Annotated in this window: 109 protein-coding genes, 1 other RNA gene and 1 pseudogene (2 of these 111 only partly in view); 64 read left to right on the top strand and 47 right to left on the bottom strand. The window is 40.5% G+C overall.

What is annotated here, in order from left to right; translation table 11 throughout:
- On the top strand, positions 1-573 hold the final stretch of the coding sequence (gene gltS / locus GVX98_RS13565) for a sodium/glutamate symporter (protein ID WP_159128384.1). Its footprint begins 651 nt before the window's first position; the window shows 573 of its 1,224 coding nt (coding positions 652-1,224); its start codon lies off the left edge, out of view; it ends in the stop codon at positions 571-573.
- 232 nt (positions 574-805) lie between these two features.
- Here the strand turns inward: gltS and GVX98_RS13560 are convergent, their stop codons facing one another.
- The 3 genes from GVX98_RS13560 to GVX98_RS13550 form a co-directional block, all read right to left on the bottom strand.
- Positions 806-1,291: an Lrp/AsnC family transcriptional regulator gene (locus GVX98_RS13560; protein ID WP_004696532.1), complete on the bottom strand. Its 486-nt coding sequence runs from the start codon at positions 1,289-1,291 to the stop codon at positions 806-808.
- Positions 1,292-1,507: 216 nt separating this feature from the next.
- Positions 1,508-2,872: an amino acid permease gene (locus GVX98_RS13555; RefSeq protein ID WP_159128383.1), complete on the bottom strand. Its 1,365-nt coding sequence runs from the start codon at positions 2,870-2,872 to the stop codon at positions 1,508-1,510.
- Between the two features lie 216 nt (positions 2,873-3,088).
- Positions 3,089-3,946 carry an alpha/beta fold hydrolase gene (locus GVX98_RS13550; protein ID WP_062033078.1) on the bottom strand — a complete coding sequence of 286 codons (858 nt, stop codon included), beginning with the start codon at positions 3,944-3,946 and terminating at the stop codon, positions 3,089-3,091.
- A gap of 125 nt (positions 3,947-4,071) precedes the next feature.
- Here GVX98_RS13550 and GVX98_RS13545 point away from each other — a divergent pair, with 125 nt between their 5' ends.
- Positions 4,072-4,530 carry a hypothetical protein gene (locus tag GVX98_RS13545; RefSeq protein WP_159128382.1) on the top strand — a complete coding sequence of 153 codons (459 nt, stop codon included), beginning with the start codon at positions 4,072-4,074 and terminating at the stop codon, positions 4,528-4,530.
- 67 nt (positions 4,531-4,597) lie between these two features.
- Here the strand turns inward: GVX98_RS13545 and GVX98_RS13540 are convergent, their stop codons facing one another.
- Together GVX98_RS13540 and brnQ are read right to left on the bottom strand one after the other, a co-directional pair.
- Complete coding sequence (locus tag GVX98_RS13540) at positions 4,598-4,834, bottom strand: hypothetical protein (RefSeq protein ID WP_004696541.1); 237 nt, start codon at positions 4,832-4,834, stop codon at positions 4,598-4,600.
- Positions 4,835-5,327: 493 nt separating this feature from the next.
- Positions 5,328-6,614 (bottom strand): branched-chain amino acid transport system II carrier protein, encoded by a 1,287-nt coding sequence (gene brnQ / locus GVX98_RS13535; protein WP_004981952.1) that lies wholly within the window; start codon positions 6,612-6,614, stop codon positions 5,328-5,330.
- A gap of 350 nt (positions 6,615-6,964) precedes the next feature.
- Here brnQ and map point away from each other — a divergent pair, with 350 nt between their 5' ends.
- On the top strand, positions 6,965-7,759 hold the full coding sequence (map, locus tag GVX98_RS13530) for a type I methionyl aminopeptidase (RefSeq protein ID WP_114837234.1): 795 nt from the start codon (positions 6,965-6,967) through the stop codon (positions 7,757-7,759).
- A 302-nt stretch (positions 7,760-8,061) separates the two neighbouring features.
- Here map and GVX98_RS13525 read toward each other — a convergent pair whose 3' ends face one another.
- Both GVX98_RS13525 and GVX98_RS13520 read right to left on the bottom strand, forming a co-directional pair.
- On the bottom strand, positions 8,062-8,970 hold the full coding sequence (locus GVX98_RS13525; protein WP_004981950.1) for a LysR family transcriptional regulator: 909 nt from the start codon (positions 8,968-8,970) through the stop codon (positions 8,062-8,064).
- A gap of 102 nt (positions 8,971-9,072) precedes the next feature.
- Entirely contained in the window at positions 9,073-9,513 is a 441-nt protein-coding gene (locus tag GVX98_RS13520) for a hypothetical protein (RefSeq protein WP_004981948.1), read from the bottom strand.
- Between the two features lie 62 nt (positions 9,514-9,575).
- Between GVX98_RS13520 and GVX98_RS13515 the strand changes: the two genes are divergently transcribed.
- Positions 9,576-9,902, top strand: coding sequence for a hypothetical protein (locus tag GVX98_RS13515; RefSeq protein WP_159128381.1), 327 nt, complete (start codon positions 9,576-9,578; stop codon positions 9,900-9,902).
- A gap of 59 nt (positions 9,903-9,961) precedes the next feature.
- On the opposite strand, the gene glnG is transcribed toward GVX98_RS13515, so the two are convergent.
- Both glnG and glnL read right to left on the bottom strand, forming a co-directional pair.
- Positions 9,962-11,443: a nitrogen regulation protein NR(I) gene (gene glnG / locus GVX98_RS13510; RefSeq protein ID WP_159128380.1), complete on the bottom strand. Its 1,482-nt coding sequence runs from the start codon at positions 11,441-11,443 to the stop codon at positions 9,962-9,964.
- Positions 11,430-12,539 (bottom strand): nitrogen regulation protein NR(II), encoded by a 1,110-nt coding sequence (glnL, locus tag GVX98_RS13505; protein WP_159128379.1) that lies wholly within the window; start codon positions 12,537-12,539, stop codon positions 11,430-11,432. The genes glnG and glnL overlap by 14 nt, the downstream gene beginning before the upstream one ends.
- Before the next feature lie 351 nt (positions 12,540-12,890).
- Here glnL and rimO point away from each other — a divergent pair, with 351 nt between their 5' ends.
- The 12 genes from rimO (at position 12,891) to lpxA (ending at position 25,196) form a co-directional block, all read left to right on the top strand.
- A complete protein-coding gene (gene rimO, locus GVX98_RS13500; protein ID WP_004696556.1) occupies positions 12,891-14,234 on the top strand; it encodes a 30S ribosomal protein S12 methylthiotransferase RimO in 1,344 nt (447 codons plus the stop codon).
- Positions 14,235-14,277: 43 nt separating this feature from the next.
- Complete coding sequence (gene pyrH, locus GVX98_RS13495; protein ID WP_004696558.1) at positions 14,278-15,006, top strand: UMP kinase; 729 nt, start codon at positions 14,278-14,280, stop codon at positions 15,004-15,006.
- A 79-nt stretch (positions 15,007-15,085) separates the two neighbouring features.
- Positions 15,086-15,640 (top strand): ribosome recycling factor, encoded by a 555-nt coding sequence (frr, locus tag GVX98_RS13490; RefSeq protein ID WP_004981941.1) that lies wholly within the window; start codon positions 15,086-15,088, stop codon positions 15,638-15,640.
- Positions 15,641-15,648: 8 nt separating this feature from the next.
- The gene (gene uppS / locus GVX98_RS13485; RefSeq protein WP_058869827.1) at positions 15,649-16,401 is read left to right on the top strand and encodes a polyprenyl diphosphate synthase; all 753 of its coding nucleotides are present in this window, start codon (positions 15,649-15,651) and stop codon (positions 16,399-16,401) included.
- A 3-nt stretch (positions 16,402-16,404) separates the two neighbouring features.
- Positions 16,405-17,229, top strand: coding sequence for a CDP-archaeol synthase (locus GVX98_RS13480; protein ID WP_004981939.1), 825 nt, complete (start codon positions 16,405-16,407; stop codon positions 17,227-17,229).
- The gene (ispC, locus tag GVX98_RS13475; RefSeq protein WP_159128378.1) at positions 17,230-18,426 is read left to right on the top strand and encodes a 1-deoxy-D-xylulose-5-phosphate reductoisomerase; all 1,197 of its coding nucleotides are present in this window, start codon (positions 17,230-17,232) and stop codon (positions 18,424-18,426) included.
- 2 nt (positions 18,427-18,428) lie between these two features.
- Complete coding sequence (rseP, locus tag GVX98_RS13470) at positions 18,429-19,784, top strand: RIP metalloprotease RseP (protein ID WP_159128377.1); 1,356 nt, start codon at positions 18,429-18,431, stop codon at positions 19,782-19,784.
- Positions 19,785-19,829: 45 nt separating this feature from the next.
- Positions 19,830-22,319 (top strand): outer membrane protein assembly factor BamA, encoded by a 2,490-nt coding sequence (gene bamA / locus GVX98_RS13465; protein WP_159128376.1) that lies wholly within the window; start codon positions 19,830-19,832, stop codon positions 22,317-22,319.
- A gap of 33 nt (positions 22,320-22,352) precedes the next feature.
- A complete protein-coding gene (locus GVX98_RS13460) occupies positions 22,353-22,847 on the top strand; it encodes an OmpH family outer membrane protein (RefSeq protein WP_159128375.1) in 495 nt (164 codons plus the stop codon).
- Between the two features lie 3 nt (positions 22,848-22,850).
- Positions 22,851-23,918: a UDP-3-O-(3-hydroxymyristoyl)glucosamine N-acyltransferase gene (lpxD, locus tag GVX98_RS13455; protein WP_159128374.1), complete on the top strand. Its 1,068-nt coding sequence runs from the start codon at positions 22,851-22,853 to the stop codon at positions 23,916-23,918.
- Positions 23,919-23,925: 7 nt separating this feature from the next.
- Positions 23,926-24,411: a 3-hydroxyacyl-ACP dehydratase FabZ gene (gene fabZ, locus GVX98_RS13450; protein ID WP_010326983.1), complete on the top strand. Its 486-nt coding sequence runs from the start codon at positions 23,926-23,928 to the stop codon at positions 24,409-24,411.
- Positions 24,408-25,196, top strand: coding sequence for an acyl-ACP--UDP-N-acetylglucosamine O-acyltransferase (gene lpxA, locus GVX98_RS13445; RefSeq protein WP_010326982.1), 789 nt, complete (start codon positions 24,408-24,410; stop codon positions 25,194-25,196). Before fabZ ends, lpxA begins: the two co-directional genes overlap by 4 nt.
- 59 nt (positions 25,197-25,255) lie before the next feature.
- Here the strand turns inward: lpxA and GVX98_RS13440 are convergent, their stop codons facing one another.
- Positions 25,256-26,101 carry a YbgF trimerization domain-containing protein gene (locus GVX98_RS13440; RefSeq protein ID WP_159128373.1) on the bottom strand — a complete coding sequence of 282 codons (846 nt, stop codon included), beginning with the start codon at positions 26,099-26,101 and terminating at the stop codon, positions 25,256-25,258.
- A 274-nt stretch (positions 26,102-26,375) separates the two neighbouring features.
- Between GVX98_RS13440 and ffs the strand changes: the two genes are divergently transcribed.
- Positions 26,376-26,472: signal recognition particle sRNA small type (ffs, locus tag GVX98_RS13435), an RNA gene on the top strand.
- Positions 26,473-26,937: 465 nt separating this feature from the next.
- On the top strand, positions 26,938-27,732 hold the full coding sequence (locus tag GVX98_RS13425) for a hypothetical protein (protein WP_228716299.1): 795 nt from the start codon (positions 26,938-26,940) through the stop codon (positions 27,730-27,732).
- 110 nt (positions 27,733-27,842) lie between these two features.
- Here the strand turns inward: GVX98_RS13425 and GVX98_RS13420 are convergent, their stop codons facing one another.
- The 4 genes from GVX98_RS13420 to GVX98_RS13405 form a co-directional block, all read right to left on the bottom strand.
- Positions 27,843-28,448 carry a regulatory protein RecX gene (locus tag GVX98_RS13420; RefSeq protein ID WP_159128372.1) on the bottom strand — a complete coding sequence of 202 codons (606 nt, stop codon included), beginning with the start codon at positions 28,446-28,448 and terminating at the stop codon, positions 27,843-27,845.
- A gap of 106 nt (positions 28,449-28,554) precedes the next feature.
- Positions 28,555-29,598: a recombinase RecA gene (gene recA / locus GVX98_RS13415; protein ID WP_005401034.1), complete on the bottom strand. Its 1,044-nt coding sequence runs from the start codon at positions 29,596-29,598 to the stop codon at positions 28,555-28,557.
- Positions 29,599-29,712: 114 nt separating this feature from the next.
- Positions 29,713-30,156, bottom strand: coding sequence for an RNA-binding S4 domain-containing protein (locus GVX98_RS13410; RefSeq protein ID WP_004696588.1), 444 nt, complete (start codon positions 30,154-30,156; stop codon positions 29,713-29,715).
- On the bottom strand, positions 30,149-30,823 hold the full coding sequence (locus GVX98_RS13405) for an HAD-IA family hydrolase (protein WP_159128371.1): 675 nt from the start codon (positions 30,821-30,823) through the stop codon (positions 30,149-30,151). The genes GVX98_RS13410 and GVX98_RS13405 overlap by 8 nt, the downstream gene beginning before the upstream one ends.
- A gap of 573 nt (positions 30,824-31,396) precedes the next feature.
- Here GVX98_RS13405 and GVX98_RS13400 point away from each other — a divergent pair.
- From GVX98_RS13400 to GVX98_RS13380, 5 genes are all read left to right on the top strand, one after another.
- Positions 31,397-31,990, top strand: coding sequence for a LysE family translocator (locus GVX98_RS13400; protein WP_159128370.1), 594 nt, complete (start codon positions 31,397-31,399; stop codon positions 31,988-31,990).
- Between the two features lie 220 nt (positions 31,991-32,210).
- The gene (locus GVX98_RS13395) at positions 32,211-32,456 is read left to right on the top strand and encodes a hypothetical protein (RefSeq protein ID WP_004696593.1); all 246 of its coding nucleotides are present in this window, start codon (positions 32,211-32,213) and stop codon (positions 32,454-32,456) included.
- Positions 32,457-32,776: 320 nt separating this feature from the next.
- Positions 32,777-33,028, top strand: a complete 252-nt coding sequence (locus GVX98_RS13390; protein WP_005401037.1) for a hypothetical protein — start codon at positions 32,777-32,779, stop codon at positions 33,026-33,028.
- A gap of 499 nt (positions 33,029-33,527) precedes the next feature.
- The gene (locus GVX98_RS13385; protein WP_159128369.1) at positions 33,528-34,382 is read left to right on the top strand and encodes a 3'(2'),5'-bisphosphate nucleotidase CysQ; all 855 of its coding nucleotides are present in this window, start codon (positions 33,528-33,530) and stop codon (positions 34,380-34,382) included.
- Positions 34,383-34,436: 54 nt separating this feature from the next.
- Positions 34,437-35,168, top strand: a complete 732-nt coding sequence (locus GVX98_RS13380) for a histidine phosphatase family protein (protein ID WP_159128723.1) — start codon at positions 34,437-34,439, stop codon at positions 35,166-35,168.
- Between the two features lie 95 nt (positions 35,169-35,263).
- On the opposite strand, the gene GVX98_RS13375 is transcribed toward GVX98_RS13380, so the two are convergent.
- The gene (locus GVX98_RS13375; protein WP_159128368.1) at positions 35,264-35,704 is read right to left on the bottom strand and encodes a hypothetical protein; all 441 of its coding nucleotides are present in this window, start codon (positions 35,702-35,704) and stop codon (positions 35,264-35,266) included.
- A gap of 470 nt (positions 35,705-36,174) precedes the next feature.
- On the opposite strand from GVX98_RS13375, the gene GVX98_RS13370 reads away from it, so the two are divergent.
- Entirely contained in the window at positions 36,175-38,793 is a 2,619-nt protein-coding gene (locus GVX98_RS13370; protein WP_171503371.1) for a M66 family metalloprotease, read from the top strand.
- Between the two features lie 235 nt (positions 38,794-39,028).
- Here the strand turns inward: GVX98_RS13370 and rpsT are convergent, their stop codons facing one another.
- Entirely contained in the window at positions 39,029-39,295 is a 267-nt protein-coding gene (gene rpsT / locus GVX98_RS13365; RefSeq protein WP_004696602.1) for a 30S ribosomal protein S20, read from the bottom strand.
- Positions 39,296-39,508: 213 nt separating this feature from the next.
- Here rpsT and GVX98_RS13360 point away from each other — a divergent pair, with 213 nt between their 5' ends.
- Genes GVX98_RS13360 through GVX98_RS13350 form a run of 3 tightly spaced genes read left to right on the top strand, consistent with a single transcriptional unit; the run spans position 39,509 to position 41,524 of the window.
- Positions 39,509-40,174, top strand: a complete 666-nt coding sequence (locus tag GVX98_RS13360; protein WP_159128366.1) for a nucleoside-diphosphate sugar epimerase — start codon at positions 39,509-39,511, stop codon at positions 40,172-40,174.
- An 8-nt stretch (positions 40,175-40,182) separates the two neighbouring features.
- Entirely contained in the window at positions 40,183-40,695 is a 513-nt protein-coding gene (gene rraA, locus GVX98_RS13355) for a ribonuclease E activity regulator RraA (protein WP_159128365.1), read from the top strand.
- Positions 40,696-40,744: 49 nt separating this feature from the next.
- A complete protein-coding gene (locus tag GVX98_RS13350) occupies positions 40,745-41,524 on the top strand; it encodes a glutathione S-transferase N-terminal domain-containing protein (protein ID WP_004696607.1) in 780 nt (259 codons plus the stop codon).
- A gap of 157 nt (positions 41,525-41,681) precedes the next feature.
- Here the strand turns inward: GVX98_RS13350 and GVX98_RS13345 are convergent, their stop codons facing one another.
- On the bottom strand, positions 41,682-42,593 hold the full coding sequence (locus GVX98_RS13345) for an alpha/beta fold hydrolase (protein ID WP_159128364.1): 912 nt from the start codon (positions 42,591-42,593) through the stop codon (positions 41,682-41,684).
- 22 nt (positions 42,594-42,615) lie between these two features.
- Positions 42,616-43,155 (bottom strand): PadR family transcriptional regulator, encoded by a 540-nt coding sequence (locus tag GVX98_RS13340; protein ID WP_159128722.1) that lies wholly within the window; start codon positions 43,153-43,155, stop codon positions 42,616-42,618.
- A 170-nt stretch (positions 43,156-43,325) separates the two neighbouring features.
- On the opposite strand from GVX98_RS13340, the gene GVX98_RS13335 reads away from it, so the two are divergent.
- The 3 genes from GVX98_RS13335 to GVX98_RS13325 all read left to right on the top strand — a co-directional run bounded on the left by GVX98_RS13335 (position 43,326) and on the right by GVX98_RS13325 (position 47,133).
- Positions 43,326-45,350, top strand: a complete 2,025-nt coding sequence (locus tag GVX98_RS13335) for an NADPH-dependent 2,4-dienoyl-CoA reductase (protein ID WP_159128363.1) — start codon at positions 43,326-43,328, stop codon at positions 45,348-45,350.
- 191 nt (positions 45,351-45,541) lie between these two features.
- Entirely contained in the window at positions 45,542-45,955 is a 414-nt protein-coding gene (locus GVX98_RS13330; RefSeq protein WP_159128362.1) for a nuclear transport factor 2 family protein, read from the top strand.
- Positions 45,956-46,035: 80 nt separating this feature from the next.
- Entirely contained in the window at positions 46,036-47,133 is a 1,098-nt protein-coding gene (locus GVX98_RS13325) for a YheT family hydrolase (RefSeq protein ID WP_159128361.1), read from the top strand.
- 60 nt (positions 47,134-47,193) lie between these two features.
- On the opposite strand, the gene GVX98_RS13320 is transcribed toward GVX98_RS13325, so the two are convergent.
- A complete protein-coding gene (locus GVX98_RS13320) occupies positions 47,194-48,363 on the bottom strand; it encodes an MFS transporter (protein WP_159128360.1) in 1,170 nt (389 codons plus the stop codon).
- Positions 48,364-48,371: 8 nt separating this feature from the next.
- Complete coding sequence (dkgB, locus tag GVX98_RS13315; RefSeq protein WP_159128359.1) at positions 48,372-49,178, bottom strand: 2,5-didehydrogluconate reductase DkgB; 807 nt, start codon at positions 49,176-49,178, stop codon at positions 48,372-48,374.
- 110 nt (positions 49,179-49,288) lie between these two features.
- Here dkgB and GVX98_RS13310 point away from each other — a divergent pair, with 110 nt between their 5' ends.
- Positions 49,289-50,179 carry a LysR family transcriptional regulator gene (locus GVX98_RS13310; RefSeq protein ID WP_159128358.1) on the top strand — a complete coding sequence of 297 codons (891 nt, stop codon included), beginning with the start codon at positions 49,289-49,291 and terminating at the stop codon, positions 50,177-50,179.
- 59 nt (positions 50,180-50,238) lie between these two features.
- Here GVX98_RS13310 and GVX98_RS13305 read toward each other — a convergent pair whose 3' ends face one another.
- Positions 50,239-50,625: an internalin gene (locus GVX98_RS13305; protein WP_159128357.1), complete on the bottom strand. Its 387-nt coding sequence runs from the start codon at positions 50,623-50,625 to the stop codon at positions 50,239-50,241.
- Positions 50,626-50,851: 226 nt separating this feature from the next.
- Here GVX98_RS13305 and GVX98_RS13300 point away from each other — a divergent pair, with 226 nt between their 5' ends.
- From GVX98_RS13300 to rodA, 6 genes are all read left to right on the top strand, one after another.
- Positions 50,852-52,492, top strand: a complete 1,641-nt coding sequence (locus GVX98_RS13300) for a CTP synthase (protein WP_159128356.1) — start codon at positions 50,852-50,854, stop codon at positions 52,490-52,492.
- Between the two features lie 31 nt (positions 52,493-52,523).
- Positions 52,524-53,381, top strand: coding sequence for a 3-deoxy-8-phosphooctulonate synthase (kdsA, locus tag GVX98_RS13295; protein WP_004981871.1), 858 nt, complete (start codon positions 52,524-52,526; stop codon positions 53,379-53,381).
- A 60-nt stretch (positions 53,382-53,441) separates the two neighbouring features.
- Entirely contained in the window at positions 53,442-54,731 is a 1,290-nt protein-coding gene (eno, locus tag GVX98_RS13290; protein WP_004696631.1) for a phosphopyruvate hydratase, read from the top strand.
- A 13-nt stretch (positions 54,732-54,744) separates the two neighbouring features.
- Positions 54,745-55,140: a septum formation initiator family protein gene (locus GVX98_RS13285; RefSeq protein WP_004696633.1), complete on the top strand. Its 396-nt coding sequence runs from the start codon at positions 54,745-54,747 to the stop codon at positions 55,138-55,140.
- Entirely contained in the window at positions 55,100-55,819 is a 720-nt protein-coding gene (ispD, locus tag GVX98_RS13280; RefSeq protein ID WP_159128355.1) for a 2-C-methyl-D-erythritol 4-phosphate cytidylyltransferase, read from the top strand. Before GVX98_RS13285 ends, ispD begins: the two co-directional genes overlap by 41 nt.
- Before the next feature lie 114 nt (positions 55,820-55,933).
- Positions 55,934-57,070 (top strand): rod shape-determining protein RodA, encoded by a 1,137-nt coding sequence (gene rodA / locus GVX98_RS13275; RefSeq protein WP_004696637.1) that lies wholly within the window; start codon positions 55,934-55,936, stop codon positions 57,068-57,070.
- Positions 57,071-57,151: 81 nt separating this feature from the next.
- On the opposite strand, the gene GVX98_RS13270 is transcribed toward rodA, so the two are convergent.
- The 6 genes from GVX98_RS13270 to betI all read right to left on the bottom strand — a co-directional run bounded on the left by GVX98_RS13270 (position 57,152) and on the right by betI (position 65,049).
- Entirely contained in the window at positions 57,152-57,637 is a 486-nt protein-coding gene (locus GVX98_RS13270) for a hypothetical protein (protein WP_159128354.1), read from the bottom strand.
- Positions 57,638-57,693: 56 nt separating this feature from the next.
- Complete coding sequence (locus tag GVX98_RS13265) at positions 57,694-58,968, bottom strand: MFS transporter (RefSeq protein WP_159128353.1); 1,275 nt, start codon at positions 58,966-58,968, stop codon at positions 57,694-57,696.
- Positions 58,969-59,041: 73 nt separating this feature from the next.
- Positions 59,042-60,676: a malate dehydrogenase (quinone) gene (gene mqo / locus GVX98_RS13260; RefSeq protein WP_159128352.1), complete on the bottom strand. Its 1,635-nt coding sequence runs from the start codon at positions 60,674-60,676 to the stop codon at positions 59,042-59,044.
- Between the two features lie 496 nt (positions 60,677-61,172).
- Positions 61,173-62,837 (bottom strand): choline dehydrogenase, encoded by a 1,665-nt coding sequence (betA, locus tag GVX98_RS13255; RefSeq protein WP_159128351.1) that lies wholly within the window; start codon positions 62,835-62,837, stop codon positions 61,173-61,175.
- Between the two features lie 120 nt (positions 62,838-62,957).
- Entirely contained in the window at positions 62,958-64,430 is a 1,473-nt protein-coding gene (betB, locus tag GVX98_RS13250) for a betaine-aldehyde dehydrogenase (RefSeq protein ID WP_159128350.1), read from the bottom strand.
- Positions 64,423-65,049, bottom strand: a complete 627-nt coding sequence (gene betI / locus GVX98_RS13245; RefSeq protein WP_004696646.1) for a transcriptional regulator BetI — start codon at positions 65,047-65,049, stop codon at positions 64,423-64,425. Before betI ends, betB begins: the two co-directional genes overlap by 8 nt.
- A 546-nt stretch (positions 65,050-65,595) precedes the next feature.
- On the opposite strand from betI, the gene GVX98_RS13240 reads away from it, so the two are divergent.
- The gene (locus GVX98_RS13240) at positions 65,596-67,656 is read left to right on the top strand and encodes a choline transporter (protein WP_159128349.1); all 2,061 of its coding nucleotides are present in this window, start codon (positions 65,596-65,598) and stop codon (positions 67,654-67,656) included.
- A gap of 12 nt (positions 67,657-67,668) precedes the next feature.
- Positions 67,669-68,283: a MarC family protein gene (locus GVX98_RS13235; protein WP_004981851.1), complete on the top strand. Its 615-nt coding sequence runs from the start codon at positions 67,669-67,671 to the stop codon at positions 68,281-68,283.
- A gap of 54 nt (positions 68,284-68,337) precedes the next feature.
- Here GVX98_RS13235 and GVX98_RS13230 read toward each other — a convergent pair whose 3' ends face one another.
- The 8 genes from GVX98_RS13230 to GVX98_RS13195 all read right to left on the bottom strand — a co-directional run bounded on the left by GVX98_RS13230 (position 68,338) and on the right by GVX98_RS13195 (position 74,353).
- On the bottom strand, positions 68,338-68,640 hold the full coding sequence (locus GVX98_RS13230) for a cyd operon YbgE family protein (protein WP_004696655.1): 303 nt from the start codon (positions 68,638-68,640) through the stop codon (positions 68,338-68,340).
- A gap of 3 nt (positions 68,641-68,643) precedes the next feature.
- Positions 68,644-68,745, bottom strand: coding sequence for a cytochrome bd-I oxidase subunit CydX (gene cydX / locus GVX98_RS13225; RefSeq protein WP_002120988.1), 102 nt, complete (start codon positions 68,743-68,745; stop codon positions 68,644-68,646).
- 24 nt (positions 68,746-68,769) lie between these two features.
- Positions 68,770-69,915, bottom strand: coding sequence for a cytochrome d ubiquinol oxidase subunit II (cydB, locus tag GVX98_RS13220; protein ID WP_004981849.1), 1,146 nt, complete (start codon positions 69,913-69,915; stop codon positions 68,770-68,772).
- Positions 69,912-71,492 carry a cytochrome ubiquinol oxidase subunit I gene (locus tag GVX98_RS13215; protein ID WP_159128348.1) on the bottom strand — a complete coding sequence of 527 codons (1,581 nt, stop codon included), beginning with the start codon at positions 71,490-71,492 and terminating at the stop codon, positions 69,912-69,914. The genes cydB and GVX98_RS13215 overlap by 4 nt, the downstream gene beginning before the upstream one ends.
- Positions 71,492-71,683, bottom strand: a complete 192-nt coding sequence (gene cydP, locus GVX98_RS13210) for a cytochrome oxidase putative small subunit CydP (RefSeq protein ID WP_004696660.1) — start codon at positions 71,681-71,683, stop codon at positions 71,492-71,494. The genes GVX98_RS13215 and cydP overlap by 1 nt, the downstream gene beginning before the upstream one ends.
- A 703-nt stretch (positions 71,684-72,386) precedes the next feature.
- A complete protein-coding gene (locus GVX98_RS13205; RefSeq protein ID WP_004981845.1) occupies positions 72,387-73,004 on the bottom strand; it encodes an OB-fold-containig protein in 618 nt (205 codons plus the stop codon).
- An 18-nt stretch (positions 73,005-73,022) separates the two neighbouring features.
- Entirely contained in the window at positions 73,023-73,334 is a 312-nt protein-coding gene (locus GVX98_RS13200) for a Rieske (2Fe-2S) protein (protein ID WP_171503370.1), read from the bottom strand.
- 14 nt (positions 73,335-73,348) lie between these two features.
- Entirely contained in the window at positions 73,349-74,353 is a 1,005-nt protein-coding gene (locus GVX98_RS13195) for an adenosine kinase (RefSeq protein WP_035326943.1), read from the bottom strand.
- Between the two features lie 139 nt (positions 74,354-74,492).
- Between GVX98_RS13195 and GVX98_RS13190 the strand changes: the two genes are divergently transcribed.
- From GVX98_RS13190 to GVX98_RS13180, 3 genes are all read left to right on the top strand, one after another.
- Positions 74,493-74,942, top strand: a complete 450-nt coding sequence (locus GVX98_RS13190) for a GNAT family N-acetyltransferase (protein ID WP_004696669.1) — start codon at positions 74,493-74,495, stop codon at positions 74,940-74,942.
- Positions 74,943-75,101: 159 nt separating this feature from the next.
- The gene (locus GVX98_RS13185; RefSeq protein ID WP_159128347.1) at positions 75,102-78,041 is read left to right on the top strand and encodes an insulinase family protein; all 2,940 of its coding nucleotides are present in this window, start codon (positions 75,102-75,104) and stop codon (positions 78,039-78,041) included.
- 17 nt (positions 78,042-78,058) lie between these two features.
- Positions 78,059-79,198: a phospholipase A gene (locus tag GVX98_RS13180; RefSeq protein WP_004981834.1), complete on the top strand. Its 1,140-nt coding sequence runs from the start codon at positions 78,059-78,061 to the stop codon at positions 79,196-79,198.
- Positions 79,199-79,258: 60 nt separating this feature from the next.
- Here the strand turns inward: GVX98_RS13180 and GVX98_RS13175 are convergent, their stop codons facing one another.
- Together GVX98_RS13175 and GVX98_RS13170 are read right to left on the bottom strand one after the other, a co-directional pair.
- A complete protein-coding gene (locus tag GVX98_RS13175) occupies positions 79,259-80,608 on the bottom strand; it encodes a TrkH family potassium uptake protein (protein WP_159128346.1) in 1,350 nt (449 codons plus the stop codon).
- On the bottom strand, positions 80,605-81,258 hold the full coding sequence (locus GVX98_RS13170) for a TrkA family potassium uptake protein (protein WP_058951801.1): 654 nt from the start codon (positions 81,256-81,258) through the stop codon (positions 80,605-80,607). Before GVX98_RS13170 ends, GVX98_RS13175 begins: the two co-directional genes overlap by 4 nt.
- 150 nt (positions 81,259-81,408) lie before the next feature.
- On the opposite strand from GVX98_RS13170, the gene GVX98_RS13165 reads away from it, so the two are divergent.
- Entirely contained in the window at positions 81,409-81,903 is a 495-nt protein-coding gene (locus GVX98_RS13165; protein WP_151836130.1) for a hypothetical protein, read from the top strand.
- 40 nt (positions 81,904-81,943) lie between these two features.
- On the opposite strand, the gene ilvA is transcribed toward GVX98_RS13165, so the two are convergent.
- Positions 81,944-83,482 (bottom strand): threonine ammonia-lyase, biosynthetic, encoded by a 1,539-nt coding sequence (ilvA, locus tag GVX98_RS13160; RefSeq protein ID WP_159128345.1) that lies wholly within the window; start codon positions 83,480-83,482, stop codon positions 81,944-81,946.
- Between the two features lie 107 nt (positions 83,483-83,589).
- Here ilvA and rpiA point away from each other — a divergent pair, with 107 nt between their 5' ends.
- The 8 genes from rpiA (at position 83,590) to GVX98_RS13120 (ending at position 91,516) form a co-directional block, all read left to right on the top strand.
- Positions 83,590-84,261 carry a ribose-5-phosphate isomerase RpiA gene (rpiA, locus tag GVX98_RS13155; RefSeq protein WP_004696685.1) on the top strand — a complete coding sequence of 224 codons (672 nt, stop codon included), beginning with the start codon at positions 83,590-83,592 and terminating at the stop codon, positions 84,259-84,261.
- 127 nt (positions 84,262-84,388) lie between these two features.
- Positions 84,389-85,072, top strand: a complete 684-nt coding sequence (locus GVX98_RS13150) for a SprT family zinc-dependent metalloprotease (protein ID WP_159128344.1) — start codon at positions 84,389-84,391, stop codon at positions 85,070-85,072.
- A gap of 259 nt (positions 85,073-85,331) precedes the next feature.
- Positions 85,332-86,366 carry a GGDEF domain-containing protein gene (locus GVX98_RS13145; protein WP_159128343.1) on the top strand — a complete coding sequence of 345 codons (1,035 nt, stop codon included), beginning with the start codon at positions 85,332-85,334 and terminating at the stop codon, positions 86,364-86,366.
- A gap of 107 nt (positions 86,367-86,473) precedes the next feature.
- A complete protein-coding gene (argC, locus tag GVX98_RS13140) occupies positions 86,474-87,529 on the top strand; it encodes an N-acetyl-gamma-glutamyl-phosphate reductase (protein WP_171503368.1) in 1,056 nt (351 codons plus the stop codon).
- 79 nt (positions 87,530-87,608) lie between these two features.
- A complete protein-coding gene (locus GVX98_RS13135) occupies positions 87,609-88,355 on the top strand; it encodes a DUF6776 family protein (RefSeq protein ID WP_159128341.1) in 747 nt (248 codons plus the stop codon).
- A 17-nt stretch (positions 88,356-88,372) separates the two neighbouring features.
- Positions 88,373-88,789 (top strand): ATP-dependent Clp protease adapter ClpS, encoded by a 417-nt coding sequence (gene clpS / locus GVX98_RS13130; protein ID WP_004981811.1) that lies wholly within the window; start codon positions 88,373-88,375, stop codon positions 88,787-88,789.
- A gap of 9 nt (positions 88,790-88,798) precedes the next feature.
- Positions 88,799-91,075, top strand: coding sequence for an ATP-dependent Clp protease ATP-binding subunit ClpA (clpA, locus tag GVX98_RS13125; RefSeq protein ID WP_005401078.1), 2,277 nt, complete (start codon positions 88,799-88,801; stop codon positions 91,073-91,075).
- An 87-nt stretch (positions 91,076-91,162) separates the two neighbouring features.
- On the top strand, positions 91,163-91,516 hold the full coding sequence (locus GVX98_RS13120; protein WP_159128340.1) for a YnfA family protein: 354 nt from the start codon (positions 91,163-91,165) through the stop codon (positions 91,514-91,516).
- A gap of 27 nt (positions 91,517-91,543) precedes the next feature.
- Here GVX98_RS13120 and GVX98_RS13115 read toward each other — a convergent pair whose 3' ends face one another.
- From GVX98_RS13115 to GVX98_RS13105, 3 genes are all read right to left on the bottom strand, one after another.
- Positions 91,544-92,017: a hypothetical protein gene (locus tag GVX98_RS13115; protein ID WP_159128339.1), complete on the bottom strand. Its 474-nt coding sequence runs from the start codon at positions 92,015-92,017 to the stop codon at positions 91,544-91,546.
- A gap of 90 nt (positions 92,018-92,107) precedes the next feature.
- Entirely contained in the window at positions 92,108-93,028 is a 921-nt protein-coding gene (argF, locus tag GVX98_RS13110) for an ornithine carbamoyltransferase (RefSeq protein WP_010326946.1), read from the bottom strand.
- 120 nt (positions 93,029-93,148) lie between these two features.
- The gene (locus GVX98_RS13105) at positions 93,149-93,799 is read right to left on the bottom strand and encodes a TetR/AcrR family transcriptional regulator (RefSeq protein ID WP_078388813.1); all 651 of its coding nucleotides are present in this window, start codon (positions 93,797-93,799) and stop codon (positions 93,149-93,151) included.
- A gap of 246 nt (positions 93,800-94,045) precedes the next feature.
- Here GVX98_RS13105 and prpB point away from each other — a divergent pair.
- The 12 genes and pseudogenes from prpB to GVX98_RS13045 form a co-directional block, all read left to right on the top strand.
- Positions 94,046-94,743: pseudogene (gene prpB / locus GVX98_RS13100) on the top strand (methylisocitrate lyase); the annotation flags it as partial.
- Between the two features lie 224 nt (positions 94,744-94,967).
- Positions 94,968-95,618 (top strand): hypothetical protein, encoded by a 651-nt coding sequence (locus tag GVX98_RS13095; RefSeq protein WP_159128338.1) that lies wholly within the window; start codon positions 94,968-94,970, stop codon positions 95,616-95,618.
- 40 nt (positions 95,619-95,658) lie between these two features.
- Positions 95,659-96,162: a type VI secretion system contractile sheath small subunit gene (tssB, locus tag GVX98_RS13090; RefSeq protein WP_159128337.1), complete on the top strand. Its 504-nt coding sequence runs from the start codon at positions 95,659-95,661 to the stop codon at positions 96,160-96,162.
- Positions 96,155-97,636, top strand: coding sequence for a type VI secretion system contractile sheath large subunit (tssC, locus tag GVX98_RS13085; RefSeq protein WP_159128336.1), 1,482 nt, complete (start codon positions 96,155-96,157; stop codon positions 97,634-97,636). The genes tssB and tssC overlap by 8 nt, the downstream gene beginning before the upstream one ends.
- 46 nt (positions 97,637-97,682) lie before the next feature.
- A complete protein-coding gene (locus tag GVX98_RS13080) occupies positions 97,683-98,186 on the top strand; it encodes a type VI secretion system tube protein Hcp (RefSeq protein ID WP_004693082.1) in 504 nt (167 codons plus the stop codon).
- A 66-nt stretch (positions 98,187-98,252) separates the two neighbouring features.
- Positions 98,253-98,729 (top strand): type VI secretion system baseplate subunit TssE, encoded by a 477-nt coding sequence (gene tssE, locus GVX98_RS13075; protein WP_010326723.1) that lies wholly within the window; start codon positions 98,253-98,255, stop codon positions 98,727-98,729.
- Between the two features lie 12 nt (positions 98,730-98,741).
- Entirely contained in the window at positions 98,742-100,550 is a 1,809-nt protein-coding gene (tssF, locus tag GVX98_RS13070) for a type VI secretion system baseplate subunit TssF (protein ID WP_159128335.1), read from the top strand.
- Positions 100,514-101,515, top strand: coding sequence for a type VI secretion system baseplate subunit TssG (gene tssG / locus GVX98_RS13065; RefSeq protein ID WP_004979586.1), 1,002 nt, complete (start codon positions 100,514-100,516; stop codon positions 101,513-101,515). Before tssF ends, tssG begins: the two co-directional genes overlap by 37 nt.
- Complete coding sequence (locus GVX98_RS13060; RefSeq protein ID WP_004979588.1) at positions 101,508-102,935, top strand: hypothetical protein; 1,428 nt, start codon at positions 101,508-101,510, stop codon at positions 102,933-102,935. The genes tssG and GVX98_RS13060 overlap by 8 nt, the downstream gene beginning before the upstream one ends.
- Positions 102,936-103,025: 90 nt before the next feature.
- On the top strand, positions 103,026-106,784 hold the full coding sequence (gene tssM / locus GVX98_RS13055) for a type VI secretion system membrane subunit TssM (RefSeq protein WP_171503367.1): 3,759 nt from the start codon (positions 103,026-103,028) through the stop codon (positions 106,782-106,784).
- Between the two features lie 36 nt (positions 106,785-106,820).
- The gene (tagF, locus tag GVX98_RS13050; protein ID WP_010326718.1) at positions 106,821-107,777 is read left to right on the top strand and encodes a type VI secretion system-associated protein TagF; all 957 of its coding nucleotides are present in this window, start codon (positions 106,821-106,823) and stop codon (positions 107,775-107,777) included.
- Positions 107,778-107,783: 6 nt separating this feature from the next.
- Complete coding sequence (locus GVX98_RS13045) at positions 107,784-108,548, top strand: OmpA family protein (protein ID WP_062034912.1); 765 nt, start codon at positions 107,784-107,786, stop codon at positions 108,546-108,548.
- 369 nt (positions 108,549-108,917) lie between these two features.
- Here GVX98_RS13045 and GVX98_RS13040 read toward each other — a convergent pair whose 3' ends face one another.
- Positions 108,918-109,088, bottom strand: coding sequence for a hypothetical protein (locus tag GVX98_RS13040; RefSeq protein WP_159128333.1), 171 nt, complete (start codon positions 109,086-109,088; stop codon positions 108,918-108,920).
- A gap of 500 nt (positions 109,089-109,588) precedes the next feature.
- A complete protein-coding gene (locus tag GVX98_RS13035) occupies positions 109,589-109,840 on the bottom strand; it encodes a hypothetical protein (RefSeq protein WP_159128332.1) in 252 nt (83 codons plus the stop codon).
- 117 nt (positions 109,841-109,957) lie between these two features.
- Here GVX98_RS13035 and GVX98_RS13030 point away from each other — a divergent pair, with 117 nt between their 5' ends.
- Positions 109,958-110,149, top strand: coding sequence for a hypothetical protein (locus GVX98_RS13030; RefSeq protein WP_227556766.1), 192 nt, complete (start codon positions 109,958-109,960; stop codon positions 110,147-110,149).
- A gap of 388 nt (positions 110,150-110,537) precedes the next feature.
- On the opposite strand, the gene GVX98_RS13025 is transcribed toward GVX98_RS13030, so the two are convergent.
- From GVX98_RS13025 to GVX98_RS13010, 4 genes are all read right to left on the bottom strand, one after another.
- The gene (locus GVX98_RS13025; protein WP_159128330.1) at positions 110,538-111,098 is read right to left on the bottom strand and encodes a lytic transglycosylase domain-containing protein; all 561 of its coding nucleotides are present in this window, start codon (positions 111,096-111,098) and stop codon (positions 110,538-110,540) included.
- 699 nt (positions 111,099-111,797) lie between these two features.
- Positions 111,798-112,997 carry an acyl-CoA dehydrogenase family protein gene (locus GVX98_RS13020; protein WP_159128329.1) on the bottom strand — a complete coding sequence of 400 codons (1,200 nt, stop codon included), beginning with the start codon at positions 112,995-112,997 and terminating at the stop codon, positions 111,798-111,800.
- Positions 112,998-113,014: 17 nt separating this feature from the next.
- On the bottom strand, positions 113,015-114,301 hold the full coding sequence (locus tag GVX98_RS13015) for an acyl-CoA dehydrogenase family protein (RefSeq protein ID WP_171503366.1): 1,287 nt from the start codon (positions 114,299-114,301) through the stop codon (positions 113,015-113,017).
- Between the two features lie 231 nt (positions 114,302-114,532).
- On the bottom strand, positions 114,533-115,343 hold the 3' portion of the coding sequence (locus GVX98_RS13010) for an AarF/ABC1/UbiB kinase family protein (RefSeq protein WP_159128327.1). 563 nt of this gene lie beyond the right edge of the window; 811 of the gene's 1,374 nt are visible here — the last part of the coding sequence; the start codon falls outside the window, past its right edge; its stop codon occupies positions 114,533-114,535.

Here is a 115,343-nt window from a genome sequence, read left to right as displayed (position 1 = left end):
ACGCGTCTGATTACGGCAGATGATGCGGTCAAAACTATGGGGATGTTTGCAATTTGCATCAGCTTTGCATACTTCATGACAGCGGCGGCTAAAGGGCAGTGGTTTGAGCTACCAAGTTTTGTTTGGGCGCTAATGTGTGGTGTGGTTTTACGTAATATTTTAGAGCATGGTTTGAAAGTTCAGGTCTTTGACCGCTGTATCGATGTATTTGGCAATGCTTCACTGGCACTGTTTTTAGCCATGGCGTTGATGTCCTTACAGCTTTGGTTGTTGGCAGATTTGGCTGGTCCACTGGTGATTATCCTGATTGTTCAAACACTGTTCTTAGCACTTTATTTGTACTTTGTGACTTTTCGTGTGATGGGTAAGAACTACGATGCTGCGGTACTTTGTGCAGGCCAATGTGGCGTCAACTTAGGCGCGACACCGACAGCAATTGCCAATATTCAAGCGGTAACCAATACTTACGGACCATCCCATAAAGCCTTTTTGATCATTCCGCTGACGGGCGCATTCTTTGTCGATATTGTGAATGCTTTTGTGATTCAGCTTTCAATTGGTATTTTGGGTTAATATTTTTAGGGATGATATCGTTAATAAAAAAGCACCTTGGGGTGCTTTTTTATTGGCTAGCATTTTGTATTTGAATAATTTGCACTATCTAAAATATCAGTATTTTAAAACGTATAGACATTAAAAAGCCCCATGGTTAGGGGCTAGTCGTATGCACATCTAAGGCACATACTGTAAGAGGCTCATCTCATACTGCGTGTATTAAACCACATTTACACAATATTTGCAGCAATCACTCAATCATAATGAGGTCGGATTTATTTTCGAGCTTCAAAGGGCGTAAGGCAAAAATGGAGCGTGTATGTCGTACACCTTTCATTGAGTATAAATTTTTACGCAAAAAGCGTTCATAGTGTTCCGCATTTTTCACTGCGACTTTGAGTAAGTAGTCGTAATCGCCAGTTACTAAATGCGCTTCAACCACTTCAGGCATGTAAGCCAGTGCCTCACTAAATTGTTCTAAGATTTCATCATCATGGCGTTCAAGCGTAATTTCAATAAAAAACAGCTCATTAATCCCAATGGCTTTTGAATTAATCTTTGCTGTATAGCCTTCAATGATGTTGAGATTTTCTAGGCGTTTTACACGTGTCCAGCAAGGAGAAGAGGACAGCCCAACTTTCTCCGCCAACTGGGTAACGGTCAGACGGCCATCTTGGCGAAGTTCAGACAAAATACGGCGGTCAATTTTATCTAAAACGTAGTGAGCGTCATTCATAACGTATTCCTGCGTATAATTTTCTTTATAAACTATTTTATGTGAAAATATTTCTCAATAAATACTCAAAATAAGCAAATAAAAGAGAAACACTCTGCATTGGTCATGACTACAATAAAGTGATTCAATCAAAGTCATTTGGGAAATTGGCTTTGATTTGCAAACAGCGTCTTTAAAGGGAAGGGTGCCTTTTAACGGCGCTGTTTGCTGACTTATTTATTGTATTTTTTGCGTTTTTGATCTTTGTTTAAACCAATAAGTTAGGGTTAAGCAGCCAATCCAAAGTGGAATCAGCATCACTGCAATTCGCATATCAGGTGTGAGCCACATCACCACTAAAATACCAAGCATAAATGCAATACAGATATAGTTGCTAATAGGGTAAAACAAAGTTGGAAACAAGGTTGATTTTTTCAATGCCAGCATACGTTGCTTGAATTTTAAATGGGTCAACGCCAACATCATCCAGTTAATCACAATGGCTGAAACTACAAGACTCATCAGTAGTTTAAAGGCTTTTTCTGGAAAGATATAATTCAAGACGACACACAGTAAGGTCACCAATGCAGAGCATAAAATGGCTGCATAAGGGATGCCACGTTGGTTAATTTTCTTTAAAAACTGTGGGGCATTACCTTGTTCTGCCAGACCTAGCAGCATACGACTCGTGCCATAGCTGGTACCGTTATACACCGATATGGCTGCGGTTAAGACCACAAAATTCAGCACAGTTGCCACGCCTTGACTACCTAATGAGTCAAAAATCAAAACAAAAGGACTACCGCCTTCTGCGATTTGATTCCATGGAAACAATGAGAGCAGAACGATGATCGTAAGCACGTAAAACAGCAACACACGATAGACAATTTGATTGACTGCTTTAGGGATAGTTGTGGTCGGATTTTTGGTTTCCGCAGCAGCAATACCAACGAGTTCAATCCCGCCAAAGGAAAACATAATGATGGCCATCGCCATGATTAAGCCAGAAATCCCATTGGGAAAGAAACCACCTAAAGCCCAGAGGTTGGAAATAGAGGCATGTGCACCACCGTGACCACTTGCCAGTAACCAAGCGCCATATCCAATCATGCCAATGATCGCGAGAATTTTAATCATGGAGAATAAAAATTCTGTTTCACCAAAGACTTTGACATGCAGCAGGTTGATGGCATTGATCAGTGCAAAGAAACCAAGCGCTGAGATCCATGTGGGAATTTCAGGCCACCAATATTGGACATAGAGACCGATGGCACTGAGTTCCGCCATGCAGACCAAGACATTGAGCACCCAATAGTTCCAGCCCGACATAAAGCCGGCAAAAGGGCTCCAAAACTTGTAGGCAAAATAACTAAAAGAGCCACTCACTGGTTCTTCAACCACCATTTCACCCAACTGGCGCATCATGAAAAATGCAATTAAGCCTGCCAGTGCGTAGCCTAAAATAACGGAAGGACCAGCCAGTTTAATGGTTTGAGAAATGCCTAAAAATAGGCCTGTACCAATAGAGCCGCCTAAAGCAATCAGCTGAATATGGCGGTTGCTCAGCCCATGCTTAAGCTGGGGTTGCTGTTGTGCAGACATGATTCATCCATCTCTAGCACATGCGATAGACATCACATGAACTATGACTTAATAAAAATTCGTGGTGGAAATATAATATTTATTTATCGATTAATGAAATTAAATTTATCAATAGCGTTGGTTTTTATCTGAAAGTTACAATTTTGCGGTGAAAATAAAGCCAGTCAAGCAAGTGCTGCTTGAACTGGCGATAGGCTTGGCTTGATATGTGCCTCTTTAAGATGAAAGCTGTGCTGCAATTTCAGGCCATATGTTTTGATGGGAACGCTTAAACATCGCCATATGACCAATGGCTTTGTGGCCATAAGCCTGTGGTTTGAGTTCAATTTGATCTGTTTGTGCATTTGGGTAAAGGCTGAGTAAGCCTTTGACATTCAGTTGCGTAGCAATTTCATCATCCGATGCCCAAATGGCTGTGATTGGACAGCGAATATCACGGTGGAAGTCATCTTGTACTGTTTTGCCTAAGGCATTGATTACATAACCTGGTTTGCTGCAAAACTGTGCCCAATCACGTGCCACATCTTTGGGTAGGTTTTCGCCCATGCCAATGGCATTGGTCGGTCCATAACCTAAGGTATAACGTGCAATAGGAAAGATCAGTTTAAACATCACAGGAGCCAGAAGTTTAGTACGACCTTTCAAATCTTTTACGTGACCTGTTGATCCTGCAACAGCAACAACTTTTGCGACTTTTTCATAGTTTGGGTTAATACCTAAAAGTTGCCCACCTGCACTATGACCGAGCAAAATCACTTGTGTCGCTTGGGTCTTATTCAATAACACCTCAATTGCCGCTGGGATATCCAATTGCCCCCATTGCACGATGCTGGCTTTCGACTTTTTAAGTGGTTCATGCAGAGACTCACCAATGCCGCGAAAATCAAAAACCAAAACGGCATAGCCTTGTTCGGCAAGCCATGATGCAAAATGGTGGTAAAACTGTTGGGTAATACCTGTGGCAGGGCAGATTAAAACAGGTAAGGCTTGTTGTGTACCTTGGGCTGCATAAAAGCGTCCACTGAGTGAATAATGGTCAGAGCAGGTGATGGCTAAAGTTTCGTAATTTTGCATAATAGGTTTAAGCATTTTAATTTGCTTCTACTCTACCTAAGTTCCAAAAGGAAACTTATCTAATCTATGACTTTGAAGTCAAGTAGATCTGTATAGAATAGGGTGAAAATAAAAAAGGAAAACACATGCAGCTTGTTGAATTAGATATGTCGGTAAAATTTGCACTTTTGTTTAGTGGGATTTTTCTGTTTGTTGGAATGCTGACAGGGGTATGGAAATATGCACAAATTCGCCATTCACCACAGTTTCGCGCGCACTATTATGTTGATATCGCACACCGCAGCAGTTTGCTATATGCACCTGCAAGTTTAATTATTGCGGTAATGGCCGCAATTTCAGTCTGGCCTGAACCTGTGAATATGCTGTTTGTGGGAATTAATTTATTCTTTTTTAGCTTTTCGATACTGAGCTATATTGTGCATGGGCTATTGCAAGACACCAATAACCAGTTCCGTAGTCCGCATGTTTTAGGTAAATGGACTTTACCCAAATCAATTATGCTGATGGTAATGATGGCATTGGTTGTGGGGGAAATTGTAGCGACGTTGGGTTTGTTGTGGGGAATGTTTTTAGGTTTATTTTAAGTTGTTCTTATAGCTTTTTAATTTTTATACTTTTACAAAGGTGGATGACTAATCATCCACCTGTTTGCTAGTCAATTGACTGTGTGGCCTTTCGGAATTTTTGATCGACGACTGCCCATAAATAAAAGGCAAATGATACGACGATAGCGTAAGCAAAATATTCAGCTTTAAGGTTACCTTGAATTAAGCCATGCATGATCATAATGACCATTAGGGCAATGGTGGTACTTAAATACGTCACCATATTCTTGTTTGCCTTCAGAGCGTTAATGAAGACTTGCTTGTTGAAATGTAATGATAACATCTCCATCCCTCCTTGAGTTTTTGACTAAAAACCAATGTGTTTAGTCGGATTAGTTCTTAATGTTGTACTGCTAAAACTTGCGTTGATCAAGAGCAAAAACAACTATTTTTCAGAGAAATTATGCTATACCAATCAGAAAATATGTATGTAGCATTTTTTTAGTGAATAAATAGTATTTCGTTACGGTATAAGATGACAAATAAATGATGTATGTAAGCTTATACATAGATTGTATAAAGCAATATTGATGCCATGAATCGCTTGCTAGGACAGGCTTTAAAGAATTTTTTATTTTCTAATATTAAATTTATAAGAGATATGAAGGTGTTGATATACGACTTTAGCGGTGTATATGAAATGTGTCAGTATGTACAAAAACTGATGTAGAAAGAAATGAAACAATATGTGTCCATTTGGATAAAATGTGACAAATATTGATCATGCTTAAAATCAGGTTTGGGTAAAACCAGATTTTAACAACATCAGTTTTTGCTTACTTTTTCACTTTGTCGATTACAACAGCAATTACAAAAACCACCAATGATGGGATAAGCCATGCAAGGTTTTGTTCTGCAAGAGGTAAGTGAGTCAGCGCATAAGGCAGTTCAAAGTTCGCAACTTTTAAACCGTCTAGAAGACCAAAGACCAAAGACACTGCTGTAACAGGTGCAATCACTCGGCGAGGATGATTAAAGAATTTCCAGCCAAAGCTCAGCATAATCACCACAATTGCAGGTGGATAAATTGCACTTAAAACAGGCACAGAAAAGGCGATAAGTTTGGTTAAACCTAAGTTTGAAATAATGAAAGAGAAACCAATCAGAATGAAGACCCAAACTTTATAGCCAATTTTAGTGATTGAACTGAAATATTCAGCACATGCACAGGTCAGGCCAATCGCAGTGACCATACAAGCAATAAAAATCATGGCAGAAAGGAAGATAGAACCTAAGTCACCAAATGCATGTTGAACATATGCATGCAGGATCACTGCACCATTGCTCGCATTTGCTGCGACTTCATGGCTTCCAAGGCCAAGTTTAAATAAGCTGAGGTAAACCACAGTTAAACCAATACCAGAAATGATACTCGCAATAACTGCATAACGCGTAATCAGTTTAGGGTTGCTGACACCGCGTGAACGAATGGCTTGAATAATCACAATACCAAAAACTAAAGCACCTAAAGTGTCCATGGTTAAGTAACCATTTACAAAACCTTCAGAAACAGGGCTGTCGACATAATTATTGATGGCCGGCGGAACGAAACCAGTTGGAATCATCATCGCCGCAATGCCAAGGATGGCCAAAGATAAAATCTTCAGTGGCGAGAGTACATAACCAACCGTGTCTAAAATCTTGTTTGGATACAGTGAAATGAGGGTGACTACACTAAAGTAGATTGCACTGTAGATCAGCAAGCTGCTGCTTGATGTTCCAAGATAAGATGAAAAACCAATTTCATAAGAAACGGTTGCAGTACGAGGTGTCGCAAAGAGTGGCCCGACAGTTAGGTAACACGTAATGGTTAAAATGAGGCTGGCTATTTTACCCAAAGGTGAACTTAAAATTTGAATCGAACCTTCGACACGTGACAGCGCAATAATGGTGATTACAGGTAAGCCCACAGCAGTGATTAAGAAACCAAAAGCTGCTAGCCATACATGCTCACCCGCTTGTTGAGCCACAATCGGTGGAAAGATAATGTTGCCCGCACCAATGAAGAGTGCGAAAGTCATAAAACCCAAAGCAACAATATCCCGAGTACGCAGACTTGTCATAAAAGGGAGATCGAGTTGAACAAAGGGGACGATTTTAGTGCATATGTGTTTTTTTGGCTAATTTATTTCATGGGTAGTATTAAATTTTTTTATAAGATGAAAAGTGAATATATCAACTTGTAAAAAATAGGTTGATATATGTGATTGATTATCCATTTTAAAATAGAAAAATTATAAATATGAAAAGCTTGAGACACTGTTTTTCCTAAATTAAAAGTTGTAGTGCAAATGCTTTAAAATTACACAAATTTTTTAAAGGCTGGTGTTTGGAGGCTATCCTAAGATTTAAGTTTGAACAAAAATATTGAGAAAAGGTCTATACTTGCGACTTCATAATTGAGGATATTTCAATGCGTGGCTTAAATGTGAGCATAAAAACTGAACAAGATGTAGAAAAACTTCGTATATCTGGTCGTTTGGCTGCCGAAGTTTTAGCGATGATTGGTGAACATGTAAAGCCGGGTGTTACGACTGAATATCTGGATGATATTTGTCATGACTTCATTGTAAATACCTTAAAAGTGACGCCTGCCAATATTGGTTATCATGGCTATACCAAAACCACTTGTATTTCTCCAAATGAAGTGGTCTGTCACGGTATTCCATCGCCGAATGTTGTACTCAAAGATGGCGATATTATTAATATTGATGTGGCAATTATTAAAGATGGCTACTTTGGTGATACCAGTCGTATGTACTATGTAGGTACAGTGAAACCAGAAGCCAAAAAGCTAGTCGATACGACTTATGAGGCGATGGTTGCAGGTATTCATGCTGTGAAGCAAGGTGCAACGCTTGGTGATATTGGTTATGCCATTCAAACAGTTGCGCACCGTGAAGGTTATAGTGTGGTACGCGAGTATTGTGGTCATGGTATCGGCAAGGTTTATCACGAACAGCCAAGCGTATTGCACTATGGTCAACCAGGTAAGGGGATGCAGCTTAAAGCGGGCATGGTGTTCACGATTGAACCGATGATTAATATGGGCAAAGCGCATGTCAAAGAACTTAAGGATGGTTGGACAGTCGTGACTGCAGATAAGTCTTTAACTGCGCAGTGGGAGCATATGGTACTCGTGACTGAAACAGGTTTTGAGTTACTATCACCTTGGCCTGAAGGTACGGGCACTTATCCAGAAATTTAAGTTGATGTTTTGTAGGTGGTTAAATTTTAGACTTTGGTCTAGCTTTGTGGTCTAAAAGCTAAATTAAGTCTTAAAAGCAATCACTGATATTTCTGAACCCCTTTATTTATCGGGTTTTTGATTTTATATGATTAAAACTTATACATGCAAGCTATTGGTCTAGACTTCATTTTGTCACTAAAATTGTTTCCAAGATACTCGCTGTAGTTTCTTATTTTGAAAGTTTATGAGCTTATCCACCTCGGTTAAGCTCTTTTTTTTGCCTCATGGATTGGCTCAATGTCATTGAGCATGTGTAGAGTTTAAAGTGATTTATTTGAGCTAAGGTGTTCAATTAAATAGTCAATAAACACGCGGACAGCAGGCAATAAACCACGACGTGAAGGATACACCGCATGAAAAATACCGTGTGGTGCTTTCCAGTCGGGTAGGACACGAACCAGCTCACCACTTTTCACCATATCTTGTACGATGCTGTCTGGAAGTAAGGCAATGCCGCAGTTCTTACGGACCAGTTGAGCCAACATACTCAAATCAGAGCCCATCACTACAGGATTGACGCGTATTTTCTTTTGTTGCTGCGCATCATTATGCACGATGATATGTTGATCTAAATGCTCATCAACCATACTCAGTATATGATGTTGGCTTAAATCTTCGGGTTGTTTCAGTTCGCCAAATTCATTTAAGTAGGCTTGGCTGGCAAATAAATGCTGCTCGATATTTTCAAATTTACGAATTACCAAACTTGGATCATCGTCTAGATTGGAGCGGACGCGAAGGGCAATATCAAAACCTTCGTTGATAATATCCACACGGCGATTGGTTACCATCATTTGCACTTTAATTTCGGGATAGGTTTTTAAGAAACTTGGTAAAATGCGTGCAATTTCGTTTTGTGCAATCGATACTGGCAGGCTGAGTTTAATGACGCCACGCGGTTGTAAACTGAGATGATCGACCAAATCGTGTGCGGCTTGTGCAGCATTCATCATCACTTGCGCATGACGGTAAATATTCATACCAATATCGGTCACTGCGAAATGGCGAGAGCTGCGTTGAATTAGGCGTACACCCAAGCGCTCTTCGAGGTTATACACGCGTCGACTGAGCTTGGATTTAGGAATATCTGTTGCGCGTTCAGCTGCGCTAAAACCACCATGTTCAACCACTTGAGCAAAACAATAAAAATCATCTAAATCGCTTAACATTCACGATGTCCATTTGTGCAACGATAGGCTTAATTAAAAAGTGATCGTTGCAGTTTGTCAATTTTGAAATTGTAGAGATTTAATTGAAAATACTCAGCTATTTTAAGGGTTTCGCTGAGTTTTCGCTTGTTTGAGTATTTCAAGCACCACTTTATATTCTTCAAGTCGTGCAAAGTCGTCTGCTGTTGGATTGTTTATGCGCGTAAGGTTCATATTATCGAGTACATCAACATATTTCACTTGGGTTGCAAGAGGGTTTAATACAGTGCGCTTAGCCGCTTCCAAACGTGATTCACCTGTTTGTTTGGTCAGTGCTTGTATGGATTGAATGATCTCGGCACTAAAGCCAAGCGCTTTTAAGTCTTCAGCAGTCGTTGAGGTGTCTTCCAAAATGTCATGCAATATAGCAATGATTTGTAGGGTGGGATTGGAAAATTGCAACATGAGACGCAGTGGATGCAGGATGTAAGGTTGTCCGCCCTTATCGAGTTGCCCTGCATGTTGGGTTGCAGCCAGTGCAATGGCTTTTTCTAAAGTCGACATGATTATTCTAGGTACTTTATCCTATGCTAAACTTCGCAGCATCTTTGTTTAAAAACTAAATTATGACTTATCAATTGATCCCACTAGACTGTGAAGCGACAGATCCTGTAGCGTGTCCACACTGCCAACAACAGGTAATTGATTGGTCTCAGGAACAATACGTTCAGCCTTGTGAACATACCTTATTTATTGCGATGGACATTGGTTTCGAATATATCACAGATGAATTTGAAGCGACCATGCAGCGCAGTGTTGATGATCTCCATGCACATGATGATCAAGTGATTATGTTTAAAGAGTTAACTCAAGCCAATTACCCAAAATTTATCATGTTAAAAGCACCTCTTGGTGTTGAAGGCTATTCACGCTATTTGGGCTTTACGGCTTAAAAAATAAAAGCGCCATTGCGGCGCTTTTATTTTGAGTTGGCTGTGATTTTGAATCTGCTTTAGTTTTCTAAAGCTTCTTCTTCACTTTCATCATCTGCGGTATCCATACCCAGTTCTTTGAGTTTACGCGTAAGGGTGTTGCGCCCCCAACCGAGCAACTCAGCTGCATGACGTTTACGGCCACGGGTTTGTTGCAGCGCAGCAATGATCAATGTACGTTCGAACATTGGGGTGGCGATATCGAGAATTTTCATCTCGCCATTTTTTAGTTTCTGCACAGCCCATTGACCCAATAACTCGTCCCAATGGTGGACTGCAATCCGATCTAAGTTCTGCGCAACTTGTGCATCTTCACCTGAGCGGGTAATTGGAATTTGCTTCAGCTCTGACGGTAAGTCTTCAGGATAAACTTCACGCCCTGTAATCATGACCGTTAACCAGCGGCAGGTGTTCTCAAGTTGACGTACGTTTCCTTGCCAAGGCAGCTGTTGCATATATTCTTGCGTTTCAGGGCGAAGGATTTTAGGGCTTACACCTAATTCTTTGCCTGCGCGTGCCAAGAAGTGCTGCGCTAACATTGGGATGTCTTCGCTACGATGCGCCAGTTTTGGAATGTGAATGCGAATTACGTTCAGACGGTGGTATAAGTCTTCACGGAAGCGACCATCATGTACCAATTTTTCTAAGTCTTGGTGCGTTGCCGCGACAATACGTACATCTACTTTTACTGGGATATGCCCACCGACACGGTAAAACTCGCCATCAGCTAGAACACGCAGTAAACGCGTTTGTGTTTCAAAAGGCATATCGCCAATTTCATCTAAAAACAGCGTTCCACCATTGGCCTGTTCAAAGCGACCTTGGCGCTGGGTATTGGCGCCAGTAAATGCACCTTTCTCATGACCAAAAAGCTCTGTTTCAATCAGGTCTTTTGGAATCGCGGCCATGTTGAGTGCAATAAAAGGTTTGCTGCTCCGTGGTGAGTGGCGGTGTAAAGCATGCGCAACTAACTCTTTACCTGTACCAGATTCACCATTAATTAACACTGTAATGTGTGATTGAGACAAACGACCAATCGCGCGGAAGACTTCCTGCATAGCAGGAGACTCGCCAATGATTTCGGTCGATTGAATCGGTTGTACCGTTTTTGCCGACTCTTGCTGCTGCATTTTGGTAATGTGCAAAATCGCACGATTCACTAAGGCTAATGCTTCATCAATGTCAAAAGGCTTGGGTAAATACTCAAATGCGCCTGTTTGATAACTTGAAACAGCAGACTCTAGGTCAGAGTGAGCCGTCATAATAATGACAGGTAGATCAGGATAGTTGGCTTTAACTTTCGCTAAAAAAGTTAAGCCATCTATGCCGGGCATACGAATATCCGTCAAGATAACATCGGGTGCATCTAAACTGAGCTGGTCTAAAGCGGATTGAGCTTCTTCAAAACTTGTGACGTCGAAACCTTCTTCTTTGAATGTTTTTTCTAGCACCCAGCGCATGGCGCGATCGTCATCAATTACCCATATTTTATTTCGCGACATGGTTTAACTCCCAAGGTATATATAAGCTAAAAGTTGTTTTTCCGGGAATAGATTGGCATTCAATCATTCCGTTATGTTGATGCATAATATTTTGCGCAATACTTAAACCCAGTCCTGTGCCTTTAGCACGACCCGTGACCAGTGGGTAAAACACGGATTCTAAAATTTCTTCTGGAACGCCCGGACCATTGTCTTCGATATCAATCCGCACCACGGAGCGTTGCAGTACACCATTGATGGTCACTAAACGTTGAATACGGGTGCGTAACATTAGTTCAGGTTGGTGGTCGACAAAGAACTCTTTATTTTCAGTCATGGCTTGCACAGCATTGACGCTAATGTTCAACATGACTTGTATCAGTTGATCACGATCGGCCATGACTTCAGGTAATGACAAATCATAATCACGGGTGATCTTAATTTTCTTTTTGGTTTGGTTGGTAATGAGTGAGCGAACGCGCTCTAAAGGCTCATGTACATTGACCAATTCATAACTTGGGAGCTGACGAGAACCAAGCATGGTATCTGCTAAATTACGTAAGCGATCGACTTCACTAATAATAATGTCGGTGAACTCGCTATATTGCGGATCATTGAGGCTACGCGCTAACAGTTGTGTAGCACCACGAATCCCGCCCAACGGATTTTTAATTTCATGTGCAACACCACGAATCAGTTGGCGTGCGACCTGATGTTGTTGTAAAAAATTTTCTTCCTTTGAAATTTTGAGCATCCGATCAATCGGATTGATCTCAATTAAAAGCAAAGGATGATAGGGTTTATTTGAATTTAGCTGTGACACGGTATAGTCAACATGAATATCTTTAAAGTTGACCTTAATGATGGCTTCACGGCGGGTGTAGTGTTGTCCCGAGTTTAAAGTATTGAGAAGTGCTTCTTCTGTATTGAATTCATCATTGGGTGCATGGAGTAAATTAAGCGCAGGTTGGCCAGAGGCACGTAAAAGACTGATATCAAATAATGCTTCGCAAGAGGAATTTAAGTAAAAAATATTTAATTTACTGTCGACCAATAAAATCGCAGTGGTCAAATTGTCCACTAAAAGGCGATAGTCGATAGAAATAGGGTGATCCATTAGCGAATGTATCCTGTATTAAAATAGCGCAATGGCATCTTGATAAAGCATTAACCGTTCCAAATAGCGGACTGAATTGATGCAAATAAAGCAAAATGCACGCCAACTTTGATTTTGTATGGTGAAATGAGCACACTTTTTTTGCGGAATGCGCTGTAAATGAACGATTAGCTAAAGATATAGCGGATTCTAAAAATCAAGTAAACCAAAAGTGACTTAAAATGGTGCATTATGTTAATTCTACTACAGTGTTGGTTTTATTTTGGTGCATTAAACAAAGAGTGTGGAATCGATCTGTTTTTATAAACAGAAAAGACATACAATACGCGCATTCTAGTGGAGCGCAGATTCATGAAATCCCCCAAAGTCGGTTTTGTTTCTTTAGGTTGTCCTAAGGCATTGGTTGATTCCGAACGAATTTTAACTCAGTTGAAGACTGAAGGTTATGATGTAGCATCAGATTATGATGGTGCGGATTTAGTTGTTGTAAATACCTGTGGTTTTATTGAATCTGCAGTGCAAGAGTCTTTAGATGCCATTGGCGAAGCCATGAGTGCGAACGGTCGTGTAATCGTTACGGGCTGCCTAGGTAAAGACGAAGACAAAATTCGCCAAATGCACCCAAATGTCTTAAAAGTGACAGGGGCAGCTGCATATCAAGAAGTGATGGAAGCCGTGCACCAATACGTGCCTGAGCCACCAAAACACAACCCATTTATTGACCTTGTTCCAGAACAAGGGATTCGTTTAACGCCGAAGCATTATGCGTACTTAAAAATCTCAGAAGGGTGCAACCATCGTTGTACCTTCTGCATTATTCCAAGTATGCGTGGTGACTTAGTGTCTCGCCCAGTCGGTTCTGTTTTAGAAGAAGCGGCTGCGCTTAAACGTGCCGGTGTAAAAGAAGTACTCGTTATCTCCCAAGATACTTCTGCTTACGGCCTCGATACTAAATACAAATTAGATTTTTGGAATGGTCAACCTGTTAAGACGAAGTTCTATGACATGTGTGAGGCCTTAGGTCAACTCGGTATTTGGGTGCGTTTGCACTATGTATATCCATATCCGCATGTGGATGCAGTGATTGACTTGATGGCACAAGGCAAAATTTTGCCTTATTTGGATATTCCATTCCAACATGCAAGTCCAAAAGTTCTAAAACTGATGAAACGACCTGCGCATAGTGAAAATACACTTGAGCGTTTAAAGCTGTGGCGTGAAAAATGTCCTGACTTAGTAATTCGTTCAACCTTCGTTGTGGGTTTCCCTGGTGAAACTGAAGAAGATTTTGAAATCTTGCTTGAGTGGTTAAAAGAAGCACAACTTGATCGCGTAGGCTGCTTTACCTATTCACCTGTTGAAGGTGCGACAGCAAACGACTTGCCAGATCACGTGCCAGAAGAGATTAAGCAACAGCGTTATGAGCGCTTTATGGAAGTGCAACAGGCGATTTCTGCTGCAAAACTTCAAAAGCGTGTTGGTCAGAAAATGACGGTGCTGGTCGATGAGCTGGATGAAGAATTCCCAGTTGCGATTGCACGTTCATACGCAGATGCTCCTGAAATTGATGGCAATGTCTTTGTGGAAGATATTGATAAAAGCCAGATTAAATCAGGCGATTTGTTAGAAGTCGAAATTACCGATGCAGATGAATATGATCTGTATGCACAATTGATTTCGATTAAATCGAATTAAGACACAAATAAAATTTTAAAATTTAGATATTGGAGTTATTGCGATGTTGGATTCTAAAAAACCACGTTTTGAACGCATCTTACTGAAACTTTCTGGCGAAGCATTGGCTGGAAATAAAGATATGGGTATTGACGCTCAAGTACTTGATCAAATGTCTTTGGCTATTGCGCACTTAGTAGGTTTGGGTGTGCAAGTCGGGATCGTTGTGGGTGGTGGTAACTTATATCGCGGTAGTCAATTACAAAAAGATGGTTTGGTTGGTCGTGTAACCGGTGACCAAATGGGTATGCTTGCAACCGTGATGAATGGCTTGGCATTACGTGATGCTTTGGTACGCCGTAATATCAAAACTCGTTTGATGTCAGCATTGCCAATTGGTGCTGTGGTTGAATCATACTCAAGCCGTGATGCGATTCGTCATCTAACACAAGGTGAAGTTTGTGTGTTTGTCGCAGGTACAGGTAACCCGTTCTTTACCACAGATACAGCAGCATGCTTACGTGGTATCGAGATTGAAGCCAACCTGATCCTAAAAGCAACGAAAGTTGATGGTGTCTACAACAAAGACCCAAGCAAATATGATGATGCCGTTAAATATGACACCTTAACTTTTGACCAAGTGTTAGATGAGAAATTGGGTGTGATGGATTTAACCGCGATTTGCTTGTGTCGTGACCATAATGTGCCGCTTCAAGTCTTTGACATGAATAAAGCAGGTTCATTGCTTTCAGTGGTTATGGGCGAAAAAGAGGGTACTCACGTAACGAACTAATGTACGTGACCTCGAAAGCTCTTTATACTACACGCTATTTTAGAATTTATATCTTTTCGAATTAAGTAAGGAAGATCACATGATTAACGATCTTAAAAAAGACGCAGAAGACCGTATGAACAAGTCACTTGACTCGTTAGAACACGGTTTTGCCAAGGTTCGTACAGGACGCGCGCATCCATCTATCTTAAACGGGGTAATGGTTCCTTACTATGGCTCAGATGTGCCATTAAACCAAGTGGCAAACGTGGGTGTTGAAGACTCGCGTACATTGTTGATTCAGCCATTTGAGCGCACCATGGTTGCGGCAATTGATAAAGCGATTCGTGAATCAGATTTGGGTTTAAACCCGATTACGGCTGATGCGATTCGTGTTCCAATGGCTGCACTGACGGAAGAAACACGTCGTGACATGCAAAAAGTTGCGCGTAACGAAGCTGAAAATGCAAAAGTTGCAGTACGTAATATTCGCCGTGATGTACTGGGCGACATCAAAGCATTGTTGAAAGAAAAAGAAATTTCTGAAGATGATGAACGTCGTGCATCTGATGATATTCAAAAAATCACAGATAAGTTTGTTGCTGAAATCGACAAACGTCTTGCGAATAAAGAAGCTGAGTTGTTGAAGGTCTAACTTGTATAATGACCGATTCAGAAGATAAGCTTACTCTTCCAAAACATGTTGCCATCATCATGGATGGCAACAATCGTTTTGCCAAAAAAAATGCAATGCAAAAGGGCGATGGTCACCGTGAAGGAAAAAATGTCCTTGACCCGATTGTTGAGCATTGTCGAAAAAAAAATATTCAAGCATTAACCGTTTTTGCTTTTTCGAGTGAAAATTGGAAGCGCCCTCAAGCTGAAGTTGATTTGCTCATGAAATTGTTGGAAGACACGATTCATGAACAGTTGCCTCGTATGCATCAATATCAAATGTCCTTACGTTTTATTGGTGATCGTTCTAAATTATCTCCGCAATTGCGTGACTTAATGTTGCATGCCGAACAAGACACTGCTAATTTCGACAAGATGACTTTGACCATCGCAATTAGTTACGGTGGGATGTGGGATATGGCGCATGCGGCTAAGCAGATTGCACTTGCTGTTCAATCTCAAGCGTTAGATCCTGAGCAAATTGATGAACATGTTTTTGGCCAATACGTTAGTTTGAGTGATTTACCCGCTGTGGATCTATTGATTCGTACAGGCGGGGATTTTCGTTTATCGAACTTTATGTTGTGGCAAGCAGCTTATGCAGAGCTTTACTTCACTCCAACTCTTTGGCCAGAGTTCAGTGTAGAAGAGTTTGATGACGCCTTGGCTGTATTTGGTGGGCGTGAACGTCGTTTCGGGAAAACGACGGAACAAATTCTACAAGATAAAATTGAGAACTAATAAATGTTAGAGCGGATTATAACCGCATTGGTTTTGGTGGCCGTTGTACTGAGTTGTATGTTTGCAACCCAGTCACACTATCCAATGTTTGTGCTGATGATTATTGCGGCAGGGGTTGCAGGCTATGAGTGGTTTAAACTCATGCCCCGTACAACAAAAAATGTTAATAAACCTCTAGCATGGGGTTTTGGTTTACTAAGTGCTGGCCTTGCTACACTTGCCTTATACTTTAACGATATTGCGCTTCTACTTTGGGCTGCCTCTATCCTATGTTGGTTGCTCAGCCTGTATTGGGTTAAATCTTATCCAAATTATGATGCTTGGTATAATTCAACCCTTAAGGTGGTTGGAATTGTTCTGATATCTTCAGCTGTGACTGCTATTTTTGCACTCTGGAAGATGTCTCCATGGTGGCTAATGTACCTGTTTTTATTGGTTTGGGGTGCTGACAGTGGGGCATATTTTGTTGGGCGTAAACTGGGTAAGCGTAAACTTGCACCTGAAGTGAGTCCAAATAAATCGTTGGAAGGGCTTTATGGTGGTGTGATTACGGCCATGATCATCGTGGTTGCTGTTGAAATCCTCTATTTAGACTTAACGTACGCACAGCATTTATTATTTCTTATTTTATCTGTAGTCACTGTATTTAGCTCGGTACTCGGTGATTTGTTTGAATCTATGATTAAACGTCGTGCTGGAATTAAAGACTCAGGTCGTATTTTGCCGGGGCATGGTGGGGTACTGGATCGCATTGACTCGCTACTGGCTGCTGCACCTATCTTTGCTGCTGGTGTATATGTGTTAAAACTTATTGGCGTAGATTTGTAAATGTCTCAATCTGTTTGTATTTTGGGTGTGACGGGTTCAATTGGGCAGAGCACCTTAAAAATATTGCAACAACATGCTGAACGCTACTCTGTGTTTGCTGTTACGGCACATAGTCGGATGCAAGAGCTTGTTGATATTTGTCAGCAGTTTCAACCTGAAATTGCAGTTGTACCTCAAGCTAAAGTGGATGAACTGCGCCAGCTTCTAGTCGCAGCCAATTTACAAAACATTGAAATTTTGGCGGATGAGGCAGGCCTCATCGCGGTTGCTGAACATCCAGAAGTGGATGTGGTAATGGCGGCCATTGTTGGCGCTGCAGGTTTAATGCCGACGCTAGCAGCGGTAAAAGCAGGAAAGCGTGTTCTTTTGGCAAATAAAGAAGCGCTGGTGATGTCGGGTGACATCATGATGCAGGCTGCTCATGATCATCAGGCTCTTTTACTTCCTGTGGACTCTGAGCATAATGCAATCTTTCAATGCTTGCCACAGACCTACTTACAAGCTGAGCGCCACGGACAGCCGAAACTTGGAGTCTCTGGTATTCTTCTGACCGCATCTGGCGGGCCATTTCTAAAACATAGTTTAGATGAATTACATAATGTAACGCCTGCGCAGGCGTGTAAACATCCTAATTGGTCCATGGGGCAGAAAATTTCGGTTGATTCGGCGACCCTCATGAACAAAGGGTTAGAGCTAATTGAAGCTTGTCATCTTTTTTCAATCGAAGAACATTTTGTTACAGTAGTTGTGCATCCGCAGAGTATTATTCATTCCATGGTGCAATATGTGGATGGTTCAACATTGGCGCAAATGGGAAATCCTGATATGTGTACGCCGATTGCACATGCGTTGGCATGGCCTGAGCGTATTCAAACCCATGTTCCAGCTTTAGATTTATTTAAAAATCATCAGTTGGATTTTCAAGCACCTGATACGCATCGATTCCCCGCATTAAGCTTGGCACGTCAAGCGATGAAAACTGGGGGTACAGCCCCTGCGATTTTAAATGCTGCCAATGAAATTGCAGTTGCTGCATTTTTAAATCAACAGGTGGGGTTTATGGATATTCCTGCTATTGTTGAACACACTTTGAATACCATCCCACATCAAGCAGCAACACAACTTGATGTTATTTTAGAAGCCGATCGAAACGCACGTCATGTTGCTCAGCAATATGTGGTGAATATAGGAATTTAAGCATGAGCGCCTTGTTTATGATTGTTGCGGCAATTTTGCTTTTAGGCCCACTTATTGCAATACATGAGTTTGGGCACTATTTTGTTGCGCGTAAATTGGGCGTAAAAGTTTTAGTTTATTCCATTGGTTTTGGACCAACGGTTTTAAAGTGGACTTCTAAAAAGTCAGGTATTCAATATCAGCTTTCGGCATTGCCCTTGGGTGGTTATGTCAAAATGCTAGATGAGCGTGAAGGTGATGTTGCTGAAGAGGATGCGCCCAAAGCATTTAATCGTCAGTCACCTTGGAAGCGTATCGCAATTGTTGCAGCTGGCCCATTGATTAACTTGGCATTCGCCATTTTACTGTTTTGGATTTTATTTTTACCTGCACAAGAGCAGTTGAATACACGTGTGGGTAAAGTGCTACCTCATACACCTGCCGCACAAGTTCAAATGCAAGTGGGCGATAAAATTACCGCTGTTGATGGTTTAACTACACCCACTTGGGAAAAGTTGAATTTTGCCTTGGTTGATCGTGTAGGTGAAACGGGGTCAATCCAAATTCAGGCCGAACGTGCGGGACAAGTTAAGACGTTTAGTTTACCTATTCAAAACTTCTTGAAAGATCAAACACAGTCTCCGCTTGATGTTTTGGGTTTTACGCCTTATCGACCAAAAATTCCTGCGGTTGTGACTAAGTTGAGCGAAGATGGTGCAGCCATTCGTCAGGGTATGCAACAAGGTGACAAAATTGTCGCGATTGATGGCATCAAGATGAATGATTGGTTTGATGTAGTTCAAGTGGTTCAAGCCTCGCCTGAGAAATTGTTAAAAATTGATGTGCTTCGTCAAAATCAATTGGTACAACTTGAAGTGATGCCGCAAGGTAAGCGCGACAATATGGGCAAGGTTTCTGGTGTCTTAGGTGTACAAAGTGACCCTGGGAAAATCAGTATTCCTACAGAATATAAACAAACGATACAATATAATCCTGCCGAAGCCTTCATGATGGCGGTGGATAAAACTGGTCAACTGTCGAGTATGATTTTGAACTCGATTGTGAAAATGGTGCGTGGTTTGATTGGTCTAGACAACCTATCAGGACCGATCACGATTGCCAAAGTCGCAGGACAAAGTGCAGAAATGGGTTGGCAAACTTTTATCTCATTTATGGCACTGATGAGTGTAAGTTTAGGGATATTAAATTTATTGCCTATTCCTATGCTTGATGGTGGACATTTGGTCTATTATTTTATAGAACTAATACGTGGTAAACCTGTTTCTGAACAAATACAATTGGTTGGTTTAAAAATTGGTATGGTATTGCTCGGAAGTATGATGCTTTTGGCACTATTCAATGATTTTATGCGTTTGTAAAAAAGCGTAGATATGGAATTAAATTTTACATCGGAAAAAACTGGCATGCAGCACACACATTTATTTATGCCTTTGGCGCTCATCAGTGCTATGGCAACAGTACAACAAGTATATGCAGCAGAAGATTATATAGTACGTGATATTAAGGTTGATGGACTTGTTCGTTTAACGCCAGCAAATGTCTATGGAATGATTCCGTTGAATAGTGGGGATCGTGTGAGCGATGCAGCACTTGCCAATGCCATTCGTAGTTTATATGCAACAGGTTTGTTTGATGACATTAAAACAGAAAAGCAGGGTGATACGCTGGTTTTCAAAGTTGTCGAACGCCCACTAATTTCTAAAGTTGAATTTAAAGGTAATAAACTCATTCCTAAAGAGGCCTTGGAAGAAGGCTTGAAGAAGATGGGGATTACCGAAGGTGAAGTGCTGAAAAAATCAGCGCTACAAACGGTTGAATCTGAGCTTGAACAACAGTACATGCAGCAAGGTCGTTATGATGCTGATGTTAAAGTTGTGACGACGGCAAAGCCGAACAACCGTGTAGACCTTACTATTGAGTTTGTTGAAGGTAAGGCTGCAAAAGTCGTAGATATCAATATTATTGGTAATACAGTATTTAAAGAAAGCGAAATTGAACAAGCGTTTGCGGTAAAAGAGAGTGGTTGGACATCCATTATTTCACGTAACGACCGTTATGCACGTGAAAAGATGGCTGCAAGCTTAGAGTCTTTACGTGCGCTTTATTTAAACAAAGGCTATATCAACTTTAATATCAATCACTCAAGCTTAAATTTAAGTGAAGATAAAAAGAATATTTTTGTTGAAGTTTCAGTGGATGAAGGCGAACAGTTCAAATTTGGCGAAACCAAATTTTTGGGCGATGCTTTATATACCCCAGCAGAACTGAAAGCTTTGCAAATTTATAAAGATGGCGATATCTATTCACAAGAAAAAGTGAATGCTGTTAAACAGTTGCTTCTGCGTAAATACGGTAATGCAGGTTATTACTATGCAGAAGTGAACGTCGTGCCTCAGATCGATAAAGAAACTCATCTGGTGGATTTAAATTATTACGTGAATCCAGGTCAGCAAGTGACTGTGCGTCGTATTAACTTTACCGGCAACACAAAAACTGCGGATGAAGTATTACGTCGTGAAATGCGCCAAATGGAAGGTGCACTTGCAAGTAATGAGAAAATTGATTTATCTAAAGTTCGTTTAGAGCGTACAGGCTTCTTTAAAACTGTAGATATCAAGCCTGCGCGTGTTCCGAACACAGCCGATCAGGTTGATTTAAACATTAATGTTGAAGAGCAACACTCGGGTACCAGTACCTTGGCAGTTGGTTTCTCACAAAGTGGTGGTGTAACCTTCCAAGCGGGTTTAAGTCAAACCAATTTCATGGGTACAGGTAACTCTGTTGCCATTGATTTATCACGCTCAGAAACACAAGATTACTACAACCTAAGTGTGACGGATCCGTACTTTACGATTGATGGTGTACGTCGTGGTTATAACATGTACTACCGTAAAACCAAGTTGGATGAAGACTATAACGTCAACAACTATGTGACGGATAGTTTTGGTGGTGGTATCAATTTCGGTTATCCAATTGATGAAAACCAAAGCATTAGTGCAGGTTTAAACATTGACCAAACTGAAGTGACTACAGGTCCGTATGTATCGACCTATGTACGTGATTATTTATTGGCAAATGGTGGAAAGGCAACGGGTAGTAAAGGGTCATATTGTCCAGATGCGAATTGGGATGAGATAACTAGTGAGTGTTCTGCAACAGAATCATTTGATAACGAGTTTAAGGGTGATTTCTTAACGTATAACTTAAATTTGGGTTGGTCATATAACACTTTAAACCGTCCAGTGTTTCCTACATCAGGTATGTCACATCGTGTAAATGGTGAAATTGCCTTACCAGGCAGTGATGTTGAATATCAAAAACTGACTTATGATGCTCAAGCTTATTTCCCATTAGGCAAAGACTTCGTACTTCGCGGTTATGGTAAGTTGGGCTATGGTCATGACTTACCATTCTATAAAAACTTCTATGCAGGTGGTTTTGGTTCAGTCCGTGGTTATGACAACAGCACATTAGGTCCAAAGTATCCAGGTGTAACGTACAGTGAATCTGATGATGTTGATTATGACCCTGAAGAAGTCGGTGGTAATGCGTTGATTCAATTTGGTACAGAATTGGCTTTGCCTTTACCATTTAAAGGGGATTGGACACGTCAAGTCCGTCCAGTGCTGTTTGCTGAAGGTGCACAAGTTTTTGATACTCAATGTAATGTATCGAGTTCAACCATTTATGTGAATGGTGCTGATGTAGACTCTAAGCAATATTGTAAAGACAACTTCGGTTTCGATGTTGATAACATGCGTTATAGCGTGGGTGTAGGCTTTACTTGGATTACCATGATTGGTCCATTGTCTCTCAGCTATGCATACCCATTGAATGATAAAGATGGCGATGAAACAAAGAACATTCAATTTGAAATCGGTCGTACCTTCTAAGGTCGACCGTTTCTCTACATGAAAGATATAAATATGAAAAAATTTCTTACAGCTTTAACACTTACAGCATTAACTTCTACAGTGGTGAATGCTGCTGGCTATGGTGTAGTGGATCTTGAGCGTGTTGTTGAAAATAGTAGCTATTTAAAACAGCAAAATTCGAGTTTTCAACAGAAAATTCAACCGCAAAGTACGAAGCTTGATCAACTTAGTAAAGAGCTTCAAGACTTACAACAGCGTTTACAAACAGGTGATAAGCTAAGCGCTGCGGATAAGCAAAAAATGGTGACTCAGTATCAAACCAAAATGAACGAGTTCAATACTTTGCAGCAAACCATGCAAAGCAGTGTGCAAAGCTCTATTCAGCAAGTACGTACTGTATTTGATGGTCGTGTAAAGCAGGTTGCTGAACAATTGCGTAAAGAAAATCAATTAGATGTTGTTTTGAATAAAAACTCAGCACTTGCCTATGACGCTAAGTATGATTTAACTGATAAAATGATTCAAAAGGTTAACGCAATTAAGTAATCAATGAATCCTCAACAGTACCGCTTAGAAGATCTTGCTCGTTTAGTCCAAGGTGAGTGTGTAGGTCAAGCTGATTTAATCCTTAAGGGATTGGCAAGTCTAGATTCGGCAGAATCTAGACATCTTGCATTTGTAAATGGTGAAAAGTATTTAGAGCAAGCACAGCAGTCTAAAGCTGGAGCATTCATTGTTACAGCTGATCTGAAAGATCACTTGGTTGAACATCAAAACTTTATTGTTGTTGCCAATCCTTATTTAGCCTTTGCAATTTTAACTCATGCTTTTGAGGTTAAACACACTGAACAGGGCATCGAAAGCACTGCGCAGATACATCCTTCTGCAATCATCTCAGATACTGCTTATATTGGACATTATGTGGTCATTGGTGCAAATTGCGTTGTTGGCGATGACACGATTATCCATTCACATGTCAGCATACATGATGGGGTTGAAATTGGCCGCAGCGGTTTAATTGAATCACATGTAAACTTGATGTCATGCAAAATTGGTGATCGTGTCCGTATTCATGCCAATACTGTGATTGGTAGTGAAGGTTTTGGTTTTGCCCCTTATCAAGGGAAATGGCATCGAATTGCTCAATTGGGTTCGGTCATCATCGGTAATGATGTACGGATTGGTTCAAATTGTAGTATTGATCGCGGTGCATTGGATGACACAATTTTGGAAGATGGTGTCATTATTGATAACCTTGTGCAAATCGCCCATAACGCTAAAATTGGTGCCAATTCGGCTTTTGCTGCGAATACCGCAATTGCGGGTAGTACAACCATTGGCAAAAATTGCATCGTAGGTGGTGGGTCTGCAATTGCAGGGCACTTAAATATTGTTGATAATGTCACTTTAACTGGAATGTCAATGGTCACAAATAATATTTCTGTGGCTGGAACGTATTCTTCAGGAATTGGACTGTTTGAAAATCAAAAGTGGAAACGCACCGTTGTTCGTTTAAGACAATTAGCAGATGTGCCATTGACCCAATTGGTAAAAAAACTTGATCATATGCAGGCTCAAATCGAGTCCCTTGAATCAACAATTAAATTGCGTAAATAGAAATATGATGACTGAGTCGAATTCTACTAGTTTCACGAAACCTGAATTGCCAATGACGATTCAAACCATTCGTGAGTACTTACCACACCGCTATCCTTTTTTATTGGTCGATCGTGTTGTTGATGTGACTGAAAATGGAATTGTGGCTTATAAAAATGTGTCTATTAATGAAGAGTTTCTTCAAGGCCATTTCCCTAATTATCCAATTATGCCTGGTGTTTTGATTGTCGAAGCATTAGCACAAGTTTCAGGTATTCTTGGTTTCATCATGAACAATGAGAAACCAAGTGAAGGTTCTTTGTTCTTGTTCGCAGGTGCAGAGAAAGTTCGCTTTAAAAAGCAAGTCGTTGCAGGCGACCAATTGGTGTTAAAATCAGAATTGGTCATGCAGAAACGTGGTATTTACAAATATAATTGTATTGCCACTGTTGACGGTGTAGTAGCAGCATCTGCGGAAATTATGGTTTCGCATCAGAAAATAGAGCAATCATGAGCAATAACGAATTTATTCACCCAACAGCAATCATCGATGCATCTGCCGTGATTGCAGCAGATGCAAAGATTGGACCGTATTGTATTATTGGTCCAAATGTCACTATTGGTGCAGGTACGCAGTTACATTCGCATGTAGTGGTCGGTGGTTATACGCGTATTGGAGAACACAATGAAATTTTCCAATTCGCAAGCGTGGGTGAGGTCTGCCAAGATCTAAAATATGCAGGTGAAGAAACCTGGTTAGAAATTGGTGACCATAATAAAATTCGTGAGCATTGTAGTTTACACCGTGGTACAGTTCAGGATCACGGTATAACCAAGATTGGTAGCCATAATTTATTGATGGTGAATACACATATTGCGCACGACTGCGTGGTCGGTGATCATAATATTTTTGCAAACAATGTCGGCGTAGCTGGTCATGTTCATGTTGGTGACTATGTGATTGTCGGCGGTAACTCGGGTATACACCAATTCTGTAAGATTGACTCTTATAGCATGATTGGTGGTGCATCATTGATTGTAAAAGATGTCCCTGCTTATGTGATGGTTTCTGGTAATCCTGCACATGCTTTTGCGATGAATGTTGAAGGCATGCGTCGTAAGGGTTGGTCTAAAAATGTGATTCAAGGTTTACGTACTGCATTTAAACTGATCTATAAAGAAGGTTTAACGACAGAGCAGGCTTTAGAACGTATCCGTGCAGAAATTTTGCCTGAAGTTGCTGAGGTACAGCTGCTTATTGACTCCTTAGAACAGTCAGAGCGCGGCATTGTGCGTTAAGCTTTTTCCAAATATAAAAAAAGACACTTCGCGTGTCTTTTTTTATATTTATAGGAAAATTACTTTTTAAAGAAAGAGGCTTCTTCAGACTTAGGATATTGCTTAAGGAGTTTGGCTTTGTATTGATTGGCCTGATTCGTGTTTTTATCCACTTCTTTGGCAATATTGTAGAGTTGATAGACGGCTCGAGGCGCGCGCGAAGAGTTAGGATATTGGTTTGCTACAATCCCGTAGTTTTTTTTCGCTTCTGCATAGTTGGTGGGTTCAATCGCTAAATTAAATTCAGCTAACCAGAAATATGCATTGCTGATGTAAACACTGTTGGGGTTGTTTTTAATAAAATTTTGCATGGGTGCAATCGCTTTCTTCGCACCACCTTGCTTATAGGCATCCAATGCGACAGTATACGCGGCTTTTTCTAGCTCAGATGGCTCTGATGTGTTTTGAGTGCTGACCACTACAGGTGCTTTGTTTACTGCGGCCGCGGTTGTGCTATTGCTGGCGTTGGTGATTGTAGTGTTACTGGGAGGAGTATCCTGTTGGTTATCCTCCGTTGTATTGTTCGCTTCAGGGTCTACTTTTTGCTGAAGCAACTCTAAGCGTTGATCTAGGTCAGCGTAACGGTTTTCCAACTCATGTTTGAGTTGAGTGATCTCATTGTCTTGTTCTTCAAGTTTGCCGCGTAAGCTACGCAAATCACTTTCTAATTGTTGATTTTTTTGCATGATTTGCCAATTAATATTGGTCGCTGTTGTGCTGGCGCCCGTGTCTACTGCGATGCTGGTTGGATTTACACTATTGTTCGTTGCTTGACTTAAGCTGCGAGATTCAATTGGAATATTGGCGAAAACAGGCGTTGTGCAAAGTAGGGTGAGGGCACATAGGCTATGCTTCTTTAGCATCATAAAATATCCGTGTTATAAGGCTTTGATGGGGAACACATCAAACGAAATTCATTTACCCCATTAAAAACGGCAACGTTATGAATTGCAATAAGCTTTTACATTGTTGTCGTATATTTAGGTAAGTGAATGTAGCCTAGTCGTTACCAATAATTGAGCGATTTTTCTTAAGGTTGTTTTATAAATAGTCAATTGAATGAAATGCTTATTGAAAAGTCGTTTATAGGCTTGCAACTTAGGGAAAAATCTCTATACTCTGTTCTTGCAATGGTAGCCCTGCCGGTTACTTCGCAATTGTATTCTACGAACCCCGCCAGGACCGGAAGGTAGCAACGGTAGTGGAAATATGATGTGCCGAAGGTTTGCTGGTAGGGTTGCCACCATATTTATAAATATATAAGAATAAAAATGAAAGTTTACTATGGCATTGATGCAGGTCTAGTCGTAAGTATTAAATCCTCTGAAAAAGTGAAAAGTATTCTGATTTTTCTTCTATTTTTTGCAATTACCATTATTTTTATCTATTTCTCAATTCTATATTTTATTTCAAATGGTTTTTTAAATTATATTGCCATAGGTGTTGTTATATCTTGCCTATATGTATTATTTTGCATTTTTTACTTATTGCTTGAAAGTATTAATACTGAAATCATTTTTAATGAAGATCATCTTCTCTATCGTAAAGTTTTTGCAGTCAAAAAGTTATTTATAGTGAAATAAAAGGCTACCAAATCTTACATTTTAAAAAAAGAAGTCGTTTATTATTGGTCGATCAGCATCATCAAGTGGTTCATATTAGTTCAGATTTTGAATCATATACAAGAATTTGTAATATGTTCATGGCGCATTTTGAAGATATTGAGGTTGTTAATAAACGAGAGCAAGAACAAAATTTTATACAAGAACATACAAAAAATATTTCCAGTGAACAGCAACAAAAATATTTAAAATATGCATTAAAATTTAGAAAAATTTTAGATGTATTGACGGTTATTATTTTCTTTTTAGCCCCTATATTTGATTGGTCAGATCTTTTATTTCATGGTATGGCTTTGGTTTATCTATACCTTAGTTATCCAAAGCATCATAATTTTTATATTATTTATATGCAAAAGGCTAAAATCTCTACAGAAGTGCTGTCTTTTCTGATTATGCTTGTATGCAATTATTTATTTCTTAGGGGTATTATCCAGCATTACGATTTAGCTTTTTTATTTTATTCATTGATATGCATGAGCTTTCTATTATCTTCTCTATATATTGTATTTAAAAAGAAGTTTGCTCAGAAAATGAAGCGGCAAATGATCATGGTGATCGCACTTGCTATACCTGTTGTTGGTATTTATTCTGCGAGTTTGGTGCGTATTGTGAATAGCATAAATGATAATAGTATTTTAAGTTCTCAAGATGTGCAGGTCGTAAATAAGGAGAAGAGCGAGGGTGTTTGGAGAGTAGGCGCGCGTCGTCATTCGCTTTCGCATTATTATTTAGATGTGCAGATGCCTAATGACAGGAACCAGAGGGTCGAGGTCAGATCGGGTGCGTACAATCATGCCAATATTGATGGCACCTATACCATGATCTTGCATCAAGGGAATTTAGGCATCACTTGGTCAGCTTATGAGCTGCAGTAAATCAGATTTTTAGCATTTAAGGTTTAATAGATGATAAGTCTGTTTACGTTTTCTTGATATAGCTAGATGATAGATCAATCATGTGTAGGGTAGTGCAGGTAAATAGCCGTTTAATCTTTAATTTTTCTCGAAATCGCTTTCATAATCGCATCCATTTCAAAGCCACGATACATCAAAAAACGGATTTGTTTGGCTTTTAGTTTTGGATCTGTTGCGACCTCAGTTCCATACTTTTTAATTTTGAGTTGATAGGCTTGTTCGACCCAATCCGTTTCTTTCAGTTCTTCTAAAATTAACCCAGTGTCGATCTTTTTAGTTTTGAGCGCCATTTTAATGCGATTAGGGCCTTTGCCTTTACGCTTTTGGCTCGATAAAGTGATCTCAGCCACGCGTTGATCACTCTGATAGTTTTGTGCTGAAAGTTCTTCAACCAGTGTAATCACTTCTTCACGGTGCATCGCCCATGTAGCCAGTTTTTCAATCAATTCTGCTTTTGAATATTCCTTACGTGTTAATACAGCAAAGGCATAAGAACGTAGACGAGAACCTGTTAAACCTGTGGGTTTGGGTTGATTCTCTTCATCAAGATCTAAAGCATCATCAGTTTCTTGTGTTACTTGCGTGTGGCCGTATTGAGTAGCAGGGGATTCTTCCTCACCAAATTGTTGTTTGAGAGCATCATAGTCAAGGAGTTTGGGGAATTTTGAATTAGGCATAATCGGCTATGAAATAGATCTGAATAAACAAAACGCCCCGTAGGGCGTTTCTTAGTGTAAGCCTAAATGTCGTGTAATAACATTTAATCTTTTTCGATACTTTTAATTAAGCATCTAAAAAGTCTGGCTCTTCTTCATTCTCTTCTACAGGCGCAGCGTTTGCGGTCGTCAGTAGTTTTTCTCGAATGATTTTCTCAATGGTTTCAGCCAACTGAGGGTTTTCTTCAAGGTGGCGGATCACATTGTTTTTACCTTGACCGATTTTGTCGCCTTGGTATGAATACCAAGCACCTGCTTTTTGTACGATTTCTTGTTGAACAGCTAAGTCTACAAGTTCGCCCAAGTGGTTGACACCTTTACCATATAGGATTTGGAAGAGCGCTTCGCGGAATGGAGGTGCCATTTTGTTTTTGACAACTTTCACTTTGGTTTCAGAACCAACGATTTCATCGCCTTCTTTGACCTGACCTACGCGACGAATGTCTAAACGCACAGACGCATAGAATTTCAACGCATTACCACCAGTCGTGGTTTCAGGGCTACCAAACATTACACCAATTTTCATACGAATTTGGTTAATGAAAATCACCATACAGTTTGAACGTTTTGCATTACCTGTAATTTTACGTAATGCTTGGCTCATTAAACGTGCTTGGAGGCCCATGTGCGAGTCGCCCATTTCACCTTCAATTTCCGCACGTGGTGTCAATGCTGCAACAGAGTCGACAACGATGAGGTCAATGGCACCAGAGCGAACCAGCATGTCTGCAATTTCAAGTGCTTGCTCACCATGGTCAGGCTGAGAAACCAGTAGATTGTCAATATCTACGCCAAGTTTACGCGCATACTGTGGGTCTAAAGCGTGTTCTGCATCGATAAATGCACATGTACCACCTGCTTTTTGACATTCGGCAATCGCTTGTAAAGTCATGGTTGTTTTACCTGAAGATTCAGGACCATAAATCTCAACGATACGACCCTTCGGTAAGCCGCCTATGCCTAGAGCAATATCAAGTGTCAAAGAACCCGTTGATACCGCTTCAACAGCTTGTACGGTGTTATCGCCAAGACGCATTACTGTGTTTTTACCAAACTGCTTTTCAATTTGGCTTAGCGCAGCATTGAGCGCCTTGCTTTTATTATCATCCATCTTACAACCTCAAAACGATGTCACGGATATTTACTGAATATGCTCAGTATAGTGACAGATTTAGTCTGTATCTTCTATAAAAGTCAGATCGTGTGCGACACAATATGACGCATGTCATTCATCATCATTATAAGACCAATATTGGTCAAATTGTTGATCATTTTCTTGTCTAAACTTACTGATATCTCGTCGGTCTTTTTTACTCGGACGATGATCAGGTCGAGCTAGATTATGCAACTTTCTTTGGCTTGCAATCAATTCCCGTCGTGTAATACTGACTTCAGTTTCTTCATATAATTTTTGGGCAACAGGAGCAGGGCCACGCACGTCAGAAAGTTCTTTGATCACCACGGTTTTCTTGTCAATGCCTTGTTGTATGGTGAGTTCCATTCCAACTCGAACTTCTCTCGACACTTTGACACGTTCGCCATTGTGGTGAACTTTACCTCCCTCAATTGCATTTTTGGCGATGGAACGTGTTTTAAAAAAACGTGCTGCCCATAACCATTTGTCAATGCGCATGCCTACAGCATCTTCCGCTAAAGTGGATTTACGCATATTTGGCCGTGACCTCAGCTTGCTCTAAATAAGGAATTAAATCGGTGAGCTGATTTAAGATCGGATAAGGGCTGGATGTCTTGCTTTGACATAGTGATGAGGGTTGAGCAATGGTAAATAGGTTTTGAATACCATAACTTTCAGCACCCTTTAGTACTTTTTCAGTGTCATCGATAAAGTAACACTGTGTGGCTGCAAAAGGATGGCGTTCATGGAGACGTTGCCAGAACTCAGTAAATTCCTTGGCGTGGCCGAGAGTTTCACTGCTAATAATGACATCAAAATATGAGGCCAGTTTCGTGTATTCGAGTTTAAACTTAAGTCCTTCGCAGTCTGCATTAGTGGCAAGCCAACAAGGGTAGCCGTTGTTTTTTAAATAGTCGAGAAGTTCGAGGCAGCCTTCGCGCAGGCCAACTTTATGCTTAAATTCCTGCTGCAAAGCGAGCGTATCTACGCCGACTTTGGCTGTCCAAAAGCGCGTAGAATACCAATTGAGTGTGTGATTATGGGTTTGATAAAACTCAAACAGGGCCTGAGTACTTTGTTCTAAAGAGCACTGGTGTTGTTCAGCATAACGGATAGGAAGCTGATGATTCCAAATAAAATCATCATAGGCAAGATCCAGTAATGTACCGTCCATATCAAAAATGATAATTGGCTTTTCCACTCAAAAAATCTCCAATGTTTCAAAGTTCGGCAATGGCTATAGAAAACAGTTAGCAACCGACCTAGCAGTTTTGCTTCATGCAAATATGGCGTAATTATAGCGTATAGCTGTATAAGATTACGGACTTGCATACCCCATTGTCAAAAATTGAAGAATATGGGATCTCAATTTTTTAAGTAAGAGCATATAAGATGTGTTAACTGCACCTTGATCCACAACAATATTGAAATTTCAGCATAAGGAATGATTCACCTTATGGAGAAGGAGGAGTTTTTGTAAACATTCGATGAGAACGCTTAGAGTTATTATTTGAATGTAAGGGCTGTAGAGCATAAGTTTTTTGAATTTGTATAAAAATGATACTAAATTATGATTTGGCAGTGAATTTTTTCTGATGTCCAGATGATCTTTAGCAAGTTGAGTTTATTGCTTAATGCCAGATGAAGGAACTATTAAGAATTTGTTTTATAAGGTGTTCGTTTTTGTATTAAATTTTTTCTTACATTTAAAAGATCGACAAATAAAACGAAATATTGAAGTATTTGGCCAACTTTATAAGGAAAAGGATAGTGAATGTTTTCATGGCTTTTTATAAGTTTGGTCATTACCATCCTTTTAACACCCGGACCAACAAATACCCTTTTAGCCTCATCAGGCATTGAAACAGGTGTTAAAAAATCCCTGAAATTGATTCCAGCAGAAGTGGTAGGTTATTTTATTGCCATTAGTGCATGGGGAGTTTTAATTGACTCGATTGCTGAATCTCTGCCTATTCTGCCACCCATCTTGAAGCTTTTTAGTGCGGTTTATATTATTTACTTGGCCTTTAAATTATGGAAAACTTCTACTGTTGCGGCTGATCTAAATCAGCCATCGATTACAGCGAAGGCGCTTTTTTGTGCGACCATGTTAAATCCTAAAGCACTATTATTTGCTTCAGCCGTTTTCCCAGCTGTAGCATGGTCAAATTTGCAAGCCTATACGGTGCATATGGGGCTATTTTTATGTTTAATTGCACCGATTGCATTGTTTTGGGTTTTTATTGGCTCTGTCTTGGTGGCCAATAAAATTTCATGGTTGAATCAAAAAAATTTACAACGGACTGCATCATTGGTTTTGGTCAGCTTTTCAGTACCACTTAGCTATTCGGCTCTCATGTCTATCTAATCTGTTTCATCAAATGTTCATTTCACATCGATAACATAAAAACCACCTGAGGGTGGTTTTTATGTTTGTAGCTAAATTTAAATCACTTCAGCATACAAATGCGATAAAAGTAAGTTTTCTGACAAAAATGAAAATAAACAATAAAGTGGTTTTGCTGGTTATTTACACCAGAATCGGTTAAAAAAGATGTGGCAAACGACAATAAAATAGAGAGGAATGGATGAGTGAATTAAATTTAGATTTTTTAGATGAAACCTTAGATAAATATGAAGCAAAAGGTAAGAAAAAGGCCATTAAAAAAATCCGTATTGGTTATATGCTCTATGCAAAGTTTATGTCGAATAAAAAATTTGCAGAAAATGTAATGAGTTCATCTTTAGATCCAAATAAGCGGACTTATCGTAATACCAAGATTAAAATTACGCATGATGAATATGAGTTAACCTTTTTACGTAATGATGATTAAGGATTGAATTGTGTTAAAAAGCCTTAAGATTTCATTTATTTGAAATATTTGGGCTGTAGAGTGTGCTGCATAAAGAAATGAAAATATAATGATTAGATGATGTTTGTGCAGTTAAGCCTGTTTATTTGGAGAGAGGTAAACAGTTTTTTTATTATAATAACTTTCTGGTCTGAGTGATTGCAGGCAAAAAGCCCGATTTGTTTTCATGCTGATCGGGCTTTTATTTTTCTATTGAAATGAAAATAGTGAGAAAGATGATTTCTGACATCTTTTGATCATATTGTTCATGGATAATCTTTTTTATTTTGAGTTGCTTCGATATGTCAATTGTTACTGCAAATGAACTAGATGATATTCTAAAAGAATTAATTTCCAAAAATAAAAAGCCTGAAAAAATTTTGATTGGTTATAAAGCATATAGCGAGCTTATGAATGATCGAAAATTTTTGCATGAAGTCGCTAGTTCGGCTATGGACCCGAATAAAAGAAAGTATCAAAAGATTAAGATCAAAGTGACGCAGGATGAGTATCAATTAGAAGTGAAGTGCTCAGATAAAAATGAGTCGCTGTAAAGTAATTTAAAAAAACTGGAGAAAGAGTGCATTTTTAATTGATGTATTTAAAATACAGGTTTATACTATACTCCAAATTAAAGCGCTGTAGCTTTTCTTGTTTTATATCCCACGCTCCCATGCGTGGGATTTTTTTGCGCTATGATTTTTCATAAAGAAACCACTTGGATGTACAAAGCTGAAAAGAAATTAAGAATGAGTACAAATTAGAAAAAGTCAGTTTTTGACTTTCTCTAGCATCAATATTCAATGTGTGAGTGAGTAAAGGTAAAGTCAGGTTAATTGGACTATTCAACCCAAAGTCAAAAGAAGAATTGGAATCGAATGACATCTCCTGAGTGTCTTAGGCGTATAATGTTTTTAAGGCAGTGTTTTGAAAAGTATTCGTGTGCGCTCACTCTAAGGTGACAGTATAACGTTGAATATGAAGCGATCAGCATGCTGCTATTTCACAGATGAATTTCTCTATCTATAACTTGATGAATAAAAAGGCGATCTCATGTTTAAGCCCACAACTGCACCTCAAGATGTACTGATATTGCAACTTGTACCGATTGTGACTCAGGCATGTGAGATTTTACGAGCAGAGTATCAAGCCTATGTTGCAGGTGGTGATTTTACAGTTGAGCGAAAATCTGATCATTCACCCGTCACGCAAGCGGACTATCGTGTCAATCAATTTATTACCGATGCTTTAAACAATACCTTCCCTCATTTGCCTGTTCTTTCTGAAGAAGGGCAGCATGCGCATAGACAGCAGTGGCAGTCTTTTTGGATGCTTGATCCTTTAGATGGTACCAAAGAATTTTTGCATCAACGTCCAGAATTTACCATCAATCTCAGTCTTATTGAAGGTGCGCATACAACTTTTGCTGTGCTGGCTATTCCTTGTGAACAGCAAATTTACTTCTGTCCACTAGACGGTCAGCCTTTAAAATACAATATTGAAAAAGACGTATGGTATGTATATGTTCCAGTTGAAAACCACAGTGCTGTTCAAGTCGGCTTAAGTCAAAGTAGTCAGAGTAAGCCGCAGTACCAAGTGTATTTAGAGCAGTTGGAAAAACTTACGCCTATTCAAGAGTATCGCGCTGGGAGCGCATATAAGTTTTGTATGGTGTTGGAAGATCGAGTCGATATTTACCCGCGCTTTCACCCAACGAGTGAGTGGGATACCAGTGCTGGACAGTGTTTATTGGAGCGGATAGGTGGTGGTTTGGTTGATTTTCAGGGACGACCATTTGTATATAATCAAAGATTGAGTTTATTGAATGGCGGTTTTATTGCATATCGAAATAACGATATGAAAAAACTGGCATTACAAGCACTTGAACTAATGCCTTCGTCGGCTTGAGCTAAAAACTGAGCGTGCTATAGTGTTTTTTGAATTATTGAGTTGCTAGTGATTATGGCCTTAGAGTTACTCCCGCCTAGTATGTTGAAGGCAATCGATTTATTGCCAGATGCAAAAACGCCAGTGACGTTGTTTACACGTCATTCCATTCGTGAAGTTGTTACGGGTCAGGGGCTTGCAGGCTATGATTTACAGTTGACGCATCAAGGGCGCGATTTGGCGGAGGCGTGGGGTTCCTATCTGATCGATAATACGGATCGAGTGATACAACACTGTATTTCTAGCCCAATTCAACGTTGTATTGATACCGCTGCGCTAATGATTCAAGGAGCTGATGGACAAACCCTTGAGCCAAATACCCACCGTATTGAAATTATCGAACAAGGTTTATTGGTTGAGCCAGGCAGTTTTGTTTTGGATATTAAGCAAGCCGGCCCTTATTTTCAGCGTCAAGGCGCTCTAGGATTTATTAATAGCTTTGTTAATAATGCTTTACCCGGTATGAAGCATCCTATTCATGGCGTGGTAGATGTATTGGAACTCATATATAACACGCATCCGAACAATCCTTATGGTTTGAGCCTTGCGGTCAGTCATGACACGATTTTAGCTGCAATTTTGGCGGTTATTTCAGGGCGCACGATTGTGACCAAAGAAGACTGGCCGAAAATGATGGAAGGTCTTTTCGTATGGTTTGAGGGAGATGTGTTTTTAGAATCCAAATTGAAGTGGATTTGGCGCGGGGAAATTAATGAACTGAATATTCATGAGTTTCAAAATCTGTAAGTGCTTTTTTTATTAATAAAAAAATCAGCTATAAATCTCGTTCATTCATTTAGGCGATCATTCGTCAACTTTATTAAATGCTATACCGCATCAGTTTAAATTTTTGCTTTGAGTCGATTAGGAAAGTCGAGCAAGTCGATACTCAGGCCTTCATCATTTAAAGGCCATAATGAGGTATTCACCGTTACGCTGTGCTGATGAATGCGATTGTATTTATCTGCAGCAATTAACGTGGCAATCTCATGATTCGAAAGAGTATAAGCGTTGACAACATCGGCTGGATATTGAGTACGGTCATAAAACTCAGCTTCTGTTTCCCCTTGGTGTAGTGCAAAAATACGTTCAATTGCAGGTAAATAGACACCATAGCCTAACCATGCGTCAACTCCTTGAGAGGCTTGAATTTCTGCGGTTCCGCGCATATTTGAGATGACTTTGGCAAGTATGTCTTTTTCACCTTTGGCATAAAAATACTCAATATATTGTTGTTCTGTCGGTTGGAATTTTTCAAGTGTTGGAAGAAATTTATTAATCATGTTATTCCCCAGTAGAACATTCTATATGGTTTCGTTATAGGAAAATAGAATACCATAATTTATTTATGGGATTTTAATTTTAATCATTTGGCATCTAAAAATTAAAATAAGTTCATGCTTACAAAGAAAATTAATTGAAATATCTATTTTTTAAAAAATTGACTGACAAATATTGGCACTATATTGGTGCAAATTTAACTGTATAACTCATCATTATTTTTCATAAATTCAAGCCCTGTCACAGAACTTTTACTTTTCGGACTTTAGTTTTAAGGTTTATAAAAAATATGTTCTGAAGTGACAAATTATGTAAATTGAATGTGAATAGAAAATAGTGTTAAATAATTAAGCTTTTGATTTATATAAATTATTAATGATTTTGAATTTTATTTGTGACTATTTTGGGGAAAGATGTGAAAAGTGTGAATGAGTTCTTGTATTGCAAGCTAAGCCTTTGTGTTGTAACGCTGATGCTTGCTGCGTGTGGTGGTGGAGAGAGTGGAACTGAAAACTCTACAACGCCTGTAGTAAAAACCTATGCTGAGCCTACACAGGATGTGGCTGATGTAAATACATTGGGTTATTTTGATTACGATGCAAACTCAAAAACACGTGTGATACGAAATGACTTAACTGGTAACTTCGAAGCAATGCTGCAATTTGGTCAGAGTCATGTGGTTGATCCAAATGGTAATGAAAGTAAAAAAATGCCGCGTCTGACGATGGAAAAAGAAGCGCTATTGTTAGTTACACCAAGTGATAGCATGGGGAAAATTGATGGTCTGAGTGCTGATATTTACATGAATAATCAGTTGCTCCGCACAGTTACATTTAACGATCCAACTCAGATTCCTCAGTCTGATCAAACCAATACCGATGAGCGTGCGCGTGTGCAATATAGTAAGCGTGCGTGGAGTGCTCGACTCAATTGGGATGAAATACGTCCAGGTTTGCGTATTCAGCTCAAAGATTCTCTTGGACGTCAGGGACAAATTACGGAAGATAAAATTGATTTTGCCTCTCCGGGAGAGTTGGTCTTAAATAATATTCGTATCGGTATGTTAACTGCTCCTCCTGTTTCCAATGGTCACTATATGCTGAATGATCCTGTTCGGGCAGGTTCAGATTACTTTCAAACGATTCCAGCTGCTGAAATGACCGTTGCAAAATATGATGATATTCAGTTGGATCGCGTCATGATTGCAGACGGGACCATTTACGATACTGTAAGTGCTAGCCAAGGCGGGGTTTATGATGGTGACATGCGTGAAAACGTGGGTAAGTCGACATTTAGCGTGGGCATTAACCTAGCAAACTGGGGCATTACCAGTGCTTCGATGGCAAGTCAGAATCAACCACAATTAACCCAAACCGTAGTTGCACACCATAGTCGTGGAAAATATGCCAATGGCGAAAGTAATCATGGTTTAAGTGGTGGTAACGGCATGCTGACGTTGTATGATTCTGTTGGAAATGAGTTTAGTCATGAAATTGGACACCATTATGGACTGGGGCATTATCCTGGGCAGGAAGGTGATAACCAGTTTTGGACTTCACATCATGCAGATAGTGGTTGGGGTTATATTCCGTATCGCAATATGATGCGGGGTAATTTGATTTGGAATAATAAGGATTTATGGGCTGCTTCTACAGGAATTGCAAATTTCTTAGCTTTATATCCACATAGCCGAGATGCAATGTCTGGCGGTTATGCATCAAGCTCAGTTTCACGTTATACCCACTATACGGGCTATAGCACTTATTTAAAAATTCAACCGCACTTTAACCGTTATGTGTGGGACAAGACTTCACCGACGGGTTATAAAAAATGGAATGAAGTCACACGGCAGATGGAAGTGGCTCAACCTACTATGCCAGATTCTGCTGCACCTGTTTGGTATCAACCAAAGCAAAACTATTTACGCCCACGTGTCTTTGGTGAGCCTGTAGTGACTATTTTGGGTGGCTATGACCCTGTTGCAAAGGTTGGGCTACTCTATCCTGCGGCACGTTCAAACTGGGGCAATGTCTATGATTTACCTGCTGCAAATACTGCGGTAAATCAGGATGCATGTTGGTTAAATGTACAGTATCCAAATACAGTAACTAATATTGCGCTGGCTCCGACACGATTAGGTAGTAATGCCAATAAATTGCATGTCAATTTAGCGCTTGCAGATCATCCTCAGAAAGTTGATTTATATTGTAAGCAGGTCAATGCTGCTGCCAAATTATTATCGACGACAGTGATTCCCCAATATGCTACGGCTATTACACCTACTGTTAAGATTGGGAAAGCACAGGGTTATAAAGCCTTACGCGATGTAGAGTTGCCTCTACTTGAGCAAGAGCTACTGAATCAAGCGGCGAACAATATTATTGTTTTGTCACCAAACGGTTTAATGCTTTATCAGGCTTATAAATCGTATAAAAATGAGATGAGTTTAGCTGCACAGCAGGTACTTGAGCGTTATGAAGAGCAAGAAACTAGGTGGATGCGTTTAAATCGTTGGGTAAATGTTTATTATGATGATTTGGCCAAAGATGTACCTGCTGCGATTGATGCACTCAAGGCTTTTATCAAACAGCTGGGTTTACAACAAGATGACCCACTTGCACATAGTGGATTGTTGAAAAATAACAAGAATTGCTTGAAAACAGAGCTGGCATCTAACCAAAAAATGGATGTTTACATTAGTGGCCCGTCGGCTTGTACTGCTGATGAGACCGAGCAGTGGGTTTATGACAGTTTAGGGCGTATCCATAGCAAGGCGGCTATGGGGCAGTGTCTAACGGGTAATGGGGGAAGTGCTAAAGTCACCTTGACTGACTGTATGGTGAATAATGCAGCACAAGTGTGGTCAATGGATGCCACGACGTCTGCTATTAAACAATCAGGACAGTGCTTAGATTTAAACTCGGGTAATTTGGTAAATAACCGTCAGATTGCAATTCGATATGGCTGCTCTGGAAATAATAATCAAAGATGGACAATGCTGAACCAAAATACAAGCTTGATTTTAGCTGGGGCAACATCAAGAAATATTGGTATTTTAGTGAAAAACCTGAAAACTCAATCTTTGAATTAAACCACTGCTCATATGGTTAAATGATTGAACATGAAATGAAAACGAGCTCCCTAAAGGGGGGCTTTTTTTGTAAGTAGATGTTCTCATAAGTGCTAGAGAGCGCTTGCTAGATTTTATTTGAGTTTTAAGCTGTATTATTAATTACAGATGTACTGAAAAAGGTGTGCACATTATGAAAGTTCAAAAAATAGATACAAAAAAAGCCCTTTAAAAAGGGCTTTTTTTAATGCATAAATTAGTTAGCTAAAGCTTTAACTTGTGCATTTAAACGGCTCTTATGACGAGCAGCTTTGTTCTTATGGATGATGCCTTTATCAGCCATACGGTCGATTACTGGTACAGCAGTTTTGTATGCTTCAGAAGCAACTGCGTAATCACCAGCAGCGATAGCAGCTACTGTACGTTTGATGTAAGTACGAACCATAGAACGTAAGCTTGCGTTGTGTTTGCGTGCTTTAACGTTTTGACGAGCACGTTTTTTAGCTTGAGCAGAGTTTGCCACTCGTGCACTCCTTGAAATAGATTGGTCTGGGCGGGCTGAAATTCAAACTGAAAACCACATCAGAAGAACAATCACCAGCCCGTAAACAAGTGGCATATTTTGATTAATATACGCAGTGAAGTCAAGTCTTGACATGCTTTGACTATATTTAAGATACATAAAAATTCTAAAGAAAAGGTAAGATTAGCCATCTGCATGGGAGTTTGTATAAAAATGACACAAAATATAGAACAAGCGCTTGTGATTGGAGCAACGGGTTTGGTGGGCTTAAACCTGATTCAACAATTACAACAACTGCCAAGTTGTAGCAAAATACTGGCTGTGGTCAGAAAGCATAATGTGCAGCTCGATCACTATGACAAAGTTCAGCAACTGGAGCTGGATGATTTTTTATTACTCAACCATGAGGATGTTCAGGGCTACAGTCATGCTTTTAGTTGTTTGGGGACGACTTTAAAGAAAGCTGGCTCAAAAGAGCAGTTTTATGCCATCGACTATGTGGTGAATGCACATTTTGCGGAATTGTTTGTTTTGACCAAAACGCATTATGTGTTGATTAGTGCCTTGGGTGCGCAAGCCAATTCAAAAATTTTCTATAATCGCGTCAAAGGTGAGCTTGAAGAGACTATTCGCGAACTCGATTTATATAAGGTCAGTATTTTGCAGCCGTCCTTACTTATCGGACAGCGTAATGAAGGTCGCATGTTGGAAGATATATTCCAAAAGGCCTATACCAAACTATCGCATTTTATACCAAAGCATTTTAAATATAAGCCAGTGACAGCAGAACAAGTGGCTCATACTATGGTCGAGGCTGCCCAAACGCAGACCGAGAAATTTGAAATATATGATAATTTACGCATACAAAAGACAAAATGAGGGGAAGTGTGGTGACGACAGCATTTGTGACATGCGATTTATTGGATGATCATCCTGAACTTGATTTACAAGTGGTCAGTCCATCGATGGATGGTAAGTTCTTTAGGAGCTATGGTGCACGTAAAACCTTTGGTGGTCAGGTGGTTACGGTTAAATGCTTTGAAGATAACTCACGAGTGAAAGAGCTGTTAGCAACAGATGGTACAGGTAAAGTATTGGTTGTGGATGGTGGCGCTTCGATGCGCTGTGCATTGATGGGAGACTTGATTGCAGAGTCAGCAGTCAAAAATCACTGGAATGGTGTGGTGATTTATGGCTGTGTCCGTGATGTAGATGCCATTGCTGAACTAGATTTAGGGGTGCATGCTTTAGCTGCTACTCCACAAAAAAGTAACCGTAAAGGTGTAGGGGAAGTTGATATCAGCCTGCATTTTGGTGGTGTCACCATTCAATCAGGTCATTATCTCTATGCGGATAATAACGGTATTGTCATTGCAAAAGAAAAACTGGTCGATGCATAAGTAGCAACCAGACTCATAACAACATAAACAAAAGATATGGACGTGTAATATGGTGAAGCATCAAATTAAAGTGATTCAGGCTCTTTTTTCGGGGCTTGCGCAAGGTGGGCGTGGTGTAACTGGAACGCCGCATCCTAAACAACCTGAGCAACCTTTAAAGCTCTATGAGTTTGAAGGCTCGCCATATTGTCGTCGTGTGCGTGAAGTACTGACTTTGTTGAACTTGGATTATGAAGTGTATCCATGTCCTAAGGGTGGAACTAAATATCGTCCTTTGGTGAAACAGTTGGGTGGGAAAACCCAATTTCCTTTTTTACTCGATGAAAATACAGACACAAAGCTATACGAGTCTGAAGATATTATTCACTACTTGTTTGAACAATATGGTCGCAGTGGTAAAACACCGAAAAAGTATGCACATTATCCCAAAACACCTTATGTTGCTTATGTCGGGACATTGGTAAATGGTGCGAGTGGGGTGTGGATCAACAAGAGTATTAAAGATCGCGTAGCGCCAGAACAGCTGTTACAACTTTGGGGATTTGAAGCCAGTCCTTATACTCGGATTGTCCGTGGTTTGCTGACCGAGTTGGAGCTCCCTTTTAAGTTTCATAATGTGCCTAAAGAACGTTGGCAAGATCAAGGCCCAGCAGTACTGCGTTTAAAGCCGGGCAAATATGTACCTTTGGCAGGTGGAAAGCGTGAGCAAGTCATGCAGGTGATGGGACGTGATATTCAAGTGCCATATTTGGTTGATCCGAATACCGAAACAGCTTTGTTTGAGTCGGCGGATATTGTTGCTTATCTCAAGCAGACCTATGCAGCATAAGAAAAAGGCATCTCTTAGAGATGCCTTTTTTAATTCCTAAGCATTGATGTTTTATAGGGTTGATCTGATTTTTGTCATTACAATGGAATGATGAAGTGTGTTTATCTTCAGCTGTTATAAAAATATTCATCATTTGGCTTGATAGTGCGACACACATTTAAACGTCTGTAGCCTTGAGGAAACGTGTAATTTCTTGGGAAAATTTGAGCGGTTCACTCAATAAAGGTGTATGCCCCGATTTTTTAAAGATTACTGTTTGGGCATGAGGCACGCTTGAGGCAATCAGCTTTTGCCCTTGAGCAGGATAAAGTTTTGAGTCTTCACCAATAAAAAATGTAGCCGGTCGGTCAATCTGACTGAGCGAACTGCGATAGTCTTCTTGATGGTCAAGATAATTTTGAATATACCAAGCCATATAGTCTAAACGCTGGATTGGGAGCATGAATTTTTGCAAGTGTGGCTGTTGAAATGCTTTTTGAAATAAAGCCGCAGTTCGAGATGGTGTGGCTTGCAGTTGAATAAAAGCCAACCATTGCTTGACCAGTTCTGTACGCTTGGACGCTGTTAAGTCTGAGACCAAACGGTACTGTGCATTTTGGGCCAATAGGTCTGCAATGTTTTGTAGGATAGCTTTGAAATCGGCATGCTTTTCAGCAAATAAACCATGCGGCCAGTCTGCATCAACGCTAATCTTGGGGGTTTGGTCGATGTGTAAATAGCTGCGGATATGGTTTTGAAAGCGACCATATTGCATGCCATGCATGGCTGTCGTGGCACCCATAGAATAGGCAATCACATGAAATGCTGTATCAGCATATTGTTTTAGAAAGCAGTTTAAATCTTGCCAGTGGCTGGAAATCGCATCCAGTGTGGGAATTTTGCACTCTGCTGAACCACCAAAACCCCGCCAGTCAGGAATGTAAAAACGATACTTTTTACGGTGCTGATATAAAAAAGGCAGCCATTGCCAACTTTGCATTCCTAAACCAGATAAGACCAGTACAGGTGTACCTTGTCCAAATTCTCGAACATAGAGTTTTTCGCCATCTGGCATTAAATAATGTGGCATGGTCAATCCTTTGCGTGGCTTATTATTTTTCGAAGTTTTTAAGCGCTGGAATCATGGTCTCTAGCCACTCAATCCAACCACATTCTAAATTAATTCCAAGTTGTAAAATCATTTTATGGATGTATAAGGTACGATCATTTTCTTCAGCATGACCAAAGTCTTTGGCAAAAATGCTTTGGTAAATTTGTAATTTTTCTTTGTGTAGGACGAGATGTCGTTCAAGTTCAGGTAAAACCGTGTTGCCGCCAAGCTGAGCTTCAACACGCAGCCTCACCATCAGTTCTTCACGGAGCTGGGCAGGTGGACTCTGCTTTACCAGCCAGTCGGCAAGTTCTGTACGTCCAAGCTGTTCTGCCTGATAGGTTTTTTTACGCGAGGTTGCACCATCATCTTCTATTGTTGAAATCCAGCCTTTGCTTTGCATAGCGCTGAGTTCTCTATATATCTGTTGATGTGTAGCATTCCAAAAGAAGCCCATAGAACGGTCAAAACGACGCGCTAACTCAATACCTGTGCTTGGTTTTTCAATCAAACTGGTCAATAAAACATGAGCTAATGACATTTCGGTAATATTTCGCAAATAAAATGGACGTAGAGTCATTATGCAACATGTTGCATAAAAAACAAATCTCGATTATAAAGATAAACATTATGCAACTTGTTGCATTAAATAATTTGATCTAACCTTGTATTTAAAAATACCAGCCAGCGAAAGCACGCCAAGGAGTACACATGTCTAATTATCCGCATTTACTTGCGCCTTTAGATTTAGGCTTTACCACATTAAAAAACCGCGTATTAATGGGATCTATGCACGTTGGACTTGAAGAAGTTGAAGGTGGTTATGATCGCATGGCGGCATTTTATGCAGAGCGTGCCGCTGGCGGTGTAGGACTCATTGTAACAGGGGGTATTTCACCGAATGATCATGGTGTGACTTTTCACGGTGGTTCTAAATTAGATACTTTAGAAGAAGCGGAAAAGCATAAAGTCATCACACAAGCCGTACATGATGCGGGTGGTAAAATTGCATTACAGATTTTACATACTGGTCGTTATTCTTATCAGGCTGAAAACGTTGCACCTTCTGCAATTCAAGCGCCGATTAACCCTGTAAAACCCCATGCTCTTACTTCTGCTGAAGTGAATCAGACTATTGCAGACTTTGTGAATTGTGCAAAATTGTCACAAGTTGCTGGCTATGATGGTGTTGAAATCATGGGTTCAGAAGGCTACTTAATCAATGAATTTATCGCGGCACGTACCAATCATCGTGATGATGAATGGGGCGGAAGCTATGAAAATCGTATTCGTTTTCCGATTGAAATCGTAAAACGCACTCGTGCAGAAGTCGGTGAAAACTTTATTATTATTTATCGTCTTTCAATGTTGGATTTGGTTGAAGGTGGTTCGACTTTAGAAGAAGTGATTCAGCTTGCCAAAGAAATTGAAAAGGCGGGTGCAACCATTATCAACACAGGTATTGGTTGGCATGAAGCGCGTATTCCAACGATTGCAACCAAAGTGCCACGTGCGGCATTTACATGGGTGACCAAGAAGCTAAAAGGTTCGGTTCAAATTCCTTTAGTGACATCTAACCGTATTAATACCCCTGAAATGGCTGAACATGTTTTGGCTCAGGGGGATGCGGATATGGTGTCGATGGCACGCCCAATGCTTGCAGACGCTGAGTTTGTACTCAAAGCAGAACAAGGTCGTAGTGATGAAATCAATACGTGTATTGGTTGTAACCAAGCCTGTTTAGATCAAATTTTCTCCATGCAAATTGCGACGTGTTTAGTCAACCCGCGTGCATGCTATGAAACTGAACTGATTTTTAAAGAAAGTGCGGCTAAGAAAAATATTGCGGTGATTGGTGCTGGGCCTGCAGGTTTGAGTTTTGCGACTTATGCCGCTGACCGTGGACATCAAGTGACTGTTTTTGATGCAGCCAGTCAGATTGGTGGGCAGTTTAATATTGCGAAGACTATTCCTGGTAAAGAAGAGTTTTACGAAACACTGCGTTATTTCAAACGTAAAATTGAATTACAACCCAATATCAAATTGGTGCTGAATCATACCGTAACTTATGAGGAACTGAGTGCTGAAAGCTATGATGACATCGTGGTTGCAACAGGTGTTACTCCACGTGAGTTGACTATAGAAGGGATTGATCACCCGAAAGTGTTGAGCTATATCGAAGTTCTACGTGAGCGTAAGCCTGTCGGTAAAAAAGTCGCGATTATTGGTGCGGGTGGTATTGGTTTCGATACAGCAGAATACTTAAGCCATGAAGGTGAAAGCGGTAGTTTAAACCCACAAAAATTCTATGATGAGTGGGGAATCGACACCAGCTATGCACATGTCGGTGGCTTAAAACAGCCAGTCTTGGAGCAGTCAGATCGTGAAATTTACCTTCTACAGCGTAAAGCGAAGGCAGTCGGTGCAAGCTTAGGTAAAACCACGGGTTGGATTCACCGTACAGGGCTAAAACATCGCGATGTAAAAATGATTGCAGGTGCAAGCTACGACAAAATTGATGATCAAGGTCTCCACATCACAGTGAATGATCAGCCAACGGTTTTAGAGGTTGATCACGTGATTATCTGTGCAGGACAAGAGTCTTATACTGCGATGTACGATCAGTTAAAAGCCGATGGTAAAAATGTGCATTTGATTGGTGGTGCGAAAGAAGCAGGTGAGTTGGATGCGAAGCGTGCGATTCGTCAAGGCGCTGAACTGGCTGCGACCATTTAATCGATAACAATAATTTATCAGCTTAAAATTTGTAATAAATCTCCCTCTCCTATACGGAGAGGGTTGGGAGAGGTATTTTCTAAAATATTATCCTTTTCCCTCGTGTTGCCTTTTCCATGAAACGTGTGCGGTGTAAGAGAAGGTACCTTTATTGCAGATTTGAGTGGATTCACTTTCATAAGGACATAAGAATGAGTTTAGTAACAACAAAACAAGCATTGGTACGCTGGCATGATATGGTCACGACACGTGATATGAGCATCTTAAATGAGCTTTTAGCAGAAGATGTTGTGTTCCGTTCACCGGTGGCATTTAATCCTTATCCGGGTAAGCAAGTGGTTTTTTTTATTTTAAGTAATGTGATTCAGGTTTTTGAAAACTTTACTTACCACCGTGAATTTTTTACAGAAGATGGTTTAAGTGTCGTCCTTGAGTTTTCTGCCAATGTCGGCGAAAAAAAGCTCAAAGGGATTGACATGATTCGTTTTAATGAGCAAGGTCAAATTGTAGATTTTGAAGTGATGATCCGTCCTAAATCTGGGCTAGAGGCCTTAGCTGTACAAATGGGACAGCGAATGGCAGCTTTTGCACCTCAAGCTGGATGATAAACGTGTGACTTGTTATTTATAGTTAGGCACGAAAATTGATGCATCACCAAGAAAGATAGGAAAAAGAAGGTACTGATATGAATGCTGTGTTCAGTTTGCTAAACCAATTAAGCCAAACGGCGTGGGATCGAGTGACTGGTGCGGAACAACCGAAGCTCTATATTAACCCGCAAGGGCAAATTCAAGAGACTGTTGGGGCGCTTACACAGCTTCAAGAAAAGTACCGACCAACACCGTGGCTATCCAACACGCATGCCCATCTTTTGTATTTTGATGTGATTCGAAAGCGTCGGATTCAATTGGAATACGATCATTTTGATCAGTTAGAGATGCAAGACGGTGGGGTCACAGGTATTATGTGGTTTGGTTATGACTTGCCTGAAGCGACGCCAACGGTTGTGGTTATGCATACGATTACAGGCTCTCCTGAAAGTATGCGTGAGGTGGTGCGTGACTTAAATCGCTATACGGGTTGGCGTGTTGCACTGTGCTTACGCCGTGGACATGCAGACCTTCCAATGCCTGTACCCAAAATGAATCTTTTTGGTTCAACCGATGATTTACGTGAACAAATTGCCTTTATTCAAAGCACATTTCCAAATTCAATGTTGTATGCGGTAGGCTCTTCTGCAGGAACGGGGCTTTTGGTGCGTTACCTAGGCGAAGAAGGGAGTCAAACCCCTTTTAAGGCGGCTTTTGCCCTGTGTCCGGGCTATAACACGGAGTTGGGTTTTGTAAATGTGCATCCCTTTTACAGTAAAGTCATGACCAAGAAACTGTTTAAGAAATTTATTTTTCCCTACCAGCAAACGTGGCAACAAACAGCGTCTGTGTCGCAAGTCTTAATGACCAAAACCTTGGCTGAGTTTGAGTCGAGTTATTATGAAATGGCGGGTTTTGTGGACTATGACAGTTATAACCAGGCTACAAATCCAATTTATGTATTTGAAAATGTCACCATTCCATTGCTGATTTTAAATGCAGAGGATGATCCTGTCTGTCACATTAAAAATTTTGAACCGTATAAAGACATGATCCGTCAAATGCCGAATATTGCGGTAGTGACCACCAAAAAAGGCAGCCATTGTGGCTTCTATGAAGGGGCACTCAATACAGAGTCTTGGGCGACCAAGCTGATTGCGGATTTTTTGAAACTGGAACAACAAAAACACTAAGTATAAAAAAGACCTACAGCTGTGTAGGTCTTTTTTTGATTGGTTCAACAGTGTAAAGGTTTAAACGGCTTCACAGGATTTTTTGCTGAGACCGAACTTCATCTGCAGTAAGACCAAGATCAAGGCCATAAAGCTGAGTGCGGCACCTGCATATGAAACCGCTGCATAGCTGAGTTGCATACTCAGTACCGTTGCACCTGCAAAGGCACCTAAGGCATTGCCTAAGTTAAACGCGCCAATGTTAACTGAAGAGGCGAGACCAGGCGCATCTGCTGCGACTGACATGACGCGCATTTGCAGTGGAGGTACTACCGCAAATGCTGCTGCACCCCAAATCACTAAGCCAATCGCTGCCCCAACGGTTGTTTGCGCTAATACTGGGAAAACAAGCATCATCACCATCAAAAGTACAAGGAAGCCTATCAGGGTTTTCTCTAGGGATAGATCGGCAAACTTTCCACCCAAATGATTACCAATGGAGAAACCGATCCCGATTAAAACCAACATCAAGGTGATGGTTTGCGGTGATGCCTGCATAAATACGTGTAGGCTCGGAGCAATGTAGGTATATAACGCAAACATGGCGCCCGCGCTCATGACTGTGGTTAATAAAGCGAGGACGACAGGCGCACGTGTTAAAACGCGCAATTCTTTTGCTACATTCGGTTTAACCACATCGTGATCTTGCGGGAGTGCTTTCCATAGGGCCAACATGGTCATGATGCCTAAGATTGAAATCGCAGCAAAAGCCATGCGCCAACTGGTATTTTGACTGAGCCACGTCGCAAGTGGCACACCGCCAATATTGGCAATGGTGAGGCCCATAAACATCATGGCGACTGCACTGGCTTGTTTGTCTTTAGGCACAACACTGGCTGCCACCACCGAACCTAAGCCAAAGAATGCACCATGGTTTAAACTGGTAATTAAACGTGCACCCATGAGACTCATATAATCAGGTGCAACGGTTGCCAACACATTCCCAATCGTGAAAATAGCCATCAATAGGATTAAAGCTGTTTTCTTAGGAAAGCGTGCCAGCCATAAGGTCATGAGCGGAGCCCCAATCATGACACCTACTGCATAGGCACTAATCAGCAGTCCAGCTTGTGGAATTGAAACGGACAAATCGTTGGCAATTTCAGGCAAAAAGCCCATGGGTGAAAACTCGGTGGTTCCAATGGCAAAAGCACCCACCGCAAGCGCCAAAAGTGGAAAATTAATTTTCATAGTGATGCTCAATCCCAAATCGGTGCTAATCCCTCAGGACTAACTTCACGTTGATTTCGGTCTAATTGCGTAATTGCCATCATTTCTTCAGCCGACAATTGAATCTCTTGCGCCTTTAAGTTGGACATCAAGTGCTCACGTTTGGTTGAAGACGGTATGACTGCAAAACCACGTTGTAATGCCCAAGCCAAACTAATTTGTGCCGTCGATACCTGATGCTGCTGCGCGATGTGCATTAAAACTGGATCATTCAAAACCTTACCGTAAGCCAGTGTCATATATGAAGTGACATCAATGTTTTGCGCTTGGAGAAAATCAACTAACTTATGGTTTTGTAGATAGGGACTGAGTTCGATTTGGTTGGTTGCGATGTTTTCTAGCCCAATACTCTCAATCGCCTGTTGAGTCAGCTCAATATTGAAGTTAGAAATACCAATGTGTTCGGTCAAACCTTGTTGTTTCGCTTCCAATAAGTTCTGCATGAGTTCTGTAATGTTCACACCTGTACTTGGGGCAGGCCAGTGGATCAAGGTTAGATTCACAGTATCGGTTTTTAGTTTATGCAAACTTTCTTTTAAGCTTGGAATCAATTTTTCTGCTGGGTAATTTTCCGTCCAGATTTTTGTGGTGAGAAAAAGATCTTGACGATTGATACCACTGAGTTCAATGGCTTGACCAACTTCGGCTTCATTACCATAGATTTGAGCAGTATCGACCGCACGATAACCGACTTCTAGTGCAGTTTTCACAGACTGAATGGCAGTGTCACCTGTTAAACGGAAAGTGCCTAGGCCGAATTGAGGAACGATATTCATTTTTTACTCGATAACTTGTTTCATGGAATGAGGCTATTTTGTAGAAAAAAGACTTGCTTAAAAACTGGGTAATTTGCAAAATATTATTGACTATTAATCAATAATTACACATGAAATCTACCATAGAAGAATTAACGGCTTTTGTGAGCATTGTTGATAGTGGCTCTATCGTCAAAGCTGCGCAGCAATTGGATCAAACCACATCGGGTGTCAGCCGAGCCTTGCACCGTCTAGAGTCAAAGTTGAATGTGACTTTGCTGGAACGAACGACACGGAAGCTCAAGCTGACCTATGAAGGGCAGCAGTTTTTGACAAAGGCACGTAAAATTTTACTCGACCTGACCGAAGCTGAAGAAAGTCTGCAAAATAATGATGCTGAGGCGTCTGGTTTAATTCGGATTGATTCAGCAACGCCTTTTGTGCTGCATGTGATTGTGCCGCTGATTGAAGAGTTTATGCAGCGCTACCCAAAAATTGATATAGAAATTACCAATCACGATCAGGTTATAGACTTACTTGAACATAAAACCGATGTCGCGATTAGGTTTGGTGAGTTAGCGGATTCCAGCTTACATGCCAAGCTGCTTTGTAAAAGTCGGTTATATATTGTGGCTAGTCCTGTTTATGCGCAAAAACATGGTCTACCTAAAAATGCAGCAGAATTAAGCTCACATACTTTGCTTGGTTTTAGTCAGCCTGCACATTTAAATACGTGGCCTATTCAGTTGGAGGATGAACCTTTAACCATTCAGGCCAAAATTAAATGTTCAAATGGTGAAACTGTTCGTCAGTTGGCATTGCAGGGGGCAGGGATTGCCTGTTTGTCACGTTTTATGGTCGAGCAAGATATTCAAGATGGGCGGTTTATTGCTTTGTTGGAAGATCAAATTCAGATCAAAGAGCAGAAAATACATGCGGTCTACTATCAACAAAACTATGTGCCAAAGCGTATTCGCTTGTTTATCGACTTTCTTGCAGAAAAATTAAAAGCCTATTTATAAGCCAGCATTAAAAAAACCCGATATCAATCGGGTTTTTTTAATCATCTAAATAGCGATGATTAGTTTTCTAAAGCTGGTGTCGCTGCTGCAATGGCTGCTGCAACCGCATCGTCTTCAGTTTGCGTATTTGGGTTTGTATTACTTGGACGTGCTTGCGTTGGTTTTTCTTCAGCTTTAGGTGCAGGCTGAGCTGCTGGAGCAGGTGCTGGCGTTTCACGACGGATTTCAGTAGTGGTATTCGGCGTTTCTTCGCGAATCACTTCAACTTGCGCTGGAATCTCAGGCTCAGACGCTGCTAAAGGTTGAAGTTCAACAGTTTGTTGTTGCTCTGAAGTAACGACTTCAACTTGTTCTTGTTCATCTTCTTTAGGTGCTTCTTTCTTTACACATGCTGTTAATAGTAAGCCTGCTGCAATGGCACCACAAATTAAAAGTTTTTTATTCATAATTACATAAAATCGAGTGTTTGAAGGATCGTGCCATTATAACAGCAAAATGCAAGATGAAAATCCTATGAACTTAGCTTAATTTTATCTGCCAAATGCTGATAGAATATCCAATTGTTTATTGTTCTATGAATTGATGCGGATTGACTTTGCTTTATTGGTACAAGGTAAAGTAAAATTGCGCAACATTGCAGGCCGAATTAGGCTCGATTGTACGAGAAACCCAATGACCCATTTTATTTTCGTGACTGGTGGTGTAGTTTCATCACTAGGTAAAGGTATTTCAGCTGCTTCAGTTGCTGCGCTTTTAGAAGCCCGTGGATTAAAAGTAACCATGGTAAAAATGGATCCATACATTAATGTCGATCCAGGGACTATGAGCCCGTTCCAACATGGTGAAGTTTTTGTCACAGAGGATGGTGCAGAAACCGATTTAGACTTGGGTTATTACGAACGTTTCTTGCGTCGTGCGAAAATGACCAAGTTAAATAACTTTACTTCTGGTCGCGTATACCAAGACGTTTTAAATAAAGAACGCCGTGGTGACTACCTTGGTGGAACTGTTCAAGTTATTCCACATATTACAGACAACATCAAAGAACGTGTACTTCGTGCAGGCGAAGGTTATGACGTTGCGATTGTTGAAATTGGCGGTACAGTAGGTGACATCGAATCTCTCCCATTCATGGAATCTGTACGTCAACTTATGGTTGAACTAGGTCATAAGCGCACTATGCTTATGCACTTAACTTTGCTTCCATATATCAAATCTGCGGCAGAGTTGAAAACTAAACCAACTCAACACTCGGTAAAAGAATTGTTGTCGATTGGTATTCAGCCAGACATTTTAATTTGTCGTACTGAATATGATGTTGATGCAGACACGACCCGTAAAATTGCCTTGTTCACAAACGTTGAGGCGCGTGCAGTTGTGGTGTGTAAAGATGCACGCAGCATTTACCAAATTCCGCGTACATTCTACGAACAAAATGTTGATGACTTGATCTGTGAACGTTTTGGTTTCAATGACTTACCTGAAGCCGATTTAACAGATTGGGACAATGTTGTAGAAGCATTACTTAACCCTGAATACACTGTACGTGTTGCAATGGTTGGTAAGTATGTTGAACTTCCAGATGCGTATAAGTCTGTGAATGAAGCGCTTTTACATGCGGGCATTCAGAATCGCGTTAAAGTTCAAATTGACTATGTCAATGCTGAAGAACTTGAAAGCCAAGATGTCAATGAAGTATTGACAGATATGGATGCAATCTTGGTACCGGGCGGGTTTGGTGAACGTGGTACTGAAGGGAAAATGCAAGCGATTAAATTCGCACGTGAAAACGGTGTTCCATTCTTGGGTATTTGTTTAGGTATGCAGTTGGCTGTGATCGAATATGCACGTAATGTCGTGGGTATTAGTGACGCGAGTTCGACTGAATTCAACCGTTCGACTAAGTCTCCATTGATTGGTCTAATCACTGAATGGTTAGATGAACGTGGTGAAGTTCAACAGCGTAATGTTGATTCTGATCTTGGTGGTACGATGCGTCTTGGTGCTCAAAAATCAGAATTGGTTGAAGGGACTAAAACACGTGAAGTGTATGGTTCAGCAGATATTATTGAACGTCACCGTCACCGCTATGAGATGAATAACCGTTTTATTCCAGCGCTTGAAGAAGCTGGCATGAAAATTTCGGGCTATTCACCTGTACAGCACTTAGTAGAAACAGTTGAAATTCCTCAACATCCTTGGTTTATTGCTGTACAATTCCACCCGGAATTTACAAGTTCACCACGTGATGGACACCCATTATTTGCTAGTTTTATTGATGCTGCAAAAGCACAGTACAAAAAAGCGAAGTAATTTGGGTTAAGCAATAAACTAGGAAGTTTAAATGTCACAATTAAAACCACAAGAAATTGTACGTTTAGGCGATATACAAATGGCAAACCACTTGCCATTTGTACTATTCGGCGGCATGAACGTACTTGAGTCTAAAGATTTGGCTTTTGAAATTGCAGAGACCTATGTCGATATCTGCAAGCGTTTGGAGATTCCTTACGTATTTAAAGCCAGTTTTGATAAGGCCAACCGTTCAAGCTTGAACTCGTTTCGAGGGCCAGGCCTAGAAAAAGGGATTGAGTGGTTAGCTGACATTAAAAAACATTTCAATGTACCCATCATTACTGATGTACATGAGCCTTACCAAGCTGCACCTGTAGCGGAAGTTGCGGATATTATTCAACTTCCTGCTTTCCTAAGTCGTCAGACTGATTTGGTTGAAGCGATGGCAAAAACTGATGCCATCATTAACATCAAAAAAGCACAATTCCTTGCACCTCATGAAATGCGCCATATTTTGCATAAGTGTTTAGAGGCAGGGAATGACAAGCTCATTATTTGTGAACGTGGTTCGGCATTTGGTTACAACAATTTGGTTGTAGACATGTTGGGCTTCGACATCATGAAAGAAATGAATGTTCCTGTGTTTTTTGATGTGACCCATGCGCTTCAAACTCCGGGTGGTCGTGCGGATTCTGCGGGCGGTCGTCGCGCGCAAATCACGACACTTGCTCGCGCGGGAATGGCAACAGGTCTAGCAGGTTTATTCTTGGAAGCGCATCCAGACCCAGAAAAAGCCAAGTGTGATGGACCATGCGCGTTGCGTATGTCTCAGCTTGAGCCTTTCTTGGCGCAGCTAAAAGAATTGGATACCTTGGTTAAAGGCTTCCAAAAGCTAGATACACACTAAATTATAAACTCATTGATGCCATCTAAAGCATCTCGTTATTAATCAACTGAGGAATTGTTCATGAGCCAAATCGTTGACATTCGTGCACGTGAAATTTTGGACTCTCGTGGTAACCCAACCATCGAAGCAGACGTAATCTTAGCATCTGGCGTAGTTGGCCGTGCATGTGCACCATCTGGTGCTTCAACTGGTTCTCGTGAAGCTTTAGAACTTCGTGATGGCGACAAAGCACGCTATTTGGGTAAAGGTGTTAAAACTGCGGTTAACAACGTAAACACGATTATCCGTGATGCTTTAGTGGGCAAATCAGTATTTGAACAAAAAGACATCGATAACACGATGATCGAACTTGATGGTACTGAAAACAAAGAAAAATTGGGTGCGAATGCAACTTTAGCGGTATCACTAGCTGCTGCACGTGCTGCTGCTGATGAAAAGAAAATTCCTCTTTTCCAATACATCGCAGACTTACGTGGTCAAACCATTTTGACTATGCCTGTACCAATGATGAACATCATCAATGGTGGTTCGCATGCAGACAACAATGTTGATATTCAAGAGTTCATGATTGAGCCAGTAGGCTTCACTTCATTCTCTGAAGCATTGCGTGCAGGTGCTGAAATCTTCCATTCTCTAAAATCAGTTTTAAACAAAAAAGGTTTAAACACTGCTGTGGGTGATGAAGGTGGTTTTGCACCGAACTTACGTTCAAACGAAGAAGCGATCACTGTTATTCTTGAAGCGATTGGTCAAACTGGTTACAAAGCAGGTTCTGACATTATGCTTGCGCTTGACTGTGCATCTTCAGAATTTTACAAAAATGGTCAGTACATCCTTGCTGGTGAAGGCAATAAAGCATTCACAAGCAACCAGTTCTCTGACTATTTAGCGGGCCTTGTCAACCAATATCCAATTATCTCAATTGAAGATGGTTTAGATGAATCAGATTGGGAAGGCTGGTCTTATTTGACGTCTATCCTTGGTGATAAAATCCAATTGGTGGGTGATGACTTGTTCGTTACAAACCCTAAGATTTTACAACGTGGTATTAATGAGAAAGTAGGTAACTCTATCTTAATCAAATACAACCAAATTGGTACGTTGACTGAAACTCTAGATGCAATCTATCTTGCGAAAGAAAATGGTTACTCTACAGTGATTTCACACCGTTCTGGCGAAACTGAAGATTCTACGATTGCAGATCTTGCGGTGGGTACTGCTGCTGGTCAAATCAAGACAGGTTCACTGTGCCGTTCTGACCGTGTTGCGAAATACAACCAATTGCTTCGTATTGAAGAATTGACAAATGCTGCTTACCGCGGTAAAGCTGAGTTTAAAGGTTTAAACTAAGCGACTGATGTCAATGTTCAATGTATTCGACTCGTTGATGAGTAAAGTACTACTAGGCCTTGCGATCATTTTGATCGCAGGGTTTCAGTATTTATACTGGTTTGGTGAGGGTGGTTATCAAGACCATTTACAACTCACACAAAAAATCCAACAACAAACTGAAATTAATAACGACTTAAAAGAACGTAATCGTGTCTTGGCGGCAGAAGTGTATGATTTGAAAAATGGTATTGAAGCCATTGAAGAGCATGCGCGTCTAGATTTGGGTTTAATCAAACCCCGAGAAACGTTTATTCAAATGAGTACCATTAGTACTCAATATAAGCCTGTTTATATTAATCCTAACGCCCAAATTGATTTGAGAACCAATGAAGACGATGAGCCTGAAACCCCTCCAGCTACCCCATAAATTGTGGGCTATTATTCCTGCTGCTGGCTCGGGTAGTCGCTTTTCTAAAACTGAACTAAAACAATATCAAATGATTGGACAAAAGACCGTACTTGAACATACGGTTTTACGCCTTAATCAATTGCCCTTGCAGGGCTATGTTTTGGCGATTGGTTCAGATGATGATGTCGCTCAAAGTTTGCCTTTTACCAACATGGAAAAAGCACATTTTTGTAAAGGTGGTGCTGAGCGTGTAGACTCAGTGCTCAGTGCGCTCAACTATCTTTCCACAATCGCTGATGCTGACGACTGGGTCTTTGTGCATGATGCAGCACGTCCATGTGTCACGCAGGATTGTTTAGTGAGACTGGTTGATAGTGCTATTCAGTCCAATACCGGAGCGATTTTAGCTATTCCTGTTAGAGATACGTTAAAGCGTGTAGCCTCAGCGCAAGATATTCAAGAAACCGTTGATCGCTCACAGCTTTGGCAGGCACAAACTCCGCAGATTGCTAAACTGGGGGTGCTGAAAAACTCAATTGAACATGCACTAGAGGCACAAGCCTTAATTACAGATGAAGCCAGTGCTTTAGAGTTTGTTGGTGAGAAGGTTCAAGTCGTACAAGGGCGCTCCGATAATATTAAAATTACCTATCCAGATGACCTTGAGCTTGCGCGCCTGATTTTGGCGGCACAATAAAAAATTATTTGGATTTATTGAGCTAAAACTACAGAAATATGGGTTTGAATGATGTTATCTAAAACACTTTGAACTTATAATTTGCCCTGTCTTTAGCTCATTCAATTTACGCAAATGATACCATCACAGCAGTATCGTTTTTTACGTCAGTCTTTACGTGACGGTAGAAGCATTAAACATGACTCATCTCGCTGGGCTAAATTACATTTAGATCCATGGCTTTTATGCTTTCTGATTTTAAATGCCGTGTTGGGGTTGTTGGTCATTTATAGTGCTTCAGCGCAAGATATGGGCATGGTGTTTCGCCAAGCCACAAGCTTTGCTGTGGGTTTCATTGTGATGATTATCTGTGCGCAAATCCCACCCAAAGTCTATCAGGCCATTAGTCCTTATTTTTTCATCTTTGCTGTAATTTTAATGGTACTGGTCTTGGTGGTGGGCGAAACCCGCATGGGAGCCAGGCGTTGGATTAGTCTACCTGGTATTGGTAGTATGCAGCCTTCTGAGTTTATGAAGTTTGCCATGCCTTTGATGATGGCGTGGTACTTTGCAGGTCGCGCATTCCCGCCGAAGTTTATGCATATTGTGATCTCGTTGGGCATCATGATGTTGCCATTTTTATTGGCGGCTTTACAGCCTGACTTAAACCTAGGTCTCTTGATTCCTGGTGTGTGCGTCATTTTCCTCAGCGGTATCTCTTGGCGGCTCATTGCTTTGGCCTGTGGTGCATTGGCTGTTGTGGCTCCCTTACTTTGGATGTTCTTTTTGCAAGAATATCAAAAAAAGCGAGTGCTCACTTTATTTGATCCAGAGTCAGATGCATTAGGCGCGGGTTGGAATATTATCCAATCCAAAATTGCCATTGGTTCAGGTGGTTTAATGGGGAAGGGCTTTACGGAAGGCACACAGTCACATTTGGGGTATTTGCCTGAGCACCATACCGACTTCATTATGTCGACGTATGCGGAAGAGTTTGGCTTTATTGGTGTGTTCTTGCTGTTTAGTTTGTTTGCAGCCATTATCATTCGTTGTTTGATTATTGGTATGAACAGCTTCCATAATTTTGGGCGTTTATACGCGGGTGCTGTGGGCTTAACGTTCTTCTTCTTTGTGTTGTTAAACTCGGGGATGGTCAGTGGGATTTTACCTGTAACAGGTGACCCATTGCCACTGATGAGTTATGGTGGAACCGCGGTGATTACCATGCTAGCGAGCATGGGCATTGTGATGTCAATCCATACTCATCGCTAAAGTCTAAAAGAATCAAGCCAGCGATATTGCTGGCTTTTTTGTGTTTAAAATAAGAAGAAAACGCTAACGTTTTTTTGATCTTTATAAAGCACCATATTGTTGCCATGTTTCGCCTGTATGCAGGCTATCATAATAGTTTTGCAGAGTGTTCAAGTCATGGTGTTGCGTATAAGCCAGTATAAAAAGGCCAAAAATTAAAACCGCCTTCAATCGATTTAAACGCAAATGTTGCTGCGGTAAATAGCCTAAGCTAAGTAGGGTGAGTATGACAGAGGGAAGAATGGCAATACTTTCAGGCTGAGAAAGAAACCTCCAATCATTGAGATAAATCAGAATTAAAATGAGGCCAATCAATCCCATATAGTTATAGATCTTTTTATTTACAGATGCTTTAAAAACAGTAATTGTTTGAAAAATTAAAATTAGACCACTGAAAAGGTATGTGCTTTTTCCACCAATAATCACACTATAGATTGCATTGAATAGGCAATAAGCCAACAACACGGATAGTACGAAAGAATAGAGTTTGACATAGAGAGTGTGTGAAAAGGGCAGAATCTGTTTCATAATTTGCGCTATTGAAAACTCACATCATATTAAAAGAAGATTTGAAGCTTAACATGCTATTCGATTCTTGTGACGGTGGCATGTTTTTGTTGTGTTGGAGATGGCTTGAGTAAATGTCGCGTACGAGTAGAACTTAGACCACAGATCATTAAACACAGCGTCCCGCCAATAAGTACTGCTGGCACTACCGAAAAATAGCGCGTCATTAGGCTTGTGTGTAGGGCACCGAGTTGATTGCCTGAAGTCACTAAGATGCCATTTAAAGCGGCTACACGTCCTAATAGTGCTTTTGGAGGGAGTTGCTGTAATAAAGTTTGTCGAATGATCATGCTGATACTATCAAAGGCACCGATCAAAACAAGGAAGAAGACTGAGAGCCAAGCATAGGAGGATAATGCAAAGGCTAAAGTGCATAAAGCAATTGCAAAACTACTATAGAGCATGTTTCTCCATGCATTTTGCATTGGAGAATAACAGGTCAACATCAACATCATGATACAGGCGCCAATGGCTGGTGCTGCTCTGAGTATACCTAGGCCTTCAACGCCGAGATGCAGGATATCGTGTGCAAAAATAGGTAGTAAGATAATGACACTACAAAAAAGCATGGCGCTGAGATCCAACAATATACTCCAAAACATCAGTGGATGTTTAAAAATAAACAAATAGGCTTCTTTCAAACTTTTGCTTAAATGCTGTTTATGTGGGCTAGGGAATTGACGAGGACTTAATCCGAATAAGCAGATGCTACCCATGCAACATAACAGAAAAACAATAAAGAGGGTTTTTTCAAGCCCAATTTGGCCGAGTAAAAGTCCTGCGCATAAAGGCGCTAAAATACCGCCCATTTGCCAAATGAGCGCAGTCCATGTGGCTGCATTGCTATAGGCTGACTCGGGGGTTAGAAAAGGGCGTAATGAATTAAAAGATGGGCTGTAAATGCCTCTAAGTATGCCTAAGCAAAAGATGAGGCTATAAATGCCGCATAAAAGAGTATTTTGTTGAATGTGCTGTTGTTGATACTGAGAAAAAAGAACAATAAATAATAATGGAATTAGAGTGCTACAGCTAAAACTCCACTGCACAATTTTTTGTCGGTTATAGCGGTCAGCCCAGTCGCCACTAATCAGGGAGAGGCAAATAAAGGGAAGTAACTCAATTAATGCAATCATGCCAAGGCTGAGTGGGTTCTGAGTGAGTTGGTAGACGCTATAGGCAATGACGACTTCTTGAATCATGATGGCTAGAATTAAGCACAACTGATTGACACTCAGAAGTGAAAAATCACGTGAACGAAAAGCCAAAAAAGCGTCGGAATGGAAAAGCGACATAAACAGAATAGTTTCAAATATGAATTAAAAAAAGGATGGTGCAAAGTCCATCCTTTTTAGGGTTTAAAGCAGATTACTGTGCTTTTGCTACCGCAACAGTTTCGTCATTTGCAGCCTTAGCCATAGGTGTGTATTTCAAACCTAGGGTTGTGCTGGTGTACTGGCGAACTTGGTCAAGAAGAACAGGATTAGTGCTGAGCTCTTGTTGGTACGATTTTACAATTTCATGTAATTTCGGATTCCATTTACCTTCTACTTGTTGTGGGAATGCTTTTTCAAGCAAGCTCAACATAATATAAGGAGAAGTTGAAGCACCTGGTGAAGCACCTAATAGGGCAGTCACAGCACCGTCTTGTGATGCAAAAATCTCGGTACCAAATTGTAAGCTTGCAGGTTTGCCTGGTTCTTTCTTAATGATTTGAACACGTTGACCACCTTGATTCATGCGCCAGTCTTCTGGTTTTGCATCAGGGTAGTATTTTTTCAATTCATTAAAACGGTCGGCATCGGTCATCATTACTTGGCTCACCAAGTATTTCACCAAATCAAGATTTTCCATACCCACAGCAGTCATTGGTAAAACGTTGTTCTTCGTGGTTGATTTCAATAAATCAAGCTGAGAACCTTGTTTTAAGAACTTGTTTGAATAAGTTGCAAATGGGCCAAATAACACATATTTTTTACCGTCGATATAACGTGTATCAATATGTGGAACAGACATTGGAGGTGCGCCTAACTCAGCACGACCATAAACTTTTGCAGTATGACCTTCAGTGACTTTTGGGTTGTCGGTCATTAAGAACACGCCACCTACAGGGAAGCCAGCATATTGCTTCGCTTCTGGTAAGCCTGTCATTTGTAAAAGCTTAACCGCTGCACCACCTGCACCAATAAAGACAAAGCGCGTTTTCACGTGATCTGTTTTACCTGTAGTGAGGTTTTTAAATGCAACCGTCCACGTTTTATCATCGTTTTGGCTAATGCCAGTCACTTCAGTCGATGTTTGTAGTTTGAAGTTAGATTGTTTTTTAAGGTGATCGACCAATTGAGTGGTGATCGAACCATAGTTCACATCCGAACCGACATCCATGCGTGTTGCAGCTACTTTCTGTGCAGCATCACGGCCATTCATCACTAAAGGCGCCCATTGTTTAATTTCAGCAGGATTCTCAGAGAATTTCATGCCATAGAACATCGGGTTTTTAACCATTGCAGCATAACGTTTTTCTAGGAAATTCACGTTATCGCCCCAAACGAAGGCAATGTGCGGCACAGGATTGATAAAGCTATTTGGTTGACCCAAAACGCCTTCTTTCACCTGATAAGACCAGAACTGTTTTGCAACTTCAAATTGTTCCGCAACGTTCACCGCTTTAGAAATGTCCATTTTTCCATCTTTTTCAGAGGTATAGTTCATTTCCATAAAGCCAGAGTGGCCTGTGCCGGCATTGTTGAAGCCGTTTGAGCTTTCTTGCGCAACATTGTCTAGGCGTTCATACATGCGAATTTGCCAGTTTGGCTCAAGCTCGCTTAGATATGTGCCTAAAGTTGCACTCATGATTCCACCGCCAACTAAGACTGCGTCAACAACAGGCTCATTGCTGGTGGTTTGAATTTTTTTAGACGTGATGGGTCTAAATAAGAAAATTACGACTGCAATAATAAGCAGTACGATCAATACCAAAAGGTATTTTAAAAATTTGTTCATGCGATTATTACCTTGGGGAGCAGGTTTTGGATCGCTTTATAGCGAATAGAATAAAAATAAGAAGAATGATAGAGCTGCTTATAAATGATCAGCTTGGTATAGTTGAAGTAATACTTAAAAGCTGAAAAGCGCACAAAAAATATAAGTTTTGAGCCTATCACACAGTTCTGATTTATGAATATTTTAGACTAAATATGTATTGACTTAGTAATTTTTATTGTAAATGGGTTGGGTTAAACTATAAATATGAGTGATGTGTGATATTAATCATTGTTTTTATTGGTGTTTATTTTTGTTAAGATTTGATATTTAAGATATTGATGTTGAATATATATACAAGCATTCAATTTTTTAAAAGCTAAAATGTATAAATTGGATGCTAATAGAAATAGCACTGTTTATACAAAACTCAGCATTGTTGTTTAAGAAAAAATGAATAATCACCTGACTTTATTATTTTAAAGCTAATTAAAGTCAGGTGCTGAGCTATTAAAACTTATTCAGTTTCAGCTTGATAAAAAGGTGCATGAGAACGAGGTAGGGCTGTGCGGCCACGGATTTGATCCGCGATTTTTTCAGCCATCATAATGGTGGTTGCATTTAAGTTACCTGTGATAATCAGCGGCATAATCGATGCATCCACCACACGTAAACTTTGCAGGCCATGCACACGACCTTGTCCATCGACTACCGCCATATCATCTTCACCCATTTTACAACTACAGGATGGATGATAAGCCGTTTCAGCGTGATTACGCACAAATTCGTCTAATTCAGCATCGCTACTCACATCTTTTCCAGGGCTAATTTCTTCGCCACGGTAAGGATCAAGCGCAGGTTGGTGCATAATTTCACGAGTAATACGGATGGCATCACGAAATTCTTGCCAGTCTTGTTCTGTCGACATGTAGTTAAATAAAATACTTGGATGGTCGAAAGGATTCTTGGATGTCACATGTACTCGACCGCGTGAAGGCGAGCGCATCGAACCGACATGGGCTTGGAAGCCATGCTCTTTGACGGCATTGCTGCCATTATAGTTAATTGCAACAGGCAAGAAGTGGTATTGAATATTTGGCCAAGCAAACTCTTTAGATGATCGAATAAAGCCGCCTGCTTCAAACTGGTTGCTTGCTCCAATCCCTGTTCCGTTAAACAACCACTCTGCACCAATTGCAGGTTGATTTTGCCATTTTAAAGCAGGGTAGAGAGAAACAGGTTGCTTACACTTATATTGTAAGTACATTTCTAAATGGTCTTGCAGGTTTTCACCGACACCCGGTAAGTCATGCACGACTGGAATGTCGAGAGACTGAAGTAAAGTACTTGAACCAACACCCGAACGTTGCAAAATTTGCGGTGATGCAATCGCCCCTGCACAAAGTAGAACTTCCTTATCGGCATAGACCTGAAGCAAGTTGTTTTGATTAGCACCTTGAATATATTCAACACCAATCGCTTGTTTGCCATTGAACAAAATTTGATTGGTCATGGCATGGGTAATAATGGTTAGATTCGCTCGACCTTTGGCCATATCTAAATAGCCACGTGCTGTGCTTGAGCGTCGACCTTTGGGGGTCACGGTTCGATCCATTGGGCCGAAACCTTCTTGTTGATAACCATTTAAGTCATCGGTGCGTGGATAGCCTGCTTGCACACCCGCTTCAACCATGGCGTGGAATAAAACATTATTGTTTGCTTTAGGCGTGGCAACAGAAACAGGGCCAGCATCGCCATGATAATCATTGCCACCAATATCACGGGTTTCAGCTTTTTTGTAATAAGGCAGACAGTCCGCATAGCTCCAATTTTCAAGACCTTTAAGGCTGGCCCATTGTTCTAAATCCATGGCATTTCCACGGACATAGCACATACCATTAATGAGGGACGAACCGCCTAAGCCTTTGCCGCGACCACATTCCATACGACGGTTGTTCATATGGGGTTCTGGGTCGGTTAAATATGCCCAGTTATAACGACGCCCTTGTAAGGGATAAGCCAAAGCTGCAGGCATTTGAGTGCGAAAGTCGAGGCGATAATCAGGTCCACCCGCTTCAAGTAAGAGCACTGAAACATCAGGGTCTTCAGTTAAGCGAGCAGCCAGTACATTACCTGCTGAACCTGCGCCAATAATAATATAATCGTAGTGCTGAGAATGCATAATGATCCTTTTTCTATGGCAGGACCACGTTGCATGAGAACGTGGCCACATGTTGAGTTGAGGATGAAAAAAAGAATAAATAAAAATGGAGTAAGGGTTTAGATAGTTAAAATTCAGACTTTAAAAAATACTTTGGTATTCATCCAGTTCGACTTGAACCGATTTGATGCGGGTATAGTGTTCAAGTGTGGTGATGCCATTTTCACGTCCGACCCCTGACTGTTTATAACCACCTACAGGCATTTCAGCAGGGGATTCGCCCCATGTATTGATCCAGCAAATCCCTGCCTCAAGTTGATGAATAATTCGATGTGCTTGGGAAATATCTTGTGTGACCACACCCGCAGCTAAACCATAACTGGTGTTGTTGGCACGTTGAATAGCTTCTTCAATATTGTCATAGCTTAAAATGCTCATGACCGGACCAAAGATTTCATCTTGTACAATGTGCATGTCGTCGTGACAGTCGGTGAACACGGTCGGTAATACATATGCGCCCTGAGCAAGCGCTGCTTCGGTGGCACGTTGTCCACCAATCAATAAGGTTGCACCTTGTTTCTTGCCTGACTCAATATAAGACAAGACTTTTTCCATATGCGGAAAGCTGACTAAAGGTCCAAAGTTGGTTTCAGCCTGCATCGGGTCACCTATGCGGATACGTTTTACACGTGCAATCACAGCCTGTTCAAATGCAGCCTTGAGGGTTTGTGGTATAAACACACGGGTGCCATTGGTACATACTTGACCTGAGCTAAAGAAGTTCGCCATTACCGCAATATCGGCTGCGCGATCAAGGTTGGCATCGGCACAAATAATGAGAGGTGATTTGCCACCGAGCTCCATGGTGACTTCTTTGAGACTAGAAGCCGCAGCACTGGCCATGACCTTTTTACCCGTTGCCACACCACCTGTGAACGAAATTTTTTGGATATCTGGGTGTTCAGTCAACCATTGACCCACTTCAGCACCAAAACCTTGTACCACGTTGAAAACACCAGCAGGTACGCCTGCTTCAGTATAGATCTCTGCCAACTTTAAGGCGGTAAGAGGGGTCACTTCGCTGGGTTTAAAAATCATGGCATTCCCAGCAGCAAGGGCCGGAGCTGATTTCCAAAGTGCTATTTGAATTGGATAATTCCAAGCACCAATGCCTGTCACCACACCTAAAGGTTCACGGCGCGTGTAGAAAAAACTACTTTCACGTAGCGGCACTTGTTCACCTTGAATGGCAGTTGCAAGTCCTGCGTAGTACTCTAAAACGTCTGCACCAGTGACAATATCGACGGTAGAGGTCTCACTGAACGCTTTCCCTGTATCGAGTGTTTCTAGGCGAGCTAATTCGTCATTACGAGCGCGTAAAATATCGACGGCACGACGTAAAATACGGGCACGTTCGACTGCCGTCATGGCAGCCCATTTACGTTGCCCTTGTACAGCACTTTGCACAGCTGAATCGACATCAGCTTTAGAGGCTTGCTGAATAGTGGCAATGACCTGACCTGTAGCAGGATTGATACTGTCAAAGCTTTGACCACTGGTGGCATTGAAATATTGTCCGTGAATATAAAGCGAGTGAAGCTGTACATTATTCATTTTGTTGTTCCTGCCGTATCTGTTGAATTAAGCGAAGTTGCATATCGACATAGTCGTATGCAATAGAACGTGCCAAAACACGATCAAATGCTTGATGACCACTTAAACTTCCACGTAACCATAATCCATCAATCAGTGCTGCTAGCCCTTTAGCGGCTTGGCTTGCTTGGGCCTTTGGCATGAGCTGCAAGAAATGAAACTTCAAATTTGAATAAAGACGTTGGTCATTAATTCGTTGCAGTCGACCTAAGTCGGGTAGGTGCATACTGGCAGACCAAAAATCCAGCCAAACCCGCATAGCAGTGTTGTTGACCTGACTGATGTCAAAGTTGGCATCAATAATCGCTTTGAGCGAATGTTCTGGACTGGGCTGCGTCACCTTTGCTTTATAGCTCGCCGTAGTCTTGGCTAAGACATTGAGCATTTGGCGCATGCAACTGTGAATGAGGCCTTGTTTATCGCCAAAATAATGACTCACAATGCCCGTAGAAAGCTGTGCTTTTTTCGCAATTTGAGCAATAGTAGTGTTGGATAAGCCCACTTCATAAATGACTGCATAGGCAGCATTAATGATTTCTTCACGGCGCTCATGCTCAGGTTTTACTCTACGTTTATTCATGACAATCCAGAACAATTTGCCTTAAATTTAAAGGCGTTAGATTCAATAACTTACATGGAAAGCATCATAGCATTTTTTTATGATACTTTTTATTGATTGAACGTTCAATCAATAAAAAGTACACTTATGGTTAAATTCGAAACAAAATACTGCTAAATTGCTTTGAGTATTCGACATAACTTTTTATTTATCAAATGGATGTGCCATAAGGGTTTAATCTCAGGACATCTTTCAGAAAAGTGAGCTGATGAGCTATGGGCTTACGGTTTTATACTTTTTTTGAGCTGAGAAAGCTCTTATAGTCATGTTGAAGGGAGATATGTGTAAGATTTCTATCAAAATATCGATGAACAAGGGTGGCTCACATTTCAAAACTGTGTAGCAAATGCACCGTATAAATGATTTAGACCTTCAGGTTTAAAGAAGATAGCGTTTTTATTTCTGATAAAAATACTGTCGATTTCGTTAGTCGATTTTTAAGCTCTCGACCACGAGAAGTTTAAAAATTGGCTTTTGTCTTTTTTTATTTACTTTCTTGAGGATTGTATGGCAACAGATAATCCAAGAGCAGTTGATGATCAAACATTAGCGCCTAAAGACCGTTTAAATGGTGTGGTCTTTTATATTTCAGCTCTCATTATTTTAATTTTTTCTCTTACCACCATTTTGTTTAATGACTTTGCTAACCGAACCTTAAATATGGTTTTGGCGTGGGTAAGTTCAACTTTTAGTTGGTATTACTTACTCGCAGCGACCTTGTATATGGTCTTTGTCATTTTTATTGCCTGTTCTCGCTATGGCAACATCAAATTAGGCCCCAAACATTCCAAGCCTGAATTTAGTCTTTTAAGTTGGTCTGCAATGCTGTTCTCAGCTGGGATCGGCATCGATTTGATGTTTTTCTCGGTAGCGGAACCTTTATCCCACTATATGCATCCACCCGTGGGTGAGGGGCAGACCCTAGAGGCTGCACGTCAAGGCATGGTGTGGACCCTGTTTCACTATGGTCTAACTGGGTGGTGTATGTATGCCTTGATTGGCATGGCATTGGGATATTTTAGTTATCGCTATAATCTACCACTGACCATTCGCTCTGCTTTATATCCGATCTTTGGGAATAAGATTCATGGGCCGATTGGTCATAGTGTTGATACCGCAGCAGTTATCGGGACTATCTTTGGTATTGCTACGACCTGCGGAATTGGGGTGGTACAGCTGAACTACGGCTTACATGTGTTGTTCGATTTACCCGAAAACCTCTGGATGCAAACCGCATTAATTGTGGTTGCGGTGGCAATGACCATTATCTCGGTGACTTCAGGGGTGAATAAGGGGCTGCGTGTTCTTTCCGAGATCAATATTTATGTCTCTGTTGGGTTGATGCTGTTTATTTTGTTTTTGGGCAATACCGAATTTCTATTGAATGCTTTTGTGCAAAATATTGGGGACTACATTAACCGTTTTCCAAGTATGACTTTGGAAAGTTTTGCCTTTCAACAACCGAAAGAATGGATGAACAGTTGGACATTGTTCTTTTGGGCATGGTGGGTGGCTTGGTCACCATTTGTAGGTTTGTTTTTAGCACGGATTTCACGAGGTCGAACCATTCGTGAGTTTGTTAGTGGGACCCTTATTATTCCTCTGTTTTTCACACTCACGTGGTTATCAATATTTGGAAATAGTGCACTACATAGTGTGATTTTTGATGGTAATTTAGCCCTTGCACAGAGTGTCATTGCAAATCCTGCGCATGGTTTTTATGACTTGCTGGCTCAGTATCCATGGTTTCCATTTATTGCAGGTGTAGCCACAATTACTGGCTTACTTTTTTATGTGACCTCGGCGGACTCTGGTGCACTGGTGTTGGGTAATTTCACCACTCAATTTACCAATGTTGATCATGATGCACCGCGATGGTTGAGCGTGTTCTGGGCCGTAGCGATTGGTTTATTGACCCTTGCAATGTTGATGGCTAACGGGATTACGGCACTACAAAATGCCACGATTATTATGGGGTTGCCGTTTAGTTTTGTGATGTTCTTAGTGATGGCAGGTTTGTATAAATCACTGCGGTTAGAAGACTATCGCCAAGCCAGTAGCAGCTTAAATGCCGCACCCGTGGTGGGCAATGTCGACATCCTCAACTGGAAAAAGCGTTTGTCCCGAGTCATGCACCATCCAGGAACAACTGATACTCGGCGTATGCTCGATGACATCTGCCGACCTGCGGTAATGGCCGTTGCAGAGGAAATGCAAAAACGTGGTATCGACATCAGTGTTCAAGAGAGTGCGCTAGAAGAAGACTCAAATCTATATCATTTAGATTTGATGATTCATTTGGAAGAAGAACAAAACTTTGTCTATCAAATTTGGCCAGTACGTTATATCGCACCGACCTTTAGTGAGCGTGGCAAACTAGGTAAACGCTTCTACTACCGTCTTGAAACTTATTTGTATGAAGGTTCTCAAGGCAACGACCTTGTTGGTTATACCAAAGAGCAAGTGATTAATGATGTGCTGGATCGTTATGAACGTCACATGACCTTCTTACATATCAATCGAATCAGTCCGGGGAATCGTCCCTTATTTCCAGACCCTCAAGGATAATTAGGAGGAACCATGTTGACCTCATATTTACATGCTTTTGCTTTGTTTTTCTCATTACTGAATCCGTTTTTAATGAGTATTTACATGATTGGCATGATTCGGAACTCCGAAGCTAAAGTGTTTAATAAGGCCTTGATTCAGGGCTGTCTCATTGCCTTTATAGTATTTATGCTGTTTGCATGGGGCGGAGAAGCGATTTTTAGTAAATATTTAAATGTACGCTTTGAAGCCTTTCAAATATTTGGTGGTCTGATCTTCTTGGTGATTGGTTATCGTTACGTGTTTCAGGGGGCAGATACCATTGGTGAAATGCGTGGTGCGCCTGAGCATTTGGCAGGAACTATTGCCATGCCTTTTATGATTGGTCCAGGTACGATTAGTGCTGCTGTGGTGACAGGTATGGCACTGCCAATCAGCGGCGCAGCGATGATTATTTTCCTGACTTTGGCGTTGACCTGTGGCTTGATGATTTTAATGAAATTTGCGCATGACCATTTGCGTTATAAGCATGCCAAATATATTGACCGTTATGTTGATATTGTTGGGCGACTGTCGGCCTTACTGATTGGAACCATTGCGGTAGATATGATTATTAATGGCATTATTGGTGTCATGGCTGAAATGTAGAATCCAAGAAAAACGAACTATAAAAAAGCCCTCAGTCAATGAGGGCTTTTTTATTTAACTGAAGAACCAGGTGTAATAACCCCAGATCATCAGTGGCCACGATAGAAACGGGCTAAATAGCCATTTCCAAATCCAGTGGCGTGGCACGAACCCGACGCCGTGGATAAAGCCACCTGAGATACCAATCATGATATACATCAGTGCACTATGGCTATAGTGACCATTGTCATCCAACATAGCAGCAGGATGCACTAACAACACCGCTGCAAGTGGAAAGGCCAATAGGCAGGAAATTAGCATCGCAAATTTGTTCGGCTTTTTATCTACAGTTTGGTTTTCCATAGCAACGTCTGTCATGGTTTATTCCTCATCAAGGTCTTGATGATGTTCGATATACAAAGCACTGAGTACACCTGCAAAGCAAGCCATCAAAATGCCGAGAATCCATGCAAAATACCACATAATTTGATCTCCTTAGACACAGCCTTAGTAAAGGCTGTGTGAATTCTCTTTAATGTGTGTGTTGGTAATAACACCCCACATTTTGTAGTAACACCAAGTGGTATAGCACAAAATGAGTGGGACAAAGATACATGCCGCAACTGTCATCACAGTTAACGTCGTTTTACTTGAAACGGCATCCCACATGGTCAAGCTTGCAACAGGTTGAATACTTGATGGCATTAAGAATGGGAACAGCGCAAAACCAGCAGTTAAAATTGCACCCACGACCGCTAAACTTGAACCTAAGAAGCTAAAGCCCGCTTTGTTTTTGCCTGCTGCAAGCACCACAATCAAACCACCTAAGATACCTGCGATAGGCGCAATCATGGTAATTGGGTAAGTCGAGTAGTTGTTCATCCAGCCATGGTTGGCATTGGTCAACACTTCTTTCGCTAATGGGTTAGCAACACCGTTGGTATCAAATGGAGTGACTAAGGTATAACCTTCGATTCCACCAAAGTACAACCAAGCACCAGCACCTAAGAAACAGATGAGATAAACAATGCCCATAAGTTTTGTTGCTTGAGCTGAGCGTCTGCGTAAGTCACCATCGGTACGAAGCATAAGCCATGCACCGCCGTGTGCACACAGCATTGATAAGCTAACGAGACCACAGACTAAAGCAAATGGGTTGAGTAGGGCAAAGAAGCTCCCTGTATAAGTTGAACGAACAGTGTCATCTAAACTAAACGGCACGCCTAAGAACATGTTTCCAAACGCCACACCGAAGACCAGTGCAGGCACAGCACCACCCACGGCTAAACCCCAGTCCCATGACGTACGCCATTTGGTATTTTGTAGTTTAGAGCGGTAGTCAAAGCCGACAGGTCTTAAGAATAGAGCAAACAGTACCAACAGTAGCGCCCAATACATGCCTGAGAATGCTGTTGCATAAACCATTGGCCATGCGGCAAACAATGCACCGCCAGCAGTAATGAACCAAACTTGGTTACCGTCCCAGTGCGGAGCAATGGTGTTGATAGCCGCACGGCGTTCTTCATCTGTTTTGCCCACAAATGGCATGATCGCCATAGAGCCCATATCGAAGCCATCGGTGAGGGCAAAGCCAATCAGCAAGACGCCGACTAAAACCCACCAAATGATTTTGAGTAATTCATATTCGATCATGCTTGAGTCTCCTCATTACGAGCTGCTTCAAGTTTTTCAAAATGGTATTTACCAGTGTGAAGCGAACTTGGACCAAGACGTGAGAATTTGATCATTAAATACATTTCAATAATCAAAAGAACGGTATAGAACGCAGCTAAGGCAGCGATAGAACCCCATACATCACCTGTGCTTAAGCTTGATGCTGACAAGTGTGTAGGTAGAACTTCACCAATCGTCCACGGTTGACGACCTACTTCAGCAACATACCAACCTGTTTGTGCAGCAATCCATGGCAGAGGCAGAGCGAAAAGCGCGAACTTTAGTAACCATGGTTTGTTTTCTGCATTGCGTTTTGCCACAGCAAAGGTTGCTAGAGCAAATAACAACAGCATAAGGAAACCAGATACAACCATGGCACGGAATGCCCAGAATAAGCTTGGTACGTGCGGAATCGTGTCTTTTGCAGCAGATTTGATTTGATCTTCAGATGCATCAACTACATTTGGTGTGTATTTCTTCAAAAGTAAGCCATAGCCCAAGTCTTTTTGAGTTTCAGCAAAGGCAGCTTTTAGCTCTGGAGAAGTATCACCCGCGCGTAGTTTTTCCAGTTGTGAGTAAGCCACTATACCGTTACGAATACGATCTTCGTGTTGTACGATCAAATCTTTAATACCAGTCACTTCTTTGTCTAAAGAACGTGTTGCAATAAGACCCATCACATATGGAATTTTCACTGCATAATCTGTAGTCATGGTTTCTTTATTTGGAATACCAAACAAAGTAAAGGGTGCAGGTGCAGGGTGAGTATCCCATTCTGCTTCAATGGCCGCGAGTTTAGTTTTCTGAACATCACCGAGTTCATAACCTGACTCATCGCCCAGTAAAATCACTGAAAGTGTTGAAGCTAAACCAAAAATTGCGGCAATGGCAAATGAACGACGCGCAAACGGAATATCACGTTTTTTCAGTAAGTAGTAGCTTGAAATAGCAAGGACGAAAATAGCACCTGTCACATAACCTGCAGACACGGTATGTACAAATTTTACCTGTGCAACTGGGTTAAAAATGAGAGCACCAAAATCTACCAGTTCCATGCGCATGGTTTCATAGTTAAATACAGAACCGACAGGGTTTTGCATCCAACCATTTGCAACCAAAATCCATAAGGCAGACATATTAGAACCGAGTGCAACCAGCCATGTAACACATAAGTGCTGCACTTTGGATAAGCGATCCCATCCAAAGAAGAACAGACCGATGAATGTCGATTCTAAGAAGAATGCCATTAATCCTTCAATGGCTAATGGAGCACCGAAAATATCCCCCACATAGTGTGAGTAATATGCCCAGTTAGTCCCGAACTGGAACTCCATGGTTAAGCCAGTAGTGACCCCTAAAGCGAAGTTAATACCGAAGAGTTTCCCCCAAAACTTGGTCATGTCTTTATAAATTTCTTTACCTGAAATCACATAGGTGGTTTCCATAATGGCAAGAATAAAGGCAAGCCCCAGTGTAAGTGGAACAAAAATAAAGTGATACATCGCGGTCATAGCGAACTGGAACCGCGAAAGATCGACCACGCTTTCAGATATCATCAACGTGTCTCCTTGATTGGGGATGGATTGCCTGCAATACGCTCAGCAACTTGATTGTCAAAATTTTTAGGAATAGTCGGGGCGTCAAACCAGATGTTCTTAATAACCATTAAAATAATCACCTTAATGATTAAAATGGCCACAATCTCTCTGGTGACTTTTTGATTGAGATTTTTGGGGACTAAGCTCATTTCACAAAGCCTATTTTTTAACTTGCTTTATATTATTAAACAAAAACATACAAAAGATAAATAGTCTTTAAACTTAAATAAAAAATATATTATTAAGTCTTTTAAATACATGAACTTAAAATAATGATGTGATGAAAAATAAACTAATATTTTTGTATTTTAAAGTTGACTAAATTACTTATGTTTATATTTAAATACCTGACTAAAATACTTGTATATATTTATTTTAAATCCGACTAAAACGCTTATATTTAACGTTTATCGTTATTTTATTGATAATTCGTCTTAAGGTAATAAAAGTGATAGGGCTTTTAAATGATAGATTTTAACGGATATGAATCAAGGATGGTTTGATCTGTTGCATACATCACAAGGAAATTAGGAATTGAAAATCGAATTAATATTTAAAAAGTCTTTTATTGTGTCATATAAGCTTGAAGGCAGATGCGGGGAGTAAAATTCTCATTCTGAGCTTAATTTTTGCGCAAATATTTTTAAATTCTAGAAAGCTGGATTGTGAATGAAAGATTACTTTAAAAAGATTGAGCAAGAAGATGAGGCAAGGCTTTGATTTAAACAGAGCATTGTGATGCTTTGTTGGCGGTTGAACCTGTATTAAGATCACTTGGTAGGGAGCATGGCAAAGGATAAACATGCTCATACAGACGTACAGCGTTGAAATAGGATTAGATTTGGTGCTTGTTTAGCGCGTACTTTCGCCGTTAAAAAGTTGATTGGATTTTGAAATTTTCTTTGCTATGTAATGGGACTTTTTTAGACGAATGAGAATAATTTGTGACTGAAATTCAAGTTCACCAAACTCAGGTTCAACTTGCACATAATGGAGTTGACCATATTCATCGCGAACGCGAGCTTGAGCCGAAAAACCAGGACGTGCATTCCCGCTGGAGATGGTCGCCAGACGACCCAGTAAGTTGGTTTGTTTTTTATCCGGTCTTGGTTTAATAACTTGATCCAAACAGTGGATCATAAAAACGGTAAAGAAAATTGCAATAATCAGTGCGGGCAAGATTAGATAGTAAGCCGAAGTAAACGTTTGTTCTTTGGCATAGATGCAGAACTGAAGGAAATAACCTGCAACACTAAAATTAAGTAAGAGAAAAACCACAATCAGCACTTTAGAAAACTTAACGTCTAGCAGTGGAGATTCAGTCAGTTTTTGTGGCGAGAGCCTTTTGAGGAAATGACTTGGGCGGGATTTAAAAAAGTAGCCTAAGGTTTCCACCATGCTGAGTATGACTAAAGTCAATAAGCTGAAATGAAAGAGCATCAAGTCAGGGTGATGTAGCAACTCATACATGGTGAACGTCCAATTTCATTATTCTTCTGTGAGATAAATCCCACCGTCAGAATGCACGGTAATCGCTACTTTTTCAAGTGTTTCGCCTTGGCATGGGCCAGAAATGCATTCACCTGTTTCCACCATAAACAGCGCACCATGGGTCGAACATTCAATAAATTCTTGGTCGCGGTCTAAAAACTGGTTTTCCAAAAATTCAAGTTCAACTTGCAAATGCGGGCAAATGTTTTGGTAAGCAAAGAAGGCACCGTCACGTTGGGTGATAAAAATCGTATTCCCTTTAGGTGTTTCAAAAGAACGCGCTTCGCGTTCCGGGATGTCTTCTGTCATGCAAATTTTTTGCATCATGCACATTCCTTTTGCAGTTGTTGGAACAATTCAGAGTAATCTGCCACAGCCAAACGAGGGCCAAACTGTGACACCACTTCACTTGAAATCAAAATTGCAAGTTGCGCAGCTGTATGTAAGCCTAAGCCCGCATTCACTGCATAAAGGAAGGCACCAGCAAAGGCATCGCCTGCGCCATTGGCATCGATAGCGTGTACTTTACGGCCTGCAACATTAAATGTTTCTTGTGCATTTGAAATAAGTGCACCTTCAGCTGAAAGCGTAATCACCACATGCTGGCTCAGTGTTTTAAGTTTTGCTAAAGCCGCCTCAACTGTTTCAGTTTCAGTGTACATCATGGCTTCTTGCTGGTTACAGAACAATAAGTCCACACCATCCGCTATCATTTCATCTAGACCATGACGCGCGTATTGCACCATTGCAGGGTCAGATAGGGTTAATGCAATTTTAACACCATGAGCTTTGGCAATTTCACGAGCCTGCTTAACAGCTAAACGTGCGCTATCGCTGGTTGAAAGATAACCTTCGATATAGAGCCATTTCGCTGTTTTTAAGGGTTCAAAGTCAATCTGTTGTTCAGTTAACTCGGCTGTAATACCTAAATAGGTATGCATAGTCCGTTCAGAGTCTTCGCTGACCAAAACCATACACGTGCCTGTGACACCTTCACTGATTGATTTTTCAGTGTTTTTAATGCCTGCTTCGTGCAAACCGTTGAGGTAAGTTTGTCCTAGCTCATCATTACCCACGCGGCATGCGTAAAATGCTGAACCACCCAAGGCACTAAAGGCAACGGTGGTGTTGGCTGCTGAACCACCTGAAGCTTGACCTTTATAGCTTTGTGTTTCTTTTAATTTTTTATAAAGATCTGCTTGTGTTTCACCATCAGTTAACTGCATAGTGCCTTTTTGCAAATGTTGTTGAATAAGGAAGTCGTCAGAGACTTTAAATTCTTGGTCGATTAGTGCATTACCAATTGCAAAAAGATCAACAGTTGCCATGTCTTTTTTCGTCACGTATTGAAAATAAAGCGACATTTTACACCAATGCTCAAGATTGCTGTAGTTTGTTGAGGAAAATTCATTTTATTTACGTGGCAAATGTAGTGAAATGGCTTTGCTCATATTCAAGGAAGTTTAGATGGAAATTTTAATTCAAGCGGCAGAACAATTACCTCCTCAAATACAAGCTTTAGCACAACTTGCGGCAAAAGAAGGATATGAACCGTTGACCCGCTTGATCGAAGAATATCAAAGCGGAAAAAATCGTTTTGATCAAAAGGGTGAAGTGTTGTTATTGGCCTACGATCAGGACCAATTGATTGCCTGTGGCGGTTTAAATCAGCAATGGGGTGAAAATGAAATCGAGGCGCGTATTGGGCGCGTACGCCGTTTTTATGTACATCCTAAATACCGTAAGAGCGGTGTGGGTCGTCAGTTGTTGGCACATTTAGAAAAATGTGCACGTCCGAACTTTTCTGCGCTGTGTTTAAATACCGCGGATTTGTCCGCAGCCAGTTTCTATCAGAAGCAAAACTATGTTTTTGTAGAGAATCACCCGAACTATAATTATTTTAAATATCTCATCTAGTTGTACTTTCTGAGAACGCTTCCCTCAAAAAGACTGAAATTTGGAAAGCAGTGAGATGCTTTTCAAATTTCCAGCAAATTACTCGGGTTTTCAGCGTGAAATCTTTTGACAACTAAAGCTATAATGCAGGCAGTGTATTAATTATTGTTAGGAGATCACATGACTGTAGATGTCACTGAAACCATTTCTCAAACTGTACATCCTGCGTTTCAGTTGGTACGTCAACACCATGTTGAAGCTTTAGACATTTTAGTGTCTGAATATAAACATAAAGTCACTGGGGCAGTGCATTATCACTTGGCCACCAATCACGATGAAAATGTTTTCTTGGTGGCTTTTCGCACCCAACCTATGGATTCAAAAGGCGAAGCGCATATTTTAGAACACACAGCACTGTGTGGTTCGGAAAAATTTCCTGTTCGTGATCCGTTCTTTTTAATGATTCGGCGTTCATTGAATACTTTTATGAACGCCTTTACTGCGGCGGACTGGACAGCGTATCCATTTGCGACTCAGAATAAAAAAGATTTCCAAAATTTACTTGAAGTATATTTAGATGCGGCTTTTGCAGCCAATTTGAATCCGCTGGATTTTGCCCAAGAAGGGATTCGCATTGAGCTTGAAAACGGTGAGCCTGTTTATAAAGGTGTGGTTTTCAACGAAATGAAAGGGGCAATGAGTTCGCCTTCAGACCAGTTGTATCATCAGTTAGCGCATCACTTATTCCCTGAAACCACTTATCACTACAACTCAGGTGGCGACCCTAAAGATATTCCAGACTTGACTTACCCTGAGTTGGTGGATTTCTACAAGTCGCATTATCACCCAAGTAATGCAGTTTTCATGACCTTTGGTAATGAGCCTGCTTACAATCTACAAGAGCAGTTTGAAACTTTAGCCTTGGCGAAGTTTTCAAAAGGTGAAACGCTCTTTTCTAAAGAAGAGCGACGTCTGACTGCGCCGCTAGAAGTGACTGAAACCTATGCGGTAGATGCAGAAGATTTAAAAGACAAAACTTATCACATCATTTCATGGTTATTGCCTAAAGCCAGTGAGATCAAACTACGCTTAGGTATGCGCCTTGTCGAAGGTGTATTGTTAGAAGATTCGGCTTCTCCGTTACGTCATTACCTTGAGACCTGTGGTTATGCACAGTCTACTGGCCCGATTATGGGCGTAGATGACTCTAACTATGAAATGACATTCTACTGTGGCGTACAAGGTTCAAATCCTGAACATACAGCTGAGTTTAAAGCGGGTGTGTTTAAGGTTTTAGAAGACGTTGCTTCAAAACCTGTCGACCAAAACATGGTGGATGCGATTTTACATCAAATTGAATTGCACCAACGTGAAATCAATGGTGATGGCATGCCTTATGGTCTAAGCCTGATTTTAAATGGTTTGGGTAGTGCGATTCACCACAGCGATCCAGTCACTGTATGGGATGTAGACTCAGCCATTGCTGCGGTAAAAGAAGAACTGAAAGATCCAATGTGGTTGTCAAACTTAATCAAAACCTATTTGATTGATAACCCGCACCGTATACAAATGACTTTGGTGCCTGATGCTAATAAGTCTGCAATGGAAGCGGCGGCAGAAAAAGCACGTTTAGCCGAAATTGGTGCGCAGCTAACAGAAGCTGAAAAAGCAGAAATTGAAGCACAAACTGAAGCACTTAAAGTCCGGCAAGATACCCCAGATGACCTTAACCTTCTGCCAAAAGTGGGCTTGGAAGATGTGCCTGCTGAACTGCAAATTGTACAAGGGCAGTTGCGTGAGATTATCTCAAATCGTATCGATTATCCGTTGAATCTTTATCATGCGGGTACGAATGGTATTTACTACAACCAAGTGCTGATTCAGATTCCGCAAGATGTAGTGCAGTCACCTTACTTTAACTTGCTATCCATTTTGATGGGTGAAGTTGGTGCAGGTCAATATGACTATCTAGAACTACAACAACTGCAAACTGCGGTGAGTGGTGGTTTAGGTATGGGTGCCTCTTTACGTTCTCAAGTAAATGACAAAAATCAAATCAGTGCATGGTTAACGCTGACCACAAAATCGTTGGTGAGTAATTTTGACAGTATCGCTTTGTTGAAACTGGCATTTGAACAACTGCGTTTTGACGAAAAAGATCGAATTGTTGAGTTATTGCAACAACGTAAAACGCGTTGGGCATCTCGTCTGTCAGGTTCAGGACACAGTTATGCCATGCAAATTGCAGGACGTAACCACAGTGCTTTGGCAAAACGTGATTATCACAACACAGGCTTGGGTGCATTAAACTGGTTAGGTGATTTAGTCAGCCGTATTGAAAAAGATGCAGCAGCTTATGATGATTTGATCAATGAATTAAAAGCGATTCATTTGAAACTTTTACAAGCACCAAAACAGTTCTTACTGGTTTGTGAAGAACATCAGTCAGACCGTTTGGTTGAAGAAGTTCAAAATGTGTGGGACAAGTTAGCCATTCCTGAGCAAACTGTGAGTTTGAAAACGGCTGAGCAGATCGATACCGATGCAGATGAGGCGTGGTTAATTCAAGCCAATGTTCAATTCTGTTCATCGGCTTATCAAGCCGTTGAGGTGTCACATCCAGATGCTGCACCGCTGATGGTACTGGCAGCGTACTTGCGTAATGGTTTCTTACACAGTGCAATTCGTGAAAAAGGTGGGGCTTATGGTGGTGGCGCAAGCTATGACGGCAACGCATGTTCATTCCGCTTCTATAGCTACCGTGACCCGCGTTTGGCTGAAACTTTCAATGACTTTGAAGCCAGTGTGAAATGGTTGCTCAATACTGAGCAAAAACCCCATCAGCTTGAAGAAGCAATTTTAGGTTTGATTGCGGGTATGGACAAACCAGGTTCACCAGCGGGTGAAGCGATTACGGCATGTTATGCACTTTTACATGCACGTACACCAGCCTTCCGTAAGCAGTTACGTAGCCGTCTTTTGGCTGTGGGTTTAGAGGACTTGCAACGTGTGGCGGTACAATACTTGCTTGAACAAAAACCAACGAAAGCCGTGGTTGCACCTATGGCGAAGCGTGATACTTTAATTGAGTTAGGTTTTAGTATTCAACAAGTTCAGTAAAACAATAAGAGGGTCGTATGGCGTTCAAATCATTTGAGCGTTCAACTTTAGTACTGAGCATGACTGTGCTCAGTACTTTGGGTGTCGCTAAAACACATGCACAAATTTCCGAAGTACCTGCAGCTCCTGCAACAGCCGAAGCATGTGTTGCATTGGCATCGAATGCAGACCGTTTGGCTTGTTATGATGCATTATTTAAAATTCCTGAAGCAGTAAAACCACATATTGTTTCTGAGCAACGTGCAGCCATGGAAATTGCACCAGAACCTGAAAATATCACAGGGAAGATTGCACAAAGTGTAAGCTCTGTCTTTGCTTCGGAAGGCCCTAAAATATCCCCAAATTTATCTTTAATGGATAGTCGTTGGGAGCTTTCACCAGAAAGCAAACTGGGAACTTGGAATATTCGTGCCTACCAACCAGTGTATTTAATGCCTGGTTTTTGGACGACAGATAAAAATGAATATCCACAAAGTCCAAATCCGACCAATACGGTGGATGAAGATCAGAACCTAAAGTCAATGGAAGCGAAATTCCAACTGTCTTTAAAAACTAAAGCTGTGGAAAACCTATTTGGGGACAATGGTGATGTTTGGTTGGGTTATACCCAGTCTTCTCGTTGGCAGCTTTATAATAGTGATGAATCACGTCCGTTCCGTGAAACGAACTATGAGCCTGAAGCCAGTTTGGTTTTCCGCACCAATTATGAATTGTTGGGTTTAAATGGTCGCTTACTGGGATTAACTTTCAACCATCAGTCTAATGGTCGTTCCGATCCGCTGTCACGTAGTTGGAATCGTGTCATGTTGAATGTGGGTTTTGAAAGAGACAACTTTGCGCTCATGCTGCGCCCTTGGTACCGTCTAGACGAAGATGCAGGTGATGATAATAACCCTGATATTAAGGATTATGTCGGACGGGGTGACTTAACAGCATTCTACCGCTGGAATGAACATGATTTTTCACTCATGCTACGTCATAGTTTAAAAGGTGGTGATGACTCGCGTGGTGCTGCACAGTTTGACTGGGCTTTTCCTATTTCAGGGAAGTTGCGTGGCCATTTCCAGTTGTTTGATGGTTATGGCGAAAGCTTAATTGATTATAACCACCGAGCGACTTATGTGGGCTTGGGCGTGTCCTTAATGAATTGGTACTAATTTAGAAACATAAAAAACCACGTTTGATACGTGGTTTTTTTATGTCTAAGTTTTAGTGTTTTAACCAATTTGAATATCGGCAGTTGGGTGCTTTAGACGGCTCTTTTTCGGCGTTGCTATCAGGTAGGCCAGCGTTAAAGGGCCTAAACGACCTGCGAACATCAAGAGCATCAGGATAAATAAACTGGCAGGTTGAAGCTCACCGGTGATGCCACGTGACAAACCGACAGTACAAGCAGCGGAAATAGCTTCAAATAACAAATCCATAAACTGATGATTAGGTTCGATTAAAGATAAACTAAAGATGCCTAAGAAAATAAGTGCTGCGGTAATAGAGACGACAGCCATCGCCTTAAAAGAGGTTTTTTGAGAAACAGAGTGATTGAACACACGAATTTCATCTTCACGTCTAAGGAAGCTAATCACGCTGAGTAAAACAATAATAAAAGTACCTACTTTAATCCCGCCTGCGGTACTCATCGAGCCGCCCCCAATGAACATCAGTAACATGGTCACGAGGGTCGAGGCATCTTTCATTTGTGCCAAATCGAGGCTGTTAAAACCCGATGAACGAGGCACTGTGGCATGGAACCATGCATTTAAAGCTTGGTCACCTAAGCTCATTGGCGCTAAGGTGAGGGGATTGTTCGATTCAATTGCCCATAAAAGAACAAAAGCAATCAGGTTCAAACCTGCAATCGTGGATAAAATCAGTTTGCTATTGGTACTTAAACCTTTCCAACGTTTGCTGCGTTTAATGTCCATTAACACCACAAAACCTGTCCCACCAATGATGTATAGCATACTGATGGTAAAGGTAATGAGATACTGGCCCGAGAAGCTCATTAGACTGTTGGGAAACAGTGAAAAGCCACCATTGTTAAATGCAGATACACTATAAAAAGCCGCATAAAACAGAGCTTGATTGAAGTTGTAATCTTCTAACCATGCAATGGTCAAAATAACCGTGCCGATCGCTTCAAAAAATAAGGAATACAGCAGTACCCCTTTAATGGTGAAGGATACTTTGGATAAGCTGGTTTGGCCAATGGTCTCTTGCGCCATGATTTGTTGCTTTAAACCGAGTTTGGTCGACAGACTCAGTGCGGCTAAAATTGCAAAAGTCATAAAGCCTAAGCCACCAATTTGAATCAGTAGCATGATGATGATTTTACCTGTTACGGTAAAAGTTTCACCGACATTCACCACAGACAGTCCCGTAATGGTGACTGCTGAGCTGGCGGTGAACAAAGAGTGAACCCAACTGAGTTCACCGTGGTGCGAAATGGGTAACTTTAATAATAGAGTCCCAATAATAATAAAGCTCAAAAAACCCAAAGCCAGCAGGCTGGGCGGGCTTAAATTAATGGTGCTGTTTTTTGGGGTTTGCCATTCTTTGACTTTTTTCATGATTTGAACCGTGCTGAAAGACGACGTAATGTTTCAACTAAACCTTCAACAACTAGAATATCACCCACTTGTAAAATTAAATTGGGGTCAATGCTGTACAAAACGTCTTTGCCGCGTTTATGGAGTAATGTTTTCACATCAGGTGCTTGATCCATCAATTGGTGGAAGCGAGTCCCTTGTAGTTTTTCATCAATTTCAATTTTGACAATATAGTGATTATCTTCAAGCGCCATATAGCGACTGACCATGGGGTAGCATAAAGACTGCGCAATCCGCACGCCCATGTCCTCTTCAGGGTGAATAATTTTACTAATCCCTAAATGGCTTAAAATCATATGGTGCGACTTTGATTTGGCTTTGACCCAAATTTTTTCAACCCCAATATTTTTGAGGTGCAGCACACACAAAATACTGGCTTCAATATTTTCACCAATTGCGACCACCACGGCATCGCAGTTTTTAATATTTAATTCATCGAGGACATGTTCATCTGTTGCGTCGGCGATGACAGCATGGGTCACCTGCTCAGAAATATTTTCAACATATTTTTTTTCACTATCGATACCAATGACATCATGTCCCAGTTCAATGAGTTGAGTTGCAACTGTGGCTCCAAAGCTTCCTAAACCAATCACTGCAAATTGTGCCATGTCATCTTTCCTTTAAATTTTTTTATACGTCGATTGTTAACGAATGTTGTGCCAAATTTCACAAGATGTCATCTTTATACAGACACGCTATTTTCGATCAACCGCGCTTTGCCTTATACCAATATATCACTCATCCAAAGGAGTATATAAATGCGGAAGACACTGTATGAATCCCTGAGGGTCGCGTTTCCAGAATTGAATGATACCGCAATTCCAGAAGAACAAGATGAGTTCGAGCACTTTGTACGTTGGTTGAATAGCTATTATTCAAACATTCAAAAAATAGAACTCGATGATTTTCGACAAAATGGTATTGATGAATGCCATCGACTCCAGCAGTTAGGTATTGACTTAGACGAGCTGAAAAATCAAATTAATGATGATATGGCGTCTTTTTATCAAATGTATGACAGTGAGGAAGAAGAAACCTCAGACATGCATGGTTATGATTTTGAGTTTAGTTTTGATGTTATTTTTAATCACATTAAAATTTTTATTGAGCCTTATGAACTCAGTTTACTGGTTATCGAGCGGGAGAACCCCTATTGGCTGTTGGTACCGCACAATGATGAACTGATCGACAGGATTATTGTCACGTATAACCACACGTTTGGTGATGAAGAGCCGATGCAGCTCATAGAATAAAACCGCCTCGAAGGGCGGTTTTATGTATGTATTGAATCTTTTATTTTAAGAAACGTTGATAACCTAGGTTATTGGTAATTTCTTCATATGGATACGAAATACTTTCTAAAGTTTCAATCAAACCATCTGGATTTTGCTTCGCATCACTTGCCTCTAAACCAACGAGGACACGACCTTCCGCAGCACCGTGGTTGCGGTAGTGGAATAGGGTAATGTTATGCGTAGGGCCAAGGCGTTCGAGGAACATTAACAGCGCACCTGGACGTTCAGGAAATTCAACACGGAACAAACGCTCATTTTCAAGGTCTGCATGCCCACCAATCAGATAGCGAATATGCAGTTTTGCCACTTCATCATCAGATAAGTCATCGACATCGAACTGAGTTTTCAGCGCTTCAAAAATATCGTGACGCTCTTTTTCACCGCCTTTTAAGCTAATCCCGACAAAGACTTGCGCTGCACTGGCATCACTCGCACGGTAGTTAAACTCGGTGATATTACGGCCCTGTAGCGCTCGGCAGAAATTCAGGAATGAACCTTTTTTCTCTGGAATGGTCACAGCAAAAATAGCTTCTTTACGTTCACCCAATTCAGTGCGTTCTGCAATATAACGTAAACGGTCAAAGTTCATGTTTGCACCACATACAATTGAGACGATGTTTTGCCCAATCAGCTCGTGAGTTTCAACATATTTTTTAATCCCTGCCAAGGCCATCGCACCCGATGGTTCAACGATGCTACGACATTCATCATAGGTGTCTTTAATGGCGGCACAAATTTCGTCGGTATTGACTAAAACCACTTCACGCTCAACAATCGGGCCTGAGTTATCCGACTTTTGTAGTTGAATCACTTCAAATGGTTTTTCACCAATTTGTGCGACAGCCGTACCGTCGGCAAATAAGCCGACTTGAGGCAGTACAACTCGTTCACCAGCTTCAAATGCGGCTTTTAAACAAGCAGATTCGTCATATTCAACAGGAATGACTTTGACATGTGGTGCAACATCGCCTAAGTAGGCTGCTACACCAGCAATTAAACCGCCACCACCAACAGCGACGAAGACATAGTCGACATCGCGCCATTGGCGCAAAATTTCATTGCCAATCGTGCCTTGACCTGCCATCACCAGTTCATCGTCATAGGGTGGAATAAAGCTCATACCATCTTCTGCAGCACGTTGAATTGCGTATTTGTTTGCAACATCAAAAGAGTCGCCATGGAGAACCACTTCACCGCCTAAGCGTTTGACTGCCTGAACTTTAATATCTGGGGTGGTTTTTGGCATCACAATAATGGCACGAATCCCGAGTTTTTTACCTGACAGTGCTACGCCTTGGGCATGGTTGCCAGCAGATGCGGTAATCACGCCACGTTCAAGTTGAGCTCTACGAAGTTGGCTAATGCGGTTATAGGCACCGCGCAGCTTAAATGAAAAGACTGGTTGTAAGTCTTCGCGCTTAAAACGAATGTTGTTATTGAGTTTCTCACTAATTCGAGGTGCCGCTTCGAGTGGAGTTTCGATTGCAACATCGTAGACTGTTGCTTGTAATATTTGTCGAACCAAACGAGACAGCATGTTAATTTCCCATTTAACAGTTTAAAATAGAGGATCATTGTAACAAACCCCTGTACATTTGGGCTGTAAAATCAGCAACAAATGTCAAAAAATAGTTGAGCCAAATTATGAGTCTGTATGCTACCCAAGATGAAAAAAAGCAAGCTGCTGCAAAAGCTGCCTTAAAGCACTTACCTAAAGGTGGCATTTTAGGGGTGGGTACAGGCAGCACCGTCAATTTCTTAATTGAGCTTTTACCAGAACTTCAGCTTGAGGCGGCTGTGGCAAGTTCAGAAGCAACGGCTGAGCGCTTAAAGAAATTAGGCATTGAAGTCGTTGATATGAACTCTGTGGGCGGTTTAGATGCCTATGTAGATGGCGCAGACGAAATTGACCGTCATATGCATATGATCAAAGGTGGTGGGGCTGCACTTACTCGCGAGAAAATCGTGGCTTCAATTGCGAGAAAATTTGTTTGTATCGTTGATGACTCTAAGTGGGTAGATCAATTGGGGCGTGACTTCCCACTTCCGATTGAAGTGATTCCAATGGCTCGTTCAGCTGTGGCACGTAAAATTGTAGCGCTCGGTGGTGATCCTGCTTACCGTGAAGGCGTGGTGACGGATAACGGTAACGTGATTTTAGACGTCTATAACCTGAACATCTTAAATGCGCTTGAGCTTGAAAAAACCATTAACGACATTCCAGGTGTGGTGTGTAATGGTATTTTTGCAATCAATAAAGCAGATGTGGCAGTTGTTGCAACAGACAGCGGTATTGAAGAACGTACCGCGGTTTAATTTTAAATCTCCCCAAACCTCTCTTTGAAAATAAGAGGCTAAAAGCAAAAACATTTTTATCTTATGTTTTTCTCCCTCCTTTCAAAAGGAGGGCCGGGGAGGATGATTCAATAAAAGAATAATATTAATGACCTTAGCAGACCTACCTGAAATTCAAATCACCCATCATGCACGTGCGACCCGGTTACTACTTCGTGTTGAACCAACTCAAATTCGTTTAACCGTGCCTAAATTTTGTAGCAAACGGCAAATTCAGGATTTTTTAAATCAATCTGAACAGTGGATGGTTGAAACTTGGCAGAAGCAACAAGCCAGTCTGCTACAGATAGATCAAACCCTTCCCACAGAATTACGGTTATTTAATCGCCAAAATGCTTTAACGGTGAGCTATAAAACACAAAAAAATGCATATATTTTGGATGAGGATAATCACCAGCTTTGGATCAGTGACCGTCAGCCCGAAAGTTATTTAAAATCTTTTGTAATTGCATATGCCAAACAGCACTTGCCTGTTTATTTGCAACAGATTAGTCATGAAACTGGTTTAAAATTTGCACAATGTTCAATTCGTCAGCCCAAGACCCGCTGGGGGAGTTGTAGTGCCAAATATGACATCATGCTTAACAGTGCTCTAGTGCTGTTTCCTGAAGTCATTACGCGTTACGTCTGTGTGCATGAACTCGCACATACGCAACATTTTGATCATAGTGCACGTTTTTGGGCGGAAGTTGCCAAATATGATGCCACTTTTCAACAGCATCGAAAAACCTTAAAAACAACCGCATTGCCGTATTGGTGGGCAAGCGTTTAAAGTTAATTTTACGTGCAAAATTTAAAAATAATTTCTTCTGATTGATTGAGCGTTAGTCAAAAAATGCTCTAAACTTCATGATCTAAGGTAAACATTCCTCAATTTCAGTCCAAAGACCTCAAATGTGAATTTTACAGATATCCACTATTTTATATTAATTGTTCCAGCTTGCCTGATTTTAATGGGAAGCTTGCTTTTAATATGTCATTTTGCTTTTAGGGCTCCCTCATATTTATTGTGGCTCGGGCTTGGATATATTGTGCCTTCGTTTTCTGTGGCCGCGCAAAGTTTTATGTCGAATAAGCAATTGGCTTTGTCGGCACCCATTTTAGGCAGTATGTATTTGTTTGGCGCATGGGCCAGCGCCTACGCCATGGGCTTAAGAAAGAATGCCAATGCACGTCCATATTGGTGTCTTGCCTTGGTCGTGATGGCTTTATTTTCACTCAGTTATTATTCCTATGTAGATGATCAACTGTGGATCAGAATGCTGATTCTGAACATTTCAATTGCATTGGTTGAGTCTTTGGTTTTGTTTTCAATGTTTAAACATTATCAAGGGATTGATTTGCTCAATAAAATAGTCGATTTTTCTTACTTGTTTATTGTGCTGTATACCTTTGTTCGCGGAATCATTATTTTTCTCTTTTTAAGAAATATCGAAGCAGACATGCTGGCAAATTCAGTTTGGTGGCTGATGATGCTTGCTGCGAGCATTATCTTAAGTATGTGGTTTGCAATAGTGCTGCTCGGAACATTGGTACGCGATATTATCCATCAACTCAATGATGAGCGGCTAAGAGATCCGCTAACGCATTTATTCAATCGACGTGGCTTTAACGAAGCCGCTAAACGAAAGTTGCATCAGCTCTCTAAACAGTCTTATTTCTTGCTTATGTGTGATATTGACCATTTTAAGAAAATTAATGACACCTATGGGCATTTGGTGGGTGATCAAATTTTACAACAAGTCGGTCAAATTATTGGGCAAAACGTCCGTGATCATGACTTGGTGGGGCGTTTTGGCGGGGAAGAGTTCATTGTCTTATTGCAAATTGATGACCCCACGCTGGCTTATAATATTGCCAATCGTATTCGTTTAGGTATTGCCGATGCAGGATTATCCTCAAAAAGTATTGCCGTGACAGCAAGTTTTGGACTGGCTGCAGTACATCAACCCAACTTAAAATATGCCATACATACTGCCGATCAATTGTTATATCAGGCGAAACATTCGGGACGAAATCAGATTGGTTTTGAGCCTGCACAGAGTATATTGGATGTGTCTCATTAGGTGTCGATAGCACTAAAAACGCATAAATTCCAAGTAAAACAGTTTAGAAAGCAGAAACTTCCTGTCATACTAGGAAGTTACGAAATGGACAGTTTAAGTTTGAGGTAATACACGTGATTTCAGTTGGTATTGTCGGCGGTACAGGTTATACAGGCGTTGAATTGTTGCGTCTTTTACTACGACACCCAAATGTGCAAGTAAGCGTATTAACATCGCGTACAGAAGACGGTCGCCGTGTAGATGATATGTTCCCAAGCCTACGTGGACATACCGAACTCAAATATTCAGATTTGAATATTGATGAACTGAAAAAATGTGATGTGGTGTTCTTTGCGACACCGCATGGCGTTGCCATGAAGCATGCCGAAGAGTTGGTGGCTGCAAATACTAAAGTGATTGACCTTGCCGCAGACTTTCGTTTACAAGACTTAGAACAGTTTGAAAAATGGTATGGTATGCAGCATGCGTGCCCTGAACTACTGAAAGACTCGGTTTATGGTTTGTCAGAATTAAACCGTGAGCAGATTAAACAAGCCAATGTCATTGGTAACCCTGGTTGTTATCCAACAACAGTACAACTGGGTTTAGCGCCGTTATTTAAGCAAAACGACACATTAGTTAAACCTGAAAGCATTATTATTGATGCAAAATCGGGTGTGTCTGGTGCAGGCCGTAAAGCCAGCCTTGGGATGATCTATTCTGAAAATGCAGATAATTTCAAAGCTTATGGCGTTGCAGGTCACCGTCATCATCCTGAAATTGTGGAAGCGTTGGAAAATATTTCAGGCTTAAAAGAGGTGTTTAACCACATTTTATTTGTCCCGCATTTGGTACCAATGATTCGTGGCATGCTGAGCACGATTTATGTGGACTTAACCGATGCGGGTGAAGCTGCTGATGTGCAAAGTTTATATGAACAGTTTTATGCCAATGAAGCTTTTGTCGATGTGATGCCTACGGGAAGTTCACCAGAGACACGTTCTGTGCGGGGTGCAAATCAGCTGCGTATTGCGCTGTATAAACCACAACCGAAAAAATTAGTGGTCATTTCTGTACAAGACAATTTGGTTAAAGGTGCAGCAGGTCAGGCCGTTCAAAACATGAACTTAATGTTTGGATTTGCTGAAACTGCGGGCCTAGACGGAATTGGTTTATTACCATAAAAAACGTTTTAAAACTTCACACACATTTAGATTTCGATTTAAATGTGTGTTTTGAATTGAATCAAAATAAGAGATGACGATGCCGAACACTGACACAAATATGACGTCACAACAGCCTGAACCTGCAAAGCCGTTTTTACAGACCAATAAGCCCTTGGCAATTGGTGCTGCAATATTGATGGTTGCAAGTGGGGTATTGGGCTATACCGTCGGACATCGTCAGGGTTTAACGGTAGTAGGTTTTGATGCAGATGCTGAGCAACTGGTGGAAGTGGTACAAAAGCAAAAGACCAGTTTGGAAGCATTAAATAAAAACTATAATGCTGCTGTTCAGGAGCGTGACGTTGCTGTGACTAATTCAAATGAGCTGTATTTGTCATTGCAAAAAGCGCTGGATCAACAAGCGCAATCTGAAACCACTGCTGTGATTTACCGTGAGGTTTTGCGTCAACGCGGTGGTATTCCACTGGCTGTGCAGCATATTGCGATTAAACCTTTGCCTGAAAATGCATTTGAATATCAACTCGATTTGGTTCAAGTCAGTCCATCTAAACGTGCAGCTTCAGGTACAGTTGAACTCCGACTCATTCGTGGTACAGAGGTTTTAGTTGTACCTCTTGAAGACAAAAACTTTAACTTTGAAAACTATGAGCGTTTAACAGGGCGTTGGACAATGCCTAAAGGCTTTACGCCACAGTTTATCGAAGTCCGTTTAACAGGTAGCACACCAGTGACACGACGCTTTAGTTGGTCACGTGGTGAGGCCGTAGAAAGTCAATCTGCATTTGTCTCTGAAATCCCTCAGGCTGAGGCAAATGCACAATAATTGTGAATTGTAAGTTTATGGGTATCTCTAAGCGTTCAACGTGTTTAAATGAAATCAAGCAGTCTTTTCATGAATCTGGCTATGTCGATTGGCATATCAGCCCGCGCTTGAGCAATGATGAACCGCATGAAGAAGAAAATGGGGATGTCGCTGTCCAAACCGCGCCACCAGAACTTAAGCGTCCGCCACTCTATGCTGTCGTTTTAATGAACGATGACTACACCCCAATGGACTTTGTTATTGAAATTTTACAACAATACTTTGCTTTGAATCTTGACCAAGCCACTCAAGTAATGCTAACTGTACATTATGAAGGAAAAGGTGTTGCAGGCGTTTACCCGAGAGACATCGCGGAAACAAAAGCAAACCAAGTCAATAATTACGCTCGGTCTCAAGGTCATCCTTTACTTTGTCAGATTGAGCCGAAAGATTAAGGGGGTTCCATGCTCAGTCGTCAATTAGAAGTATCCTTACGTTTGGCTGTTAGTATGGCTCGACAAAAGAGACATGAATTCCTAACCGTTGAACATTTATTATTGGCTTTACTCGATAATGATTCGGCCGTAAATGCATTGAAAGCCTGCGGTGCAGATATTATTGTGCTTCGTAAAGAGCTTGAAGAATATGTAGAGCAGCACACTCCTAAGCTGGGCGAAAACAGTGACCAAGCTCCGCATCCAACTGAAAGTTTTGACCGTATCTTACAACGTGCAATTTTCCATGTGCAATCAAGCGGTGGTGATCGAACAGTTGAAGGCGCAGACATTTTAGTTGCGATGTACTCTGAACGTGACTCTTTTGCAGTCTACCTCTTGAAACGTCATCAAATTAACCGTTTAACGTTGACACAATATTTAGCCCACGGCACACGTAAAGACGAAGTGCAAGTGGAAGAAGAAATTGAAGATCTCGATGGTGAATCGACCAGTTCAAGCAACGCAGGCCCTTTAGAGCTGTATACAACAAACTTAAATGTTGAGGCACAAAAGGGTAAAACGGATCCTTTAATTGGTCGTGAAAAAGAAATTGAGCGTGCTGCGCAAATTTTGTGCCGCCGTCGTAAAAACAACCCGCTATTGGTGGGTGATCCTGGCGTCGGTAAAACATCGATTGCTGAAGGCTTAGCTTGGCTCATTGTTAATGGTAAAGCACCGAAACCATTGGCAAATGCTGAAGTGTATAGCTTGGACATTGGTGCTTTGGTAGCAGGAACCAAATACCGTGGTGACTTTGAAAAACGTTTAAAACAGCTTTTGAACGCGTTGAAAAAGAAACCAGAAGCAGTTTTGTTTATTGATGAAATCCACATGATTATTGGTGCAGGCTCAAGTATGGGCAGCACGATGGATGCGTCAAACTTGATTAAACCCGCTTTGGCCAATGGCTCATTGCGCTGCATTGGTTCAACCACATTCCAAGAATACCGCCAAGTCTTTGAAAAAGACCATGCATTGTCACGCCGTTTCCAAAAAATTGATGTCAATGAGCCATCTATTTCAGAAACGATTGATATTCTACGTGGTTTGAAGAGCAAGTTTGAGGATTTCCATCATGTTAAATATGATGACAAAGCTTTAATTTCTGCGGTTGAGCTGTCTGCGAAGTTCATTAATGATCGTTTCTTGCCAGATAAAGCCATTGATGTCATTGATGAAGCCGGGGCACAACGTCGTCTGAAAGCTGAACAAGATGACACCTTGATTACCGTGGAAAATATTGAAGATATCGTGTCAAAAATTGCACGTATTCCACCAAAAACCGTATCTAAAGATGACAAGACTGTTCTTGAAAATCTTGAACGTGATTTAAAACGTGTGGTCTTTGGTCAAGATGAAGCCATTGAAGCTTTAGGCTCAGCAATTAAACTGTCGCGTGCAGGCTTAAAATCGCCAGATAAACCTGTGGGTAGTTTCGTTTTTGCAGGCCCAACTGGTGTAGGTAAAACAGAAGTCACCAAGCAGCTTGCGAAATTACTGGGTGTTGAGCTGGTTCGCTTCGATATGTCGGAGTATATGGAGCGCCATGCAGTTTCACGTTTGATCGGTGCACCTCCAGGCTATGTCGGCTTTGATCAAGGTGGTCTGTTGACTGATGCGATTCATAAAAATCCGCACTGTGTATTATTGCTAGATGAGATTGAAAAAGCGCATCCAGACGTGTTCAACTTATTGCTACAAATCATGGATCATGGTTCATTGACCGATAACAATGGTCGTAAATCAGACTTCCGTAATGTGGTGTTGGTCCTGACCACAAATATCGGCGCGGAAAGTATTTCTCGCGTGAGTATTGGCTTCATGGATCAAGATAACAGTAATGATAACCAAGATGCAATGAAGAAAGCGTTTTCTCCAGAGTTCCGTAACCGTTTAGACAGTGTGATTCAGTTTAAAGCTTTACCTACGACAGTAATTGAAAATGTAGTGGATAAGTTCTTAACTGAATTGCAAGCACAACTCGATGATAAAAAAGTCATTCTTGAAGTGGATCAGAGTGCGCGTGAGTGGATGGCTGAAAATGGTTATGATCGTTTAATGGGCGCTCGCCCAATGCAACGACTCATCCAAGAGCATTTGAAAAAGCCACTGGCTGAAATGATTCTATTTGGTGAGCTTGCAGAACATGGTGGCAATGTTGCGGTCTCTGTGAAGAACGAAAATGGTAAAGCGGTGGGCCTAAAACTTGAAGTTTTTGAAGACCAAACGGCTGAACCTGCTTAAAAATTGCTACATAATTTAAAACCCGTGTTCGCACGGGTTTTTTATTGAAAAAGTATTTAACAGTTAGAAGTAATAAAAGTAGGTTGCATGGATATTCAATTGACGAAAGTTTTAAGTACATTTGTACTGTTTTTGGTAACCGCTGTGATGGAAATATTAGGCTGTTATTTCCCTTATTTGATTTTAAATCAGGGAAGAAGTCATTGGTTGTGGATTCCTACAGCTTTAGCGCTAGGTGCTTTTGTGTGGTTGTTGACTTTACATCCAGCTGCGTCAGGACGTATTTATGCCGCTTATGGCGGAATTTATATTTTTACCGCATTGCTATGGTTACGTTATGTCGATCAAGTTTATTTATCCCGTTGGGATATAATGGGCGGGGTAGTGGTATTGATTGGTGCGGCCATGATTATCTTACAACCGCAAGGATTGGTTCGCTAAAGTAGAGAACCAATCGCTAGAAAGGTACTATTTGATACCACAATCTTTTTGCTTTAATTCTAAATCGTAGCTATTTTTCTCAGAGCTGAGCTGTAATTTTATAATGTAGGGGTTATGGCGTTGATATTGATGCTCGAAGAAAATATTGCAGTTTTGCACAACATTCTTTTTAATCACTTTTTGAACTTCTTTCGCACCCAAATCCTGTTCAAACTGCGCAAAATCAGGGGTAATGATCAAGCCTTTAAGCTCGGTACGGTCTGCATATAGATTAAATTGTTCAATGATAGTGTTGTTATCAATTTCAATTGGGAGGGTTCGAGAGTCTTCTGCAGTTAATACCGTTAATATTTCATTCAACGTTTCTGGTTGCTTAATTTTAAAATTTTGATCAATAATTTGTTTGGATTGTAAGTAGTCATCAAACTCTGAGGCTTGAACCTGAAAAAAAGTAGAGCTCAGAATTGTAGCAAGGCACAGGCCAGTTTTTTTGAAATGCATGGAAAGTGTCGCTTATAAAAATTATGTTCCGATTATAGCTTTGCTCGTATAAAAAAAGCACCCTTAGGTGCTTTTCGTTGGAAAAATTAATTAATCTTTCTTAGTGTTTTCATTGATTAAAAACTCAACCAATGCTTTTTGTGCATGTAAGCGGTTTTCAGCTTCATCCCAAACCACGGCATTTTTATGGTCGAGCATCTTTTCAGAAATTTCTTCGCCGCGATGCGCAGGTAAACAATGCATAAATAAACAGTCAGGATGAGCAAGATCCATAAGACGTTCATTTACTTGATAGTCTGCAAAAGCAGCTTCACGAATTTTTTGCTCTTCTTCTTGGCCCATGCTTGCCCATACATCGGTCACGATGAGGTCTGCATTTACGGCAGCATCTTCGGCTGAGTTAACCAGTTCTGCACAATGTGCAAATTCACTTAAAAATTCTGCTTTGGGTTCATAACCTTTAGGCGCAGCAATTTTTAACTTAAAGCCCCACATATGTGCAGCTTCAATATATGAATTACACATATTGTTGCCATCACCAATCCACGCGACCGTTTTGCCTGCAATGGGCCCACGATGTTCAACAAAAGTTTGAACATCTGCAAGTAGTTGGCAAGGGTGGTGATCATCAGTCAAGGCATTAATCACAGGAACTTTTGAATAAGAGGCAAAACGTTCAACAATGTCATGTCCAAAAGTACGGATCATCACAATATCCAACATGCTTGAAATTACGCGTGCTGAATCTTCAATCGGTTCACCACGACCCAATTGGGTGTCTCGTGGGGAGAGGAAAATTGCACTGCCACCAAACTGGCTCATGCCTGCTTCGAACGATACACGGGTACGGGTGCTCGATTTTTCAAAAATCATACCCATGACTTTACCAACAAACGGTTGGAATACTTCGCTGTTGTGCTGTTTACGCTTTAGTTCGATACCGCGTTGCACAACTTGGTTCAGTTCTAAAGTAGATAAATCGCGTAAGGTAAGAAAGTGACGTAGAGCCATTGTTACTCCACAATAATTGCTGAAAACCGAAATAGGTACAGAACAACAATTAGTTGTTGGTTGGTGGAAAGAAAAAGAGAGTCGATTAATATACTATATGCAAAGGAAATTGCAAAAAAACTAGACTTTTTGATGACCTGCTAAGAAACGATCTACGCAATAATGAACATATTCTAGATTTTCTTGTTCATTTTCTTCAACATAGATGTTCATCAGTACGCGCCACTCTAATTCACGCACAATACCAAAAAAAAGCTGCGCAGAATAATTTGGATGTTCACATCGAATAATGCCTATTTCATCTGCTTTGGTTAAAACACAAGCCACGGCATCTTCAATATGTTTAGGCCCTTGTTTGTGAATATGAAAGGCTAACTGTGGATTACGTTGTACTTGTTCCATAATGAGTCTTAAAAAAGAGGCATTTTCTGGAAGCACAAGATGCGTTTGAATATTTAAAATGGTTTGTATTAAATAAACGCGCAAATTGTCCTTAGTAAAATCAAAAGGTATACAAATATCTTTAAAAAACAGCTCACGACGATAGTCACAAATGGCTGTAAAAAGACCGTCTTTATTTCCAAAATATTTGTAAATCGATGCTTTTGAACCACCCGCATGATTGACAATATCATCAAGTGAAACCGCATCGTAGCCATGTTGCAAAAACAACTCGTTTGCACTTAATAAAAATGCAAGACAGCGTTCATGACCTCGTTTTGTGTGAGGTATGTCACGTGTAAGGGGTTCTAGTTGAACTGAGTCGTGCATATAACTAACAACAGCCTAATAAATGTGGATCTCTAGTTGCTATCATAGCAAAAATATGTACACATTGTTGTTTTGGGGCTTATCTGTTTACCACTAAACCTCAGTGCGTGGAAGAAAATTACACAATAAAAGCGTGAACCATGGGACTAAAGTTTTAGAGTTTTCATTCTAAAATGTCATAGCCAATTCAGTCATTATGGCTATACTCAAAACTCGAAAATTAAAGTAAATGCCGTGGAAAGGACGATGACAGAACAAAGATCTGCAGGCTTAAGATTTAGACAAGCACTAGAAGTGGAAAAACCATTACAAATTATCGGTACAGTCAATGCTTATGCAGCAATGATGGCGAAACAGGTGGGCTACAAGGCCATCTACCTTTCGGGTGCTGGTGTAGCCAACTACTCTTATGGATTGCCTGATTTAGGCATGACCAGTCTGGATAATGTTTTGGAAGATGTACGCCGCATTACCGAACGTGTAGACACCCCGTTACTGGTCGATATCGACACCGGTTGGGGTGGGGCATTTAACATTGCGCGTAGCGTTAAACAAATGATTGCCGCAGGCGCAGCCGCAGTGCACATCGAAGACCAAGTAGCACAAAAACGCTGTGGCCACCGCCCAAATAAAGAAATCGTCACCCAACAAGAAATGGTTGATCGCGTCAAAGCTGCAGTCGATGCCAAAACTGATGCAAACTTTGTGGTGATGGCACGTACCGATGCCCTACAAAAAGAAGGCCTACAAGCGGTGATTGACCGTGCTTGTGCTTGTGTAGAAGCCGGTGCCGATGCGATCTTTGCCGAAGCAATGACTGACATTACTATGTACAAAACCGTCTGTGATGCAGTTGGTGTCCCTGTATTGGCCAACATCACCGAATTTGGCGATACCCCATACTACACCAAAGAACAACTGGCAGAACAAGGCATCTCGATGGTNTCATAATACACAAATGAAATTTAGATAAAAAAGAAGATATATTACAAAAAGCAAACACAGTTACTTTTGAGTAACATTTCTTCCCTTGACTTTAGGTGCTATATTTTTGTTAAATCCAAGCGCATTATATAAGCAGAAAATATTTACCTAGGGTGTGTATATTTTAAATCGAAGTTACTGATAATAATTTTAATTTTTTATTCATAAAGGTTTGAGGCAAGTTTTGAAAAAATATTATTTAATTTTACCTACATTCGTTTTATTAACGGTGACACCATTTGCTTTTGCAGCGGTAGAAGAGGGTATTAGTTTAAAAAATAAGTGTATTAAAAATTACCCATTGGTAAATGGTGAAACTGATCACGATTTACTAAGTTTATATGCACAGATTTGCGATAGTAAAAATAAAAAAAATGATGAGCTAAAAAATAAATTATTGGTTCAAGCTGCTAGTCGATATCAAGAACTTGGGAAAAGTTATAAAGCACTTCAACTGGTTGAAGAGTTAAATGCGCGAAATATTAATCATACATCATTAACAGATACTCGGTTTTTAGCTGGCGTTTCGATTGCAAATATGGCGTTAAACCATATGCGTCAAGAAGAAATGCGCTATTTATCTGCAGACTTAACTTATCCGCCTGCCAAAGATTTGTCTAATCTCGTTCGTAACTCTTTGCCTGCGCCAGATACGAGTGATGCAAAGGCCGTGGTGATCAAAGCACCAAAGAAAACAACGCGTAAAATCGCAAGTTCAACCAAACAAACCACAAAGAAAACAACGGCTCAGGTGGCAAAACCCAAAAAAGTTGAGAAAGCACAATCAACTGAAGTGGCGAGCAAACCGAATACGAATCCCTTCAATTCACTTTAAAAACTTTCATTTTTGAAATAATAAAAAATAGGATTTTCATATGGCTAAACGTGAAAGCGTCCAAAAAAAGTTACAGCGTATTCGACCACCTCGGGTACAACTGACTTATGATGTTGAAGTTGGTGATGCTAAAGAAATTAAGGAATTACCATTTGTTGTTGGTGTTTTAGGTGATTTTTCCGCGGCATCTGAAATAGAAAAAACCAAGCTCAAAGACAAAAAATTTATTAATGTTGATTTAGAAAACATTGACGAAGTCATGGAGTCCTTAGCACCACGTGCTGCCTATCAAGTTGAAAATACATTGACTGAAGATGGTGGATGTATGTCTGTTGATTTGACATTTAAGTCGATGGAAGATTTTCGTCCTGAAAATGTGGTTCAGCAAGTAGATCCTTTGAGAAAATTGGTGGAAGCTCGTGAACGTTTGACTGATTTGCGCAACAAAATTTCTAATAATGAGCGCTTAGAAGATCTACTTGATCAAGTTCTGCAAAATACAGATCAAGTACGCAAAATGAGTGTGGAGGCTGAAAATGAATAATGCCCAATCTGTTGCAGTTGCTCAAGATACCACTGAAGAATTTACGCTATTAGATTCAATTGTTGAGCGCAGTCGAATTGCTCGAAATGAAGAAGAGCATGATCGTGCGAAAAGTTTAATTGGAGAACTCGCTAAGGAAGTGATGGCGGGGACGATTACTGTTTCAGAAAATATGACATTATCGATTGATAAGCGTATTGCTGAAATTGATGCGCTCATTTCGACGCAGCTCAGTAAAATTATCCATGACGAACAGTTTCAAAAAATTGAATCGACATGGCGCGGTTTATATTACTTTTGCCAGGAAACACCATCTAATCCATTGATTAAGATTCGTATGTTAAATACGACGAAGAAAGAATTAATCAAGGATTTTCAAGGCGCAACGGACTTTGATCAAAGTACATTGTTTAAAAAGATCTATGAAGAAGAATATGGGTCATTTGGTGGTGCACCATATGCCACATTAATTGGCGATTTCGAGTTTGATCGTACACCTTCAGACATGTATTTGCTTGAACAAATTTCACATGTTGCCGCAGCTGCACATGCACCCTTTATTTCTGCCGCAGATGCCAACATTCTTGGGTTGGAATCTTTTACGGATATTGACCGTCCACGTGAAGTATCCAAAATTTTTGAAACCGCTGAATATGTCCAGTGGCGTTCTTTCCGAGAAAGTGATGATGCGCGCTATGTTGCATTAACAATGCCACGTGTATTGGGGCGTCTGCCTTATCACCCTAAGGAAGGTACAGCGACTGAAGGCTTTAACTTTGTGGAAGAAGTCTCTGGGCAAAATCATGATGAATATTTATGGATGAATGCAGCCTATGCTTTTGGCACGCGTTTGACCAATGCTTTTGATATGCATGGTTGGTGTGCTGCCATTCGTGGTGTTGAAGGTGGTGGTTTGGTAGAGGGATTACCTGTTCATACCTTTAAAACTAGTGATGGTGAAGTGGTCTTTAAATGTCCAACTGAAATTGCCATCACCGACCGTCGTGAAAAAGAACTCAGTGATCTTGGCTTTATTCCTTTAGTACATTGTAAAAACACGGATTATGCAGCATTTTTTGGTGCGCAATCGACGCAGAAACCTAAAAAGTATAATAGCGATTCTGCCAATGCAAACTCTGCTTTATCTAGCCAAATTCAGTACATTATGGCCGTTTCACGTATTGCACATTATTTAAAAGCCATGATGCGAGATAAAGTCGGAAGCTTTGCTTCGGCTGGAAACATTGAAACATTTTTAAATGAGTGGTTGGCTCAATATATTTTGCTTGATGACGGTGCTTCACAAGAGGCGAAAGCGCAATATCCGCTGCGCGAAGCATCTGTCAAAGTTGTAGAGAACCCAGCACAACCGGGGCACTACAAATCTGTGGTTTTCTTAAGACCACATTTCCAGTTGGATGAGTTGTCAGTATCACTGCGACTTGTTACCGAGTTACCTCAGTCCTCAAACTAATTTGAGTGCCAACACATAATAACTTTAGAATAGGAAAAGATTACAAATGAAAGACATATACGTACAGTTCAGAGGTAAATATAAGGTCGATGGCGAGTCGCGCGATACAGAGCACCAAGGCTGGTTAGAGGTGAACTCTTGGTCACACAATATTCGTCAGCCAAAGTCTGCAACATCATCAAGTGTTGGTGGCCATACGGCGGAACGTGTTGAACATTCTGATATGCTGTTTGTTAAAGATTTGGATGCAACCAGTCCAAAACTTTGGGAAGCATGTTCAGCGGGTTATACCTTTGATGAAGTACAAATTGATTTTTATCGTGCAAATGGCGATAAACGTATTAAGTATCTACAAATTAAATTGAAGCATGTTTTGGTTTCAAGTGTTACACCAACAGTAAGTGAAGAAGGTGTTCCGCTTGAAGGATTTGGTTTGAAATATGCTGCTGTGGAATGGACGTACAACCAGCAAGATATTAATGGCACACAAAAAGGTGCTGTGACCAAGAAATGGTCTCTATCAAACAATACTGCATCATACGCTGCATAAAAATAACTTAAAAAATAAAGGCTAACCAACGTTGGCCTTTATTTATGCGAGATGATTTTAATCAACATGAATCTAGATCAGCTTTATCCCTATGGGTTTAGAAAAACGCTATTTGACCGATTACTACCGACCACTGAACAGGACCGATTGGGGATGTCTCTTCAGGAGCTACGTGAATCCGTCGCGACCGACTTAGAAGATTTGTTGAACAGTCGTATGGCCAATTTTAATGATTCAATTGATGCTTTCCCGTTGGTGAAAAAGTCCATTGTTCAGTTTGGAATCATTGATTTTGTTGGATTATCGACTGCGAATCCGACCGATCGCGATAAAATTTGCCAGTCGATTGCAGCGTCTATTACTGCACATGAGCCGAGACTGAAACAAATCAAAGTCGAAATGTTGCTTGATGGACAGAATATGGGGGCGTTGTGTTTAAGTATTCAAGCCTATTTAAATATTCATCCTTTATATGAACCCGTGATTTTTGATGCTTTGCTCAAACCGACAACACAACAATATGTTATTTCTGCAAGAGCTTAATGGGGCTGATTTGTGATTGAAGAATTATTACCGTACTACGAAAAACAATTACAAGAATTTGGGCAGCAGTCCCGTGAGTTTTCGCAAAAATACCCAAAAATCGCTCAGCGTTTATCCTTAAACCAAGAGCAAGTAGATGATCCGCATATTGAACGCTTAATTCAGTCCTTTTCTTTAATTGCAGCAAGAATTGATAAGAAACTGGCGGACAGTTACGACATCTTTACCCGGTCTTTGTTTGAGGTGATGTTTCCTCAATACCTCAAACCATTTCCTGCATGTACTGTGGTCAGTTTTGAAGACTTAAATAAGTGTAAACAATTAACTGAAGCTCATCTTATTCCTAAAAATACTGCAATAAAATCAAGAAGTTTTAAAGGTGTACAGTGTGAATTTAGCACCACACAAGAACTAAAGTTATTACCCATTGAACTGAGTCATCTCAATTTTAAAACGAATCCTAGTGCGCATATGCATTTAAATCAAAATGCAACGCTTAGCTTAGGATTTAATATTTTTAATCAGGCACATCAAATTTTAGAAAAAGAAAATTTGCCTATTTATTTGGATGCGATATCCAATTTTCCACTACAAGTTTTGGATGCTGTGTTCCAATCCAGCACAGGCTTTTCATTAAAGTTTGGTCATCGCGTCATCGATATCCCAAATCCGTTTAGTATCATGGGTTTTGCTGAAACTGAAAGTCTGTTGCCCTTGGATCAACATACACATCATGCATACCGGCTGTTGATGGAATATTTCTGTTTTTCTGAAAAATTTAACTTTCTCAATATGAACTTAGGTTTGTTAAAACATTTAGAAAAAGAGCAAAATCAGTTTGAAATTTTGATTCATCTTAAATTAAATTTAAATGATCAGGTCAATATTCGAAATTATTCCGAGTTGAATATCGCAAACTTTAAATTATATGTAGTACCAGTTATCAATTTATTTAAAAAACAGGCTGAACCTCAAAAAATTAATCATCAACAACTCGAATATCCTTTAATTACCGATGCTCATCATCCTGAGTTTTATCAAACTTATTCGATTACTAAAATGCAAATGATTCGTGAAAAATCGAATAAAGATCAAACTACCCTTGAAATTTATCCATTCTTTGCGATGAGTCATTATCAAAAGGATGAGACTCAGTTTTTTTATAGTTTGAATTCCACGCAGCTACAACATAAATATGTTGAAACGGGCTATAGTATTATTTCAAAACATTTATCGCCTGAAACAACAAAATCTGATTTTATCAGTACGCAATTATTATGCTCCAATCGTGATTTACCCCATGAGGCATTGAGCCAAGCCAACAATATATTAAATTTGAATGACAGTAGTCTGGCACGGCGAGCTGTGGTTTTAAAAAGACCGAATAAACCCTATTACTTTGAACAAAATAAAATAGAGCAATGGCGGATCATTTCGCATTTATCATTAAATACTTTATCTCTCACCAAGGGCGATGCTTTAAGTCATATTCAGGAATTACTTGAACTCTATAACCTGCCTCAGCTTAAAGAAAACCACCTTATTATTAATGCGATTCAGTCGGTTAATTTTGAATTAAAGCAAAAGATGGTGGATGCAAAACCATTCCCACTCTTTATACGAGGGCTGAAAGTAAATCTAGGGATTGATTCGAAAGTGTTTCGAGGACATAGCTTATATATTTTTAGCCAGTTGTTGTCGCATGTCTTTAATCTAAAAGTCCAGATGAACAGTTTTGTCGATGTTGTTATTTCAGATGCTCAATCTCAACAGGAGTTATACCAATGCGTGCAGAACGTTGGTGGCAAGACACTTCTATAGTTGATGTACTGGTTGAACAACCGAACGCTTTTGAATTTATTCAAGCCACGCGATTATTACGTCATGCTGTAGCTCCACATGCCAAAAAAGAAGGGGATTGGGCAAAGCAGTTTAAGTTTCATAGTTCACTGAATCTCAATTTTCCGAATGCAGAAATTGAGAGTTTGACCCTTGACGAAGAAAAAATTCATTTAACCAACTTAATGATTGGTTTAACTGGGATTCAGGGCACCTTACCATATAGCTATACCAATAAGATTAAACAAAGTGCGCGTATACAACGGAATGAAACACTTCATTTTTTAGGTTTATTTAATCACAAGCTCACGGCGCAATATGTGGATGCATCTTTAGCCTACCATTTACCGATTCGCTATGAGATTGAGCAAGAAAACCATTACCTCGATATTTTGCATGCACTAAATGGTTATGTGAGTGCTCAACATGAGCAACAGGACTTAGATGATTATTTTGCTGAATTCGCTGGATTAATGCAGGGGCAAAATAATACAGCACATGCGCTAAACACCATGCTGAGCTGTGTGTTTAAGCAACCGTTTAAAATTAAAGAATTTGTGGAAGAGATCTTTCACTTGTCCCCTGAACATAGAAGCACACTTGGTGGTAATGCTAACCAATTGGGCATTAATACCTTTTGTGGAGAAAATATTCGTCAAATAGATGGAAAAATTGAAATAGAAGTTGGCCCCGTCTCATACGCTGAATATTTAAAATTTTTACCTGACCAAGCTGAGAGTATAAAACTCAAACGATTACTCGCGAGCTGGCTCAGTCCAACGCTTGGGGTGGATTTAAGAATCATCCTGAGGAAAGACGATATTCAACCGATTCAGCTGAGTTCAACGATGACCATTGGTTTATCACAAGGCGCTTTTTTAATGCCGATGCAGACCGAACACAATCACGAAACCTGTTATACATTGATGGGGATGGGGCATGCTTAAGCTCTTTATTGGTACTTTAAGCAGCTTATTGTTGCTTGTCGCAGGAATCGTCATTTTTTACTGGCGTGACATTCAGTATGAACCAACTGGGGCAGACCTGCTTAATTATTTGCTTCTATTTCCACTGATTCTGTGCGTAATTTTATGGTCTCCAGTATTTATTTATCATGGCATTAAAGCTCACCAAAAGCGCAAAGAGCAGCAAAAACAAGCGCAAGTAGAGCAGCATCAGGATGATGAGAACCAACAGGCTGAACCTGTTGAAATTCAGTGGTTAAACCTAAATATTTATTCATCTTCTGCGTATAGTGCCTTTGGGGAAAATGACGAGATTCTTGACGAGATTAAAAAATTTAAAAGCCCAGAGCTCGATACGCAATTACAAAATGCCTATGGCTTACCGATGCTGTCTTATCGCATACATGCACTAGACCATGTCATTACAAATCAGGACGATGATGAAGTCGTTGATCCTCCGCGCCATCTGCGAATTCAAGCCCTGATCAAGCATCAACTAGAACAACATGCAGAAACATTGTGGCAAATCTCACAGCATTTAAAGCAATCAGCCTTATTTTATGATAGTGAATTGGCCTATGAATATCGTATGCATCCAGCATGGATTGATCCTACGAGTGAATATGATAGGAACGAAACAGAGGAGCAACCTGATGTGCAGCAGGTTGCTAAATTAAACCGTATTAATATACATATGCTGCTGCCTGAATCGATGTTACATGTTTGGAATGAAGAACAAAGCAGTGGTGTCGTACAGGATTATTTAAGTTCATTAGGCGTGATTACGCAGCAAATTCATCTTGAGCACCATTATTTCTGTCAAGAAACAGCCTATAAAGATTGGATGCTGTTATTGGAGCAAATTTCTCAGCAGTCAGAGGAAATTACATTCATCTTGAATGTAGACTCTGAAATTGACCAAGAACTGCTCGATGAAAAAACATGGTTAACCGACCATTACTTGCCTGCTGAATATGCCTCTAGTTGGTTCTTAGCATCATCTTCTTTACCATTACTTGATATCAAACCCTTAAAACAACTCAAGATTGCGCTAAACGAGACCAATCTTGCCAATTATTTTGCATCCCCACCGATGAAGCAATTAGAACAATTTAAAGATATTCAGCCTTTTGTGCTGATGCTCGATGATATTACAGACATTCAAACCATGAAAAAACTTAACCAAATTTTCGATCGAAGTGGGATTGAATCGCATCACTTCATTCATACCAAACAAAGCTTTGGACATACGCAGCATTTGGCCAAAGTATTTGGATTTATGTTGAGTATGCATTTGCCTGATGAGCTGATGGCGATGATTTATAGCACTGATCAATTGTCTACACATTGTTTTCTACATGCGTGCGAAGACAGTAATATCCCTGTAGAACCAACCATTTAAATTAAAAAAGAATAAGAGAGTATTGTGAATTCTTTATTTTATAACGTCTTAGGTTATATTTGGCAATATGTGAGCAACCCTAAAGCCATAATGGCTATATCGGGTTTTGTCGCACTAATGGCCATGTATAACGTCATTCCAGCCAAAATCTTTTGGCCTTTAATGATTTGTTATGTATTCGGGTTGATGCTGTGGGGAATTTATTTACTCATTGTACGTCGTCGACATGCAGTACAAGGTGAAGCTCTTGCCGATGCCATTGCACATGACACCAATGCAGAATATGGAAAACAAAAAAACAAAGATGAACTTCATTTGATTCAGCAACAAATGAAAGAATCTATTCAGTTGATTCGAAAATCAAAACTGGGGGATAAAAAGGGCAATGCTGCACTCTACGAGTTGCCATGGTATATGGTAATTGGTAATCCTGCTGCAGGTAAAAGTTCGGCCATTTATAACTCGGGTTTAAAGTTTCCGTTTGAAGAGACCCATCAAAAATCAGTTTCTGCTGGACTTAGCGGAACCCGTCAATGTGATTGGTTTTTTTCAACAGAAGGCGTGTTATTAGATACTGCGGGTCGTTATTCCGTTTATGCGGAAGATCATTTTGAATGGTTAGGTTTTTTAAATATTTTGAAAAAAAACCGCTCAAAAGTACCAATCAATGGCTTGATCGTGATTGTCAGTATTGCTGAATTAGTGAGTAACAGTCCAGAAAAGTCGATCAAACTGGCAAAGAATTTACGTGCACGAATTCAAGATCTTACTGAGCGCTTAGAAGTTTTTTCACCTGTTTATTTGGTCTTCTCTAAAATGGATTTGATAGCAGGCTTTACTGAGTTTTTTGAATGCTATGAAGTCGGTGAGTTTGATCAGGTTTGGGGGGCAACACTGCCTTATACAACCGATGGGGCCAATAATGCTGTTGAACTGTTTGAAAAACACTATTCCATCTTATATGACGGTTTAAAAGGCGTTAGTACGACACATCTTAGCCGCCGACACTCGCAGAATATTTCTCCAAGTGTCATGACATTTCCTTTAGAGTTTAAAAGCTTAAAGCCTGCATTAAAGACATTTATTGGCACGCTGTTTGAAGATAACCCTTATCAATTTAAACCTGTTTTCCGTGGCTTTTATTTCACCAGCGCACTTCAAGAAGGCATTATTGAAAGTCCAATGACCGAGCAAATTGCTCAAGACTTTTTATTGCAAAAAGGTTTAGACAATGAAAATGGCATTCCAACGCGCTCAGTTTCGCAAAACCATGGCTATTTTTTAAAAGGTTTATTTTCAGACATTATTCTGAAAGACAAGAACCTCGTTAAACAGCATATTAACCCTAGCCGAAAGCGTCAGCGTTATATTGCCTTTGTTGCCGCTTTATTTGGTGTAGCCATCATTTTAAGTCTATGGGTGTGGTCTTATCGGAATAATCAGCAATTGATTGCAGACGTACAAGCCGATTTAGACAAAGTCGTTTTACTTGAAAAGCAATCGGGTCAAGAGTTGTCTACACAACTCGGCGCACTCTTGATTTTACAGGAACGTATGCAGCAGTTGGACCAATTTGAAGAAGATCGTCCTTTAAAGCTGGGTTTTGGTCTATATCAGGGAGATGAGCTGCAGGAGAAGCTAAAAACAGAATATTTAAAGGGTGTTGAGCAAATCGTCTTGATTCCAACACAACAAAATATTGCCCAATATCTACAGCGGGTGAAAAGCAATGAAGAAAAATTGCGCACAAACCATGCAAATGTAGAGCTGACACCTGTTGCAAAAACACAGCAATATTTAGAGCCTAATGATGCAAATCCACAAGATGCATACAATGCTTTAAAAGCCTATTTAATGATGGGTAATACTCAATATATGGATGCAAGCCATTTAAGTGATCAAGTCACACGCTTCTGGCGTTCATGGTTGGATAATAATCGTGGGCAAATGCCGCGCGGAGAAATGATCCAAAAGGCAGAGCAAATTTTGTCGTATAGCATGACTTTAGCTAGCGATCCTAAATTTCCTGTACTCAGCTCAGACAGCTTAGTGGTGGATCAAACGCGTCAAGTTCTCTTGTCTGTTGTTCGTGGAATGCCTGCACGAGACCGTGTTTATAATGAATTAAAAATGCGTGCGGCTGTCCGTTATCCAGCATTAACCATAAAGCAAATGCTTGGCGATGCCAATCAAAATGCAATCTTAGGCAGTTATGCCTTACCGGGTATGTTTACACATGCTGCATGGTCAGAATATGTTGAACAAGCCATCGATGAAGTTGCAAAACGTCCTACAGATACCAAAGACTGGGTACTCAACACTACACAATCAGATGACCTATCATTTAGTGGTAGTCCAGATCAAATTCGTAAACAACTCACAGAACTCTATAAAAAAGAATATATTGCGGAGTGGCGGAAATTTTTAGGTGCGATACATTATGCCAAAGCTAAGGATTACGGACAACAGGCGAGTTTCGTTCAAGTTTTAGGCGAGCCTGAAAACTCACCCATTCGAAGTGTTTTTGATCGTGTTGCGAAAGAAACCAGTTGGGACAATCCAGTCGTAATGGCGGAGCTGGCAGCGCCGCAAACAGGTTTTGTGGCTTGGTTTAAACGCAAAGTATTAAGACGAGATGAAACTCAGCTTGATGCCAAAGTCATGAATCAAGCGCAAGGCCCGATTTCTAAAGAATTCCAGATGTTTTATCAGTTGGTGCGTAAGCGTGACGACCAACAAAATAAGTCTTTGCTTGATGAATACATGCAATCTTTAGCTCAAGTCCGAAGTAAATTCAATGACTTGAAAAGCTCAGGGGATATTGGACCATCTGCGATGAATTTGGTTAAGTCGACCATTAATGAGCAAAATTCTGTCTTTAATACAACACAGAAGCTGGTCGATGAAAAAATGTCTGTGGGCTTGTCTGAGGTTGATCAGAAACTGCTCCAAAAGCTGTTGATGTCGCCTCTGACACAATCATTTGAAAGTTTAATTCTCCCTGCACAAGATGAGATGAATAAGCTATGGGGTATGCAAGTCTACCAACCTTTCAATACGAACCTGAGTAAAAAATATCCTTTTAACTCTTCAGCGACACTGCAAGCAACCAGCAATGAAATTAGCCAAATTCTTGGCGAAAATGGCAGTATTGCGCGTTATGTCAAAGAGTATCTTGATCCACTGGTTATTCGTCGTGGTTATACCTTGACTTCTAAGACATGGAAAGATTTAGGGATTAGTTTAAATCCACAATTTGTAATGAATTTTCAAAGCTATGTTGCGCCAAGTAATGGCATGGCAACAGGAGCGTTAAATCAAGCTTCGTCTGCACCTGCTGCTACGGCGCAATCCAATTTTCAATTTTACCCAATTGAAAATCCTAAGTTTTTATCCTATACCATTGATATTGATGGACAAAGAATGCTTTATGAAAACGGCATTCAACAATGGGTGAATTTTGTATGGCCAAATGCCGGAGCAATTCCAGGTGCACGTATTACAGCCATTGATTTAGATGGGAAAACGCATACGATTTTTGAGGCGCCTGGTGAATATGGTATTAATCGTTTAATTGATGGTGCTGAGCGAACGCAACGTGGCGGAAGCTATGAAATGATTTGGAGAAATCAGCAAAATCCAGAGCTTGCAGTAAAAGTCAATTTCCGTTTAATCAGCGGAGACGCAAATGGTGGAGTAGGCGGGCAGCGCAGTTACAATGGCATGCAACTGGTCGATCAAATTGTCACCAATAAATCCGTACGTGTGGTGGCAGCGCAAACCACACCTTCAGCAACTGTTGCAAGTCCTAAAGCTCCAACATCGGGGATACAGGAGTCTCGTTTATGATTTCTCGAAAGTGGCTAGGTTGTAAGGAGTATTGTGATGGATGAACTGCGGACTTTAGCTTTATATTACGGAAAATGTCCTGCACGTGGTGATTTCTTAAAAACACGCGGTCAGTATGCCTTAATTCAACTGATTGATCAGTGGATTACTGAAGCATTAGAACATGCCATGCAATCAGAGGGATTTAGTCAAGCGTATGAAAAGCTACCTTCATTAGACTTTTTTATTGCCAATCCACAAGAAAATAATTTTCTTGTGGCAAATTTGATTGCCAGTCACGATAGTTCTGGCCGTCAATTTCCAATGGTATTGAGTCATTTATTAGAAGTTGAAAATAGTTTTGATAATATTATTTATGCGCCATATCGCTATAAGCAAACTTTAATCGACTTATTTCAAAAGAATCGTGTGGTACGTTCGATACGTGACCCTAATATCGTGCTCGATAAATTATCTAAATTAAATAATGAGATACAAGTTTTTAATCACAGCGAAGTTTCGGCATTTTATGAACACCATACGATACATTCATTTGCTCAATTACTAAGAATGAGCAGTTACGAGCTTGCACAAAGCATGATTGGACTCGGGTTATTGTTACAGCCCGTCATTCAACATGGTACTAGTCGCTTAACTAAAGTGTTGATTTTACCTATTAATAACTCTAGCTACTGCTATGAAATTGCAGCTTTTTGGGTCAATCTAATTAGTTTTTTTATTCAAAATCAAAATGCTGAGCTTCTGATAGGGATTTTGCATAGCGAAAAACCGGTACTGCTTTTTGGCTTTCAAGGGGCAGATATTATGACTTTAAGTGAAATTTTCACGCAAAAGTTAGATTCAGATCACTGGGTTTCATTGGTTCAAGCGAATTGGATTGATGCATATTTAGAGCAAAATGCCGGTTTGGCAACGCTGGAGCAAGCTTTGTGTGAGCGGCAATTGAGCTTAATACAAGCTGTGAAACTTTTTAAAAAAACTTTTATAGATTAGTAAAATATGAAAATAAATCATAGATTTAAGTCGAATAAATGGCTGCTGACTTTAACGCTAGCCCTGAGTGGGAATGTCTGGGCTGAACCGATTATTGTTGAAGGTGTTGTTCCAAATGATGCCAGTAAGCAAATCATTTTAAACAAGATGTATAGTGTTTATGGCGCTGACCAAGTGATTGATAAAATAAAGGTTAAAGCGGTTAATGCTCCAAATGGTTGGAGTGAATCTGTTGCGAATATGGTAGTTCCAGAGTTAAAAAAAGTTCACCAAGGTAAACTTTCTGTACGTGGTACGCAAATGGAACTTAATGGAAAAATATCGAGTTCAAATGAAGTTCAGCCAACAACAAGTTTATTCCAAAGTTTAGTAACGCCACCATATCGCTTGAATGCGCAGCTTTCTGTCAATCAGGCTGAACAGCAAATCATAGATGAAGCGCTTAAAAACAGAATTATAGAATTTGAATCTGGCAGTGCAGTTTTGGCTGTGAGTGGGACTCAGATCTTAGATGAAATGGCGGTGGCTCTAAATAAGGTTGGTGGGAAAAAGGTCAAAATTATTGGACACACAGACAGTTCAGGTGATGCTGCAAAGAATCTTGTTTTAAGTAAAGAACGTGCTGTAGCTGTTAAAAACTATTTGATCAATAAAAGTATTGCAGCAGAACGCTTAAGTGTCGAAGGTTTGGGCTCGAACAAACCTGTTGCTGATAATGCAACTGCAGATGGCCGTAAGAAAAACCGTCGAATTGAATTTGATGTGATCTAAGTTATTTATAAAAAGCCACATAATTAAGTGTGGCTTTTTATAAATAACTTATATTACGTATAATGTATATTATGTTAAATCCGATACCAAAGGCTGTGGCCTACGCAACTTAGTTGGTGCCACAGATCAGCATCGTGAATCTGCACAATTATATTCACGCTGCTGATTACCGTGAATGAACATAATATACGTTATGCCGAAATCCGTGAGCACAAAAAATCAATCTAAATCAAGAACATCACCAACTTTTTTAATGATTATTAGCCCCAAAAATGCCATTACAGACAATAAAACTAAATGCAACGTAGATAAAGAATACAGATAGTCAAAATATTCAATCATTGTTAAGCACCCTATTTTGATTCAAATTTAGTCAATCGTAACCCGCATGTTATAAATGGGGGTAGAAAAATCAGTCAGGCGACTAGATTCTGCTGAGAAGAATTGTGCAGATTTAGGGCTTTCCACCGTGTTTTTACGGGTTTGGGTTGTTTTTTGTACAGGTTTTTTCAGAGTTGTTTTTTTAGATTTATAAGTCATAACGGCCACTCGACATAGCAATGAAATAAAAAAAACCTGCAAGACCACACAGAAATAAAAAGGTTAAGACCCAAACAAAGACACGATCAAATAGAGTCATAAGAACCAACCTTGATAACAAGCTGCATAACCAACAATAAAACCGAGAGCAACACCGAGATAATAAGGAGCTAAGAAACCAGACATGAATCAGTCCTCAATATCCATTTAGAAAAAATAAGAAAGAAACCAAAGCTAAAATAACGAAGAACGCTAAAATCCCAATAAACCAAGTTTCTTCATGAGGCTCTAACATGAATCAGCCCTCACACTTAGACATATGAAATGGCAAATACTGGTGATGAAATCTTGAGAAGCACTTTGGACACTCAACATCAACAGAACCTAAAACAATGCTTTGAATATTCATTTTCCTGACCCATCGAGAGAAAGCACCCAAATAAAAAGAGCAATAAAAACAATTAAAAAAGCAAATTTCAAAATCGGATCATCAAAGAGCATCAGCAATCCCCCATTTCTTCTTTTAATTCAGCGTTTGTTTTTTTGTATAAATCTGCATGAACATCAATCAGCGAATAGTCATAAGCCATTTCTGACGCAACAAATGCCAAGTGCTCTAAGCACTGCTCTGTGGAGAAAGCAGGTACAAAGTTATCTAATGCACATTGGCCATGTTGAGAAACAAGCTCAGCTACTCGATTAAAAGCAGCCTGAGTAAATTCTTGCGGACTATCGAATGTTGTTGTTTGCATAGCATGTATACATGTTTCTATTTTGGGAAAAGATAACAGATTTACATGTATCATGTAAAGCGTGTATACAAGTATCTATAGAATTGAGGAATTAAATTGATTCGGAAGAAAACGACAATGGCTCAAATGTTGAGACTAAATGAAAGGGAAAAAGAACTCCTTAGAAATAAGGCAGTTGAAATAAACAAGGTCTTAATCAATAAAAAATTAGAGCCTGTTAAAGATACTGAATTGGCTCATATAGTCCTAGAACAAGGCATAGACCTGATAGAAATCACTGAATCTGGAAAAATAATTATTCCAAGATAAAAAAAGGGAGTTTTTAAACTCCCTTTTATTTTGGCTCAGAGCCGAATGTCGCATAACGTAATTTTATGTTAAATCCGATACCAAAGGCTGTGGCCTACGCAACTTAGTTGGTGCCACAGATCAGCATCGTGAATCTGCACAATTATATTCACGCTGCTGATTACCGTGAATGAACATAATATACGTTATGCGCCAGCTCATTAATTCAAATCCCCCTCCGCTTATAGCTGAGGGGGATTTTTTTATGCACGAAAGGTTAAATAATATAAATAAAGAATTATTAAGAGGGAAAAATAAGAAGAAGTAATCAGATGAAATAAGCTATCTATAAGGGCCTAAATAGTAAAAAGCCAGCAGTTGCTGACTTTAATGTCTTATTTACAAGAGGTTATAGAGCATCTTTTAAGTTTTCTTGATGTACTTTAACCTGTTTGGCATATTTCTTTCCTTGACGCTTCATTTTCCAGCTTGAATGGTAGCCTGTTGGACCGACATTATAATAAGCTAAAGCTTTGGGCCAACTTTCTGCTTTTTGGTTGTAGTTGGCAAGAATATAGGTACCACAATTAATATTATTAATTTCTTCAAATAAATCTCCAGGGCAGGTTTGTTGCCAATAGCGTGGGATAACTTGAGTAAGTCCAATAGCACCAGCAGGGGAAACAGCATAATTTCTATAGCTAGACTCTTGTCTTATGACTGCTGCAACTAGTAATGGATCCACATTATAACGATCTGCACTTTGTACAATCATAGGTGCGATACGTAGTGCTGTAGTTGGTTCAACAGCATATGCTTTTTGAATGCCATTGGCTAATTTTGCTGAACGCTTTTCAACGGAACCGCCACCAAGTGATGCACAACCAGTAAATATTAAAGTTGTTGTTAAAATTAAAACAGATTTAGCTTTAATATGAGCTGTTGGCAAGTATCGTTGATAATTCAGCAAACTGTATATCCATTGGTATAATGTCTGAGAAGATCATATTGAGCTGTGTAACTACAGTCAAGTTGAGACAGAAGGTACTATTTTATGGTTTTGTTAAATCCGTACTTTATTTAAGCTAAATAGAGGGGATTAATCGAAAGCCTAGATTTTATGCGGTGAGTAGAGCCACTTGCAAAGATAGTTTTGTCATATAAACCCATCGTATTTAGCTTTTTATAGGTGATTGCATGGACAAGTCAAATAAATTCCTCTTGCTTATAGCAAATAGCCTAAGCAGAATCTAAGTTGGTAAGACTTGCTATTCTCCAAATATTAAGTTTGAAATTATGAGGATATAAGGCCTAATGTAAAGACATGGTTGACGACTTATAAAAAGTTTCAAATTTCAAAAAAGGGTATTTCTCACATATGGAAAACAGTATTGAATATTTGTTTTATGATGCTCATCGATAATGTTTAAAAATAGAGTGGAGATACATAAAAAATTAAAAACATTTATCTAATATTATATTTACTCAATAAATCTATGTTCTGTGATAGCGATACGTTTTTTGAAGCCCAACAAATATGTTCAGCCGTTGTTAGATAGCATGAATCTAAGTCCAACGCTTTCTTATTTTACATTACTTTCAATGTGAAGCCATGATTCTTTATTTAGAGAAACCATGGCTTCAACATGTCCGAAAGGGATGTTTTATATTATTTCAACTCGCTTGATGACTTTCCCAGTTCACGGCGTGCAATGATGAGTTGCTGAATTTGTTGCGTACCTTCAAAAATATCTAGAATTTTAGAATCTCTTGCCCATTTTTCTAAAAGCTCATCTTCGTTGTAACCGACTGTTGATGCAAGTTCGACGCACTTAAGGGTAATTTCATTACAAATTCGACCAGCTTTGGCTTTGGAGATGGAGGCTTCTTTTGAGTTTGGCTTTTTGTTATCTGCCATCCATGCAGCTTTTAAGGTCAGTAAACGAGCCGCTTCCCATTCGGCTTCCATACGATAAATTTGGCTCGTAATATGAGTGGTTTGTAAGTATGGCGTTATATATTGAGGATCCAAACAATCGCTGAAGATTTCTTTAATTCTCTCTAGTGAGGCCTTGGCACAGCCTATAGCCATCGCCGCAACGAGCGGACGAGTATTATCAAAAGTTTCCATCACGCCAGCAAAGCCTTTAGCAATGTCAATTTCCGCATTTCCCAGTAGGTTATTGGTTGGTACTCGACAGTCGATTAAACGAATAACCGCGGTATCAGAGGCTTTGATTCCTAGTTTATGTTCTAAACGTTCCACTGTCATGCCAGCAGTTCCTTTAGGAATTACAAAAGATTTGATCGCAGAACGACCTAATTTTTTATCCAGAGTTGCCCAAACGACGATAGCATCGGCACGCTTCCCCGAAGTCACGAAAATCTTTTCACCATTTAAGATGTATTCATTACCATCTTTTATTGCCGTGGTGCGAATAGCGGCAGAGTCCGAGCCGCAGGTTGGTTCAGTGATTGCCATAGCTGCCCATGTGTTTTTGAAGCGCTCCAACTGCTCTTCATTGGCCACAGCTGCTATCGCTGAATTTCCTAGACCTTGGCGGGGCATTGATAGAAGTAAAGCGGTGTCTCCATAACACATTTCAATTACACTTAAAGCGGTAGAGAGATTCACTCCATTTTTATTGCCTTGTTCATTTGTACCTCGCTTGCCGACAGCAGCCCCCGCATTCATACCTTCACCACCCTCATTCATACCATCGACTAAAGATGCCAGCATATCCAGTTCTTTAGGGTAGCTGTGTTCAGCTTTATCGTATTTTCTAGAGATAGGACGAAGTACATTGATGGCCACTTGGTGGGCTTGATCAATCAGTAATTTAAATTTTTTAGGATTTTGTAAATTCATGCCAGTTTTCCTTTTTATTATGCATGTAGACCAGAGTGAACAATCGCTGTTGCACGTAAATCACGATACCAACGCTCAACAGGATGTTCTTTGGTGAATCCGTGCCCACCTAAAATCTGTACACCATCGGTGCCAATTTTCATGGCTTTTTCGGCACAAAGTAAGCGTGCTAAATAGGCTTCACGGTGAAATATCTGCCCAGATTCAGCTAGACTTGCGGCATTTAGAATGAGCATACGCATTGCATCAATTTCAATGGCCATATCGGCAATCATAAAAGCAACACTTTGACGGTGAGAAATTGGTTCACCAAAGGCGGTACGTTCATTGGCATATTCAATACAATATTTTTTGACCGCTTCACATGTGCCGACCGCCATTGCACACCACATTAAATTGCCGAGGTCTAAAAATGCCGTGTAGTTGAAATCTTCATCACCTAAGCGTAAAGCAGGGGTTTGATTAAAAATTAAAGTTGCTGTTTCCGTTGCTTTGAGTCCCATAGCGGGAGATTTTTTAAACTGAATGCTTTCATCCCGTCTGAGAATAAAAACTTCAGCTTGGCCATTAAGTTCAGCACTGACAAGGAAAATATCTGCACTTTCAGCCAATAGTACCAGTGTTTTTTCACCTTGAATAAAATATTGACCATCACGTGAAATGGCTTTGGTTTTTAACTGGTAAGGATTAAAAGCAGGCGTAACTTCTTGAATTGCAAAGCTAGCGCGAATGCTACTGTCTTGCGCAAAACTGTTTAAATATAAAGCTTGTACTTGCTCCGAACCCCATTGCGTAATGGCATTAATTACACTAAAGGTAGAGAGCATACCCGCGGCTAAACTAAAGTCACCTTTGGCCAGATGCTCCGCGATAAGTACATTACTCAGAATATTTTTCTCAGCAGCGACACCACCGAGTGCCTCAGGCAAAGCATAAAAGTTCAGACCTAGCTCTTCGATATATTGCCAAAGTTCTGTTGGAAAAGTTTCATTTTGATCGGCACTTGCGGCTAATGGGTAAAGTATATCGGCGGCAAACTGTGACATGGTGTCGATGGTCATTTGCTGATCTTCTGAATAGCTCAGATCAAATAATGATTTTTCTTGATTGTTGAGCCGTTGTTTATGTAGATCTTTATTGGCTTTAAAGGCTTTTTGTGTTTTTGATAGAGTCTTATAGCCAGCTTTTGAGCCTTGATAAAGCGATTTCTCCATAAATTTTCTAAGTTTTAATTGGTCAAGTACGTCGCTACTTGCCATTTTTGTGATCAGTGATAAGCCAAATTCCTGCGCCTTATTTACCATATTTGTCATTATTTTCATCCAGCAGAATTATTCTGTGGTTTTATGCTGACATAGCGGCATACGAATAACTATGTCATGACTGACATGATGTATTGTCAAAGATAAACGGTATGTGGTGTATTTTAAATTATTCTAATGATTTGTTTTTAAAGTTTTTTATGGAATTGTTGGAAATTGAATTGATTGATCAATTGACCAAAATGACATTGCGTCATTTTGGTCAATGTACTTTTAGATAAATTTTTTGACCATTGCACGAACATTGGTTTTTGCTTCAATCACAGTCATAAAGGTATAAGCACCAATGAATTTACGGCTGATAAACATAAACTCTTTGGGTGGCACACTGAAATAGCGAGACGCCATCGACTTTGAGGCTTGTTGCATTACACGGCTATGAAGCTGACTGGCTTTCCAGTCATAAGCAAAGTGTTCATCCATAACACCAGCAGGTAAGTCTGGGTTGTTGCTTGGGCTGCTGAATGCTTCAGTTGCAAGTAAGAAGACCTTAGCCATATCGGGTTTAATGCTTTGAGGGATAGAGTCGAAAAACTCATAGCCTGTCATCGCTTGAACCATTTCTTCACTACTATGATTAAACCCAGCATGAATGAGCTTACGTGCTACACCGAGTAAGTGTTCATCAAACTGTCGGATTGCGCCAAAATCAAGCAGAACGATTTTGTCCAAGATGTCATTGCCATTACCTAAGCGAACGAGGTAATTACCAAAGTTCGGGTCGGTCTGCATTTCACCCCATTCAAAAATCTCGCGTACCGCAATTTCAAGTGATGCTTCACCAAGTTTGTTGCGACGTTCTTGTGGCAGAGACAGCATGACAGGGCTGTTAATCGGCACGCCACGTTCAAATGTCATACACAATACTTGGTCTGTACAGTAGCCATCTATAATTTGTGGCACGATGTAGCGTGGATCTTCTTTTAAGCGAGTAGCAAAGCGGCGTGTGGTTGCAGCCTCAATTTTATAATTGACTTCACGGTGCATCATCTCACGAACTTCATCGAACCATTGGTCGAACTCG

It is taken from the genome of Acinetobacter sp. 8I-beige (assembly GCF_902505955.1).
In the GTDB taxonomy this organism is placed as follows: domain Bacteria; phylum Pseudomonadota; class Gammaproteobacteria; order Pseudomonadales; family Moraxellaceae; genus Acinetobacter; species Acinetobacter johnsonii.
The sequence above is the reverse complement of the archived record's forward strand: the minus strand, read 5'-3'. Positions and strand labels throughout refer to the sequence as shown.

Excerpts from the sequence above, each read along its gene's own strand:
- tssE (WP_010326723.1), top strand. The coding sequence starts at position 98,253 with ATGAATCTAGATCAGCTTTATCCCTATGGGTTTAGAAAAACGCTATTT.
- GVX98_RS13515 (WP_159128381.1), top strand. The coding sequence starts at position 9,576 with ATGACTTATCAATTGATCCCACTAGACTGTGAAGCGACAGATCCTGTA.
- GVX98_RS13035 (WP_159128332.1), bottom strand. The coding sequence starts at position 109,840 with ATGCAAACAACAACATTCGATAGTCCGCAAGAATTTACTCAGGCTGCT.
- brnQ (WP_004981952.1), bottom strand. The coding sequence starts at position 6,614 with ATGACAAGTCTGCGTACTCGGGATATTGTTGCTTTGGGTTTTATGACT.
- GVX98_RS13310 (WP_159128358.1), top strand. The coding sequence starts at position 49,289 with ATGAAATCTACCATAGAAGAATTAACGGCTTTTGTGAGCATTGTTGAT.
- map (WP_114837234.1), top strand. The coding sequence starts at position 6,965 with ATGCGTGGCTTAAATGTGAGCATAAAAACTGAACAAGATGTAGAAAAA.
- uppS (WP_058869827.1), top strand. The coding sequence starts at position 15,649 with ATGACCGATTCAGAAGATAAGCTTACTCTTCCAAAACATGTTGCCATC.
- GVX98_RS13325 (WP_159128361.1), top strand. The coding sequence starts at position 46,036 with ATGAATGCTGTGTTCAGTTTGCTAAACCAATTAAGCCAAACGGCGTGG.
- lpxA (WP_010326982.1), top strand. The coding sequence starts at position 24,408 with ATGAGCAATAACGAATTTATTCACCCAACAGCAATCATCGATGCATCT.
- GVX98_RS13395 (WP_004696593.1), top strand. The coding sequence starts at position 32,211 with ATGAGTGAATTAAATTTAGATTTTTTAGATGAAACCTTAGATAAATAT.
- GVX98_RS13240 (WP_159128349.1), top strand. The coding sequence starts at position 65,596 with ATGGCAACAGATAATCCAAGAGCAGTTGATGATCAAACATTAGCGCCT.
- rpiA (WP_004696685.1), top strand. The coding sequence starts at position 83,590 with ATGAGTCTGTATGCTACCCAAGATGAAAAAAAGCAAGCTGCTGCAAAA.
- clpS (WP_004981811.1), top strand. The coding sequence starts at position 88,373 with ATGGGTATCTCTAAGCGTTCAACGTGTTTAAATGAAATCAAGCAGTCT.
- GVX98_RS13205 (WP_004981845.1), bottom strand. The coding sequence starts at position 73,004 with ATGTATGAGTTGCTACATCACCCTGACTTGATGCTCTTTCATTTCAGC.
- GVX98_RS13400 (WP_159128370.1), top strand. The coding sequence starts at position 31,397 with ATGTTTTCATGGCTTTTTATAAGTTTGGTCATTACCATCCTTTTAACA.
- GVX98_RS13230 (WP_004696655.1), bottom strand. The coding sequence starts at position 68,640 with ATGACAGACGTTGCTATGGAAAACCAAACTGTAGATAAAAAGCCGAAC.
- glnG (WP_159128380.1), bottom strand. The coding sequence starts at position 11,443 with ATGTCGCGAAATAAAATATGGGTAATTGATGACGATCGCGCCATGCGC.
- bamA (WP_159128376.1), top strand. The coding sequence starts at position 19,830 with ATGCAGCACACACATTTATTTATGCCTTTGGCGCTCATCAGTGCTATG.
- mqo (WP_159128352.1), bottom strand. The coding sequence starts at position 60,676 with ATGAACAAATTTTTAAAATACCTTTTGGTATTGATCGTACTGCTTATT.
- GVX98_RS13545 (WP_159128382.1), top strand. The coding sequence starts at position 4,072 with ATGCAGCTTGTTGAATTAGATATGTCGGTAAAATTTGCACTTTTGTTT.
- cydP (WP_004696660.1), bottom strand. The coding sequence starts at position 71,683 with ATGAGCTTAGTCCCCAAAAATCTCAATCAAAAAGTCACCAGAGAGATT.
- fabZ (WP_010326983.1), top strand. The coding sequence starts at position 23,926 with ATGACTGAGTCGAATTCTACTAGTTTCACGAAACCTGAATTGCCAATG.
- kdsA (WP_004981871.1), top strand. The coding sequence starts at position 52,524 with ATGTCACAATTAAAACCACAAGAAATTGTACGTTTAGGCGATATACAA.
- GVX98_RS13320 (WP_159128360.1), bottom strand. The coding sequence starts at position 48,363 with ATGAAAATTAATTTTCCACTTTTGGCGCTTGCGGTGGGTGCTTTTGCC.
- GVX98_RS13305 (WP_159128357.1), bottom strand. The coding sequence starts at position 50,625 with ATGAATAAAAAACTTTTAATTTGTGGTGCCATTGCAGCAGGCTTACTA.
- GVX98_RS13300 (WP_159128356.1), top strand. The coding sequence starts at position 50,852 with ATGACCCATTTTATTTTCGTGACTGGTGGTGTAGTTTCATCACTAGGT.
- cydX (WP_002120988.1), bottom strand. The coding sequence starts at position 68,745 with ATGTGGTATTTTGCATGGATTCTCGGCATTTTGATGGCTTGCTTTGCA.
- GVX98_RS13120 (WP_159128340.1), top strand. The coding sequence starts at position 91,163 with ATGGATATTCAATTGACGAAAGTTTTAAGTACATTTGTACTGTTTTTG.
- dkgB (WP_159128359.1), bottom strand. The coding sequence starts at position 49,178 with ATGAATATCGTTCCTCAATTCGGCCTAGGCACTTTCCGTTTAACAGGT.
- GVX98_RS13265 (WP_159128353.1), bottom strand. The coding sequence starts at position 58,968 with ATGTCGCTTTTCCATTCCGACGCTTTTTTGGCTTTTCGTTCACGTGAT.
- eno (WP_004696631.1), top strand. The coding sequence starts at position 53,442 with ATGAGCCAAATCGTTGACATTCGTGCACGTGAAATTTTGGACTCTCGT.
- lpxD (WP_159128374.1), top strand. The coding sequence starts at position 22,851 with ATGAATCCTCAACAGTACCGCTTAGAAGATCTTGCTCGTTTAGTCCAA.
- glnL (WP_159128379.1), bottom strand. The coding sequence starts at position 12,539 with ATGGATCACCCTATTTCTATCGACTATCGCCTTTTAGTGGACAATTTG.
- GVX98_RS13040 (WP_159128333.1), bottom strand. The coding sequence starts at position 109,088 with ATGACTTATAAATCTAAAAAAACAACTCTGAAAAAACCTGTACAAAAA.
- GVX98_RS13375 (WP_159128368.1), bottom strand. The coding sequence starts at position 35,704 with ATGATTAATAAATTTCTTCCAACACTTGAAAAATTCCAACCGACAGAA.
- GVX98_RS13170 (WP_058951801.1), bottom strand. The coding sequence starts at position 81,258 with ATGGCACAATTTGCAGTGATTGGTTTAGGAAGCTTTGGAGCCACAGTT.
- GVX98_RS13235 (WP_004981851.1), top strand. The coding sequence starts at position 67,669 with ATGTTGACCTCATATTTACATGCTTTTGCTTTGTTTTTCTCATTACTG.
- GVX98_RS13345 (WP_159128364.1), bottom strand. The coding sequence starts at position 42,593 with ATGCCACATTATTTAATGCCAGATGGCGAAAAACTCTATGTTCGAGAA.
- GVX98_RS13020 (WP_159128329.1), bottom strand. The coding sequence starts at position 112,997 with ATGAATTTACAAAATCCTAAAAAATTTAAATTACTGATTGATCAAGCC.
- ispC (WP_159128378.1), top strand. The coding sequence starts at position 17,230 with ATGTCTCAATCTGTTTGTATTTTGGGTGTGACGGGTTCAATTGGGCAG.
- tssM (WP_171503367.1), top strand. The coding sequence starts at position 103,026 with ATGGCTATATCGGGTTTTGTCGCACTAATGGCCATGTATAACGTCATT.
- betA (WP_159128351.1), bottom strand. The coding sequence starts at position 62,837 with ATGCATTCTCAGCACTACGATTATATTATTATTGGCGCAGGTTCAGCA.
- rimO (WP_004696556.1), top strand. The coding sequence starts at position 12,891 with ATGAAATCCCCCAAAGTCGGTTTTGTTTCTTTAGGTTGTCCTAAGGCA.
- GVX98_RS13135 (WP_159128341.1), top strand. The coding sequence starts at position 87,609 with ATGCCGAACACTGACACAAATATGACGTCACAACAGCCTGAACCTGCA.
- betI (WP_004696646.1), bottom strand. The coding sequence starts at position 65,049 with ATGAATAAACGTAGAGTAAAACCTGAGCATGAGCGCCGTGAAGAAATC.
- GVX98_RS13460 (WP_159128375.1), top strand. The coding sequence starts at position 22,353 with ATGAAAAAATTTCTTACAGCTTTAACACTTACAGCATTAACTTCTACA.
- GVX98_RS13115 (WP_159128339.1), bottom strand. The coding sequence starts at position 92,017 with ATGCATTTCAAAAAAACTGGCCTGTGCCTTGCTACAATTCTGAGCTCT.
- GVX98_RS13215 (WP_159128348.1), bottom strand. The coding sequence starts at position 71,492 with ATGATATCTGAAAGCGTGGTCGATCTTTCGCGGTTCCAGTTCGCTATG.
- GVX98_RS13190 (WP_004696669.1), top strand. The coding sequence starts at position 74,493 with ATGGAAATTTTAATTCAAGCGGCAGAACAATTACCTCCTCAAATACAA.
- GVX98_RS13420 (WP_159128372.1), bottom strand. The coding sequence starts at position 28,448 with ATGCCTAATTCAAAATTCCCCAAACTCCTTGACTATGATGCTCTCAAA.
- GVX98_RS13150 (WP_159128344.1), top strand. The coding sequence starts at position 84,389 with ATGACCTTAGCAGACCTACCTGAAATTCAAATCACCCATCATGCACGT.
- GVX98_RS13440 (WP_159128373.1), bottom strand. The coding sequence starts at position 26,101 with ATGATGCTAAAGAAGCATAGCCTATGTGCCCTCACCCTACTTTGCACA.
- GVX98_RS13030 (WP_227556766.1), top strand. The coding sequence starts at position 109,958 with ATGGCTCAAATGTTGAGACTAAATGAAAGGGAAAAAGAACTCCTTAGA.
- cydB (WP_004981849.1), bottom strand. The coding sequence starts at position 69,915 with ATGATCGAATATGAATTACTCAAAATCATTTGGTGGGTTTTAGTCGGC.
- rodA (WP_004696637.1), top strand. The coding sequence starts at position 55,934 with ATGATACCATCACAGCAGTATCGTTTTTTACGTCAGTCTTTACGTGAC.
- tssG (WP_004979586.1), top strand. The coding sequence starts at position 100,514 with ATGCGTGCAGAACGTTGGTGGCAAGACACTTCTATAGTTGATGTACTG.
- GVX98_RS13175 (WP_159128346.1), bottom strand. The coding sequence starts at position 80,608 with ATGAAAAAAGTCAAAGAATGGCAAACCCCAAAAAACAGCACCATTAAT.
- tssC (WP_159128336.1), top strand. The coding sequence starts at position 96,155 with ATGAATAATGCCCAATCTGTTGCAGTTGCTCAAGATACCACTGAAGAA.
- GVX98_RS13165 (WP_151836130.1), top strand. The coding sequence starts at position 81,409 with ATGCGGAAGACACTGTATGAATCCCTGAGGGTCGCGTTTCCAGAATTG.
- GVX98_RS13340 (WP_159128722.1), bottom strand. The coding sequence starts at position 43,155 with ATGTCATTAGCTCATGTTTTATTGACCAGTTTGATTGAAAAACCAAGC.
- tssB (WP_159128337.1), top strand. The coding sequence starts at position 95,659 with ATGGCTAAACGTGAAAGCGTCCAAAAAAAGTTACAGCGTATTCGACCA.
- GVX98_RS13200 (WP_171503370.1), bottom strand. The coding sequence starts at position 73,334 with ATGACAGAAGACATCCCGGAACGCGAAGCGCGTTCTTTTGAAACACCT.
- GVX98_RS13335 (WP_159128363.1), top strand. The coding sequence starts at position 43,326 with ATGTCTAATTATCCGCATTTACTTGCGCCTTTAGATTTAGGCTTTACC.
- GVX98_RS13360 (WP_159128366.1), top strand. The coding sequence starts at position 39,509 with ATGACACAAAATATAGAACAAGCGCTTGTGATTGGAGCAACGGGTTTG.
- GVX98_RS13185 (WP_159128347.1), top strand. The coding sequence starts at position 75,102 with ATGACTGTAGATGTCACTGAAACCATTTCTCAAACTGTACATCCTGCG.
- GVX98_RS13270 (WP_159128354.1), bottom strand. The coding sequence starts at position 57,637 with ATGAAACAGATTCTGCCCTTTTCACACACTCTCTATGTCAAACTCTAT.
- ilvA (WP_159128345.1), bottom strand. The coding sequence starts at position 83,482 with ATGCTGTCTCGTTTGGTTCGACAAATATTACAAGCAACAGTCTACGAT.
- GVX98_RS13330 (WP_159128362.1), top strand. The coding sequence starts at position 45,542 with ATGAGTTTAGTAACAACAAAACAAGCATTGGTACGCTGGCATGATATG.
- GVX98_RS13080 (WP_004693082.1), top strand. The coding sequence starts at position 97,683 with ATGAAAGACATATACGTACAGTTCAGAGGTAAATATAAGGTCGATGGC.
- GVX98_RS13390 (WP_005401037.1), top strand. The coding sequence starts at position 32,777 with ATGTCAATTGTTACTGCAAATGAACTAGATGATATTCTAAAAGAATTA.
- frr (WP_004981941.1), top strand. The coding sequence starts at position 15,086 with ATGATTAACGATCTTAAAAAAGACGCAGAAGACCGTATGAACAAGTCA.
- GVX98_RS13045 (WP_062034912.1), top strand. The coding sequence starts at position 107,784 with ATGAAAATAAATCATAGATTTAAGTCGAATAAATGGCTGCTGACTTTA.
- rseP (WP_159128377.1), top strand. The coding sequence starts at position 18,429 with ATGAGCGCCTTGTTTATGATTGTTGCGGCAATTTTGCTTTTAGGCCCA.
- GVX98_RS13550 (WP_062033078.1), bottom strand. The coding sequence starts at position 3,946 with ATGCAAAATTACGAAACTTTAGCCATCACCTGCTCTGACCATTATTCA.
- GVX98_RS13425 (WP_228716299.1), top strand. The coding sequence starts at position 26,938 with ATGGCGCATTTTGAAGATATTGAGGTTGTTAATAAACGAGAGCAAGAA.
- GVX98_RS13180 (WP_004981834.1), top strand. The coding sequence starts at position 78,059 with ATGGCGTTCAAATCATTTGAGCGTTCAACTTTAGTACTGAGCATGACT.
- GVX98_RS13480 (WP_004981939.1), top strand. The coding sequence starts at position 16,405 with ATGTTAGAGCGGATTATAACCGCATTGGTTTTGGTGGCCGTTGTACTG.
- clpA (WP_005401078.1), top strand. The coding sequence starts at position 88,799 with ATGCTCAGTCGTCAATTAGAAGTATCCTTACGTTTGGCTGTTAGTATG.
- GVX98_RS13555 (WP_159128383.1), bottom strand. The coding sequence starts at position 2,872 with ATGTCTGCACAACAGCAACCCCAGCTTAAGCATGGGCTGAGCAACCGC.
- ispD (WP_159128355.1), top strand. The coding sequence starts at position 55,100 with ATGAAGACGATGAGCCTGAAACCCCTCCAGCTACCCCATAAATTGTGG.
- GVX98_RS13540 (WP_004696541.1), bottom strand. The coding sequence starts at position 4,834 with ATGTTATCATTACATTTCAACAAGCAAGTCTTCATTAACGCTCTGAAG.
- betB (WP_159128350.1), bottom strand. The coding sequence starts at position 64,430 with ATGAATAATGTACAGCTTCACTCGCTTTATATTCACGGACAATATTTC.
- GVX98_RS13015 (WP_171503366.1), bottom strand. The coding sequence starts at position 114,301 with ATGGTAAATAAGGCGCAGGAATTTGGCTTATCACTGATCACAAAAATG.
- GVX98_RS13410 (WP_004696588.1), bottom strand. The coding sequence starts at position 30,156 with ATGCGTAAATCCACTTTAGCGGAAGATGCTGTAGGCATGCGCATTGAC.
- GVX98_RS13520 (WP_004981948.1), bottom strand. The coding sequence starts at position 9,513 with ATGTCGACTTTAGAAAAAGCCATTGCACTGGCTGCAACCCAACATGCA.
- GVX98_RS13105 (WP_078388813.1), bottom strand. The coding sequence starts at position 93,799 with ATGCACGACTCAGTTCAACTAGAACCCCTTACACGTGACATACCTCAC.
- recA (WP_005401034.1), bottom strand. The coding sequence starts at position 29,598 with ATGGATGATAATAAAAGCAAGGCGCTCAATGCTGCGCTAAGCCAAATT.
- argF (WP_010326946.1), bottom strand. The coding sequence starts at position 93,028 with ATGGCTCTACGTCACTTTCTTACCTTACGCGATTTATCTACTTTAGAA.
- GVX98_RS13380 (WP_159128723.1), top strand. The coding sequence starts at position 34,437 with ATGGCCTTAGAGTTACTCCCGCCTAGTATGTTGAAGGCAATCGATTTA.
- GVX98_RS13525 (WP_004981950.1), bottom strand. The coding sequence starts at position 8,970 with ATGTTAAGCGATTTAGATGATTTTTATTGTTTTGCTCAAGTGGTTGAA.
- GVX98_RS13560 (WP_004696532.1), bottom strand. The coding sequence starts at position 1,291 with ATGAATGACGCTCACTACGTTTTAGATAAAATTGACCGCCGTATTTTG.
- GVX98_RS13285 (WP_004696633.1), top strand. The coding sequence starts at position 54,745 with ATGTTCAATGTATTCGACTCGTTGATGAGTAAAGTACTACTAGGCCTT.
- pyrH (WP_004696558.1), top strand. The coding sequence starts at position 14,278 with ATGTTGGATTCTAAAAAACCACGTTTTGAACGCATCTTACTGAAACTT.
- GVX98_RS13385 (WP_159128369.1), top strand. The coding sequence starts at position 33,528 with ATGTTTAAGCCCACAACTGCACCTCAAGATGTACTGATATTGCAACTT.
- GVX98_RS13370 (WP_171503371.1), top strand. The coding sequence starts at position 36,175 with ATGCTTGCTGCGTGTGGTGGTGGAGAGAGTGGAACTGAAAACTCTACA.
- tagF (WP_010326718.1), top strand. The coding sequence starts at position 106,821 with ATGGATGAACTGCGGACTTTAGCTTTATATTACGGAAAATGTCCTGCA.
- GVX98_RS13350 (WP_004696607.1), top strand. The coding sequence starts at position 40,745 with ATGGTGAAGCATCAAATTAAAGTGATTCAGGCTCTTTTTTCGGGGCTT.
- GVX98_RS13060 (WP_004979588.1), top strand. The coding sequence starts at position 101,508 with ATGCTTAAGCTCTTTATTGGTACTTTAAGCAGCTTATTGTTGCTTGTC.
- GVX98_RS13195 (WP_035326943.1), bottom strand. The coding sequence starts at position 74,353 with ATGGCAACTGTTGATCTTTTTGCAATTGGTAATGCACTAATCGACCAA.